The organism is Hyphomicrobium sp. CS1GBMeth3 (assembly GCF_900117455.1).
GTDB lineage: Bacteria > Pseudomonadota > Alphaproteobacteria > Rhizobiales > Hyphomicrobiaceae > Hyphomicrobium_C.
The window spans coordinates 2,257,903-2,369,935 of sequence record NZ_FPHO01000003.1 but is presented as its reverse complement, the minus strand read 5'-3'; the positions used below and the strand labels follow the sequence as shown (position 1 = coordinate 2,369,935).

Annotated in this window: 106 protein-coding genes and 1 tRNA gene (2 of these 107 running past the window's edge); 49 read left to right on the top strand and 58 right to left on the bottom strand. The window is 64.7% G+C overall.

The window, feature by feature from the left end:
- Window positions 1–2,905, top strand: the 3' portion of a protein-coding gene (locus tag CS1GBM3_RS18540) for a YhdP family protein (RefSeq protein ID WP_083567758.1). 785 nt of this gene lie to the left of the window's left edge; the window shows 2,905 of its 3,690 coding nt (coding positions 786–3,690); its start codon lies off the left edge, out of view; it ends in the stop codon at window positions 2,903–2,905.
- A gap of 67 nt (window positions 2,906–2,972) precedes the next feature.
- On the opposite strand, the gene CS1GBM3_RS18535 is transcribed toward CS1GBM3_RS18540, so the two are convergent.
- The 3 genes from CS1GBM3_RS18535 to tyrS all read right to left on the bottom strand — a co-directional run bounded on the left by CS1GBM3_RS18535 (window position 2,973) and on the right by tyrS (window position 6,207).
- On the bottom strand, window positions 2,973–3,782 hold the full coding sequence (locus CS1GBM3_RS18535) for a Hint domain-containing protein (RefSeq protein ID WP_072397120.1): 810 nt from the start codon (window positions 3,780–3,782) through the stop codon (window positions 2,973–2,975).
- A gap of 211 nt (window positions 3,783–3,993) precedes the next feature.
- Window positions 3,994–4,731 carry an outer membrane protein gene (locus CS1GBM3_RS18530; protein WP_083567756.1) on the bottom strand — a complete coding sequence of 246 codons (738 nt, stop codon included), beginning with the start codon at window positions 4,729–4,731 and terminating at the stop codon, window positions 3,994–3,996.
- A 216-nt stretch (window positions 4,732–4,947) separates the two neighbouring features.
- Complete coding sequence (gene tyrS / locus CS1GBM3_RS18525) at window positions 4,948–6,207, bottom strand: tyrosine--tRNA ligase (RefSeq protein WP_072397118.1); 1,260 nt, start codon at window positions 6,205–6,207, stop codon at window positions 4,948–4,950.
- Between the two features lie 83 nt (window positions 6,208–6,290).
- On the opposite strand from tyrS, the gene CS1GBM3_RS18520 reads away from it, so the two are divergent.
- Window positions 6,291–7,424 (top strand): anhydro-N-acetylmuramic acid kinase, encoded by a 1,134-nt coding sequence (locus tag CS1GBM3_RS18520; RefSeq protein WP_348533606.1) that lies wholly within the window; start codon window positions 6,291–6,293, stop codon window positions 7,422–7,424.
- Between the two features lie 255 nt (window positions 7,425–7,679).
- Here CS1GBM3_RS18520 and CS1GBM3_RS18515 read toward each other — a convergent pair whose 3' ends face one another.
- The 3 genes from CS1GBM3_RS18515 to CS1GBM3_RS18505 all read right to left on the bottom strand — a co-directional run bounded on the left by CS1GBM3_RS18515 (window position 7,680) and on the right by CS1GBM3_RS18505 (window position 10,437).
- Window positions 7,680–8,372 carry a cysteine hydrolase family protein gene (locus CS1GBM3_RS18515; protein ID WP_072397117.1) on the bottom strand — a complete coding sequence of 231 codons (693 nt, stop codon included), beginning with the start codon at window positions 8,370–8,372 and terminating at the stop codon, window positions 7,680–7,682.
- Complete coding sequence (locus CS1GBM3_RS18510) at window positions 8,369–9,427, bottom strand: putative urea ABC transporter substrate-binding protein (protein WP_072397116.1); 1,059 nt, start codon at window positions 9,425–9,427, stop codon at window positions 8,369–8,371. The genes CS1GBM3_RS18515 and CS1GBM3_RS18510 overlap by 4 nt, the downstream gene beginning before the upstream one ends.
- Window positions 9,428–9,525: 98 nt before the next feature.
- On the bottom strand, window positions 9,526–10,437 hold the full coding sequence (locus CS1GBM3_RS18505; RefSeq protein WP_072397115.1) for a LysR family transcriptional regulator: 912 nt from the start codon (window positions 10,435–10,437) through the stop codon (window positions 9,526–9,528).
- A gap of 385 nt (window positions 10,438–10,822) precedes the next feature.
- Between CS1GBM3_RS18505 and CS1GBM3_RS18500 the strand changes: the two genes are divergently transcribed.
- The gene (locus tag CS1GBM3_RS18500) at window positions 10,823–11,773 is read left to right on the top strand and encodes a DUF808 domain-containing protein (RefSeq protein WP_072397114.1); all 951 of its coding nucleotides are present in this window, start codon (window positions 10,823–10,825) and stop codon (window positions 11,771–11,773) included.
- A gap of 3 nt (window positions 11,774–11,776) precedes the next feature.
- On the opposite strand, the gene CS1GBM3_RS18495 is transcribed toward CS1GBM3_RS18500, so the two are convergent.
- A complete protein-coding gene (locus CS1GBM3_RS18495) occupies window positions 11,777–12,544 on the bottom strand; it encodes a rhomboid family intramembrane serine protease (RefSeq protein WP_072397113.1) in 768 nt (255 codons plus the stop codon).
- Between the two features lie 184 nt (window positions 12,545–12,728).
- The gene (locus CS1GBM3_RS18490; protein WP_072397112.1) at window positions 12,729–13,505 is read right to left on the bottom strand and encodes an alpha/beta hydrolase; all 777 of its coding nucleotides are present in this window, start codon (window positions 13,503–13,505) and stop codon (window positions 12,729–12,731) included.
- A 299-nt stretch (window positions 13,506–13,804) separates the two neighbouring features.
- Between CS1GBM3_RS18490 and CS1GBM3_RS18485 the strand changes: the two genes are divergently transcribed.
- The 8 genes from CS1GBM3_RS18485 to CS1GBM3_RS18450 all read left to right on the top strand — a co-directional run bounded on the left by CS1GBM3_RS18485 (window position 13,805) and on the right by CS1GBM3_RS18450 (window position 21,516).
- Window positions 13,805–14,287 (top strand): Rrf2 family transcriptional regulator, encoded by a 483-nt coding sequence (locus CS1GBM3_RS18485; protein WP_072397111.1) that lies wholly within the window; start codon window positions 13,805–13,807, stop codon window positions 14,285–14,287.
- A complete protein-coding gene (locus CS1GBM3_RS18480) occupies window positions 14,284–15,396 on the top strand; it encodes a cysteine desulfurase family protein (RefSeq protein WP_072397110.1) in 1,113 nt (370 codons plus the stop codon). The genes CS1GBM3_RS18485 and CS1GBM3_RS18480 overlap by 4 nt, the downstream gene beginning before the upstream one ends.
- A gap of 107 nt (window positions 15,397–15,503) precedes the next feature.
- On the top strand, window positions 15,504–16,973 hold the full coding sequence (gene sufB, locus CS1GBM3_RS18475) for a Fe-S cluster assembly protein SufB (protein WP_072397109.1): 1,470 nt from the start codon (window positions 15,504–15,506) through the stop codon (window positions 16,971–16,973).
- 75 nt (window positions 16,974–17,048) lie between these two features.
- Window positions 17,049–17,804, top strand: coding sequence for a Fe-S cluster assembly ATPase SufC (gene sufC / locus CS1GBM3_RS18470; RefSeq protein ID WP_072397108.1), 756 nt, complete (start codon window positions 17,049–17,051; stop codon window positions 17,802–17,804).
- Window positions 17,805–17,807: 3 nt separating this feature from the next.
- Complete coding sequence (sufD, locus tag CS1GBM3_RS18465; protein WP_072397107.1) at window positions 17,808–19,196, top strand: Fe-S cluster assembly protein SufD; 1,389 nt, start codon at window positions 17,808–17,810, stop codon at window positions 19,194–19,196.
- 35 nt (window positions 19,197–19,231) lie between these two features.
- Entirely contained in the window at window positions 19,232–20,500 is a 1,269-nt protein-coding gene (locus CS1GBM3_RS18460) for an aminotransferase class V-fold PLP-dependent enzyme (RefSeq protein ID WP_072397106.1), read from the top strand.
- A 12-nt stretch (window positions 20,501–20,512) separates the two neighbouring features.
- On the top strand, window positions 20,513–20,950 hold the full coding sequence (locus CS1GBM3_RS18455; RefSeq protein WP_083567754.1) for an SUF system Fe-S cluster assembly protein: 438 nt from the start codon (window positions 20,513–20,515) through the stop codon (window positions 20,948–20,950).
- 152 nt (window positions 20,951–21,102) lie between these two features.
- Entirely contained in the window at window positions 21,103–21,516 is a 414-nt protein-coding gene (locus tag CS1GBM3_RS18450) for a HesB/IscA family protein (RefSeq protein ID WP_244534692.1), read from the top strand.
- A gap of 65 nt (window positions 21,517–21,581) precedes the next feature.
- On the opposite strand, the gene pyk is transcribed toward CS1GBM3_RS18450, so the two are convergent.
- Both pyk and CS1GBM3_RS18440 read right to left on the bottom strand, forming a co-directional pair.
- Window positions 21,582–23,090 carry a pyruvate kinase gene (pyk, locus tag CS1GBM3_RS18445; RefSeq protein WP_072397102.1) on the bottom strand — a complete coding sequence of 503 codons (1,509 nt, stop codon included), beginning with the start codon at window positions 23,088–23,090 and terminating at the stop codon, window positions 21,582–21,584.
- The gene (locus CS1GBM3_RS18440; protein WP_244534691.1) at window positions 23,087–23,677 is read right to left on the bottom strand and encodes a DUF1036 domain-containing protein; all 591 of its coding nucleotides are present in this window, start codon (window positions 23,675–23,677) and stop codon (window positions 23,087–23,089) included. Before CS1GBM3_RS18440 ends, pyk begins: the two co-directional genes overlap by 4 nt.
- An 84-nt stretch (window positions 23,678–23,761) precedes the next feature.
- Here CS1GBM3_RS18440 and CS1GBM3_RS18435 point away from each other — a divergent pair, with 84 nt between their 5' ends.
- The 4 genes from CS1GBM3_RS18435 to CS1GBM3_RS18420 all read left to right on the top strand — a co-directional run bounded on the left by CS1GBM3_RS18435 (window position 23,762) and on the right by CS1GBM3_RS18420 (window position 26,721).
- The gene (locus CS1GBM3_RS18435) at window positions 23,762–24,592 is read left to right on the top strand and encodes an N-formylglutamate amidohydrolase (RefSeq protein WP_072397668.1); all 831 of its coding nucleotides are present in this window, start codon (window positions 23,762–23,764) and stop codon (window positions 24,590–24,592) included.
- Between the two features lie 14 nt (window positions 24,593–24,606).
- Complete coding sequence (locus tag CS1GBM3_RS18430; protein WP_072397666.1) at window positions 24,607–24,927, top strand: DUF1244 domain-containing protein; 321 nt, start codon at window positions 24,607–24,609, stop codon at window positions 24,925–24,927.
- A 137-nt stretch (window positions 24,928–25,064) separates the two neighbouring features.
- Window positions 25,065–25,367 (top strand): DUF2312 domain-containing protein, encoded by a 303-nt coding sequence (locus tag CS1GBM3_RS18425; protein WP_072397100.1) that lies wholly within the window; start codon window positions 25,065–25,067, stop codon window positions 25,365–25,367.
- A 394-nt stretch (window positions 25,368–25,761) separates the two neighbouring features.
- Window positions 25,762–26,721, top strand: a complete 960-nt coding sequence (locus CS1GBM3_RS18420) for a LysR substrate-binding domain-containing protein (protein ID WP_072397098.1) — start codon at window positions 25,762–25,764, stop codon at window positions 26,719–26,721.
- Here CS1GBM3_RS18420 and CS1GBM3_RS18415 read toward each other — a convergent pair.
- The 3 genes from CS1GBM3_RS18415 to CS1GBM3_RS18405 all read right to left on the bottom strand — a co-directional run bounded on the left by CS1GBM3_RS18415 (window position 26,702) and on the right by CS1GBM3_RS18405 (window position 32,019).
- Entirely contained in the window at window positions 26,702–28,291 is a 1,590-nt protein-coding gene (locus CS1GBM3_RS18415) for a peptidoglycan L,D-endopeptidase MepK (protein ID WP_072397097.1), read from the bottom strand. The genes CS1GBM3_RS18420 and CS1GBM3_RS18415 overlap by 20 nt on opposite strands.
- Window positions 28,292–28,441: 150 nt before the next feature.
- Window positions 28,442–30,334, bottom strand: a complete 1,893-nt coding sequence (locus CS1GBM3_RS18410; RefSeq protein WP_139247967.1) for a L,D-transpeptidase family protein — start codon at window positions 30,332–30,334, stop codon at window positions 28,442–28,444.
- A gap of 179 nt (window positions 30,335–30,513) precedes the next feature.
- Window positions 30,514–32,019, bottom strand: a complete 1,506-nt coding sequence (locus tag CS1GBM3_RS18405) for a sigma-54-dependent transcriptional regulator (protein WP_072397095.1) — start codon at window positions 32,017–32,019, stop codon at window positions 30,514–30,516.
- A gap of 331 nt (window positions 32,020–32,350) precedes the next feature.
- On the opposite strand from CS1GBM3_RS18405, the gene CS1GBM3_RS18400 reads away from it, so the two are divergent.
- The 4 genes from CS1GBM3_RS18400 (at window position 32,351) to CS1GBM3_RS18385 (ending at window position 36,974) form a co-directional block, all read left to right on the top strand.
- The gene (locus CS1GBM3_RS18400; protein ID WP_072397094.1) at window positions 32,351–34,219 is read left to right on the top strand and encodes a M3 family oligoendopeptidase; all 1,869 of its coding nucleotides are present in this window, start codon (window positions 32,351–32,353) and stop codon (window positions 34,217–34,219) included.
- 86 nt (window positions 34,220–34,305) lie between these two features.
- Window positions 34,306–34,527, top strand: a complete 222-nt coding sequence (locus CS1GBM3_RS18395; protein ID WP_072397093.1) for an AbrB/MazE/SpoVT family DNA-binding domain-containing protein — start codon at window positions 34,306–34,308, stop codon at window positions 34,525–34,527.
- Complete coding sequence (locus tag CS1GBM3_RS18390; protein WP_072397092.1) at window positions 34,524–34,928, top strand: type II toxin-antitoxin system death-on-curing family toxin; 405 nt, start codon at window positions 34,524–34,526, stop codon at window positions 34,926–34,928. The genes CS1GBM3_RS18395 and CS1GBM3_RS18390 overlap by 4 nt, the downstream gene beginning before the upstream one ends.
- A 138-nt stretch (window positions 34,929–35,066) precedes the next feature.
- A complete protein-coding gene (locus CS1GBM3_RS18385; protein ID WP_072397091.1) occupies window positions 35,067–36,974 on the top strand; it encodes a potassium transporter Kup in 1,908 nt (635 codons plus the stop codon).
- Window positions 36,975–37,002: 28 nt separating this feature from the next.
- On the opposite strand, the gene CS1GBM3_RS18380 is transcribed toward CS1GBM3_RS18385, so the two are convergent.
- The gene (locus tag CS1GBM3_RS18380) at window positions 37,003–37,641 is read right to left on the bottom strand and encodes a TetR/AcrR family transcriptional regulator (protein ID WP_072397090.1); all 639 of its coding nucleotides are present in this window, start codon (window positions 37,639–37,641) and stop codon (window positions 37,003–37,005) included.
- A 225-nt stretch (window positions 37,642–37,866) separates the two neighbouring features.
- On the opposite strand from CS1GBM3_RS18380, the gene CS1GBM3_RS18375 reads away from it, so the two are divergent.
- Window positions 37,867–38,814: a homocysteine S-methyltransferase family protein gene (locus tag CS1GBM3_RS18375; RefSeq protein WP_072397089.1), complete on the top strand. Its 948-nt coding sequence runs from the start codon at window positions 37,867–37,869 to the stop codon at window positions 38,812–38,814.
- Window positions 38,815–38,886: 72 nt separating this feature from the next.
- Here CS1GBM3_RS18375 and CS1GBM3_RS18370 read toward each other — a convergent pair whose 3' ends face one another.
- The 4 genes from CS1GBM3_RS18370 to CS1GBM3_RS18355 form a co-directional block, all read right to left on the bottom strand.
- Window positions 38,887–39,573 (bottom strand): tetratricopeptide repeat protein, encoded by a 687-nt coding sequence (locus tag CS1GBM3_RS18370; protein ID WP_083567752.1) that lies wholly within the window; start codon window positions 39,571–39,573, stop codon window positions 38,887–38,889.
- A 143-nt stretch (window positions 39,574–39,716) separates the two neighbouring features.
- Window positions 39,717–39,842 (bottom strand): type B 50S ribosomal protein L36, encoded by a 126-nt coding sequence (gene ykgO / locus CS1GBM3_RS18365; RefSeq protein ID WP_055038661.1) that lies wholly within the window; start codon window positions 39,840–39,842, stop codon window positions 39,717–39,719.
- A gap of 34 nt (window positions 39,843–39,876) precedes the next feature.
- Window positions 39,877–39,951, bottom strand: a tRNA-Val gene (locus CS1GBM3_RS18360).
- Between the two features lie 139 nt (window positions 39,952–40,090).
- The gene (locus tag CS1GBM3_RS18355) at window positions 40,091–40,450 is read right to left on the bottom strand and encodes a cell cycle two-component system response regulator CpdR (RefSeq protein ID WP_072397088.1); all 360 of its coding nucleotides are present in this window, start codon (window positions 40,448–40,450) and stop codon (window positions 40,091–40,093) included.
- Between the two features lie 348 nt (window positions 40,451–40,798).
- On the opposite strand from CS1GBM3_RS18355, the gene CS1GBM3_RS18350 reads away from it, so the two are divergent.
- Together CS1GBM3_RS18350 and hisN are read left to right on the top strand one after the other, a co-directional pair.
- Complete coding sequence (locus CS1GBM3_RS18350) at window positions 40,799–41,695, top strand: N-formylglutamate amidohydrolase (protein WP_072397086.1); 897 nt, start codon at window positions 40,799–40,801, stop codon at window positions 41,693–41,695.
- Window positions 41,696–42,522: 827 nt separating this feature from the next.
- Complete coding sequence (hisN, locus tag CS1GBM3_RS18345; protein ID WP_083567750.1) at window positions 42,523–43,329, top strand: histidinol-phosphatase; 807 nt, start codon at window positions 42,523–42,525, stop codon at window positions 43,327–43,329.
- 23 nt (window positions 43,330–43,352) lie between these two features.
- Here hisN and CS1GBM3_RS18340 read toward each other — a convergent pair whose 3' ends face one another.
- Both CS1GBM3_RS18340 and CS1GBM3_RS18335 read right to left on the bottom strand, forming a co-directional pair.
- A complete protein-coding gene (locus CS1GBM3_RS18340; RefSeq protein WP_072397084.1) occupies window positions 43,353–44,312 on the bottom strand; it encodes an alpha/beta fold hydrolase in 960 nt (319 codons plus the stop codon).
- A gap of 106 nt (window positions 44,313–44,418) precedes the next feature.
- Window positions 44,419–44,973, bottom strand: coding sequence for a hypothetical protein (locus tag CS1GBM3_RS18335; RefSeq protein ID WP_072397082.1), 555 nt, complete (start codon window positions 44,971–44,973; stop codon window positions 44,419–44,421).
- Window positions 44,974–45,280: 307 nt separating this feature from the next.
- Here CS1GBM3_RS18335 and CS1GBM3_RS18330 point away from each other — a divergent pair, with 307 nt between their 5' ends.
- From CS1GBM3_RS18330 to CS1GBM3_RS18315, 4 genes are all read left to right on the top strand, one after another.
- Window positions 45,281–45,742, top strand: coding sequence for an Hsp20 family protein (locus tag CS1GBM3_RS18330; protein WP_072397080.1), 462 nt, complete (start codon window positions 45,281–45,283; stop codon window positions 45,740–45,742).
- 483 nt (window positions 45,743–46,225) lie between these two features.
- The gene (gene gltB, locus CS1GBM3_RS18325) at window positions 46,226–50,926 is read left to right on the top strand and encodes a glutamate synthase large subunit (protein WP_083567748.1); all 4,701 of its coding nucleotides are present in this window, start codon (window positions 46,226–46,228) and stop codon (window positions 50,924–50,926) included.
- Between the two features lie 129 nt (window positions 50,927–51,055).
- Entirely contained in the window at window positions 51,056–52,495 is a 1,440-nt protein-coding gene (locus CS1GBM3_RS18320) for a glutamate synthase subunit beta (protein WP_072397076.1), read from the top strand.
- 237 nt (window positions 52,496–52,732) lie between these two features.
- Window positions 52,733–53,116 carry an HPF/RaiA family ribosome-associated protein gene (locus tag CS1GBM3_RS18315; protein ID WP_072397074.1) on the top strand — a complete coding sequence of 128 codons (384 nt, stop codon included), beginning with the start codon at window positions 52,733–52,735 and terminating at the stop codon, window positions 53,114–53,116.
- A 100-nt stretch (window positions 53,117–53,216) separates the two neighbouring features.
- On the opposite strand, the gene CS1GBM3_RS18310 is transcribed toward CS1GBM3_RS18315, so the two are convergent.
- Both CS1GBM3_RS18310 and CS1GBM3_RS18305 read right to left on the bottom strand, forming a co-directional pair.
- Window positions 53,217–54,620 carry an SGNH/GDSL hydrolase family protein gene (locus CS1GBM3_RS18310; protein WP_072397073.1) on the bottom strand — a complete coding sequence of 468 codons (1,404 nt, stop codon included), beginning with the start codon at window positions 54,618–54,620 and terminating at the stop codon, window positions 53,217–53,219.
- 48 nt (window positions 54,621–54,668) lie between these two features.
- Complete coding sequence (locus tag CS1GBM3_RS18305) at window positions 54,669–55,952, bottom strand: lytic murein transglycosylase (RefSeq protein ID WP_072397071.1); 1,284 nt, start codon at window positions 55,950–55,952, stop codon at window positions 54,669–54,671.
- 278 nt (window positions 55,953–56,230) lie between these two features.
- On the opposite strand from CS1GBM3_RS18305, the gene galU reads away from it, so the two are divergent.
- From galU to CS1GBM3_RS18290, 3 genes are all read left to right on the top strand, one after another.
- Entirely contained in the window at window positions 56,231–57,112 is an 882-nt protein-coding gene (gene galU, locus CS1GBM3_RS18300) for a UTP--glucose-1-phosphate uridylyltransferase GalU (RefSeq protein ID WP_072397069.1), read from the top strand.
- A gap of 196 nt (window positions 57,113–57,308) precedes the next feature.
- Window positions 57,309–58,346: a flagellar motor protein MotA gene (locus CS1GBM3_RS18295; protein WP_072397067.1), complete on the top strand. Its 1,038-nt coding sequence runs from the start codon at window positions 57,309–57,311 to the stop codon at window positions 58,344–58,346.
- 161 nt (window positions 58,347–58,507) lie between these two features.
- On the top strand, window positions 58,508–59,536 hold the full coding sequence (locus tag CS1GBM3_RS18290; RefSeq protein ID WP_072397065.1) for a peptidoglycan -binding protein: 1,029 nt from the start codon (window positions 58,508–58,510) through the stop codon (window positions 59,534–59,536).
- A 45-nt stretch (window positions 59,537–59,581) separates the two neighbouring features.
- Here CS1GBM3_RS18290 and CS1GBM3_RS18285 read toward each other — a convergent pair whose 3' ends face one another.
- From CS1GBM3_RS18285 to CS1GBM3_RS18275, 3 genes are all read right to left on the bottom strand, one after another.
- On the bottom strand, window positions 59,582–60,040 hold the full coding sequence (locus CS1GBM3_RS18285) for a hypothetical protein (protein ID WP_072397063.1): 459 nt from the start codon (window positions 60,038–60,040) through the stop codon (window positions 59,582–59,584).
- Between the two features lie 284 nt (window positions 60,041–60,324).
- Window positions 60,325–60,531 carry a hypothetical protein gene (locus tag CS1GBM3_RS18280; protein ID WP_072397061.1) on the bottom strand — a complete coding sequence of 69 codons (207 nt, stop codon included), beginning with the start codon at window positions 60,529–60,531 and terminating at the stop codon, window positions 60,325–60,327.
- A 267-nt stretch (window positions 60,532–60,798) separates the two neighbouring features.
- Window positions 60,799–61,860 carry a cytochrome-c peroxidase gene (locus tag CS1GBM3_RS18275; RefSeq protein ID WP_072397059.1) on the bottom strand — a complete coding sequence of 354 codons (1,062 nt, stop codon included), beginning with the start codon at window positions 61,858–61,860 and terminating at the stop codon, window positions 60,799–60,801.
- A gap of 276 nt (window positions 61,861–62,136) precedes the next feature.
- Here CS1GBM3_RS18275 and CS1GBM3_RS18270 point away from each other — a divergent pair, with 276 nt between their 5' ends.
- The 4 genes from CS1GBM3_RS18270 (at window position 62,137) to CS1GBM3_RS18255 (ending at window position 64,811) form a co-directional block, all read left to right on the top strand.
- Window positions 62,137–62,373, top strand: coding sequence for a hypothetical protein (locus tag CS1GBM3_RS18270; RefSeq protein WP_072397058.1), 237 nt, complete (start codon window positions 62,137–62,139; stop codon window positions 62,371–62,373).
- A 123-nt stretch (window positions 62,374–62,496) separates the two neighbouring features.
- Complete coding sequence (locus CS1GBM3_RS18265; protein WP_072397057.1) at window positions 62,497–62,850, top strand: hypothetical protein; 354 nt, start codon at window positions 62,497–62,499, stop codon at window positions 62,848–62,850.
- A 66-nt stretch (window positions 62,851–62,916) separates the two neighbouring features.
- Entirely contained in the window at window positions 62,917–63,825 is a 909-nt protein-coding gene (gene rimK / locus CS1GBM3_RS18260) for a 30S ribosomal protein S6--L-glutamate ligase (protein ID WP_072397056.1), read from the top strand.
- 230 nt (window positions 63,826–64,055) lie between these two features.
- On the top strand, window positions 64,056–64,811 hold the full coding sequence (locus tag CS1GBM3_RS18255; RefSeq protein WP_072397055.1) for an arginyltransferase: 756 nt from the start codon (window positions 64,056–64,058) through the stop codon (window positions 64,809–64,811).
- A gap of 40 nt (window positions 64,812–64,851) precedes the next feature.
- Here the strand turns inward: CS1GBM3_RS18255 and CS1GBM3_RS18250 are convergent, their stop codons facing one another.
- Window positions 64,852–65,385: a hypothetical protein gene (locus tag CS1GBM3_RS18250; protein WP_072397054.1), complete on the bottom strand. Its 534-nt coding sequence runs from the start codon at window positions 65,383–65,385 to the stop codon at window positions 64,852–64,854.
- A gap of 87 nt (window positions 65,386–65,472) precedes the next feature.
- The gene (parC, locus tag CS1GBM3_RS18245; protein WP_072397053.1) at window positions 65,473–67,725 is read right to left on the bottom strand and encodes a DNA topoisomerase IV subunit A; all 2,253 of its coding nucleotides are present in this window, start codon (window positions 67,723–67,725) and stop codon (window positions 65,473–65,475) included.
- A gap of 179 nt (window positions 67,726–67,904) precedes the next feature.
- On the opposite strand from parC, the gene CS1GBM3_RS18240 reads away from it, so the two are divergent.
- Window positions 67,905–68,612: a CAP domain-containing protein gene (locus tag CS1GBM3_RS18240; protein ID WP_072397052.1), complete on the top strand. Its 708-nt coding sequence runs from the start codon at window positions 67,905–67,907 to the stop codon at window positions 68,610–68,612.
- Here the strand turns inward: CS1GBM3_RS18240 and recO are convergent.
- Together recO and CS1GBM3_RS18230 are read right to left on the bottom strand one after the other, a co-directional pair.
- Complete coding sequence (gene recO / locus CS1GBM3_RS18235) at window positions 68,605–69,348, bottom strand: DNA repair protein RecO (RefSeq protein ID WP_072397051.1); 744 nt, start codon at window positions 69,346–69,348, stop codon at window positions 68,605–68,607. The genes CS1GBM3_RS18240 and recO overlap by 8 nt on opposite strands.
- A gap of 58 nt (window positions 69,349–69,406) precedes the next feature.
- Window positions 69,407–69,817, bottom strand: coding sequence for a winged helix-turn-helix transcriptional regulator (locus CS1GBM3_RS18230; protein WP_244534690.1), 411 nt, complete (start codon window positions 69,815–69,817; stop codon window positions 69,407–69,409).
- Between the two features lie 103 nt (window positions 69,818–69,920).
- On the opposite strand from CS1GBM3_RS18230, the gene CS1GBM3_RS18225 reads away from it, so the two are divergent.
- Complete coding sequence (locus tag CS1GBM3_RS18225) at window positions 69,921–70,964, top strand: hypothetical protein (RefSeq protein WP_072397047.1); 1,044 nt, start codon at window positions 69,921–69,923, stop codon at window positions 70,962–70,964.
- A gap of 20 nt (window positions 70,965–70,984) precedes the next feature.
- On the opposite strand, the gene CS1GBM3_RS18220 is transcribed toward CS1GBM3_RS18225, so the two are convergent.
- From CS1GBM3_RS18220 to rpoZ, 8 genes are all read right to left on the bottom strand, one after another.
- A complete protein-coding gene (locus CS1GBM3_RS18220; protein ID WP_139247965.1) occupies window positions 70,985–71,230 on the bottom strand; it encodes a hypothetical protein in 246 nt (81 codons plus the stop codon).
- 119 nt (window positions 71,231–71,349) lie between these two features.
- On the bottom strand, window positions 71,350–72,297 hold the full coding sequence (gene era, locus CS1GBM3_RS18215) for a GTPase Era (protein WP_072397043.1): 948 nt from the start codon (window positions 72,295–72,297) through the stop codon (window positions 71,350–71,352).
- The gene (rnc, locus tag CS1GBM3_RS18210; protein ID WP_072397041.1) at window positions 72,290–72,997 is read right to left on the bottom strand and encodes a ribonuclease III; all 708 of its coding nucleotides are present in this window, start codon (window positions 72,995–72,997) and stop codon (window positions 72,290–72,292) included. Before rnc ends, era begins: the two co-directional genes overlap by 8 nt.
- A gap of 22 nt (window positions 72,998–73,019) precedes the next feature.
- A complete protein-coding gene (lepB, locus tag CS1GBM3_RS18205) occupies window positions 73,020–73,802 on the bottom strand; it encodes a signal peptidase I (protein WP_072397039.1) in 783 nt (260 codons plus the stop codon).
- Window positions 73,803–73,910: 108 nt separating this feature from the next.
- Window positions 73,911–74,330 (bottom strand): holo-ACP synthase, encoded by a 420-nt coding sequence (gene acpS, locus CS1GBM3_RS18200; protein ID WP_072397037.1) that lies wholly within the window; start codon window positions 74,328–74,330, stop codon window positions 73,911–73,913.
- The gene (locus CS1GBM3_RS18195; protein ID WP_072397660.1) at window positions 74,327–75,103 is read right to left on the bottom strand and encodes a pyridoxine 5'-phosphate synthase; all 777 of its coding nucleotides are present in this window, start codon (window positions 75,101–75,103) and stop codon (window positions 74,327–74,329) included. The genes acpS and CS1GBM3_RS18195 overlap by 4 nt, the downstream gene beginning before the upstream one ends.
- 48 nt (window positions 75,104–75,151) lie before the next feature.
- Window positions 75,152–77,449, bottom strand: a complete 2,298-nt coding sequence (locus tag CS1GBM3_RS18190) for a RelA/SpoT family protein (protein WP_072397035.1) — start codon at window positions 77,447–77,449, stop codon at window positions 75,152–75,154.
- A gap of 132 nt (window positions 77,450–77,581) precedes the next feature.
- Window positions 77,582–78,007, bottom strand: a complete 426-nt coding sequence (rpoZ, locus tag CS1GBM3_RS18185; protein WP_072397033.1) for a DNA-directed RNA polymerase subunit omega — start codon at window positions 78,005–78,007, stop codon at window positions 77,582–77,584.
- Window positions 78,008–78,447: 440 nt separating this feature from the next.
- Here rpoZ and CS1GBM3_RS18180 point away from each other — a divergent pair, with 440 nt between their 5' ends.
- From CS1GBM3_RS18180 to CS1GBM3_RS18170, 3 genes are all read left to right on the top strand, one after another.
- Window positions 78,448–79,062 carry a LabA-like NYN domain-containing protein gene (locus CS1GBM3_RS18180; RefSeq protein ID WP_072397031.1) on the top strand — a complete coding sequence of 205 codons (615 nt, stop codon included), beginning with the start codon at window positions 78,448–78,450 and terminating at the stop codon, window positions 79,060–79,062.
- Window positions 79,063–79,143: 81 nt separating this feature from the next.
- The gene (locus tag CS1GBM3_RS18175; RefSeq protein WP_072397029.1) at window positions 79,144–79,827 is read left to right on the top strand and encodes a uracil-DNA glycosylase; all 684 of its coding nucleotides are present in this window, start codon (window positions 79,144–79,146) and stop codon (window positions 79,825–79,827) included.
- Between the two features lie 127 nt (window positions 79,828–79,954).
- Window positions 79,955–80,362, top strand: a complete 408-nt coding sequence (locus tag CS1GBM3_RS18170; protein ID WP_072397027.1) for a DUF3775 domain-containing protein — start codon at window positions 79,955–79,957, stop codon at window positions 80,360–80,362.
- 7 nt (window positions 80,363–80,369) lie between these two features.
- On the opposite strand, the gene CS1GBM3_RS18165 is transcribed toward CS1GBM3_RS18170, so the two are convergent.
- Genes CS1GBM3_RS18165 through dapA form a run of 3 tightly spaced genes read right to left on the bottom strand, consistent with a single transcriptional unit; the run spans window position 80,370 to window position 82,356 of the window.
- Window positions 80,370–80,912, bottom strand: coding sequence for a peroxiredoxin (locus CS1GBM3_RS18165; RefSeq protein WP_072397025.1), 543 nt, complete (start codon window positions 80,910–80,912; stop codon window positions 80,370–80,372).
- Between the two features lie 58 nt (window positions 80,913–80,970).
- Window positions 80,971–81,450, bottom strand: a complete 480-nt coding sequence (smpB, locus tag CS1GBM3_RS18160; RefSeq protein WP_072397023.1) for an SsrA-binding protein SmpB — start codon at window positions 81,448–81,450, stop codon at window positions 80,971–80,973.
- A gap of 15 nt (window positions 81,451–81,465) precedes the next feature.
- On the bottom strand, window positions 81,466–82,356 hold the full coding sequence (gene dapA / locus CS1GBM3_RS18155; RefSeq protein ID WP_072397021.1) for a 4-hydroxy-tetrahydrodipicolinate synthase: 891 nt from the start codon (window positions 82,354–82,356) through the stop codon (window positions 81,466–81,468).
- 350 nt (window positions 82,357–82,706) lie between these two features.
- Here dapA and CS1GBM3_RS18150 point away from each other — a divergent pair, with 350 nt between their 5' ends.
- Together CS1GBM3_RS18150 and CS1GBM3_RS18145 are read left to right on the top strand one after the other, a co-directional pair.
- The gene (locus CS1GBM3_RS18150) at window positions 82,707–84,911 is read left to right on the top strand and encodes a lytic transglycosylase domain-containing protein (protein WP_244534689.1); all 2,205 of its coding nucleotides are present in this window, start codon (window positions 82,707–82,709) and stop codon (window positions 84,909–84,911) included.
- Window positions 84,912–84,968: 57 nt separating this feature from the next.
- A complete protein-coding gene (locus CS1GBM3_RS18145) occupies window positions 84,969–85,889 on the top strand; it encodes an alpha/beta fold hydrolase (protein WP_072397019.1) in 921 nt (306 codons plus the stop codon).
- On the opposite strand, the gene CS1GBM3_RS18140 is transcribed toward CS1GBM3_RS18145, so the two are convergent.
- The 5 genes from CS1GBM3_RS18140 to CS1GBM3_RS18120 form a co-directional block, all read right to left on the bottom strand.
- Complete coding sequence (locus CS1GBM3_RS18140; RefSeq protein WP_072397017.1) at window positions 85,880–87,802, bottom strand: sodium:solute symporter family transporter; 1,923 nt, start codon at window positions 87,800–87,802, stop codon at window positions 85,880–85,882. The genes CS1GBM3_RS18145 and CS1GBM3_RS18140 overlap by 10 nt on opposite strands.
- Complete coding sequence (locus CS1GBM3_RS18135) at window positions 87,795–88,229, bottom strand: DUF4212 domain-containing protein (RefSeq protein WP_072397015.1); 435 nt, start codon at window positions 88,227–88,229, stop codon at window positions 87,795–87,797. The genes CS1GBM3_RS18140 and CS1GBM3_RS18135 overlap by 8 nt, the downstream gene beginning before the upstream one ends.
- Window positions 88,230–88,249: 20 nt before the next feature.
- Complete coding sequence (locus CS1GBM3_RS18130; protein ID WP_072397013.1) at window positions 88,250–88,996, bottom strand: TSUP family transporter; 747 nt, start codon at window positions 88,994–88,996, stop codon at window positions 88,250–88,252.
- Between the two features lie 198 nt (window positions 88,997–89,194).
- Complete coding sequence (locus CS1GBM3_RS18125; protein WP_072397011.1) at window positions 89,195–90,733, bottom strand: coiled-coil domain-containing protein; 1,539 nt, start codon at window positions 90,731–90,733, stop codon at window positions 89,195–89,197.
- A gap of 160 nt (window positions 90,734–90,893) precedes the next feature.
- Window positions 90,894–91,931: a DUF1134 domain-containing protein gene (locus CS1GBM3_RS18120; protein ID WP_083567744.1), complete on the bottom strand. Its 1,038-nt coding sequence runs from the start codon at window positions 91,929–91,931 to the stop codon at window positions 90,894–90,896.
- 476 nt (window positions 91,932–92,407) lie between these two features.
- On the opposite strand from CS1GBM3_RS18120, the gene CS1GBM3_RS18115 reads away from it, so the two are divergent.
- The 4 genes from CS1GBM3_RS18115 to CS1GBM3_RS18100 all read left to right on the top strand — a co-directional run bounded on the left by CS1GBM3_RS18115 (window position 92,408) and on the right by CS1GBM3_RS18100 (window position 95,147).
- Window positions 92,408–93,052 carry a histidine phosphotransferase ChpT gene (locus tag CS1GBM3_RS18115; RefSeq protein ID WP_072397007.1) on the top strand — a complete coding sequence of 215 codons (645 nt, stop codon included), beginning with the start codon at window positions 92,408–92,410 and terminating at the stop codon, window positions 93,050–93,052.
- Between the two features lie 186 nt (window positions 93,053–93,238).
- Window positions 93,239–93,610 carry a response regulator gene (locus CS1GBM3_RS18110; RefSeq protein ID WP_072397656.1) on the top strand — a complete coding sequence of 124 codons (372 nt, stop codon included), beginning with the start codon at window positions 93,239–93,241 and terminating at the stop codon, window positions 93,608–93,610.
- Between the two features lie 113 nt (window positions 93,611–93,723).
- Window positions 93,724–94,347, top strand: a complete 624-nt coding sequence (locus CS1GBM3_RS18105; RefSeq protein WP_072397005.1) for an ABC transporter ATP-binding protein — start codon at window positions 93,724–93,726, stop codon at window positions 94,345–94,347.
- A complete protein-coding gene (locus CS1GBM3_RS18100; protein ID WP_072397003.1) occupies window positions 94,344–95,147 on the top strand; it encodes an ABC transporter permease in 804 nt (267 codons plus the stop codon). Before CS1GBM3_RS18105 ends, CS1GBM3_RS18100 begins: the two co-directional genes overlap by 4 nt.
- Window positions 95,148–95,199: 52 nt before the next feature.
- Here the strand turns inward: CS1GBM3_RS18100 and CS1GBM3_RS18095 are convergent, their stop codons facing one another.
- From CS1GBM3_RS18095 to CS1GBM3_RS18075, 5 genes are all read right to left on the bottom strand, one after another.
- Window positions 95,200–96,081, bottom strand: coding sequence for a hypothetical protein (locus tag CS1GBM3_RS18095; protein ID WP_072397002.1), 882 nt, complete (start codon window positions 96,079–96,081; stop codon window positions 95,200–95,202).
- A gap of 231 nt (window positions 96,082–96,312) precedes the next feature.
- Window positions 96,313–96,639, bottom strand: coding sequence for a hypothetical protein (locus CS1GBM3_RS18090; protein WP_072397001.1), 327 nt, complete (start codon window positions 96,637–96,639; stop codon window positions 96,313–96,315).
- A 156-nt stretch (window positions 96,640–96,795) separates the two neighbouring features.
- On the bottom strand, window positions 96,796–97,011 hold the full coding sequence (locus tag CS1GBM3_RS18085) for a cold-shock protein (protein WP_072397000.1): 216 nt from the start codon (window positions 97,009–97,011) through the stop codon (window positions 96,796–96,798).
- A gap of 304 nt (window positions 97,012–97,315) precedes the next feature.
- Complete coding sequence (gene rlmJ, locus CS1GBM3_RS18080; RefSeq protein ID WP_072396999.1) at window positions 97,316–98,179, bottom strand: 23S rRNA (adenine(2030)-N(6))-methyltransferase RlmJ; 864 nt, start codon at window positions 98,177–98,179, stop codon at window positions 97,316–97,318.
- A gap of 81 nt (window positions 98,180–98,260) precedes the next feature.
- Window positions 98,261–98,827, bottom strand: a complete 567-nt coding sequence (locus CS1GBM3_RS18075; RefSeq protein WP_072396998.1) for a bactofilin family protein — start codon at window positions 98,825–98,827, stop codon at window positions 98,261–98,263.
- A gap of 189 nt (window positions 98,828–99,016) precedes the next feature.
- Between CS1GBM3_RS18075 and CS1GBM3_RS18070 the strand changes: the two genes are divergently transcribed.
- From CS1GBM3_RS18070 to CS1GBM3_RS18060, 3 genes are read left to right on the top strand one after another with little or no spacing between them, the layout of a single operon-like run.
- Entirely contained in the window at window positions 99,017–99,697 is a 681-nt protein-coding gene (locus tag CS1GBM3_RS18070; protein WP_072396997.1) for a protein-L-isoaspartate(D-aspartate) O-methyltransferase, read from the top strand.
- A gap of 37 nt (window positions 99,698–99,734) precedes the next feature.
- Window positions 99,735–99,950, top strand: coding sequence for a hypothetical protein (locus tag CS1GBM3_RS18065; protein ID WP_072396996.1), 216 nt, complete (start codon window positions 99,735–99,737; stop codon window positions 99,948–99,950).
- Between the two features lie 47 nt (window positions 99,951–99,997).
- A complete protein-coding gene (locus CS1GBM3_RS18060) occupies window positions 99,998–100,921 on the top strand; it encodes a hypothetical protein (RefSeq protein ID WP_072396995.1) in 924 nt (307 codons plus the stop codon).
- Window positions 100,922–100,937: 16 nt separating this feature from the next.
- Here CS1GBM3_RS18060 and CS1GBM3_RS18055 read toward each other — a convergent pair whose 3' ends face one another.
- On the bottom strand, window positions 100,938–103,313 hold the full coding sequence (locus tag CS1GBM3_RS18055; protein WP_083567911.1) for an ATP-dependent helicase: 2,376 nt from the start codon (window positions 103,311–103,313) through the stop codon (window positions 100,938–100,940).
- Between the two features lie 585 nt (window positions 103,314–103,898).
- Between CS1GBM3_RS18055 and CS1GBM3_RS18050 the strand changes: the two genes are divergently transcribed.
- Window positions 103,899–107,957 carry an AsmA family protein gene (locus CS1GBM3_RS18050; protein WP_072396993.1) on the top strand — a complete coding sequence of 1,353 codons (4,059 nt, stop codon included), beginning with the start codon at window positions 103,899–103,901 and terminating at the stop codon, window positions 107,955–107,957.
- Between the two features lie 15 nt (window positions 107,958–107,972).
- On the opposite strand, the gene CS1GBM3_RS18045 is transcribed toward CS1GBM3_RS18050, so the two are convergent.
- From CS1GBM3_RS18045 to CS1GBM3_RS18015, 7 genes are all read right to left on the bottom strand, one after another.
- On the bottom strand, window positions 107,973–108,233 hold the full coding sequence (locus CS1GBM3_RS18045; protein WP_072396991.1) for a ribbon-helix-helix domain-containing protein: 261 nt from the start codon (window positions 108,231–108,233) through the stop codon (window positions 107,973–107,975).
- Window positions 108,230–108,439, bottom strand: a complete 210-nt coding sequence (locus CS1GBM3_RS18040; protein ID WP_072396989.1) for a DUF4169 family protein — start codon at window positions 108,437–108,439, stop codon at window positions 108,230–108,232. The genes CS1GBM3_RS18045 and CS1GBM3_RS18040 overlap by 4 nt, the downstream gene beginning before the upstream one ends.
- A gap of 4 nt (window positions 108,440–108,443) precedes the next feature.
- The gene (locus tag CS1GBM3_RS18035; protein ID WP_072396988.1) at window positions 108,444–108,755 is read right to left on the bottom strand and encodes a CcdB family protein; all 312 of its coding nucleotides are present in this window, start codon (window positions 108,753–108,755) and stop codon (window positions 108,444–108,446) included.
- A complete protein-coding gene (locus CS1GBM3_RS18030; RefSeq protein ID WP_072396987.1) occupies window positions 108,756–108,995 on the bottom strand; it encodes a type II toxin-antitoxin system CcdA family antitoxin in 240 nt (79 codons plus the stop codon).
- An 88-nt stretch (window positions 108,996–109,083) separates the two neighbouring features.
- Window positions 109,084–110,496 carry a class II fumarate hydratase gene (gene fumC, locus CS1GBM3_RS18025; RefSeq protein ID WP_072396986.1) on the bottom strand — a complete coding sequence of 471 codons (1,413 nt, stop codon included), beginning with the start codon at window positions 110,494–110,496 and terminating at the stop codon, window positions 109,084–109,086.
- Between the two features lie 76 nt (window positions 110,497–110,572).
- Window positions 110,573–110,833: a hypothetical protein gene (locus CS1GBM3_RS18020; protein ID WP_072396985.1), complete on the bottom strand. Its 261-nt coding sequence runs from the start codon at window positions 110,831–110,833 to the stop codon at window positions 110,573–110,575.
- Between the two features lie 343 nt (window positions 110,834–111,176).
- The gene (locus tag CS1GBM3_RS18015; RefSeq protein WP_072396984.1) at window positions 111,177–111,476 is read right to left on the bottom strand and encodes a hypothetical protein; all 300 of its coding nucleotides are present in this window, start codon (window positions 111,474–111,476) and stop codon (window positions 111,177–111,179) included.
- A 261-nt stretch (window positions 111,477–111,737) separates the two neighbouring features.
- Here CS1GBM3_RS18015 and CS1GBM3_RS18010 point away from each other — a divergent pair, with 261 nt between their 5' ends.
- Window positions 111,738–112,033: the 5' portion of a hypothetical protein gene (locus CS1GBM3_RS18010; RefSeq protein ID WP_072396983.1), read on the top strand. It continues 49 nt past the right edge of the window; only the first 296 of its 345 coding nucleotides appear in the window; the start codon lies at window positions 111,738–111,740; its stop codon lies beyond the right edge, outside the window.

Sequence of the window (112,033 nt, the reverse complement as noted above, 5' to 3'; positions counted from 1 at the left end):
CGCGGTGCCCGAAGCTTCCGTCGACCTCGCGCATATGAAGCGGCGCAGCGTCATCTCGGGGCGGGCCACCGTAGAGTCCGAGAGCGGCCCCTGGTCGCTCTCATTCAAAACCGATCAATCAGCTCGCGGCAAATCGCTCAAGGTGACCGCGACCGTGCACGACTTCGTGCCGAGCACGCTGGCGAAAATCTCTCCCGGCTTGGGACTGCTCGACATGGTCGATGCGCCGATGAACGGCGACCTCGCGCTCGACCTCTCAGATGCGGGAGATCTCAAGACCGCGCGTCTTTCCGTCGATCTCGGCCGCGGGTTCGTGCGCCTTCCGTCGCTTCCGGACTCGCCGGTACTGCTCGAGAACGGCCGGGCGGCGATGGTCTACAATGCCGACGCGCGTCGCCTCGATATCGAGCCCGCCGTGCTCGACTGGGGCGGCAGCCGCATCTCACTCAAGGGCGCGATCACCAGCGATCCCGCGCAGGAGGCGGAGCCGCAATGGCAGTTCGCACTCGAATCGACAGAGGGCACGCTCTCGGCCGAGGAGTTCGGCGTCGGCGCGGTTCCGATCGACAGCTTCCGCGCCGCAGGGCGCATCATCCCGCGCGAAGGCCTTGCCGAGCTTTCCGGGCTGTCGCTCAAGGCCGGCGGCGGAGAGGTGAACATCAACGGCGAGGTCGTCACACGCGGCGGCTCGTCGAGCACGCGTCTCGATGCGGCCCTGTCGCCAATGCCTCTCGCGACGCTCAAGGCCATGTGGCCGCGCGCGGCGGCGCCAACCGTGCGCGACTGGATCGGCGCCCAGGTCGAACGGGCGACCCTCAAGTCCGCTTCAATGAAGCTGCTTTCGGGGCAGTTCGTCGAAGCGGAAGGCGCCGCTCCGTCGTCCTCGAATCCGCAGACCCGGATTTCAGCGAACATGGAAATCGCGGATCTCCGGATGCATCCGCTGCCAAACAGTCTGCCGTTCGAGGCGCCCCGCGCCACGATCCGACTCGAGAACAGCTCGCTCGAGGTCACGGTGCCCGAGGCGACCGTCATCTCGAGCGAAACCAGCCGGCTCCCACTCAATGGCATGCGCGTCACCATCGTCGACGTGACGCATGAGGCGCCCATTGCTGAGCTCGCGGTCAAATCGCAAGGGTCACTGCCGGCGCTCATCGACGCGCTCAACAACAGCCAGCTGCATCTTGCCGGGCAAGGGACGGTGCCCGCCGAGGGCATCTCCGGCAAGGTCGATGGCGAGCTGCGCATCTCGATGCCGCTCGTCGAAGGCGCGGATGTGGTCAAGATCCAGGGTAAGGCACGCATCACCGATATCAAGAGCAAGCGCAAGGAGTTCGATCTTCAAGGCGGCACCATCGATATCGATGCCTCCGACATCGGCGTCATCGCCAAGGGCGACCTGATCGTCAACGGCGTGGTGGCGAGGCTCCACATGCACCGCATCCTCGATGCCGCGCCTGAGATGCAACCTCCGATCCGGATCTCCGCGACGCTCGACAACTCCGACCGCACGCAGCTCGGCCTCGACGTCAATCACCTTGTGCAGGGCGCCGTCCCGATCGAAGTCACGGTGACACAGAAGACCGACGCGCCCTCCATCATCCATGTACGCGCCGACCTCACCAACGCCGAGCTGATGTTCACGGGCCTGGCGTGGCGCAAGCCTCCCGGGCGGGGCGCGTCGCTCGAGTTCGACATAGATCCTGCGGATCCGAGCCGGGTCCAGCTCACGAATTTCCGCCTGGTCGGCGACAGCATCGCGATTGACGGCTGGATGACTGTCAACGAGAAGCGCGATGTCAGCGCATTCTCGTTCCCGAATTTTTCGATCAACGTGGTGACACGGCTGCAGGTGGCCGGCGAACTCGACGCGAAGCGCGTATGGAAGATCTCCGCCAAGGGTTCGACGTTCGACGCAAAGGATCTGTTTCGCTCGCTGCTCGCGCTCGGCAACGCGCCGGAAAGTGAGGTGCAGCCGTTGCATCCGGCCGCCGGCGTCGAGCTTACGGCCGATATCGGCACCGTGCTCGGGCATTCGGATGTTTCGCTGCGGGACTACAAGCTCAAGGTCCGGGAAGGGCGCGACGACATCATCTCTCTCGAGTCCCAGGGCATTCTCGACGGCGGCCAATCCTTGACGGTGCAGATCGACTCGCAGGGGCCACGCCGGCTTTACGCAGAGACGGCAGATGCCGGTCAGGCTCTCAAGCTCGCAGGCTTCTATCCCAACATGCAAGGCGGGCGACTGCGGCTCGAGGTCGATCTCGAAGCCCGCGGCGCGACTGAGAAGAGCGGTGTGCTCTGGATCGACGACTTCCGTGTTCTCGGCGATCCCGTGGTCTCCGAGGTCTACTCAAGCGCGGAGACCGGCGCCTCCGACGGGAGCGGCTCGGGCAACCGCCGGCGCAAGGTCGAGCGCGAGGTGTTCGAATTCACGCGCATGAAGGCACCGTTCTCGATCGGACACGGCCAGTTCGTGCTCGATGATTCCTACATCCGCGGTCCGTTGCTCGGCGCCTCGATCCGCGGCAAAGCCGACTTCGGCGCGCGCCGCCTGAGCCTTGGCGGAACCTACGTGCCGCTGCAGGGCATCAACAGCGCGCTGTGCGAGATCCCGCTGTTCGGGCCGATCGTGTCCGGCTTCGACTGCCAGGGCGTGTTCGGCATCACCTACGCGATCCAGGGGCAGATGGCGCAGCCGCAGGTTCTGGTCAATCCGCTGTCCATGTTCACGCCGGGGATCCTGCGCACGATCATGGAGATGACCAGCCCCAACCCGCAGGTGCAGGCACCGCGCACCCAGCAGCAACGGGCACGCGCATCCGACCCGTCAGGCGGATCGTCTCAGAACGTCATCGACGGCTGGTCGTCCGAGACGACGCCGACCGACAGCAAAAAGAAATAGCGCCCTGCTCCACGCCATCGGGCGGCAGCAGGGCGCTTGGCAGCGTCCCCGGTCTTCTCGGTCATGGCTACGCGCTAAGCGCGGCCTCCAATGCGCGTGCGGCGATGCGGTCGTAGGCGATCTGGATCGGATCGCGAACGTCGATCACACGCGACACGCCGAGGCGCATCAGCGCCGTCAGGTGATCCCGCCGCCCGCGATAGTGCAGGAAAGGCGCGTACGACGGGGGTGCCTGCTCCTTGCGGCCATAAAGGCGGAAATACTCGGCGAAGTTGCTGAAGGTCTCGCGGTTGTCGAACAGGCGATAGGTCTCGGCCGCAGCTCCCTCAGCCAGGATGACGTCGTGCGTCTCGAGCTCGATATGGAAGTAGTCGATGTCCCGCATGCCTTCGGGCATGCCGGGCCGGATCGTGCTTCCGTTCACGAGGTGCATGATCGGGATCAGAACGCCATCGATATAGAGGGCATGCAGCGGCGAGAGGTAGAGATCGGCGCTCGGCACGTTATCCGCCAGCGCCGAGCGCGCGACGCGGATGGGCTCGATGCTCTCGGGCCACTGCGAGCCGGCGCCTCGCCGGTAGGTTCTCTGTCCGACCCACTTGATCGGCCGCGCCACGCCCGACACCGTGATCACACGATCGCCGATGGACAGAGCCTCGACCGGCACATCTCCCTTGTCCGTGAGGATGCTCGTGCCACGGAGAAAGCAGGGAAGCTTGGGATCACACCAAGTGATGGGGCGCTTGTATCTGGCCGATGCCTGTGTCGAGAGCGCAGCGGTTGCAGTAAAGGCCGCCGCGCCAGTCAGGACATGAAATAAATGCCGCCTGGCCGGGCTTGGCAGCTCGCCGGAGCGGCGCCCTTCCTCAAGGCCCATTTGTTTACTCCTTACGCAAAACAATTGGTCTCAAGCTAGTGAGATACAGCTGAGGTCTCAATCAGATCCGGGAAATAGTTCTATTTTCACCTTAACATCTAAAATTTAAGTCCCCAGGATCTCTTACGTATTTACCGCATCCTTGCCGGCACAAAGAAAAAGGCCGCCCGAAGGGGGCGGCCCAATTCCTGATTTCGTCTGGAATATCAGACTATTTCAGCGGCGCGGGAGCCGGCTCTCGCGGTCCGCCAAACTTGTAGGCGACGCCGAGGCGAATGGCGTGAATGTGCGTGTCGGCTTCCTCACGCTCGGTGCAGTCTGCGGCGCAGCTCGAAGTGGTTTCCTCGAAGATCGTCTCGTCCCCGAAATCAGAGAAGCGATATTCGAGTTTCAGATACAGGTTGTCTCGGATGTTGTGCTCGAGACCAGCGCCGAGAAAATATCCCTTCAAGTCGTAGTCGCCCGAACCGAACTCGTCGGAGTATTCGAGGTCGGCCTCGGTGTAGCCGGCGGTGAGATACAAGAGCGTGTGCTCAGAGCGGATGTAGCCGAGCCGCGCACCGACAGCCCAGACGTTGTCGTATTCCAGGCTGAATCTGAATGTCGAATCGTCCGGGTAAACGCGCCTGCCGGAGCCGTCGAGCTCGCCGAAGGTGTAATCAGCAAACACACCGAGCAAGAAATCGGGGGTCAGCTGCCGATCGTAGCCGATGGCGACCGTACCCGTCACGCCGTCAGCGGAGGGGCTCGATGAAACCACGTCGAAAAAGTCGTCGCTTTCGAGCGTGAGCGAATGATCTACCTCCGCGAGGCCATAGCCGACGCTGGCCGCGATGTAGGGACCGCTCCAATCGGAGGCTGCCCCAGGCGGACGGTGATCAGCGGAGGCAACGGTTGTTCCCCCTACGAGCGCGGCCATTGCCGAAGCGGCCAAGAATGCTTTTTTCATAGTGCCCCCAGTGTGGTCGCTTAAGGCAAAAGGACCGGCGGCTTGAAACACCGCCGGTGAGCCTAAGAAATCCGTAGGCGCAGTAAGGCGGTGATTCGCTCGGCCTGTCGATTGCGGGAGCTTCCCGAGTGGTGAGCACAAGGTCCGGTTGCGGCAGCGCGGCAACAGCTGGTGGCGGCTGGCCTTTCTCCTGAGTCGTTTTTTCAGGCCTCGCCGTTACGCCGGCTTCAGGAGGACGTGCTTCTTCTTGCCGAGCGACAGCTTAATCACGCCCTCGGGCGTCAGATCGGCTTCCGACAGCTTGGCCTTCTCGTCCGTGACCACCTTGTCGTTGACCCGGAGGCCGCCGCCCTTGATCTGGCGGCGCGCCTCGCTCGTGGAGGCGACGAGACCGGCCTCGACGAACCGGCTCAGAAGGCCGCTGCCGGCCTTCAGGTCCGCGAGACTGATCTCGACCGTCGGCAGACCAGAGGCGAGTCCGCCCTGCTCGAACGTTGTGCGTGCCGTCTCGGCGGCGGCTTCGGCGTTCTCGCGGCCGTGCACCATCGCCGTCGCCTCGGTCGCGAGCACTTTCTTCGCCTCGTTGATCTCGGCCCCACCGAGGGCTGCAAGCTTGGCGATCTCGTCGAGCGGCAGCGTCGTGAACAGCTTCAAGAAGCGCTCGACGTCGGCGTCTTCGGTGTTGCGCCAGTATTGCCAGTAATCGTAGGCCGAGAGCTGCGCCTCGTTGAGCCACACGGCGCCGGATGCGGTCTTGCCCATCTTGGCGCCCGAGGCCGTCGTCAGCAGCGGACAGGTGAGCGCGTAGAGCTGATGCGGCACGCCCATGCGGCGGCCGAGGTCGATACCCGTTACGATGTTGCCCCACTGGTCGGAGCCGCCCATTTGCAGGTTGCAGCCATAGCGACGCGCCAGCTCGGCATAATCGTAGGCCTGCAACAGCATGTAGTTGAACTCAATGAACGACAGCTCCTGCTCGCGCTCGAGGCGCAATTTCACCGAGTCCATCGACAGCATGCGGTTGACCGACATGTGTCGACCGACGTCGCGCAGGAAGTCGATGTAGTTGAGCGCGGAGAGCCACTCGGCATTGTCGAGCATCAGCGCTTCGGTCTTGCCTTCTCCGAAGGAGAGAAACCTCGAAAAGACGGTTTTGATCTGGTTTTTATTGTCCTCGATCGTCTCAAGGGTCAGGATCTTCCGCGTCTCGTCGCGGCCCGAGGGATCACCGACGCGCGTCGTTCCGCCTCCCATCAGCGCGAGGGGCTTGCCCGCGCCCGACTTCTGCAGCCAGTGCAGCATCATGATAGACAGCAGGTGGCCGATGTGCAGCGACGGCGCCGTGCAGTCGTAACCCACGTACGCCACGATCTTGCCGTCGCGGGCCAGCGCGTCTACGCCATCGGCGTCCGAGCATTGATGGATAAATCCGCGCTCGGTCAGGATCGTGAGAAAGTCGGATCGGAAATTCGTCATGATGGGCTGGAATGACCTTCTGCTCGGCCGTCCGGGCGGGGCCCTGGCCGGGGTTCGGCGGGAACATGCATGAGGAGAGCCGCGTGAGCAAGCGAGAGGGTGAAACCTGGCGTGCGCTCGGCCTGATGAGCGGCACCTCGCTCGACGGCATCGACGTGGCGGTCATCGAGACCGACGGCGAACGCGTTCTGCGGCGCGGGTTTTCCGCCACTTACCCCTATTCCGATAGCTTCCGCGACAAGCTGCGCGCCGGGCTGGCGGAGGCTGCCGGTCTGCGGGACCGCACGGCGCGGCCGGGGCGACTGAAGCTGCTCGAGCAGTATCTGACCGAACTGCACGCCGAGGCCGTCGGGAATTATCTCGACGATCACGAGATCTCCCCACAGAGCGTCGACCTCGTCGGCTTTCACGGCCAGACCGTTCTGCACCGGCCCGAGGCGCAGCTTACTGTGCAGCTCGGCGACGGACCCTTGCTCGCGCAACGTCTCGGGTTGCCGGTCATCTACGACCTTCGCGCGGCGGACGTGGCCGCTGGTGGGCAAGGCGCGCCGCTGGCGCCGGCCTATCACCGGGCGCTCGCAGCCGACATCCCAGAGCGTCCGCTGGCCGTGCTCAATCTCGGCGGCGTCGCCAACGTGACCTGGATCGGACGCGACGGCACGCTGATCGCTTTCGACACCGGGCCGGCTTCGGCCATGATCGACGACTGGGTGAAGACGAAGCTCGACAAGCCGTTCGACGCGGACGGCGCGTTGGCCGCCCAAGGCACCGTGCACGATTGCATCGTCGCCGCGTGGTTGCGCCATCCCTATTTCGCCGAGCGGCCGCCGAAGTCGCTCGACCGCAACGCGTTCGACGCTCGGCTCGTCGCTTCGCTCTCACCCGAGGATGGTGCGGCGACGCTCACCGCTTTTTCGGCGGCGGCCATCGCGGCAGCGTTGCCGCATTTGCCGGAACCACCGACGCTCTGGGTTGCGGCGGGCGGCGGGCGGCGCAACGCCACGCTCATGCGTATGATCAGCGAGCGCGTCGGCGCGTCCGTGCGGCCTGCCGAGGCCTTCGACATCGACGGGGATGGCGTCGAAGCAGAAGCGTGGGCGTTTCTTGCTGTGCGCGCGCGGCTGGGCCTGCCCATCACCTTTCCCGGCACGACCGGCGTTGCCGAAGCGATGACGGGCGGCGTGCTTGCGGACGGGAAAGCCGCGAACGGGCGTTAGAACGCGGGCTCATACCGCGCTGTAGACTTCGCAATTTGACCCATATCGGACACGGTGGTGGAATTTCCGGTGTCCGGAACAGGGCAACTTTTGCGGTGCAGTGCACACGATTCCGGCGGAGACGAGAAAGGGGCGGTCTCCCTTAAGCGCTCATCCCAATGACTGATCACGCGAGCACTCCAACCCTCAATGGTCCAGAGCGGGCACACCCTGGGAACTCGTCAACCAAATCAGACTTCAAGGTTTGGCAGACGCTCACACCCCCATTTGACGAATTAAGTCTTCGCTGGTGATGTACGCGCCGAAAATGCCGCCTTCTCGGCTAAGCCCTGCAATAACCGCCTCGTGAAGTGGAGCTGTCGCCGCCCCACAACAGTCCTCAAGCAATAGACAATCGAAGCCGCGATCGTTCGCATCCCGCATCGTCGACGAGACGCACACATCCGTCGTCACCCCCATGAGGATGATGTTTTTTATGTTCCGAACGCGCAGGATCAACTCCAAGTCTGTGGCAAAGAATGCACCGTTGCCCGGCTTATCGATGACGATCTCGCCAGCCTCGGGTTTCAAGCTGGCAATGAAATCACATCCGAGTTCTCCGCGGACCAGCAGCCGCCCCATTGGACCGACACTGCCGATCGGTGCTCCGGCCCGCTCCGCTTTTCTGCGCTTGTTGTCGTGAAGGTCGCTTAGATCGGGTCTGTGGCTCTCACGTGTGTGAATGATAAACAAACCCGCCTTTCTGGCAGCCAACAAGACCTTCTCCGCCGGAGCGATACCGCGCCGGACATGAGAAAGATCTTCTCCCAAGCTGGCGAAATATCCATCCGGAGAGAGGAAGTCGCGTTGCATGTCGATCGAGAGCAGAGCGGTATCCCGAACTGACCATTGTTCCGCCAATGGCCATGCGTAAGGGCGAGAGGTCTGCAGGGAGGGCCAAGTCCTCATGGCGCGGCCGCCTTGAGCCAAGTCGTCGGAAACCGCAGCTTGATGTTGTCTGCGCTCCCCAAGATCTGGCCGCTTCCCAGCTCGATCCCCACGACGTTGACGTCTTTTATGCCCTGACCCAGCAGGCCGTGCTCGAAGGCAAACGTCCGCATGTTGTCTAGCGTGGTCTTGTAAGAAGCGTCGGCAACAAGCTTGGCGGCGCGCTCGGGCGTGAAGAAGTCGATGGTGGCAAGCTGCTCCTTGACGCCTTGCTGGTCCGTGGCGAGGCCCGAGCTCATGTAAGCCATGAGGTCGCTGTGCTTCGGATGGCTCGGGGCAAGAATCGCCGTTGCCTCATACCATGCGCCCGCGAGAGCGGTGCCGAAAGCCGGATCCTTCGCAAGCGCGTCGGTGCGAGCGATCATCACATCGACGATTTCACCGGGGATGGCGGAGGAATCGAAGAGGACTCGGGTGTCCGGATATTGCTTCAGGATCTCGGAAAGCTGCGGCTTCCAGGTGACGACGACCTCGGTTGACGAAGCTTCAAAGGCCGCAACGATGTCCGCGTCGGATGTATTTATGAGGCTCACATCTCTCTCGGAGAGACCCGCCGTATCGAGCGCCCGCGCCAGCAGGTAGTGAGACCCGGAAAGCTCGATCAGATTGATCTTCTTACCCTTCATATCCGCCAGCTTCTTATCCTTGCCGCGGATGATGATCCCGTCGGATCCTACGGAAGTGCTCAATGGAAGGACAGCCGTGGTGTCAACACCTGCGCTGGCCGGTATGGTCAGCGCATCGAGCGACATCGCAATGACGGCATCGAAGGCGCCGGCCGTAAACTGATTTTGCGCTTCAACATAGTCGTTCAGCTGGACTGCTTTCAGCTCGATCCCATATTTGTCGCCCCACTTTTTCAGGATGCCGCTATCCTCCGCAAATCCAAGCGGCATGGACCCAGCGTAGATTGTCCAGGCAATGCGATAGGTGTTCTTCGCGAAAGAAGGATGCGGAAGGACCGCGATGCAGATGGCGAGGGCCATCGCATATTGGAATGGTTTGAAGCATGCCATGAGTCACCTGCTGCGCTGCCAGAAGAGGAGGATGCACAGTTAGGGGCAATCGAAGAGCAGCTAGAATGGTAAAAGCTTCAGGTTTACATGAATGAAAATCACGGGACCGCCGTCCCCATCCTGCTGAGAAAGTGCGCGATCGCAGGTCTCGCAGCGGCCGATTTGAGGTACGCGGCTTCGATGACAGATCGGTGGGAGAGTCTATCTGGCAAAACCGTGACCACCTCGCCTTTGTCGACCCAGCTTCGAGCGAAGTGCTCGGGCACGAACCCGATCCGCTGGCCCGAAAGGATGAGAAAGAGGACCGCCTCGATGTTCGAGGCATGGTAGACTTGGTCTTCCGAATTTAACGTGAGCCAACCCAATTCCTGATTGAGAAACTTTCGCGAAACGAACATCTCGTCGCGAAGCGCCGCGAGGATAGCCTCTTCAGCCTCATCGGCCAGCACCCGCCTGCCCAGCGGCGACCGGGTCGAGCAAAAGAGAAAATCGGTCTCGCAATAGAGAGGCTTGTACTCGATATAGTCGTTCTTTGACTCGAAGATACTGATGGCGATGTCGAGACGCTTATCGAGCAGGCGCCGTTCCAGATCCGCCGGTGTCTCCACCTGAAGGTTGACTTGAGGCGGCCTCGATCCGTCAGCATCACCAGTTTGCAGGGCCAATCGGAGGGGGCAATGCTGATCGGAGATTATGTTGTCGATGATCCCAACATTCAAAAGCCCCGCGCCCGCGCCGTTGAGCAACTCGATCTTCTTTTCCAGCCCACGAAGTGAGATGAAGAGCTTGACGCCCTCCTCATAGATTTCGCGTCCTTCGGCCGTGAGACTGAAGCCATGACGACCGCGCTCGCAAAGACGCAAGCTCAGGCGCTCCTCCAACTGGGTGAGCGCCTTGCTGATCGTCGACGCGTCCTTGTTCAGAACCGACTGCGCGTTCGAGATGCCGTTGGAATCCACCACCGCCAGGAAAACCTTGAGAAGCTTCACGTCGGACGAACCGATCTTCATAAGAAATCAGTCTCTCGATTTTCCATTTGTCTCGCAGCTTAGGCGTCTTCTCTTCGTCTGAAACTCGGACCAATGAGCACAGTGTTCTCGCAGTCCTCCCATAGGAAGCGTGCGAAATCGACCTTGCACCCCGACAAGGTCGACTTCCGTTGAATTAGGATCGATCGGTCAATTGTGGTCCTCGACGGTTCCTCACTAACGAGGTCCGCTTCTGGCCCTTTGGAGACTTAAGGCGGCGCACAACGACGGCAGCTCTCGGGAATTGCAACCATCCCCGCTAATTCGCTGCCAGGCTGCTTCCCTTCAGGCTTCGGCTGCCTTGCGCAGCCCGCACGGATCAAGTCAATCTACCCCCGTTCAGGACTGGATTTAGGGGGAACGGGGAATGAGCGGCCTTCTGGCACTGTTGGACGACGTCGTGGCGCTGACCAAGGTCGCGGCTGCGACAATCGATGATGCGGCAGCGCAGGCCGTGAAGGTCGGCTCGAAGACCGCGGGCGTCGTCATCGACGATGCGGCGGTCACGCCCCGCTACGTTACCGGCTTCGCCGCCCAGCGCGAGCTACCGATCGTCGGGCGCATCGCCTACGGCTCGCTCAAGAACAAGCTGCTCTTCCTGTTGCCGGCAGCGCTGCTGCTTTCGCTGTTCCTGCCGCAAGCGATCACACCGCTGCTCATGCTCGGCGGTCTCTACCTCGCCTACGAAGGCTTCGATAAAGTGCTGCACTGGGTTTTAGGGGCTCCTCACGAAAGCCCGCAGGCGGCGGTTGCCGCGCTCGATTCCAAGACGCTCGAGGATCAGCGCGTGGCCGGCGCCATCCGCACCGATTTCATTCTTTCGGCGGAAATCATGGCGATCTCGCTCGCCAACATCGAGGCGCCGGATCTGCCGACAAAGGCCCTCGTGCTTGGCGTGGTGGCCTTGCTGGTCACGGTCGCCGTTTATGGGGTCGTGGCTCTCATCGTCAAAGCCGATGACCTCGGCGTGGCGCTCGTGCAGCGCGGCGGCATCCTGGCGCCGGTCGGCAGGCTCCTCGTACACGGCATGCCGCCGTTCCTGCAGCTCTTGAGCGTTATCGGCACGATCGCCATGCTCTGGGTCGGCGGCGGCATCCTCGTGCACGGCTTGCAGGAATACGGCATCAGCGAGCCCGAGCATTGGATCCATGCGCTTTCCGATGCCGTGCGCACCGCCGTGCCGATCGGCGCGGAAGTATGGGCATGGGTCGCCAGTGCGTTCGGAGCAGCGATCGTCGGGCTCGTTGCGGGCGCCGCAACGGCGCTCGTGTGGAAGATCGTGAGCTTCCCGTTCGCCTCGACGAAAGCGGAGCACTAAGGCTCAGCGGCGCCACCACCAATTGAGCCAGCGCATCCAGACGGTCCATGGCCACAACGCCGATTGCGTTGCGGCCTGGGCGTCCTCGACGGCGTTGGCAGGTGGCGCCGTGCGTGGCAGCAGAAACCAGCCGGCAAGAAAGCCACCTATATGCGCCCACCAGGCTACGCCGCCTGCTCCGTCGGGCAGCGCGAGCGAGCCCGCGGCCTGCATCACCTGCGTCAGGAACCACAGGCCTGCAAAAACCAGCGCCGGCATGAAAAAGAATACCGGCACGATGACGATGGGCTGCAGAATGTTGACCCACGCGTAGGGGAAGCGGCGGGCGTAGGCGGCTATGACGCCTGCGATGGCGCCCGACGCGCCGAGGGCCGGAACCGCGGACGAGAAATTGAAGACAAAGTGCAGCGCACCGGCGGCCAGGCCCGACACGAAATAGAGAAGGAGAAAGCGGCCCGAGCCCAGCCGATCCTCGAGCGCAGGCCCGAATACCCACAGCACCCAAAGGTTCGAGACGATGTGCATGATGCCGCCATGCAGAAACATGCTGGTCAGGAACGGCATGGGATCGGCGCGGGACAGGCCGTGCGCGGCCGCCCAACTGCCATCGGTGAAACGCGCCGGCACGAGAGCGTAGGCGGAGAGAAACGCTTCAGCCGCAGGGCCCGATAGCGTCATCTGGTAGAGAAACGCCGCGATGCAAAGGGCGATGATGGCGAGCGTTGCCTTGGGGCGCGCCTTGTATGGGATGGTGTTGTTGGTCGGGATCACGGCAGAACCTCGCACGGCAGCGCACCGTCACGTGCGCAATGCTATGCGAAGGCACCCTCGCCGTTCAACGGCACCAAAGACGCGTGCCGTTCAACAGCCGTAACAAAATGAAAGCGGCCGTCAATGGGACGGCCGCTTCCGAAACCATTCCCCCCGGCGGGCAGGGGCTCGTGCGAGCAAGCTACTACTCGTCGTCGCCGTCGTCCGCTTCGGCGGCAGCGGCGCCGCTCTTGGCTTCCTCGCGCTCCCGCTCACGCTCGCGTTCGCGGGCCGCCTCGCGCTCCTTCTCGCGCTCTTTCTGAGTCTCGCGATCCTTGAGCGCTTTCTCGAGCCGCATGTCGAGGTAGCCGCCAACGACGGTCTCCAGCTCCTCCGTCTTGTTCTCGAAGAAGTGGTTGGCGCCGGGAATGATCTCGTGGTCGATCTTGATGCCGCGCTGCGTCTTGAGCTTGCCAGTCAGCTCGGCCACGGAGGCGGAGGGCACGACGCGGTCCTTGTCACCGTTCACCATCAGGCCGGAGGACGGGCACGGCGCGAGGAACGAGAAGTCGTAGAGGTTCGACGGCGGCGCGACGCATATGAAGCCGTCGATCTCGGGACGGCGCATCAAGAGCTGCATGGCGATCCAGGTGCCGAACGAGACGCCGGCGATCCAGCAATATTTGGCGTCCGGCTTCACCATCTGCAGCCAGTCGAGGGCGGACGCCGCGTCGGCGAGCTCGCCCGGGCCTCCATCCCAGAAGCCCTGGGAGCGGCCGACACCGCGGAAGTTAAAGCGGAGCACCGAGAAGCCACGCTGCACGAATGTGTAGTAGAGGCTGTAGACGACCTGATTGTTCATCGTGCCCCCGAATTGGGGGTGCGGATGCAGGATGAGCGCGATCGGGCTGTCGGCCGCCGCCTCGTGATGGTAGCGGGCTTCGATGCGGCCCGCGGGCCCATTGATAATCAGCTCGGGCATTTAGGTCCTGTTCGTTGAATTCGGTTGGGATTTTAGGGCCTTAAGCTCGCCTCTCGCGACCGTGAACACGCGTCATCCAAAAATCACGGTATTGCGCCCAAGAGAATGCTTGATTTCCCCGCTCGGAATTTTCATATTCGGGTTCAAGTTTAGAACGGTTCGAAAGAACGGCGCCCCTAGGGCGATCGACTTTCGGGTTCGGCCCGGCGTGTGAGGCGTCTCTTAGCACACCGGGGGTGGTTCGATGCAAGCGGTATGCGCCTTCGCGCGCGGACCCGGCTGAACAGGACGGTGATGAGATGGAACTCAATACGCGCGGCCGTTACGCGGTCATGGCAATGGCCGATCTCGCCAAGCACGGACACGGCGGCTCGGTGCCCCTGTCGGCGATCGCGCAGCGCCAGCAGATCTCCCTCGACTATCTGGAGCAGCTGTTTCTGAAGCTTCGGCGCGCAGGGCTCGTCGAGAGCGTTCGCGGCCGGCACGGCGGCTACAAGCTCGGCCGGCCGGCGAGCGACATTTTCGTCGCCGAAGTGATGACGGCGGTCGAGGAAGGCACGCGCATGACACGCTGCTTCGGTGAGCAGTCGGCGGGGTGTAACGGCGAGAGCCGTTGCCTGACGCACGATCTCTGGACCGCGCTCGGCGATCGGATCGAGAGCTTCCTCGCGGGTATCAGCCTCCGTGACGTGATCGAGGGAATTCCTGGCGCGACACCCATTGCGCGGCGCACGCCGTCGGTTTCCGCTCCGATCGCAACGCTGGAGGGGCCGACGCAGTGAGCGCCCCGCGCACATACCTCGATTACAACGCCACGGCGCCGCTCCGGACCGAAGCGCGCGACGCTGTCGTTGCGGCGCTCGATGCATTCGGTAACGCGTCGTCGGTGCATGCGGAGGGCCGGCGGGCACGGTCGCTGATTGACGAGGCGCGCGAAGCGATCGCGGCGCTCGTTGGGGCTGACGCAAGCGAGATCGTGTTTACGAGCGGCGCCACGGAGGCCAACACGTGGGCTTTGTCGGCGCCGTGGGAGCGCGTTGCACTTGCGGGCGTGGAGCACGATTCGGTGCGCGCACCAGCAACGGCCTTTGCGACTGCGCGTGGCGCGGAGGTGGTCGGGCTTCCGGTCTCTTCCGAAGGCATCGTGGACTTCACGGCTGCTCCGGAAGGAGCCTTGCTCGTGTTGCAGCTCGCCAACAACGAGACCGGCGTGCTGCAGGACGTGGCGGCTGCGGGCCTCTGGGCGACGGAGAACGGCGCGCGGCTGCATACGGATGCCGTGCAGGCACCTGGGCGCGTTGCGATCGACTTCCGCACGCTCGGCGCGGCGACGATGAGCCTTTCGGCGCACAAGATCGGCGGGCCGAAGGGCATCGGCGCGCTGGTCGTCGGCTCGGGCGTGGCGCTCGATCCGCTCTTTACGGGCGGCGGGCAGGAGATGCGCCGGCGTGCCGGCACAGAGAATGTGGCCGCCATTGCCGGCTTCGGCGCAGCGGCGCGCGCGGCGCTGCGCGATCTCGAAAATGCGCCGCGCATTGCCGCGTTGCGCGACCGGCTCGAGGCGGAGGTGCTGGCTGCGACGCCGGAGGCGATCGTGATCGGATCGGGCGCGCCGCGGCTGCCGAACACGTCGTCGATCGCGCTCTCCGGCGTGTCGGCCGAAACGCTGGTGATCAAGCTCGATCTCATGGGCCTTGCGGTCAGCGCGGGCGCCGCCTGCTCGTCGGGCAAGGTCGGCGAGAGCCACGTTCTCCGCGCGATGGGCCTCAGGTCCGAGATCGCAAATAGCGCGATCCGCGTCAGCCTCGGGCCGGAGACGACGGAAAACGATATCGCGGCATTCGTTGCCGCGTGGAGACGGATTTGCGGCGGCGCATCGCTCGCTGCCTAGTTGGGACCAATGATTCACGCTTCGGATGAAAGGATCCGAAGCGATCATGGGTCGGGAACTTGGTTGTAAACGCGGCCTCGGCGGGCCGCACATGAAGGTGGACTTGAATGGCTGCGGTTAAAGAGACGATCGAAACGGTCAAGAAGATCGACGTCGATCAATACAAGTACGGCTTCGAGACCAAGATCGAGACGATCAAGGCGCCGAAGGGCCTCAACGAGGACATCGTCCGCTTCATCTCCGAGAAGAAGGGCGAGCCTCAGTGGATGCTCGATTGGCGGCTGGAAGCCTATGCGCGCTGGCGCAACATGGTCGAGCCGACCTGGGCCAAGGTCAGCTATCCCAAGATCGACTTCGAGAACCTCTACTACTACGCGGCTCCGAAGGGCACCGACGGGCCGAAGAGCCTGGACGAGGTCGACCCGGAGCTGCTCGCGACATACGAGAAGCTCGGCATTCCGCTCAAGGAGCAGGCCGTGCTGGCGGGCGTGCAGGGCGCGCGCGTCGCGGTCGATGCCGTGTTCGACAGCGTGTCTGTGGTGACCACGTTCAAGGAGGAGCTGGCGAAGGCCGGCGTCATCTTCTGCTCGATCTCGGAGGCGATCCGTAATCATCCCGAACTCGTGAGGAAGTACCTCGGCTCGGTCGTGCCGCAGGGCGACAACTTCTATGCCGCGCTCAACTCGGCGGTGTTCTCCGACGGCTCGTTCGTCTACGTGCCGGAGGGCGTGCGCTGCCCGATGGAGCTGTCGACGTACTTCCGCATCAACGAGCGCAACACCGGCCAGTTCGAGCGCACTCTCATCATCGCCGACCGCGGCGCCTACGTCTCGTACCTCGAGGGCTGCACGGCGCCGGCTCGTGACGAGCATCAGCTGCACGCGGCGGTCGTCGAGCTCGTTGCGCTCGACGACGCGGAGATCAAGTACTCGACGGTGCAGAACTGGTTTCCGGGCGACAAGGATGGCAAGGGCGGCGTCTATAACTTCGTGACCAAGCGCGGCGATTGCCGCGGCCACCACTCGAAGATCTCGTGGACTCAGGTGGAGACCGGCTCGGCGATCACCTGGAAGTATCCGAGCTGCATCCTGCGCGGTGACAACTCGCGCGGCGAGTTCTACTCAATCGCCATCTCGAACGGGCGCCAGCAGGTCGACAGCGGCACCAAGATGATCCACCTCGGCAAGCATTCGTCGAGCCGCATCATCTCGAAGGGCATCGCGGCGGGCCACTCGCAAAACACCTATCGCGGGCTCGTCTCGGCGCACCGCAAAGCGACTGGCGCGCGCAACTTCACCAACTGCGACTCGCTGCTCATCGGCGACAAGTGCGGCGCGCACACGGTGCCCTACATCGAGGCAAAGAACGCATCGGCGCACTTCGAGCACGAGGCGACGACCTCGAAGATCTCGGACGACATGCTGTTCTATTGCCAGCAGCGTGGCCTCTCCGAGGAGGAGGCGGTGGCGCTCGTGGTCAACGGCTTCGTGCGCGACGTGCTGCAGCAGCTCCCCATGGAGTTCATGGCGGAGACGCAGAAGCTTATCAACGTCAGCCTGGAAGGGAGCGTCGGCTAAGCGACGACGCTTCCGACACAAACGAATTTGACGCGGCCGACGGCGGGCCGAACCGATGTGACTGAGGTAAGAAGAATGCTTGAGATCAAAAACCTGCATGTGAAGCTCGAGGACGAGGACAAGGAGATCCTCAAGGGGCTGTCGCTGACCGTACCCAAAGGCGAAGTGCATGCCATCATGGGTCCGAACGGCTCGGGCAAGTCCACACTGGCGCATGTGCTTGCGGGCCGTGACGGCTACGAGGTGACCAGCGGCGAGATCCTCTGGAACGGCGAGGACCTCGCCGATCTCGAGCCCGACGAGCGCGCCGCCAAGGGCGTGTTCCTGGCCTTCCAGTATCCGATGGAGATCCCGGGCGTGGCCGGCCTGACGTTCCTGCGCACGGCGGCTAATGCGCTACGCAAGAAGCGCGGCGAGGCCGAGCTTTCGACGCCCGAGTTCATGAAGCTCGTGCGCGGCAAGGCCGAGCAGCTCAACATCGACATGGACATGCTGAAGCGACCGGTGAACGTCGGGTTCTCCGGCGGCGAGAAGAAACGCGCCGAGATCCTGCAGATGGCCGTGCTCGAGCCGACGCTCTGCGTGCTCGACGAGACGGACAGCGGCCTCGACATTGACGCGCTCAAGATCGTGGCCGACGGCGTCAACGCACTCCGGAGCCCAGACCGCGCGATGCTCGTCATCACGCACTATCAGCGGCTTCTGAACTACATCGTGCCCGATCGCGTACACGTTCTATCCGCGGGCAAGATCCAGGCGTCCGGCGGCAAGGAGCTCGCGCTCGAGCTCGAGAAGTCCGGCTATGCGGCATACCAGGGCAAGGCAGCGTAACCCATGAGCATCGCCGAGCAGATCAGTAAGGAGCCCAGGGGGCGCGCTGCGTCCGTGCAGGTTCTGAAGACAAAAGCCGAGACGGCGCTCGCGGCCGCGTTTGCCGAGATCGAGCACACGCTTCCTGGCGGGGACTGGTTGCGCCAGCTGCGCCGCGCCGCGATCGGTGCGTTTAGCGCCGAAGGGCTGCCGCACCGGCGCGTCGAGGAGTGGAAATACACCGACGTGCGCGCATTCCTTCGCGAGGCGTTCCCGCTCGCGACGGATGTCGCGCCGCCGACGCCCGCTGCTGTCGAAGTGATGGTGCGCGACGCTCTCGTCGGCACGGATCTCGCCAAGGCATTTGCCGTATTCGTGGATGGGCGTAGCGTCGGCGAAGCGGGTCTTTCGGCTGTCTCCGAGATCGACGGCGCCTTTCTCTCGCGCTTCATCGATCATCCCCCGCCGTGGCTCGAAGCGGAGATCAGTGAAGTCAGCGGTCACGTGACCGATGGCGTGCTCGCGCTCAACACGGCGCTGTTCACCGATGGCGCGGTGGTCGATATCGCGGAGGGCCGGGAGATCGAGACGCCGGTCGCGCTCGTGTTCGGCGATGCCGGTGGCGAGGCGCGGACGGTGACGACGCGCAATGTCGTGCGCGTCGGCAAGGGCGCCAAGCTCGTGCTCGTGGAATCGCACCTGGCGCCGACGGCTGCGCGCCAGGTCAATGCGCTGACCCAGCTCGTGATCGCGGACGGCGCGGAGGTGGTGCACGTCAAGATCGTCGCCTCGCGGGAAGGCTCAGTGCATCTCGGCCGCACAATCGCGCGGCTTGGCAAGGACGCGAGCTACCGTCCGTTCCAGATGGTGATCGGCGACGGCATCGTGCGCAACGACCTTGCGGTGACGTTCCGCGGCCAGCACTCGACGTTCGACCTCGGCGCGGCAAAGCTCGTCGCCGGCAGAGGACATGCGGATACGACACTCGTCGTCGACCATGCGGTGCCGCACTGTACGAGCCGCGAGCTCATCAAATGCGTGCTCGCGGACCAGACGCGCGCCGTGTTCCAGGGCAAGGTCATCGTGCGTCCCGACGCGCAGAAGACCGACGGCAAGCAGATGGCACAGGCGCTGATGCTGTCGCAGGAGGCGGAGTTCGACAGCAAGCCGGAGCTTGAGATCTATGCCGACGACGTGATCTGCGGACACGGCTCGACGTCGGCTGAGATCGATCCGGAACTCGTGTTCTACCTGCGCTCGCGCGGCATCCCGCTCGAAGAGGCGCAGGCCATGCTGGTCGAAAGCTTCATCGGCGAGGCCATCGACAAGGCGGAGCCCGAGCCGGTGCAGGAGGGGCTGCGCGCGCTGGCGCGAGGCTGGCTTAGCCGCGAAACACGCGGCGCGCGGAAGTAGATCTCCCGCCCGGCGGGAAGAGGAAGGACGGCAGCATGCCCACGGCCACTCGCAAGAAGACGGACCACGTCGGCGCACCAACGGCGCCTTACGACGTCGAGCGCATTCGCACGGATTTTCCGATCCTCTACCGCGAGGTCTACGGGAAGCCGCTCGTCTATCTCGACAACGGAGCGTCGGCGCAGAAGCCGCTGTCGGTGATCGAGGCGATGGATCATGCCTATCGCTTCGAGTACGCCAACGTGCACCGCGGGTTGCATTACCTGTCGAACACGGCAACGCAGCGGTTCGAGGAGGCGCGCGAGGTCGTGCGCCGCTTCCTCAACGCGCCTTCGGTGGACGAGATCATCTTCACCCGGAATGCGACGGAGGCGATCAATCTCGTCGCCTCCTCGTTCGGGGCGCTCGAGATCGGCGAGGGCGACGAGATCGTGCTCTCGATCATGGAGCATCACTCGAACATCGTGCCCTGGCACTTCCACCGCGAGCGCAAGGGCGCGGTGCTCAAGTGGGCGCCGATCTCGGATTCCGGCGAGCTGCTGCTCGACGAGTTCGAGCGGCTACTGACGCCGCGTACCAAGATCGTGGCGCTGACACACATGTCGAACGTGCTTGGCACCGTGGTGCCGATCAAGCAGGTGATCGAGATGGCGCACGCGCGCGGCATCCCGGTGCTGGTCGACGGCAGCCAGGCAGCCGTGCATCTTCCCGTCGACGTACAGGATCTCGACGCGGACTTCTACGTCTTCACCGGGCACAAGACCTACGGGCCGTCCGGCATCGGCGTGCTCTACGGCAAGAAGAAATATCTCGACATCATGCAGCCCTACCAGGGCGGCGGCGAAATGATCGAGATCGTCGAGGTGGACCGCATCACCTACGGCAAGACCCCGCATCGCTTCGAAGCAGGCACACCGGCGATCGTGGAGGCGGTTGGTCTTGGCGCGGCGCTTTCCTACATGATGCAGGTGGGGCGTGACCGGATCGCCAAGTACGAGGCCGAGATCGGCGCCTACGCGTTCGAGCGGCTGCAGGAGGTTCCGGGGCTCACGCTGCACGGCACGGCGAAGGGCAAAGGCGCGATCCATGCCTTCTCGATCGACGGCCTTCACCCGCACGACGTGTCGACGATCATCGACCGCTCGGGCATCGCGATCCGCGCCGGTCACCACTGCGCACAGCCGCTCATGGAGCGGCTCGGCGTCACGGCCACATGCCGGGCGTCGTTCGCAATGTACAATACCAAGGCGGAGGTGGACGCCCTCGTCGCAGCGCTGGTCCGCGCGCGGGAGTTCTTCGCCTGAGAGGAGCCGACTATGGCTGAGCTTGAGACGCAAGAGACGCCGCAGCGCCCCGAAGGCGCCGTGACGGAGGAGACCGACCGGAAGCCGGAGCCCGCTCCCGAAAGCGCGCTGTCGGCGGAGGTTTCGGCGTTGCCGCCCGAGGAGCTGGACCGGCTCACGAGCGACATCGTGGCTGCGCTCAAGACCGTCTACGATCCCGAAATCCCGGCCGACATCTACGAACTGGGCCTGATCTACAAGATCGACATCAGCGATGATCGCGAGGTCGCCGTCGAGATGACGCTGACCGCGCCGGGCTGCCCCGTGGCCGGGGAAATGCCTCAGTGGGTGGAGAATGCCGTCAGCGCCGTCCCAGGGGTTTCCGGCGTAACCGTGACGCTCACGTTTGATCCGCCCTGGGATCAGAGCCGTATGTCGGATGAGGCGCGGCTTGCGCTCAACATGTTCTGAGCTGCTGGCGCGGGACCTCGTAAAAAGTCGCGGCGCAGGCTATATTTCGAGGTACCGATGCCAGTTCCCGGCTTTTTTGAGTGCCGCGCCTCTTATCGGAAAACCGGCATCCACTTTTCCGGAAGCGCGGCGGAACCAGGACGGCGTGCACGATGACTGACCAGACGACGACAACCCCCCCCCCCCGCCGTGCCCGGCCGAAGGTGATGACGCTGACGCCCCGCGCCGCGGAGCGCGTGCGCGCCATCATGGCCTCCAAGGGGCCCGAGATTGCCGGTCTCAAGATCGGCGTCAAGAAGGGTGGCTGCGCGGGTATGGAGTATACGATGACCTGGGCGGACAGCGTCGGGAAGTTCGACGAGGTCGTGGAGCAGGATGGCGCCCGCGTCATCGTCGATCCGCAGGCGGTGCTCTATCTGCTCGGGACCGAGATGGACTACAAGACCGACAAGCTCTCGGCGACGTTCGTGTTCAACAACCCGAACCAGGCCGGCGCCTGCGGTTGCGGCGAGAGCGTCAATCTCGTTCCGGCCGCACAGGGCGCGGCCGACGCGGCCAGCGAATAACCCGGCAACTTAGATTGATCCCCTCACGCGCGCGGCCTCTCCCAGCCGGGAGAGGTGCACTTGCGTCAGGAGGCGATCTTGGGCGGCGCGCGGCGCTCGACCGGCACCTTGCCGCCCGTCGGCACGTAGTCGGGGCTGTGGCCGTCCGGCAGGCCGTGCTCGTCGACGAACGCAAGGCGGATCATGTTGGTCGCGCCCGGCGAGCCGAGCGGCACGCCGCAGGTGATGACCACACCCTGGCCCGGCTTCACGAAGCCGCCCTCGTAGGCGATGCGCGTTGCCTTGCGCACCATGTCGGCGAGATCCTCGGGATCTCCAGTCAACACCGTCTCGATGCCCCACACGAGCGCCAGACGCTGCGCCGTGCGCGCGATGGGCGTCAGCCCGATCACCGGCAGGTTCGGACGCTCGCGGGCGACGCGTAGCGCCGTCGAACCCGTGGCCGTGTAACAGAGGATCGCCGCGACCTTCACCGTGCTCGAGATGGCGTGCGCGGCGGCCGCAATAGCGTCGGCGCCCGTCGGCAGCGGCGGGAAATCGATGGCGTGCACGAATGCGTCGTAGCTCGGATCGTTCTCCGCCTCGTGCGCGATGCGGTCCATCATCTGGATGGCTTCGACCGGATACTGGCCGACGGCGGACTCTCCCGAGAGCATGACGGCGTCGGCGCCGTCGAACACTGCGGTCGCGACGTCCGAGACCTCGGCGCGCGTCGGCATCGGCGAGGACGTCATGCTTTCCAGCATCTGGGTCGCGACGACGATCGGCTTGCCGGCCGCACGCGCCTTGCGCGTGATCTGCTTCTGCAGGCCCGGCACGCGCTCGACCGGCATCTCGACGCCGAGGTCACCGCGCGCCACCATGAAGGCGTCACCGGCGGCAATGATGTCGTCGATGTCGGCGATCGCCGACGGCTTCTCGATCTTGGCCAGAACGGCGGCCCGCCCGTCGATGATGGTCTTGGCCTCGATGATGTCCTCGGCGCGCTGTACGAACGACAGCGCAATCCAGTCGGCGCCGAGCTTGAGGCCCACCTCAAGATCCGCGAGATCCTTCGGCGTCAAAGGGCTGACCGCGAGAAGCGTGTCCGGCAGGCTCAGGCCCTTGCGGTTCGACAGGATGCCGCCGGTCACCACTTCGGCAGTGACGCTCTTGCGATCCACATCGGTGACCCGCATGCGGAGCTTGCCGTCGTCGATCAGGATCGCGTGACCGGGCTGGATGGCGGCGAAGATCTCGGGATGGGGCAGGCTCACTCGCTGCGAGGTGCCGGGCACTCCCGTCTGGTCGAAGCGGAAATGCTCGCCGGCCTTGACGAGAGAGCGGCCGTCCGTGAACTCGCCGAGGCGGAACTTCGGACCCTGCAGGTCACAGAGCACGCCGATCGAGCAGCGATGCTTCGCGCTGACGTCGCGCACGGCCCGCACGAGCGACCGGGCGGTGTCCGGGCTCGAATGGCTCATGTTGATGCGGAAGACGTCGGCTCCGGCGATGAAGAGACGCTCGATAACTTCCGGTGCCGACGACGCGGGACCCAGCGTCGCGACGATTTTAACACGCCGATTGCGTCTCATTGACCGACTGCCTCTTTATTATCGTCTTTATCGTCCGGATCGGTGAGGCGGACCGTCCACTCTTGGCCCTCTCCGGTGTCGACTTCAAAAAAACCCGTGCGCTTATATCCGCGTTTCGGACAATCCTGAACACCCCGGATGGCGAACGATTTATCTGCGGTGCACATGAAGTTTGTGCCCGCCCATTCACCGCCGCGGTCATAATCGACGGCGTGGACGTAGATAAACCGGCTCGGCACCGGACCTTTCAAGAGCGTTTCGCACGCCTGCGACGCGATGTTCCACCACCCTTCCGTCGCCCAGCCCTTGTCGTCCTGATAGCCGATCGAAACCCCGACGCGGCTTTGCGTGGTGTTGCAGAGCTTCAGATCTGCCAGAGCCGGATGCGACGCAATCGCCAGGAGCAAAAACGCCGTCGGCGCCAGGATTGTCGGTCTTGCAATCATGGGTTCACGGATGTCGATGAGACAGGGGTAGGTCTCGACGCGACCGCGCCTTGTGGGGAGGACAAAACGTTGGCAATGAAAGCTGGCAGCTTTGAGGTGCGCGCGCCTCTGGCCGCCGGCCGGCAGCGCATGCGGCGCCATTGAAGGCCTGGACGCAACTTTTCGCAACCCTGCAATTCAACGGACATTATCCTTAAGCGCATGACGGCCGGTGGTGAGATGTCGATGCGACCTTTGACGGGGCCCGAGACGACCCCGGTTTCGGGGATTTCGGGCGAAGCATTCGTGTGCCTCCCGGGCTCGCTGACCTCAGGCGTCATTCTGCTCTGCGATCATGCCCGCAACACGCTACCCGAAGGTTACGGCACTCTTGGGCTTCCGGCTGCCGAGCTTCAACGGCACATCGCCTACGACATCGGCGCCGCCGGCGTGACGGAGCGGCTTGCAGCCATCCTCGGCGCACCGGCCGTTCTGACACGGTTTTCGCGGCTGCTGATCGACTGCAACCGCGGCGAGGACGATCCCACGCTGATCATGCGGCTTTCAGACGGAGCGGTCGTTCCCGGCAACCGCACCCTGACGGCAGAGGAGCGCGAGGGGCGCATTGCGCGATTCTACAGGCCCTACCATCGGGCGGTGGGCGAGTTGATCGATCTCGCAATGGCGCAGGGCGTCATCCCGGTGCTGTTCTCCGTGCACAGCTTCACGCCAACCTGGCGGGGCAGCCCGCGCCGCTGGCACGCAGCCGTGCTCTGGGACAAGGATCCGCGGCTTGCGCAGCCGCTGCTCGCGGCCCTGTCGGCGGACCCGGCCCTCGTTGTCGGCGACAACGAGCCGTACACGGGCACGCTCAAGGGCGACTGCATGTGGCAGCACGGGACCTCGCGCGGCCTCGCCCACGCGCTGATCGAGGTGCGGCAAGACCTGATCGCGACGGAAGCCGGCCAAGCCGAGTGGGCAGAACGGCTCGGGCATGCGATGCAGAGCGTTCTTGCAACGCCCTCCGACGATACCGATCTCAGGACGGTGCAGTTTTTCGGGTCTCACACCGATTGAAGGACGACAAAATCATGACAGCCACCGATCCGAAGACGACGCTGGAGCTCGAGGCGGCGGCTTACCGCCGGCTGGTCGAGCACTTCCGCACGCGCACCGACGTGCAGAACATCGATCTCATGAATCTCGCGGGGTTCTGCCGCAATTGCCTCGCGAACTGGTACCGCGAGGCAGCCGAAGAGCGCGGTATTGCGCTGAGCAAGGAGGCGTCACGCGAGATCGTTTACGGCATGCCTTACGCCGAATGGCAGCAGCGCTACCAGACCGAGCCATCGCCAGCCGCGCTCGAGGCGTTTGCCAAAAGTGATTCGCACGCTCCGAAGCACGGCAGATAAGCGCCGTCGTCCACAGGAAATAATCTCTCTGGATGAGGCGGCCCCTCGCCTTGCCGCTCGCCTCTCGCGGGCCTAGCGTCCCGGCAGATGCATCCGCATCGCGGATTGCAGAGGGACCGGAAAGAGTGGGGGTAGCCATGACGACGCTTCAGGCTTCGGCGCAGAACCAGCTTCGCCAGATGGTCGAGAGCATCGAGCGTCTCGAGGAAGAGAAGAAGGCGCTGTCCGCGGACATCCGCGACAAGTACCTGGAGGCCAAGGGGCTCGGCTTCGACGTAAAGGCGCTGCGTCAGATCATTCGGCTGCGCAAGAAGAGCCAGACCGAGCGGCAGGAGGAAGAGGGTATCCTCGAGGTCTACATGCACGCGCTCGGCATGCTGGATGGCCCGCTCTCGACCGATGCCGAGGCCGCCGCAGACCGCATGATCGCCGCCGAGTAAGCAGAGCGCTTCCGAGCCAAAGTTCGTGGAAGATCAGGCGCGTGTGCGTTCGCAGGGTTGCGTGCGCGCCGTCGGAGCTTTGTCAGCGCCCATCTCAAGAAATCCCGAAGCTGATCATGGGCGCCGGAGGCTTTCGCGCAAGTCTGCACGGTGTGCGCGTCTTCACGCGAACAATTAAACAATACAGAACTGAAGAAGAAAAACGTCTCGGGCCGCTTCGGCGCACGGCCCGAGACGCTAACGACGAGACGAAACCGAAGTTTCACCTGCCGTATTCCGGGAAACTTTTGCAAACGGCCGCACGGTGATCACGATCGTTTGTACACCGCGACCATAGACCGCTGCCAAGATCAGGGCTAATCGTTATTTGTTTCTCCCCTGATCAGGCCCTCTTATGACTCAGGTCACTCTCAAGCAGATCCGCTACTTCGACGCGTTGGCGCGCGAGCTGCACTTCGGGCGTGCCGCAGACTCCTGCGCGGTGACGCAGCCGGCGCTGTCGATGCAGATCCACGAGATGGAGCAGAACCTGGGTCTTGCGCTCGTCGAACGAACGCGCTCCGGCGTGCAACTCACCGCCAAGGGTCAGGAGATCGCCGCCCGCTGCGCCAGCATTCTCGGGGACGTACGCGATCTCGTCGCCTACGCTCAGCATGCCAACAGCATCCTCGCCGGCACGCTTCGCCTCGGCGTGATCCCTTCGGTAGCGCCGTACCTCCTGCCGCCGCTGCTGCCACTGCTGCGGGAATTCTATCCGGAGCTCGAGTTGCACGTGCGCGAAACGCAAACCCAGCACCTCACCGACGAGCTGCTGGAGGGAAAGCTCGACGTGCTGCTCCTGGCCTTGCCGCTCAAGCACGCCGATCTCACCAATCGCACGCTGTTCGAAGACAAGTTCCTGCTCGCCGTGCCGAAGGACCGTAAGCTTTCAGGGCGTGTGCGCGCCACGAAGGAGCTGATCGAGCACGAGCGGCTGTTGCTACTCGAGGAAGGGCATTGTCTGCGCGATCAGGCGCTGACCTACTGCAGCCTGCAGCAGGTCGACGCGGTCAACACGTTCGGCGCCTCGAGCCTTGCGACCATTGTCGAGATGGTCTCGGCCGGGTTCGGAATCACGCTGCTACCCGAGTTGGCCGTCGGCATCGAGGAGCGCGGGCGCGACATCACGCTCGTGCGCTTCGTCGAGCCGGAGCCATCGCGCACCATCGGGCTTGTGTGGCGCTCGACCTCGCCGCGCGCGCAGGATTTCGAGGAGCTCGGTCGTTTGGTGATCAAGGCTTGGACAGACGGGCCCATGGCGGTGCTGCGCTCAGGAACGCGCGCGCGGAAACCGATTATCGCGGCAGGGTCGTAACGGCGCGCGAGACGAGCCGCCGCTGCGCGGGATCCGCCTGAGGTGTCTCGGCGGTCAAGTCCTCTAAGTGCACTGCCTCACCCTTGAAAGCCTGAGCCCAGGCCATGGTCGTGTGCAACGCTCCCGCGCCCAGGCGCATCGGTAGCGCCATACCTTCGTCGTCGATCATATCGAGCGCGGCTTTCGCGTCGGGATGCACCATTGTCGCGAGCGCCGGGTCGTCGAATGAGGCAGTCTCGGTCAGTAGGGGCGCCAGCGCGAATGGCCGGTAGGACAGCTCATCCGGGTGGTCGTCGTCGTATTCGGGTGCCGTCGTCCATCCGCTCCGCCAATCGACCTGGCGGTCTCCAAACGGATGCTCACGGCTCACGATGGGCGGGGGTGTGCGCTCCTCCGTCACGGCGCCTTTCGGCAGCGTCGGCCAGCCGGGCGTCAGGGAGGCCTTCATCGGTGCTGCGCCGGCGACCAGCGCCGCTGGCGCCGCGGTCGGCGTATGATCGGCCTCGAGGGAAGCAAGCTTTATGAGCATGTCGAGGCGCGAGCGGTCGTTATCCGGCAGCTTGGCGACAAAGCGCGACGGCCGGTCGACGGGTCGCGGCGCCGCGAGTAGGCGCGGCGCGCTGTCCACCGGAGCCTTCGCCAGTGCGACCTTCGGTCCTGCGGCCTGCCTGTCGGCCGCGAGTGCGACGATCGGGAGCTCTGCCTCCGGCCCCTTCTTCGGAGCTTGAGGACGATTGGCAAGTGTAGGCTTGGGCGGTGGTGGCAAGCTGTTGGCGGCCGAGGCGGACGGCGACGCGGCGGCGACCTGGACCGGCGCCTTGCGGCCTTCGCGCAGATCGTAGAATGCGGCCACCTCGACGGCGAGATCCTTGCGGCGCTCGCGCGCCGCGCGCGCATCTGCTCGCGTGATCGGGCGACCGTCAGCCGGTTGGTGTTTCGTGCGTCCGGACGGGAACAACAGCGCCAGCTCGTCACGTACCATGCGCGGCCAGTGGCGCACGCGTGCGGTATCGACGTGCACGAATGGGATGCCCGATGTCGGATAGTAGCCAACGCCACCGCGCTCGCGCACCATCGCCGAATAGCGCATGCGCCTCAGCGGTACGTCCGGGAAGGAGATATCGACGGCCTTGCCGGTCATGTGCTGGCTCTTCGTCGCCTGGCCGCCGCGCGTCTTGCGCAGCATGGCGTTGGTCGCTGGCGAGCGATAGCCGGAAATGATGTGCACGGGCTCGCGAGAGCCGAGTTCGCGGTGCATCTCCCAAATGATATCGATGGTGTTGGGGTCCATCGTCGTCTGCTGGTCCTTGCGCCAATCGCGCAGGATCCAGTTGATCTTCTTCATTGCTTCGGGAACGAAGCGGCCGTCCTTCTTATATTGGACGGTCAGCGTTTCCTTGGTGTGGATCTGGTAGAAGGAGATCGTGCGGTCGTCGCCCGCGCGCGCGGACGCAGCCTGCGCGAAAACCGCAAGCAGCGTGGCCGCGCCGGCGCCCAGAGCCCGGCAGGTGAGGTGTCCCGCCTTTACGCGCAACAGAGATCCCCCATGCATGTCGCCAAGGTTAACCATTACCCCCGTAGTCTTAACGGTCGGTAACCTTCGAATGCGTGATCAAGAGGGCCTGTAAGCGGCATAAAAAGGGCGAGCTGCCCCGATTGGCCGGACATCCTTTGCTTGAGGTTAACAGACGTGGTTGCCGTAAGTGGCTGTTAGGGCCGATTAAAAGCCACCAAATACGTTATTGAAGAAAGTCTCGAGCGGATTCGCCGCATAGCGTGGCTTCTCCAAGCGCACGGGTGCCAGATGGTCGGGGCCGACCGCAATGGCATCGAAGCGCCCGGCCAGCGCCAGCGTCATGCGCTGCTCGTGACCGTAGACGTCCTTGAACCGATGCACCACGCCGTCGTCATCGATACGCTCGGTGAAGTAGACGATGTGAACCGGGATCTTGGTGTCGAGCTTGATCGGGTTCTCGACCGGCTGACCAGAGGCAAGCGCCTGTACCTCTTCCGCAGACCAGCCCTTGTCTGCCTCTAGAACCAGCTCGGCAAGTCGGATCGGGTTACGCACGCGCACGCAGCCGTGGCTGAAGGCGCGGCTCGGCTTCTCGAACAGATGCTTGGTCGGTGTATCGTGCATGTAGACGATATGCTTGTTGTGGAACGTGAACTTGAAGAGGCCGAGGACGTTGGCGGGTCCCGGCGGCTGATGCACGTCGAACTGGCGGATGTCAGCCGAGCCCCAGTCCACGTAATAGGGATCGATCGGGCGGCCGTTGCGCGTCATGCGCAGGCCCTGCTTCTGGAAGTATGTGCCGCCGCGCGCCAGGCTCGGATAGAGCTCGCGCACCTTGATCGAGTCCGGAACGTTCCAGCGCGGGTGCGCCGTCACCATGTCCATGTCGGCCGAGAAGGTCGGCGTCTGCTTGTCGACGAGGCCGGCGATCATGCGCTCCTCGTGCACGACCTTGCCGTCGCGCACGAACTGGAACGTGAACTCAGGCAGATTGACCCAAACGTGGGTCGCGCCCAGGTCCTCTGGGATCCAGCGCCACATCTCCATATTGGCGGCCACGCGCTCGGGGCTCGGCATATCGATATCGTTCAGTGCGGCGCGCGTGCTGCCGCCGACCAAGCCATCCGGCGAGAGGCCCTTGTCGGCCTGGAAAGTCTTCACGGCATCGAGCAGAGCCTCGTCGTAGAACGTTTCGTCGGCCGGCGCGTCGCCGGTGGCGGCGGGAACGGGAACATCGAGCCGCTGGCGCAAGAGCGCCACGTGCGGGTGGCGCTGCCCCGGCGTCAGTACCGGCCCTTTCGGGAGGCGCACGATCTCCGCCGTCTCGTCCGCCGACTTCAGGAGCGCTAGATAGTGCTGGCGCAGCTTCTCGAACTGCGGATGCTTGGGATGGAAGCCACGCAGGGTTGCATCGGACGGCGTTGCGCTCGCGAGCTGATCGAGCACCAGCTTAGGATCGAGAAGCTGCGGCTTGCGGTCGAGATAAGACGACAGCTGCTTGACGGGGTCCTCGATGCGGCCGCCGCGCGCGTGGCGCGCGTACGCCAGAGCGGCGCGCGACAGCGTCAGCTCCGCCCCGGCCGCCTGCTCCTCGGTGAGGGGAGCGGAGACGTGCGGCAGCTCGAACGCATCGGGGTCGAGGCCCCATTCCTTGGCTTTCTTGATCTCACCGATGGCGAGCGTGGCGCGGTCGCTCAGGGCGCCGTCGGCAATCCAGAGCGGCGCATCGGCGCGCGATTCGTAGAAGGCTTTCAGCGCCTCCGCTTCCTTGCGCTCGGTTTCGGAAAGCGTCTGCAGAAGCGCGTCAATGCTGGCGCGCACGCGGGCGCCGAGCTGCGGTTTCGCCGGCGGCGCGGCCGCGGCCTGCGGTGGCGCCTCGACGGGCGCCGCGCTCGGAGCGGGCGCCGTGACGTCCGCAGGCGCGCTTGCAGGCTGCTCGGGCGTGGGGGCTGCGGCTGCTGGCGTCGCTGTGACGGGGGCGGCTGGCGCCTCAACGGCCGCATCGGCGGCTGGATCTGCTCGCGACACTGCCGGAACGAGAACCGACGCGAGAACAAAGGCGCCCAACGGGGCGGTAATACGGGACGCGTAGCGCATGATGTCTCCCAAGCCGCACGGACTCGGGAGCAAGCTAGCGGAGGCGCGCCGGCATGAGAAGGCGCGCAGAGCGCCTATTCCGGCCTCAGGGGATTTCGCAAACTGGCTGTGGAGTTACGGTCACGGAAGCCAACGACACCGGATGCGGGAACATCCGATGTCTCCACTTAAACGGGCGCTCAGTTGACGCGCGGCTCGAGCCCGTACTCCTGCATCTTCCGGTAGAGCGTCGAGCGGCCGATCTTGAGCCGCTTGGCCACCTCCGTCATGTGGCCGCGGTAGCGACCGAGCGCGAGGCGGATCATGTCGGCCTCGATGTCCTCGAGAGCGCGGATCTCACCGCTCTCGGTGACGGCCGGAATGCCGAGGGCGGACGATCCGGACGTCGGGCGCACCTCGACCGTCTGCGGGACGGTATCTTCGGCGCCCAGCAGCGCGGGCCCCGTGTAAGCCGCGGGCTTCTGCAGCCCGGCAGGCACGGGCGGGATCTCGGCCGTGAAGCCCTTCACGTGAGCCGCGATCTGCGGGAACTCCGCCACCGTGAGCTCGGCGCCGTCAGCCAGCACCACAGCGCGGAAGATCGCATTCTCGAGCTGGCGAACGTTGCCCGGCCACTCGTAGGTCATGAGCAGGCGCATGGCCTCGTCGGTAAAGCCGGAGACGCGCTTGCCTTCCTCAGCTGCGAAACGCGCCAGGAAATGACGTGCGAGATCGGGGATGTCCTCGCTGCGCTCGCGGAGCGGCGGCACCCAGATCGGGAAGACGTTGAGACGGTAATAGAGATCCTCGCGAAAGCGGCCGTCCTTCACGAGCTGGATCATGTCGCGATTGGTGGCGGAGATCAGGCGGAAGTTGACCTTGATCGGCTTCTTGCCGCCGACGGGGTCGATCTCGCCTTCTTGCAGCGCACGGAGCAGCTTGACCTGCGCTTCGAGCGGCAGCTCACCCACCTCGTCGAGGAACAGCGTGCCGCCGTCGGCCTCCTGGAACTTGCCGATGCGCTTGTCCACGGCGCCGGTGAAGGCACCCTTTTCGTGGCCGAACAGGATGCTCTCGACGAGATTCTCCGGAATGGCGCCGCAGTTGACGGTGACGAACGGGCGCCCAGCGCGCTCGCTCTCGCCCTGGATGGCGCGCGCGATCAGCTCCTTGCCGACGCCGCTCTCGCCTTCGATGAGCACGGGGATCGTGGAGGCGGCCGCGCGCTTGCCGAGCGCGATGACGCGCTGCATGCCATCGCCGCGAATGATGAGGTCGTCGAACGTCAGCGTGCCTTCGGACTTCTTCCTGAGGCGTAGGATCTCATCGGACAACGCCTCGATCTTCATGGCGCTCTTCATCGAAACCTCGAGCCGCTCCGGGGACGCGGGCTTGATCACGAAGTCGACGGCGCCGAGCTTGATGGCGTTGATGGCCGTATCGACCGAGCCGTTGGCGGTCAGCACGATGATCGGTGGTGCCGCCTTGCCTTTCAGGTGCTCCAGAACGCCCATGCCGCCAACGCCCGGCATCACGAGATCCAGAAGCACGAGGGAGACGGTGGCGCGGTCCGGGCCTTCCAGCACCTCGAGCGCCTGTTCGCCCGAGGGTACGACGCGGGTTTCAAAGCCGAAGCGCTTGACCGTCTCTTCGAGAATGCGGCGCTGAGCGGGATCGTCGTCGACGATAAGGATACGCTTTGCCATGGTCACTCGTACACAACACGAACTACTGTATTGCCCGGTCCAAAAAGGATGCGCGCCTGCTTGAGGCAGCAGCACGACCGGCAACTCGACGAGAGGATGATTGCCGCACAACGGTAAACAAGCTCTTGCGAATAAGCCCACCTTGAACCTTTTTCGATCAGCGCATCGGGCGAGGAGTTAAATCCGGTAACCTCTGGCTTTTTCCGGCCCTCTCGCGCCTGGGGGGCGCCGGCTGGACCCGCTGGCTCGGCGCGGCGGCCTCTTGGTGCTTGAACTCGCAGCCGGGAGCCCGCAAATTAACGGTTCATTTCCCCAATCACTGGAGCTCAAGATGACGCCGATCTCGCGCGCGCCCCTCGTTTCGGACCTCGCCATTGCGAAAGCCCCGAGCGGACAGGGAACAGAAGCGCGGGATTTGGGCCCGGTTCCGGAGTGGGATCTTTCGGACCTCTACAAGGGCCTCGACGATCCTGCCGTCGCCACGGATCTCGACCGCGCGGCCGCGGAGGCAAAGCGCATCAAGGAGACCTACCAGGGCAAGCTTGCCGGGCTCACGACGGACGGCGCTGAACTCGCGGGAGCGATCGCGGCCTATGAGCAACTGTCGGATCTGATGGGCAAGCTCGGCTCCTACGCGGGCCTTCTCTATGCGGCGAACCAGGCCGATCCGGCGCGCGCCAAGTTCTACGGCGACATCTCCGAGAAGCTGACCGCCATCTCGACCGACCTCATTTTCTTTGAGCTGGAGCTGAACCAGATCGACGAGGCGGCGCTCGAAGCGGCCGTGGGCGTGCCGGCGCTGGCTCGTTACAAGCCGTGGCTCGAGGACCTGCGCAAGGAGAAGCCCTATCAGCTCGATGAGAAGATCGAGCAGCTCTTCACGGAGAAAGGTCAAACTGGACGCGGCGCCTTCAACCGTTTGTTCAGCGAGACGATGACGGGTTTGCGTTTCGAGGTGACCGGCGAGCCCGCGCCGCTGGCGCTCGAAGCAACGCTGAACCTGCTGTCGGATCCCGCGGAGCCGCGCCGACACGCGGCGGCCGATGCGCTGTCCAAGGTGTTCAAGGACAACATCCGCCTCTTCACGCTGATCACCAATACGCTGGCCAAGGACAAGGAAATCTCCGACCGCTGGCGCGGCTTCAAGGATGTCGCGGACAGCCGCCACCTCGCCAACCGTGTGGAGGCGCCGGTGGTCGACGCGCTCGTCGCCAGCGTGCGCGAAGCCTATCCGAAGCTGTCGCACCGCTATTACGCCATGAAGGCGCGCTGGCTCGGCATGGAGACGCTCTCTCACTGGGACCGCAACGCGCCGCTGCCCGACAAGCCGGAGCAGATCTTCACCTGGGCCGAGGCCGAGAGCATCGTGCTCGACGCCTACGGCGCGTTCGCGCCCGACATGGCCAGCGTTGCCAAGGAGTTTTTCGACAAGCGCTGGATCGATGCGCCTTTACGCGAGGGCAAGACGCAGGGCGCCTTCTCTGCCGCCACCGTACCTTCGGTACACCCCTATGTGCTGATGAACTATCAGGGCAAGCCGCGCGACGTGATGACTCTCGCGCACGAGCTTGGCCACGGCGTGCACCAGATGCTGGCACGCGATCAGGGACCGCTGCTGGCGCCGACGCCGCTTACGCTCGCCGAGACGGCGTCCGTGTTCGGCGAGATGCTGACCTTCCGCGCGCTGCTCGCGAACACCAAGAGCCCGCGCGAGAAGAAGGCGATGATCGCCGGCAAGGTCGAGGACATGCTGAACACGGTCGTACGTCAGATCGCGTTCTACCAGTTCGAGCGCAGGGTGCACGAGGCGCGCCGCAAGGGCGAGCTGACCAGTGACCAGATCAACGGCTTCTGGCTCGAGGTACAGGGCGAGAGCCTGGGCCCGGCAATCGCGCTCAAGCCCGGTTACGAGGTGTACTGGGCGTATATCCCGCACTTCATCAACTCGCCGTTCTACGTCTACGCGTACGCGTTCGGCGATTGCCTCGTGAACTCGCTCTACGGGCTCTACCAGGAGGCTCACCCGGGCTTCGTGACGAAGTACTTCGACCTCCTCAAAGCTGGCGGCTCGAAGCACCACTCCGAGTTGCTGCGCCCATTCGGGCTCGACGCTACCGACCCGGCGTTCTGGAGCAAGGGGCTCAAGGTCATCGAGGGCATGATCGACGAGTTGGAGGCCATGGACCGCGCCGTGGCTTAGCCGCGGGCTTAGCGTCGTTATACGCGCTGTATAACGTCTGCCGTCTGCGTTATACGTTTTGTATAACGCAGACGGAGCGAACAGCCATGAAGCTCGAAATCAAGAAAATCGGCAATTCGACGGGGCTGATCCTGCCGAAGGAGCTGCTGGCGCGCCTTGGCCTGTCCCAGGGCGATGAAGTGCTGGTCACTGAAACGCCCGACGGGATCAAGATCTCCCGTTATGTTCCGGACCTTGAGCACGGGTTGGAAATCGCCCGCAAGGCAATGAAGACCTACCGGGCGGCGCTCACCGAGCTTGCCAAGTGAGCGAGCCTGTTTGGCTCTTTCCCGAGCTAGTTATCGCCTTCCACGACGAGCAACTGCGCGAGTTCGGCGGGCCTCCCGGCGTCCGCGATGCCGGTATGTTGGAATCGGCGCTCGACCGTCCCAGAAACAAATGGACGTACGGGGAGACGGATCTCGCCGCGCTCGCGGCTGCCTATGCGTTCAGTGTCGCTAAGAACCATCCGTTCGTCGACGGCAACAAGCGCGCGACCCTTCTGTCGGCCATCACTTTCCTTGGGCTCAACGGCATCGACTTCGTAGCGGATAACGCCGAGGCGGTCGTGATCATACAGGGTCTCGCGGCAGGCGAGATCGACGAGAATGGGCTCGCGCGCTGGATGCGCGACAACTGGCCGGGCGGCGCCTCAGAGGCCAAGCGCTAGGTTGCACAGATGTCGCGGTGTCAAGCCGAAACCTCGGCTTGGGCGTTGAATTTGTCCGGTTACGAGCACGCCCGAACGGGGGTATAAGCCGCGGAACTTCGCTGCTCTGCGGCAAAGCAGTTACAAGAGGCCAGATCGGTGGCAAGCGCTAAGACTGGGGAAGCGGGCAGCGAAACTGAAGAGGGCTCGCTCGACAAACGGTTCTGGTTTCTCCTTGTTGGCTCAATCGGTGTCGTCTTCGGCGACATCGGCACGAGCCCGCTCTATGCCTTCCGTGAGGCGGTGCGCGCCGCGAGCGGCGGCAGCCCGGCTAATACCGAAGCCGTATTTGGCGTGCTGTCGCTCATCTTCTGGGCGCTCATCCTGATCGTAACGCTGAAGTACGTGATCGTGCTCTTGCGCGCGGACAACAAGGGTGAAGGTGGCACGTTCGCGCTGATGGCGCTTGGCCAGTCCGTCGCCAAGCGAAGCTCGCCGCTGTTGCTCGGGCTCGGCATCGCCGGCGCCTCGTTTTTCTATGGCGACGCGGTCATCACACCGGCGATCTCGGTGCTCTCTGCGGTTGAAGGACTGTCGCTCGCCTCGCCGATGCTTGAGCCCTGGATCGTGCCGATCGCACTTATCATCATCATCACGCTGTTTTCCGTGCAGTCCCACGGCACGGAACGCGTCGCGCAGTTCTTCGGCCCCATAACCGTCATCTGGTTTATCGCGATGGCGGTCGGCGGCCTTCTGCATATCTTCGACAATCCGGCCGTCTTCGCCGCACTCAATCCGTGGTACGGCATCAAGTTCATGGCGACGCACGGCCTTCTTGGACTCACTGTGCTCGGCCTTGTTTTCCTCGCCGTGACCGGTGCGGAAGCGCTCTACACTGACCTCGGCCATTTCGGCCGCAAGCCCATTCAGGCCGGTTGGCTCGGGTTTGTGTTTCCGGCCTTGATGCTCAACTACCTCGGCCAGGGGGCTCTCGTGCTCAACGATGCCGCCGCCCTCGAAAACCCCTTCTACCTGCTCTATCCCGAGTGGGCTCTGGTACCGATGGTGGTCCTTGCGACAGCCGCCACCGTGGTGGCAAGCCAAGCCGTCATTACCGGCGCCTTCTCATTGGCGCGACAGGCCGTCCAGCTCGGCCTTCTACCGCGCTTCGCCATCCGGCATACGTCCGAGGCCATGGCGGGGCAGATCTATCTGCCACGCGTCAACTGGCTTCTGATGATCGCCACGGTGTTCGCCGTCATCACGTTCAAGAGCTCGTCGAACCTTGCTGGCGCTTATGGTGTCTCCGTCACAGCCGCCCTCATCATCGACAGCCTGATGGCCTTCTTCGTGATCTGGAAATACTGGCGCTGGCCACTCTGGAAGGTCGCGGCGTTGCTGGCACCCCTGCTCTTTATCGAGCAGACGTTCTTCACGGCCAACATCATGAAGCTGTTCGAAGGCGCATGGTTCCCGCTCCTCATCGCAGCCGTGCTCAGCACTGTGATGCTCACGTGGGTCAAGGGTACCGGAATCCTGACCAAGCTCACGCGACGCAACGAGGCGGATCTCGACTGGCTGGTGCGCAAGCTCGAATCGAAGCCACCGACGCGTGTGCCGGGGACTGCCATCTTCCTTTCGGCTGACGTCAACTACGCGCCGACGGCGCTCATGCATAATCTCAAGCACAACCGTGTTCTGCATGAGCGAAACCTCATCCTCTCGATCCGCACCCAGGAGACACCGCGCGTACCGCGCCACGAGCGGGTCGAGATCGATCGATCGAACGAGACCTTCGTCCGCATCATCGCGTCCTATGGATTCATGGAGACGCCGAGCATTCCGAAAATCCTCGACAGCTGCCGGCGCAAGGATCTCAACATCGACATCGGCTCGACGTCGTTCTTCCTGTCGCGCCGCTCGTTGCGGCCGACGACGCGCTCCGAGATGCCGCGCTGGCAGGAGCGGCTCTTCATCTGGCTGGCACGGACCGCGGAGGATGCCACAACCTACTTCAAGATCCCGACGGACCGCGTGGTCGAGGTCGGCACGCAGGTCGCGGTCTGAACCATCGCTGCCGCGCGCCGCGACACTCTCACGGACCGGGGCCTGCGCCGAGAAACACCGCGCGAACGAACTCCCGGTACAGCATCACCTGGCGCGGTAGCGCGTCCTTATCCTTCAACACCTTCACAAGGATGATGCCGCCGTCGGCAACGGCGGACAGCATGTCCGCGAGATCGTCGAGGTCGACGGTGATGCGGGGCGGATAGCGGGCAGCAATGCGGTCCAGCCGTTCGCGGAACCGCCGACGCCAGTTTAGCACGGCCTCGGCGTTCAGTGTGCGGACGTGCTGGTCGAACATACGATCTTGATAACAGTATGCCGCGACCAGGCAGCCGGGGTGGCCATTGGGGAGATCGCCCATCATCTCGGCCAGCATGCGCAGCGCGACGAGGAAGCCGTGCAGTGGATCCTCGTTCAGCTCGTCAGCGCGCGCGAACAGCTCGTCGAAAATCGCCTCCTCGTGGGCGATGTAGCGCTCAAGCAGGACGCGCGCGAGTTCGGTCTTGTCCTTGAAGTGATAGAAGAAGCCGCTTTTGGTGATGCCCGCCGCGGCGATCAGCTCTTCGATCGAGGTGGCCCCAAAGCCCTTTTCCAGCACCGCGGCCTCCGCGAGCTGAAGCAGTCGCTCACGCGTATCCCCTCCCTTCTTCGGTGCTTCGGTCAGCATGGCCAAGTGTACCGCTGGTCGAGTTGACACGACAGCGCAAGCGCGATGGATGGGGCCCGGTCCACGGCAGATATAGGCTAAGGCACTGTCTTGGAAGATAAAAATAAATTCCACGTCACTGTACCGCGGGTCGGCTATCGGCAATTGCACCGCCCACGTATCAAATCCGCCATCGGCGGTACGCTGAATAGACCGCATCCTTTTAGCTTTTTTGGAGCTAGCGTCATGACGAAATACCGGCACCAGCTGCCCCAGCTCAGCGGCGGCATCTTTCTCAGCGACGGGGGGCTCGAGACAACGCTGATCTATCACGAAGGTATCGAACTGCCCCATTTCGCCGCGTTCGATCTGCTACGGACCCAGGAGGGACGGGAGACGCTACGACGGTACTACGTGCCGTACATCGAAACGGCGCGCCGCAATGGCTTCGGCTTCGTGCTCGACTCGCCGACTTGGCGTGCAAATCCGGACTGGGGCCGCAAGCTCGGATACTCAGCCGCGGCGCTCGCCGCCGGCAATCGCGAGGCCATCTCCCTGATGGCCGAGCTCAGGGCGGCCCATGAAACGCGCGACTTTCCCATGGTCGTCAGCGGTGCCATCGGACCGCGCGGCGACGGCTATATCGCCGGACAGGTCATGGACGCTGCCGACGCCGAGGCCTACCATCGCGAGCAGATCCGTGTGTTCGCCGAAAGCGGCGCGGACATGGTCTCGGCTTATACGCTTACCAACGTCAACGAAGCCGTGGGTATCGCGCGGGCGGCTCGATCTCTCAGCATACCCGTGGCGATCTCGTTTACGCTTGAGACAGACGGGATGCTGCCGACTGGAGAAACCCTCGCTCATGCGATCGAGGCTGTCGATGCGGCAACCAACGGCGGACCGACGTACTACATGATCAATTGCGCGCACCCGACACACTTCGAGAACTCGCTGGCGCAGGGTGGATCGTGGATCTCGCGTCTCAAGGGTCTGCGCGCGAACGCGTCCCGGCGCAGTCATGCCGAACTCGACGCGGCAACCGAACTCGACGCTGGCAATCCTGACGAGCTTGGCAGGCAGTACCGCGCGCTGCGCCAACGCTTCCCGCACCTCAGCGTTCTCGGAGGCTGCTGCGGAACCGATCACCGCCACGTGGCTTGTATCGGCGCGTCCTGCAAAAAAGCAGCCTAGACGCCTCCCCCCGCTGCCAGGCGGAAGCTTGCTTCCGCCTGGCAGGGTTGGTCGTACCCAAGTGACGGACGCTTAAATCCCCTGGCCGTCGATCTCAACGTTGAGATCGTCGCGCGCCTTGCGGGCATCCGGCAAATGCGGGTGCACCTTGAGTACCGCCTCGTAGGCTTCGAGCGCGGCTTTCTTCTCACCGAGCTGCTGGAGAAGGTTGCCGAGACCTTCGAGCGCCTTGAAATGGCGCGGGTCGAGCGCAAGCACGCGACGCAGGTCACCGAGCGCGCGCTTGTAGTCGTTGTCCATGTAGTAAAGATACGCGCGACGGCTCCAGGCTTCGGTGAAGTCGGGTTGCAGCTCGACCGCTGCGTTGAGGAGCTTCATTGCCAGAGCGCGGTTCTCGGCTTCCGCCGCCGCCACGGCGCGGGCGACGAGAAGATCCGCCGTTGCGCTGCCGGAGTGCTGCCAGAGTTGCTCGATGGCGTTCGCGATCTGATTGGCCGTCGTTTCGTCGGGCGCGGTCGCGAGGCGTGTATAAAGCTCGTCGAGAAGCTTTGCGTGCTGCTCAGGCGACTGGACAACCGGCGGCTGCTCGGGGGGAGCCTTCTCCGCCGGGCGGCCTTCGGGACGTGGCACGGCTTTCGGTGCCGGAGGCGCGGCCTCAGGTGGCGTCTGGCTGCGAACATCGGCGGGCAACAGCAGCACCGTGGTCAGCGCTATCAGCGTAAGGGCGCCAGCACGGCGCGAGAGCGGGTATCTTGTCATGGCAGAAAAGATAGGGGGCGCGGCCGGCGCCGTCAAAGGCGCGTGATCGGCGCATTCAGACAAGTAAATCCGCCCGAACGCCAAGAACGGCGCCGGGCGGATATCCCCCTGCGATTACGAGCGCGCGCAAGGCGCAGCGCCGATCAGCCCTGGCGCGCCTTGAAGCGACGCTGGGTCTTGTTGATCACGTACACGCGGCCCTTGCGGCGGACGAGGCGATTGTCGCGATGGCGACCGCGCAGGGACTTCAGCGAATTTCTTACTTTCATCGTTCTAGACCAAATTAAGGGCAAGGCCACCGGATGGTGGGCACTAGAGGGATCGAACCTCTGACCCCTACCATGTCAAGGTAGTGCTCTACCGCTGAGCTAAGTGCCCGTCCGAGCCAAAAATGTCATTCGGGAGCGCCCCGTATACTGGCAATGTCTCGCCTAGGCAAGCGGGGAAACCAGAACGCCGCCAAGCGCCGCAGGATAGTCTCTCAGGGCCCGCCGAACGGGGTTCCGGCGCGCGTGCCTCAGGCCGCCAGCAGCCGCTGAACCTCCCGCACCAGATCCTTGAGATGGAAGGGCTTTGAAAGCACACGCGCATCCTTCGGCGCGGTCGTCTCGTTGTTCAGGATGACTGCGGCGAAGCCGGTGATGAACATAATCTTGAGCTCAGGATCGATCTCGGCGGCGCGCCGCGCCAGCTCGATGCCGTCCATGCGCGGCATCACGATATCGGTAAGAAGCAGCGTGAACGGCTCCTGTTGCAGACGCTCATAGGCTTCCTCGCCGTTGGCGAAGGCCGTCACCTCGTAGCCAGCCTTGTCCAACGCGCGCTCGAGAAACCCCCGCATCGAGTCGTCGTCCTCGGCCAGCAGAATTCGGCACATGGGAACACGGGAAGGCTTCGCGGTCATGGGATTTTTTACTCGAAATGTCGACTTAACGGTGTAAGCTCACTGGGTGCTAAAAATCTGACGCGAGTTTGGTAAACGGAGCGTGAAATCCCCAACCCCCAAACGCCGACGCCCTCTTATGCACAGCAAGAGGCGGGCCAGACCAAGCGAAAGCCGATCTTAGAGCATTTTCCACGTCGGGCGAGGGAAAATGCGCCCCGGTTGCGTGGACAGCGGCTGTCTAGGTTGGCACACTGCGTTTCATGGCGGCACGCCTTTACTTTTGCCGCTCCGCCTCGGCAACAGCGTCAACGGTGAAGCCTTCGTGTCGACCAGCCTTCAATGACAGCGCAGAAATTCAAGCTCAACGCCGAGCTCAAGCCGCCGTTCACCATTCTCGCGCCGCGCGTGCAGCAAGCGCCCTTCGTGTTGTGCTCACCGCATTCGGGCCGCGTCTATCCGCGCGCGTTTCTCGAGCAGTCGCGCCTCGATCCGATGACGTTGCGCAAGAGCGAGGACTGCTTCGTCGACGATCTGTTTCGCGGGGCCGCAGAGCTTGGCGTTCCGATGATCGCGGCGCGCTTCCCGCGCGCCTACCTTGACGTCAACCGCGAGCCTTACGAGCTTGACCCCGAGCTCTTCGCCGACCCGTTGCCCGATTATGCCAACAGCCAATCCGTGCGCGTGATCGGCGGGCTTGGTACCGTCGCGCGCATCGTTGCCGATGGCGAAGAGATCTATCGCGAGCGGCTCTGCGTCGAGGAAGCGCTGGCGCGTATCGAGCAGCTCTATTTTCCATTCCACGAGGCACTGCAGTCGCTGATCGCCGAGACCAAGGCGCGCTTCGGCTATGCCATCCTGATCGACTGCCATTCGATGCCGTCTGCGCAAATGGCGCAAAGCAGCGGACCGCGTCCCGACTTCGTGCTTGGCGACCGCTTCGGCGCGGCGTGCGACCCCGAGCTCACACGATTCCTCAGGGACACGCTCGCCGCCGAAGGCTACGACGTGCAGCTCAACAGGCCCTATGCCGGCGGCTACATCACCGAGCATTACGGCCGGCCTTACCGCGGCGTACAGGCGCTGCAGATCGAGATCAACCGCGCGCTCTATCTCGACGAGCAGCGCTTCACTCCGTCGCCCGGTTTCGAACGGCTCAAGACCGACATCACCCGCATCGTCAATATGATGCTTTCGACGGTGCCGGGACTGCTCGCGAAGCGTGACGCCGCGGAATAAAAGAACGCTTGCGATCGACAGGCAATTGACCAAAAAAAGAGCCGTCCAAAATGGACGGCCCAAGTCTAGGGAGGAAACGCCCAAGGAGGGCTCGTGATCCCGAGGGGATCACGCTATTTAATTTATGCTGCAGCGCCGCAAACTGCAAGCCCTCCCGCGTCACGAAATGTTGCAATGCGCCAAGCGCGCTCAAAGCGCCACAGCTACCTGGCCGGCAAAGAAATCCGTACCGCCATTTCAAGGGGACGAAATTCGGCTTTGTTTTCATGCGTTAAACGGTCGCAACCGCCCGCAAACAAAAAAAGGGCCGTCCAGGTGCGGACGGCCCAAGTCTAGGGAGGAAACGCCCAAGGAGGGCTGCAACAGGCCAAGGATACTTGGCGATGTCGCACTGCAAAATATCGGATGAGCATTTCCGAAAGGAAAGTGCAAAAACTGCAGAGCTGCCATAACCCCGCGGAAGAGCCGTACGCGGAAGGCAAGCGGAAAGATGGATTTCTCCCGACGGACGCACGGCGATGCCGTTTACGCCAAAAAGAGGCCGTTCGTGCGAGCGAACGGCCCAGGTCTAGGGAGGAAACGCCCGTATTGGGCTGCGGCGGCGAAGACGTGTCCCGCGAAACCGCAGATTTTTTATGCTCCTGTTCGCGGCAGGCGGCAACTCGTGCCACCTTTTTTAGCAGTGTTTAGAGTGAATATGGTGCTTACACGCAACATGCATATTTCGACACATTACTTCTACTCAACTCTAATGTAATTCGAATTACTCTTGCCCCGACTGCTCTTATCGCTTCATCCTGCCGCAACTTAAGTTCTGGACAACAATCGTGCCTTTCCCGTCCCGCTCCCGCTACAAAGAACTCCTCGTACTGGCACACGATCTGGCCGATCAGTCGGGAGCGGTGATCAGACCTCAATTCCGGCGCGCCCTCGCTGTCGCCAACAAGGCCGGCGCGGATGCGTTCGATCCCGTCACAAAGGCCGATCAGGCGGCCGAGCGCGCCATAGCCCGAATGATTCGCGGCCGCGCCCCGGACCACGGCGTCATCGGCGAGGAGTACGGCACAGAACGGAGCGATGCGGCCTTTCAATGGGTCGTGGACCCCATCGACGGCACGCGCTCGTTCATCACCGGCATGCCGCTCTGGGGCACGCTGATCGGTCTGCTGCACGAGGGTGCACCCGTGCTCGGGCTCATGGATCAGCCGTTCACGGGAGAGCGCTTCTGGTCGGGCGCGACGCAGGCCTACCGGCGCGAGGCGGACGGCAAGGCGCGGCGCATGAAGACGCGTGCCTGCCCACGCGTCAAAGACGCCATCGTCATGACGACCAGCCCGGACCTATTCACGACCAGCGCCGAGCTCGACAGCTTCCAGCGCGTGAGCCGCGAGACGCGCATGACGCGCTACGGCGGCGATTGCTACGCCTACTGCCTGCTCGCGTCCGGCTTCGTCGACCTCGTCATCGAGGCCGGTCTCAAGACCTACGATATCGTAGCGTTGATCCCGATCGTCGAGCGCGCCGGCGGGCGCGTCACCACCTGGGACGGGCGGCCCGCGACGAACGGCGGGCAAATCGTAGCCTCCGGCGATCCGGCGCTGCACGACAAAGTGCTTAAACTTCTCAACCGCTGAAAAGGCACCTCGCGGCAACGACGCTAGGCGGCGGCCTCGTCGAGACCCATGTAGGCATCGAATGCGGCCCAGAAGCGCAACCGGATCGTGTCGACCTCCTGCAGGATTTCGTGGCGGGCCGAGGGAAGCAGCACGTGCGTGCCGAGTTTGAGCCCGACGGAGAAGTCCTCAATGGCGCGCGACGAGACGATTTGATCCTTTCCGGCGACGAACACCATCATCGGGACGCGCACGGAGGCGGCGTATCCGTCCGCTCCGACGAGGGCCATCGAGCGATAAGCCGCGCGCAGCCAGCCGATGGTCGGCGAGCCGAGCCCAAGCGCAGGGTTCATGTCGAGCACGGCCTTGTTGCGATTCCAGCGCTCGCGGTCCGTGGTCAGCAGATTGCCATCGAACGGTCCCTGCTCGATGATGGTATCCGATCCGCCCCGGATGTAGCTCTTGGAGAAACCAAGCAGGCAGCCGACCTCGGCGTAAGCGCGCGCCAGGGCCTGCGGATAGCCGACGCGCTCATCGGCGAGGGCGATCATCGGCGAAACGAGGATCATGCGCTCGAACCACGAACCCGGCCGGGCCGCGTTCCGCAGCAGGATGTTAGCGCCCGTCGAATGGCCGAGCGCCATGAACGGCGGCGGACAATCCGGCAGGACAATCTCTTTCATGAAGAGGGTGAGATCGCGATCGTATTCGGCGAAGGACCCGACGTGGCCCTTGCGGGGGTTGCGTAGCGGCCGCGACGAGCCGCCCTGGCCGCGCCAGTCCATTGTGGCGACGGCGAAGCCGCGGCGGCGCAGATCGGCCACGACCTCGAAGTATTTCTCAACGAATTCACCGCGACCACCGAACAGGCAGACCGTGCCGCGGCGCGGACCGCGCGTTGCCTCCCAGCGCACGAAACGCAGCTGTGCGCCGTCCGGTGTCTTAAGCTCGCCTGCCACGGCGCCGCCCGGCACCGGGTTCTTGGCCAGCGCTACCAGCTTCATGATCCGATCCCGCTTTGCAAATCAGGTCGGAGAATAGCACGACATGATGAGAAGAGCGGCAATCGGCGGTGAAGCGCTGCTGCCGCCGATTGCCGATGAGCCCCGTCTATTTCACCCAGCGCCAGTCGCGATAGGCGACGCCGCGGTAGAAGGGGCGAGCTGCCAATACCTCGCCCGAGCAGCGATCGACGCGCAGATCGAACGGGTGGCCCGTTCCGGCGCGGCGTGCGCGCATGTGCACTATGTTGCCATCGCCACCCTCGGGACGCAGATCCCGCCAGCCGTCGCGGCGCAACTCGCGGCGGATCTCCCAGCGACCGAGGCAGGCTTCCTCATAGCGCTCCACGCGAACCGGCGGCCGCTCGGCGTAACGCGGCGGCGGGGGGGGCGCATTGGCCTCGGGCGGCGGCACGGGAACCGGGTAACCGTCCTTGACCGAGCCGGGAAGCGTCTCACCGCCATCGTCATAGGGCTCGTCGTAGCGTTCGGCGCGCCGTGGCTCGCCATTGTCCGGGTATCGATCGTCGTAGGCGGTGTCGTAGGACGGATTGACGTAGTCGTCGTCGTAGAGATCCTCGGCGGAGGCGGCGCGCGACAGAGGAAGCGCGGCGGCGAGGACAAGGGCTGCGGTCAGGCAGGCCGTGGAGATTGACGCTCTCATTGGCTCACTCCGGATAAGTCGGACATGCCCGTCCGGGGCACTCGTCGCGGCAGCTCGGGAAAGGCTTGAATTGTCTGCCACCGAATATGAACGCCAGATGAAGGCTTTTGGTTTTCGCCTTTGATACGCGGAACTTGGCGCCAGCCTTTTGACGGATCTCGCATAACGTCGCCGTACCTCTTGAACGTTGGTGGCCCGCTCCTAAATCAAAGCTGCGCACGCCCTCATGCGGGTGCGCTTACGTGAGTGATCCGGCCCATCACGGGCGGATCCCGATCAGTCGCTTCATCAGGGAGGACTTACCGTCATGCGACATTTCGATCTCTCTCCCCTCTACCGCTCGACCGTCGGCTTCGACCGTCTGGCTCAGCTTCTCGACAGCGCGACCGGTGGCGACTTCGACGCTCCCTACCCGCCCTACAATATCGAGCGCCTCGGCGAGAACGACTACCGCATCACCATGGCGGTGGCGGGCTTTACCGCGGACGAGATCAAGGTGGACGTGAAGGAGAGCGCGCTTTCCATCCGCGGAGAGAAGAAGCCCGAGTCCAGCGAGAGCGAGCAGCGGCGCTATCTGCATCGCGGCATCGCGGCGCGCTCCTTCGAACGGCGCTTCCAGCTCGCCGACCACGTGGAGGTGAAGGGCGCCGACCTTAAGGACGGACTGCTCAACATCGACCTTGTACGGAATCTGCCCGAGCGCATGCGTCCGCGTTCGATTCCGATCGGTGTCCGCGCCGAGCCCAGGACACTCGAGGCGCAGTCCTAATCGCAGCAGCCGAGCCTTCTCCCCCTCTGGCTCGCTCGAGGCGGCGGCAGCTCCCTGCCGCCGCCTTTTTTTGATGCTTCCGCGCAACTCTGCTTCTAAGCTTCGAAACACGCTTGTGTTGCAGGGCAAAATCTGCAACATTCACCTCGAAAGGTCAGCATTGCTGTCCTTTATGATCGGTCTTCAGCCGCGCTACGGTCGCGGCAGACGTTTTCTGGCACGCAGGGCGACGCGGATGGCGCACGCTCGCGCGTGCTTTCGGAGTTGAATTGCGGTGGTTGGAAAGCTGTCACGCCTCGTGAGCGGTTGCCCCCCGGATTACGGAGTGACCTGAACGGCCGGACTTTGTTCATTTTCCGGCCCGACGCAGGCGTCCATTACATCCAAGACCAAGACACAGGTTGCATCCGTAAGGCTTGAGCGGATGCCACTCCAACCCGGCAGCGATGCTGGTTTGCCTTTGACGATCCGAGGACACTGTCCATGACCAATGCCATGCCCTCTTCCGGCATCTATGAGCGCCCCGAAGCGCAGGGTCTTTTCGATCCGAGCCAGGAGCGTGACGCGTGCGGCGTTGGCTTCATCGCCAATCTCAAGGGCGAGAAATCGCACCGCGTGATCGCGGACGGGCTCAAGATGCTGTGCAATCTCGAGCACCGCGGCGCCGTCGGCGCAGATCCGCTGGCCGGCGACGGCGCGGGCATGCTGATCCAGATTCCGCACGCGTTCTTCTCGGAGGAGTGCGCCAAGCTCGGCTTCAAGCTGCCGGAGGCGCTGCACTATGCTGTCGGCGCGCTGTTCATGCCGCGCGACGAGCGGCTCGATGCGCACTGTCAGAGCGTGTGGGAGCGCATCCTGCGCGAGGAGAACCTCGAGCTTCTGGGCTGGCGCTCGGTGCCGGTCGACAATTCCTGCCTCTCGGACCTGGTGCGGGCCACCGAACCTGTGCACCGGCAGATCTTCATCAAGCGGCCCGAGGGCATGAGCGAGAAGGATTTCGAACGCCGACTCTATCTCGTGCGCAAGATCGTCTCGAACGCGCTTCACAACTCCTATCGCGGCCGCGACATCGGGCATTATCCGGTGAGCCTCTCCATCCGCACCGTCGTCTACAAGGGGATGTTCCTCTCCTATCAAGTCGGCGCGTACTACAAGGACCTCGCGGATCCGCGCGTCGTCTCGGCGATGGCGCTGGTGCATCAGCGCTTCTCGACGAACACCTTCCCGTCGTGGAAGCTCGCGCACCCCTACCGCATGGTCGCCCACAACGGCGAGATCAACACGCTGCGCGGCAACGTGAACTGGATGGCGGCTCGTCAGGCTTCCGTATCCTCGCCGCTGTTCGGCGACGACATCGCCAAGCTGTGGCCGATCTCGTACGAGGGCCAGTCCGACACGGCCTGCTTCGACAACGCGCTCGAGTTCCTGGTCATGGGCGGCTATAGCCTGGCGCACGCCGCCATGATGCTGATCCCCGAGGCGTGGGCCGGCAATCCGCAGATGGATGCCAAGCGGCGCGCCTTCTACGAGTATCACGCCTGCCTCATGGAGCCGTGGGACGGCCCGGCGGCCATGGCGTTCACCGACGGACGCCAGATCGGCGCCACGCTCGACCGCAACGGCTTGAGGCCGGCGCGCTACATCGTGACCAAGGACGGCATGGTCATCATGAGCTCGGAAGCGGGCGTGATCACCGTGCCCGAGGCCGACATCGTCAAGAAGTGGCGCCTCCAGCCCGGCAAGATGCTGCTGATCGACCTCGAGAAGGGCTGCATCATCTCGGATGACGAGCTCAAGGCGGAGCTTTCCGCCCTGCATCCGTACGAGAGCTGGGTGAAGCGCACGCAGATCATGGTCTCGGACCTGCCGCTCTCGACCAAGAAGACCGAGACGCGTCGCAGCAACGTGTCGCTGCTCGATCTGCAGCAGACGTTCGGCTACACGCAGGAGAGCCTCAAGCTTCTGATGTCGCCGATGGGTGCCAGGGGCGAGGAAGCTATCGGCTCCATGGGCAACGACTCGCCGATCTCGGCGCTGTCGTCGAAGCCCAAGCTCCTGCACACCTACTTCAAGCAGAACTTCGCGCAGGTCACCAACCCGCCGATCGACTCCATCCGCGAAGAGTTGGTGATGAGCCTCGTCTCGTTCATCGGACCGCGGCCGAACATCCTCGATCTCGAAGGCACGTCGAAGGTCAAGCGGCTCGAGGTCCACCAGCCGATCCTCACCAACGAGGATCTCGAGCGCATCCGCCAGATCGGCGAGGTCAAGGACAACCACTTCTCCTCGATCACGATCGACATCACCTATCCCGTGGACCAGGGCCCGTCGGGCATGGCGCCGGCCGTTGACGTCATCTGCGCCGAAGCGGAGGAGGCCGTGCGCTCGCACGGCTACAACATCATCATCCTCTCCGATCGGCTGGCCGGTCCGGACCGGATTCCGATCCCGTCGCTGCTCGCGACCAGCGCCGTGCACCATCACCTGATCCGGCAGGGTCTCAGAACGTCAGTGGGCCTGGTCGTGGAGACGGGCGAGGCGCACGAGGTGCATCAGTTCTGCACGCTGGCCGGCTACGGCGCCGAGGCGATCAACCCCTATATCGCCTTCGACACGCTGGCCAAGATGGCGCCGGAACTCGGCCAGGACCTCACGCCGGAGGACGTCAAGAAAAAGTACATCAAGGCCATCGGCAAGGCGCTGCTCAAGGTCATGGCCAAGATGGGCATTTCGACCTACCAGTCGTACTGCGGAGCGCAGATCTTCGACGCCGTGGGGCTCAGGACGCCGTTCGTGCGCAAGTACTTCACGGGCACGCACACCTCGGTCGAGGGCGTCGGGCTGCGCGAGATCGCGCGCGAGACGTGCGAGCGTCATACGAGCGCCTTCGGCAATGCGCCGGTGCTCGCCAATGCGCTCGATGTCGGCGGCGAGTACGCCTATCGCGTGCGCGGTGAAGCGCATGTCTGGCGCCCAAGCGTGGTCGCGGACCTGCAGCATGCCGTGCGCTCAACCGAGCCCGGAGACGCCATGGCGGGCCGCATCCCGCAAAAATATCGCGACTTCTCCAAAGCGATCGATGCGCAGTCCGAGCAACTGCTCACCATGCGTGGCCTGTTTCGCGTCCGTTCCGCCGAAAGCATGGGGCGGAAACCGATACCGGTCGAGGAAGTGGAACCCGCCTCCGAGATCGTGAAGCGCTTCGCCACCGGCGCCATGAGCTTCGGCTCGATCTCGCGTGAGGCCCACACGACGCTGGCCATCGCCATGAACCGCATCGGCGGCAAGTCGAACACGGGCGAGGGCGGCGAGGAGACCGACCGCTTCAAGCCGCTGCCAAACGGCGACTCCATGCGCTCGGCAATCAAGCAGATCGCCTCCGGCCGCTTCGGAGTCACCACCGAGTATCTCGTCAACTCGGACATGATGCAGATCAAGATGGCGCAGGGCGCGAAACCCGGCGAGGGCGGCCAGCTGCCCGGCCACAAGGTGGACGCGACCATCGCCAAGGTGCGCCACTCGACACCGGGCGTAGGCCTCATCTCGCCGCCGCCGCACCATGACATCTATTCGATCGAGGACCTGGCGCAGCTCATCTTCGATCTCAAGAACACGAACCCCGACGGACAGGTGTCGGTAAAGCTCGTCTCCGAGGTCGGTGTCGGCACGGTTGCCGCCGGCGTCGCAAAGGCTCGCGCCGATCACGTGACCATCTCGGGGTTCGAGGGCGGCACCGGCGCCTCGCCGCTGACCTCGCTCAAGCACGCGGGCAGCCCGTGGGAGATCGGCCTCGCCGAGACGCATCAGACGCTGGTCATCAACCGGCTGCGCGGCCGCATCGCCGTGCAGGTGGACGGCGGTCTGCGCACGGGCCGCGACGTGATCGTCGGCGCGCTGCTCGGCGCGGACGAGTTCGGCTTCTCGACGGCGCCCTTGATCGCCGCCGGCTGCATCATGATGCGCAAGTGCCATCTCAACACCTGCCCGGTCGGCGTGGCGACGCAGGACCCCGTGCTGCGCGCGCGTTTCACGGGCCAGCCTGAGCATGTGGTCAACTACTTCTTCTTTGTCGCCGAGGAGGTGCGCGAGCTGATGGCGGCAATGGGCTACCATCGCTTCGACCAGATGATCGGCCAGACCGATTGGCTCAACAAGGACCGCGCCATCGACCACTGGAAGGCGCGCGGCCTCGACTTCTCGAAGGTGTTCCACAAGCCGCACGCGCCGAAGGACGTCGCGATCTACCATTGCGAGACGCAGGACCATGGTCTCGAGAAGGTGCTCGACAACCAGTTGATCAAGGCTGCGCTGCCGGCGCTCGACTCCAAGAAGCCGGTCAATGCCGAGTTCGGAATCAAGAACACGGACCGCACGGCCGGCACCATGCTCTCCGGTCAAATCGCCAAGCGCTATGGCCACTCCGGCCTGCCCGAGGACACGATCTGGCTGACCTTCAAAGGCACGGCCGGGCAGAGCTTCGGCGCCTGGGCCGCGCGCGGCCTCACGCTCGATCTCGTCGGCGAGGGCAACGACTATGTCGGCAAGGGGCTGTCCGGCGGCAAGATCATCGTGCGGCCCGACCCGACGTCGAGCATCGTGCCTGAGGAAAGCATCATCGTCGGTAACACGGTGCTTTATGGCGCCATCACCGGCGAGTGCTATTTCCGCGGCGTTGCCGGCGAGCGCTTCGCCGTGCGCAACTCCGGTGCCTATGCGGTGGTCGAGGGCACGGGTGACCACGGCTGCGAGTACATGACCGGTGGCTGCGTCGTCGTGCTCGGTCCCACGGGGCGGAACTTCGCCGCCGGTATGTCGGGTGGCGTGGCCTACGTGCTCGACGAGAGCGGCGAGCTCGAGAGCCGTCTCAACAAGGAGATGGTGGAGATCGAAGTTCTGGCGCAGGACGCGGCGCTGGTCGAGAAGCTCGCCAAGGGCAACGGCGAAGCGACGCGGCAGCTCGCGGAGCTGATGCTCGACATGCGCGAGCAGGATCTCGAGCGTCTGCATACGCTGATCGTCCGGCACGCGCACTATACCAACTCGGTCAAGGCGCAGACAATCCTCGCCGACTGGGCGGCCTATGTGCCGAAGTTCAAGAAGGTCATGCCGTTCGAGTACCGTCGCGCGCTCACCGAGCTCGCAAAGGCGCGCGCGGCAGCTGCGACCGAGCGGGTACAGGCCTAATCTTCTCTCCCGCAGGTCGCGGGGGAGAAATCGGGGTGAAGGACAGCAACGGATCCGACGCGAAGCGCGTGTCCTGATCCGCTTCCCACTCAGAGTGGGGAGAGGGAACGATCGAGAGAAGAAGCGACGATGGGAAAGCCGACCGGATTTCTTGAGTTTGAGCGCGCTGACCGCAAGTACGAGCCGGTCGAGACGCGCATCAAGCACTGGCACGAGTTCGTGGTGCCGCTGGCCGAGCCGGAGGTGAAGACGCAGGCCGCGCGCTGCATGGACTGCGGCATTCCCTATTGTCACAACGGGTGCCCGGTAAACAACCAGATCCCCGATTGGAACGATCTCGTCTATCGCGGCGACTGGAAGACGGCGGCCGACAACCTGCACTCGACCAACAACTTCCCCGAGGTGACGGGGCGCATCTGCCCGGCGCCGTGCGAAGCCTCCTGCACGCTCAACATCGACGACGTGCCGGTGACCATCAAAACCATCGAGTGCTCAATCGCGGACCGCGCGTTCGAGAACGGCTGGGTCACGCCGCAGCCGGCAGAGGTCAAGACGGGCAAGTCTGTCGCGATCATCGGATCCGGGCCGGCAGGGCTCGCCGCCGCGCAGCAACTCGCGCGCGCGGGCCATGACGTGTACGTCTACGAGAAGAATGCGCGGCCGGGTGGTCTGCTCACCTATGGCATCCCCGACTTCAAGATGGAGAAGGAAATCATCGCGCGCCGGCAGAAGCAGATGGAGGCCGAAGGTGTCGTCTTCCACCTCAACGTCAATGTCGGCAGCGACGTTTCAGCGCCCGACCTTGAAGAGCAATACGACGCCGTGCTCCTCGCCATGGGCTCGGAGTCCCCGTTCGATTTCTTCGCGGCCTCGCCGGGTCGCAACCTCGACGGCATCCACTATGCGATGGATTTCCTGACGCAGCAGAACCGGCGCGTCGCGGGCGAGCCGCAGCTTCCCGGCACCAAGGAGATCTCGGCCAAGGGCAAACACGTCATCGTCATCGGCGGTGGCGACACGGGCTCCGACTGCATCGGTACGTCGATCCGTCAGGGCGCGAAGTCGGTGACGCAGCTCGAGATCATGCCGAAGCCGCCGGTCAAGGAGAACAAGGCGCTGTCGTGGCCGAACTGGCCGCTGAAGCTGCGCATCTCCACGTCTCAGGCCGAGGGCGCTGTCACCGAATTCTCTGTGTCGACGACGGGCTTCTCGGGCGAGGGCGGCAAGGTCAAGAAGCTCAACTACGTGCACGTCGATCAGAAGCTGCAGCCGGTGCCCGGCTCGGACGCGACGCTGGACGCTGATCTCGTTCTGTTTGCCATGGGCTTCTCCGGACCGAAGGACGGTGGCGTGCTCACGGGTCTCGACCTCGAGCCGGTGGCGCGCGGGCGTTTCAAAGGCCTCGACGCCAACGAGAAGGACTACCGCCTGCCAGGCGGTGGCAAGCTGTTCGCCGCTGGTGACGTGCGGCGTGGGCAGTCGCTCGTGGTGTGGGCGATCCGCGAAGGGCGTCAGGCGGCCGCGTCCATCGACAAGTTCCTGATGGGTAAGACCACGCTGCCGCGATAACTTTCGCGCTCGATAAGATTTACAACTCGATACCAGCCAGCGGCCAAACAGCCGCTGGCTTTTTCATGTCCGCATTCGCCTATTTGATGCCTCTTCCCTGCCTAACGCTATGTTAGGATCGTATCCCTTTGACTTCGATCAGGGCCTTAGCGGGGCCCGTCAGTACTCTTGATCTGAAGCGCGACGGTGCCCAGCTTCTTAAAGGGGCACTCAGCGACCAACCAGCAGGGAGCACACATGAACACTCCGCTCGAAATCTCGTTCAAGGGCCTCGACAAGAGCCCGGTTATCGAAGCCAAGATTGCGGAGCGAGCTGCCAAGCTCGAGAAGCACTTCGAGCGCATGACCCACTGCCGCGTGGTGGTGGCTGCGCCGCACAAGCACTCCCACAAAGGCAAGACCTACGAGATCAAGATTGATATCGGCATCCCGGGCGCCGCGCCGCTGATCGTGACGCATGAATCGGCAGTTGGGCAGGCGCAGGAGGATCTCAAGATCGCGTTGCGCGACGCGTTCGACGCGGCCGACCGGCGGCTCGACGACTTGGTCGAAAAAATGAATGGCGCTGCGCGCGCCGAGCGTGGCCGGCGCCGTCCGAGCCGGATCGGCGACGTCGCCTGAGACTCACAGGACGGAAAAGGCATTGCCGTTTCTCGTTCGGAAGCGACTGAAGATCGCTTCCGAACAACCTGAAGCATGCGTGAGCGAAGCTCGGTCCGGCTTACTCGCGGGATCTGCGGCGCGGTGCGGGGGCCTGCTTGCTCGCGGTCGCGTCCTGCTCCTGCATCGCCCCAGTCTCTAGCGGATCGGCGTCGAGATAGGCCGCCTCGGGCGGCGGCGCCGGACGCGGCCACGAAGCATCATCGGCGCGGCCCGGCTTGGGCGGCAGGCGCTCGCCCTTGAACAACACCCGGAAGTACGGCGACTGCGATGGCGACAGGCGGCGGCGCCCGCCAGCCTGCCCGGCTGCCGTCGCGAGCGAGACAGTGCTCATAACCGTCAGCCCGCCCGGGATCTGATCGAGGACCGCCTCTCCCAGCTGCGACGGCCGATCTGGGCTTTCCCGGCGGGTCACAAGCGCGACGACGGACGCGGGAATCGCGGGCCGCACGATATCGAGGGGGACCACCTCCTGGCGTCCGTTCTCGCTCACGATGCGCAGATTTATTCTGCTGTTGTCGGCCTTCTGGTCCCCAGGCCCGCTTGCTTCCGCCTTGCGGATACGCGCTGTACTTGCCTCCGGGGTGCGCTGCGAGTCGGCGGAACCGGCAGTTGGGTCCGTCAGCTTGACGCGATCCGGATTGATCTTGGCCTGCTCGCTGTCGTCGCCGTCGAGCGGGATAGAACGATCCGCCCGCGCCTGCGTGAGATCGCGTCGCAGCTCGCGGTCGACGAAGTAGGCGAGCTTGCGGTTGCCCTCCCACGTGAAATATACGCCGTCGCCCGCGCGCAGGAGGCGGATCTTGCCAGTGACGTCGGGGCCATAGCGGCTCCAGCCGCCGTTCTCGTCGGCGAACGCGGCGTAGGTGTCGACGTACTTGGCGCCATTCAGATAGACACGCTCGCGCAGGATGTTGTTCATCATCTGCACGTCCTCGTTGGCGTCGTAGCGGCGCACGCCAGGCAAGCCGATCCAATAGGTGGCGGCGTTGCGGCGCCTCAGCATCTTGAGCAAACGGTCGCTACGCGCCGCGTACTCGCGGCGCCAGCCTTCCGTGCCGACCATCAGCCGCTTTCCGTTTGCGGAGTCGCGCACCGAGACGCGGTCCCAGGCGCCCATCATCAGGATGGCGATCTGGGCGGGATTGGACTTCAGGTCCTCCTCGATCTCGACGAGCTTCTGGTCATAGTCACGCCGCATGAGCCCGCCGATCGACAGCGGCATCGGGCGAATGATCACGCGTGCGTCTTTCTGGAAGATCTCGCGCGCGCCTGCGAGCAATCCCTCGGCCAGGTCGTCACCGATAATGACGACGTTGTAGGTGTCGTTCGGTGGGAATGGCGTGATGAAGCTGGTGCCGCCGGGATCGTCCTGCGCCGCAGCCTGCCCCGTCGCGACCGCGAGGGCCGCGAACAGTGCGACGAGCGAAAGCGTGAGGCGCGCCAGCATGCCAATCCGGCTCATCTATCCGGCTTGCGGAGGTCGAACCTGATCGACCCTGAAGTCCGGCTGCTACCGCGAAGCAGATCTTCGCATGTGATCAAGAACGGCATCGGAGGGCCAACAGTCAACCTTCAAGTTGTTAGCCCGCTCGTAGAGGCCAATGACATTGCGCGTGTTGGAGCCGACCTTGCCGTCGACCTTTTCGACATTATAGCCGAGCGCCGTCAAACGGGTCTGGATTTCCTCGATGTTGCGCGTTTTTTGCGGGCCTGTGCCGCCCCACGGCGTGATGAAATCACCGCCCCCCGCAATGCGGTCCGCCAAGTTGCCGACAAACACCGCGTAGAGATCCGACATGTTGTAGCGGCGGATCACCTTGTAGTTCTCGAGTACGAGGAACGACGGGCCGTAGCCGCCGGCCGGGCTCATCATGTAGGCCTCGAGCGCCAGCTGCTTCTCGGTCCACGGCTTGCCGTTGGCGCGTCTCAGGCCGAGCTTGGCCCACTCGGCAATGGTGCGGGCCTGCAGCGGGCCCTCGTGGGCGCAATCTGCTTCGCGCGTCAGCTTGACCTCGTAGCCCCAGGTCTGCCCCGCGACCCAGCCCTTGCCCTTCAGCTGGCTTGCAGCCGATGCCAGCGCGTCGGGGACGGACGTCCAAATGTCGGCTTTGCCGTCACCGTCGAGATCGTGGGCATGTACGAAAAACTCGCTCGGCATGAACTGCGTGAGGCCCATGGCGCCGGCCCAGGACGAACGCATGCGCGACCGGGGAATGCCGGACTCGAGCATCCGCAGCGCAGCAATCAGCTCGGCGCGGAACATGTCCTTGCGCCGGCCGAGATAGGCCTGCGTGGCGACGACCTCGATGGCGTCATGGGGCAGCTTGTGGTGACCGAAGGCCGTCTCGCGACCCCAGATGGCGAGCACGGAATAGCGATCGACGCCAAGCTCGCGCTCGATCTTCTCGAGCGTCGTCTTGTGCTTGGCGAGCAACTCGCGCCCGGTCGCCGCGAGCCGCAAAAGGTAGGCGCGGTCCAGGTACTCGGCGGGCGGGCGCGTGAACTCGGCCTGGCCCCGCGCATCGTTGGATGGCCGACCAGGGATTTCCAGGTCCGGCAGTTTCAGGTCCGGCTTGAAGCCCTTGAAGGCTGCGTCGAAGGTCGTGCGCGAGACGCCGGCCGCCTGAGCTTCCGGCCAAAGCGCCTCGAGCCATGCGTCGAGCTTGGCATCGGCTGCAGCGGGTAGCGGCACGAGCGAAAGCGACAGCGCAAGCAGGAGCGCTAGTGGAAGGGCGAGACCACGCACGCGGCGGGCGCGACGCGGCTCGAGCCGAATATCCGGAACAAGGCTCATCGCAAACTCAACATCCTGCGCGGTCTCGGGTTGCCTGTCTGACCCTTGGCGGGGCCCGGGCCCTCCCCCGTGGAGGCGATTCAGGGCATTTTTGCGGCTGCCGGCCTCAACGACGCACCCCGGGAACCGTTCGCCACCAAGGACATTGTGCCGAGGCTGGCTAACGCCCATCCGGGCTCGCCGCGTCCGTAACATCGGAATATAGTGGTATTCCTTCCACCCCTCCTGCGGCTTGCCAGCGGCCGCCCCCATCCCTTCCGTAAATTCCCGGTGCCCTGATGACCAAATCAAAGCGCATTTGCAAAGCCGTGCTGCCTGTGGCCGGCCTCGGAACCCGCTTCCTGCCCGCCACCAAGGCGGTGCCCAAAGAAATGCTCACGATCGTGGACAAACCCGCCATCCAGCACGTGGTCAACGAGGCGAAGGCCGCCGGCATCGAACATTTCGTGTTCGTAACGGGCCGCAACAAAGGTTGCATCGAGGACCATTTCGACCACCAATTCGAGCTTGAGGCGACGCTTTCGGCCAAGAAGAAGACCAAGGAACTCGAGGCTCTGCTGGCCGAACTGCCGGCAGCGGGGCAGACGAGCTTCACGCGCCAGCAGGCGCCGCTCGGACTCGGGCACGCGGTGTGGTGCGCGCGCGATATCGTCGGCAACGAGCCGTTCGCGCTGCTGCTTCCGGACATGCTCCACCACGGCAAGACCTCGTGCCTTGCGGAAATGGTCGACGCTTATGAACAGACGGGCGGCAATCTGATCGCGGTTTCGCCGGTGCCCGAGGACCAAACCCACCAGTACGGCATCGTGGGCGTCGAAGATGCACAGTCCAAGGTCAGCCGCATCACGGGCATGGTCGAGAAGCCGCCGAAGGGCACGGCCCCCTCTAACCTGCACATTACGGGGCGCTATGTGCTCGAACCGGAAATCTTCCCGTTGCTCGAGCGCCAGGAGGCCGGCGCCGGCGGAGAAATCCAGCTCACCGACGCCATGATCGCCCTCAGCAAGAACCCGCAGCACCCGTTCCATGCGGTGCGCTTCGACGGCACCATCTACGACTGCGGATCGAAGATCGGGTTCCTGGCAGCAAATGTTGCCTATGCTCTTGATCGGGAGGATTTGGCACCGCAGCTCCGGACCGTCATCAAGGATCTCATCTGAACCTCTGCGCGCGCGACGCTTTTCTGGGTTTGGCGCGTGTCGTATTGTTGCCAGGATCCGCCAACCCGCGGCACGATGTTGCCCGTTTCGGGTGTCATTGGGTTCGGTTATGTTCGGGGGCCTCTGACGCACGATCCCGTATTCCCGGCGATCTTCTCGCGTCGGATGACATCCAGTGCATGGCCGGAGACTTTGAATGGCACGCAAGCGACCCGATGTTAGCTCTGGCTCGGTGCATAAATCGCTGACGCCGCCCGGGTTGTTCCTGGTGCGCATGCTCGTGTTCCTGACGCTGGTCGCCTTTCTAACCGCGATCCTGCACGAGCAGCTCATGATCGCGATCATGACCAACCCGGGTCTCAACGGGCTCATCATCGGCGTCCTGTTCATTGGCATCATCTATTCCTTCCGGCAGGTGATCCGGCTCTACCCCGAGATCCGCTTCGTCAACGCGTTCCGCATTTCCGATCCCGGGCTCGCGGGTTCGCATCAGCCCGTGCTGCTGGCGCCGATGGCCACGATGCTGCGGGATCGCACCGGTGCGCTGTCGCTATCCACGGTCTCGATGCGGACGATCATGGACAGCATCTCCTCGCGCCTCGACGAAGCGCGCGACACGGGGCGCTACATGGTCGGGCTGCTCGTGTTCCTCGGTCTGCTCGGCACGTTCTGGGGCTTGCTCGAAACCATCACCTCGGTCGGTGGCGCCATCAGCGCGCTCGACACGTCGGGCGAGACGGTCGCGGTGTTCGACGAGCTCAAAGCGGGCCTCGCCGCTCCGCTCAAGGGCATGGGTACGGCGTTCTCGTCCTCGCTGCTCGGTCTTTCAGGGTCGCTGATCATCGGCTTCCTCGAGCTGCAGGCAAGCCATGCGCAGAACCGCTTCTACAACGAACTCGAGGAATGGCTGTCGGGCATCACGGAGCTGACACCCGGCGCCTCGAGCGCCACCGAGCAGGCGAGCCGGCAGCTGCTTGCGGCGGTCTACGAAATGCAGCGCGCCGTGGACGATCTCTCAGCGCGTCTCAAGGACGGTAGCGGCTTTGGATCACGCGTCGGTGGCGCTCCGGACGAACCCGTGCGCGACCTGGCGCGCGGCGTGAACCAGCTCGTCACACAGATGCGCAAGGAGCAGAAGGTCGTCCGCGAGTGGGTCGACGAGCAGGCCGCGCAGCAGACGGAAGTGACCAACGTGCTGCGCGATCTCGCGCAAAGCATGATCAAGAGGGGCTAGTGTGATGATCGAGAAATTCGCTCTGAACTTCACAGCAGCCGGTGACGAATTTCTCGATCATCACACTAGAAAGTCGCCAAAACTAGTGCTCCTGATGATTCCGAAGTTCGCTACCGCCCCTGGACGCGAACTTCGGCGAACTTCGGAATTGGAGCACTAGCATGGCGCGCGGGCGCTCGCGGCGCGGCGGCGAGTACGGAGATTTCTGGCCGGCCTACGTGGACGTGCTCAGCACGCTGCTGCTGGTCGTCACCTTCCTGATGTCGATCTTCATGCTCTCGCAATACTTCGCGACGCAGGAGGCGAGCGGCAAGGATACGGCGCTTGCAAGGCTCAACCGGCAGATCGCGGAGTTGACCAACCTCTTGTCGCTCGAGAAGGGCAAGTCGCGCACGGCCGAGGACGATCTCGCGTCGCTGCAGGCGACGCTGGCGGATCTGAAGCAGGAAAAAGATAAGCTCTCCGGCTTCGCGCTCAGCGGCGACGAGAAGGCCAAGGCGGCGCAGGGGCGAATCCAATCGCTCGAAACAGACCTCGAGGCGCAGAAGAACATCTCCAACGAGGCGCTGGCCAAGGTCGACTTGCTGAACCAGCAGATGCTGGCGCTACGCCGCCAGCTCGCGGCGCTGAACGAAGCGCTCGAAGCTTCCGAGCGAAAGGACAAGGACAGCCAGGACCGCATCAAGGATCTCGGCGCGCGGCTCAACGCGGCGCTTGCGCGGCAGGTGCAGGAGCTGCAGCGCTACCGCTCGGACTTCTTCGGGCGGCTGCGTGAGCTTCTCAAAGATCGCAAGGACATCCGCGTGGTGGGCGACCGCTTCGTGTTCGAATCCGAGGTGCTGTTCCCATCCGGCTCGGCGACGCTGACGCCGGAAGGCCTCGCCGCCATGGACCAGCTCGCGATCGCGATCTCGGATCTGGTGCGGACAATCCCGCCCGAGATCAACTGGGCGCTGCAGGTCGACGGTCATACCGACATCCGGCCCATCGCAAGCTCGCAGTTCCCCTCCAACTGGGAGCTGTCAACGGCGCGCGCCGTGTCGGTCGTCAAATATCTCGTCTCGCGCGGTGTGCCGGCCGAGCATCTCGTCGCGGCCGGACACGGCGAGTTCCAGCCACTCGAGCGGGGCGTCGACGAGGGGAGCCTGCGACGCAACCGGCGCATCGAGCTCAAGCTGACGAACAGGTAAGGACCGCTGGCGAACCTCGGTTGCCGGTGGAGTGTCCACCTCGGACTACTCCGTAAAGTCCCCCGGCGAGGCGCCGAACAGCTCGTAGGGCAAAGTGCGCTGCTCGCGCCACGGCAGCCATGCGACGTCCGTCGGGCCGATGGCGTACTCGACGAGCTGCCAGCCGTCCGTCGTCTTCTGCAGCAGGAACAGGCTGATCTCCGCTTCGAATATGCCGTCTTTGAAAGCGTCGGCGAACTTCGTGCGCCGCCAATCGATCGGCGCGCCGCCCGGGCGCTGCGGCTTCACGTTGCCCCAGCCGTCGATGACGTTGAGCGTCGTGACCACGAACTCGACCGGTGCGCCAAGCTCCCTCTCGAACACAGCGCGGGCCGCGTCGAGCAGCTGCTTGCGTAGGTCCGTGCCTTTGGCGGGTGACTCGATGGCAGGGGTGCCGGCGCTCAACGCGCTTGGCCCAAGAGGCGCGGCGACCAGCAACAGCAATAGTGACAATACGAAGCGCATGAGACTGTCCGCGGGTCTATGAGAGAGACCGCAGGACTGTGCCTCGCAACCGGCTCGACCGTCGAGCGGTGCCAATGTCCGTGGCTAACTCGGGCTTAATTACGGCTCGGTGGAGTAACGAGACGCGCCGCTGCCAAAGGGCGTTCGGCAATTGCGACGAATGAGCCTTTTTACGCTTACGCGATTTTTGCCAACACCGTGGTTCTTGGAAAGCGTGCAGCGCTACACGCGATCGTCAGCAGGCCAATGGGGCTTTTGTCTGCCAACGGCAGAAAACGCCAATGTCAGATCTTCGCGTAACGGCCAGCAGGACGGCACGACCACTTTTTCGCGAACCATTTCGGATGGCTTTCAGTCCACTTGGCGATTTCCGCCGGACTCATCATCATGCACTGCATCGGCGTGACGCTCTCGGCCAAGTAGGTCAGCGAGACGTCCTTGCAACGTGAATGATCTTCCAGAAGGCAGACAGAGACGACGAGCTCCAGCATTTGTATACCCCAAGTCTTCGAGCTACCCGCTTCCGAGCGGTTTCATGAGCCCTTGGGGCGTGTCGTCCCTTTTCTTTTTTTCTTATTGACTAGGATGGTGACCTCGAATCAGTTCGCCCACAAGAAGCAATCATGTGCAAAGTATTGCCGATATCTTGAGCTGCGGCGTTTGTGCACCAATCTCAAAATCCGCGAAATCCGAGAAAAAAGTCTGAAAATAAACGTTTTTTCCTTCCTCACGAGACCGTGATAAGGCTTTTCGTCAGCTCATTTTTCAATCATGGGGCGAGTTGTCCCATGTGCAGTGTTGCTTTTCTGCTCGCTCGATATGGTTTTCAAAAAGCCAATAAGAGCGGCCTTTTCCGCTTCTGAAAGCGAAAGGTCGCGGACCAAAGTCGGAGCGAGCGACGGGCGGACAACGAGTCCACCCGCGTAGTGATCCACTACGTCCTTCAGCGTGGCCAGCGATCCGTCGTGCATGTAGGGCGCCGTGCGAGCGACCTCGCGCAGCGATGGCGTCCTGAATTCCGGAAGGCCTTTTCCGTCCGCCGTCAGCGCGCCGCGCCCAATGTCTTTTCCGGGCAGGCCGACATCGTGAAACGCGTCGTCGGTGAAGCGCCAGCCGCCGTGGCAGGAGACACATCCGCCCTTGCCGACAAAGATGTCGAAGCCTCGTTTCTCCTCGTCGCTCAATGCCGTGTCGTCGCCTTCGACCCAGCGATCGAAGCGCGTCGGTGGCGAGACGAGCGTGCGCTCGTAGGCGGCGAGCGCTTCCAGGACAGCCTCCTCGGTGATGGCGTCGCTGCCGGGAAACGCCGCCTTGAAGCGTGCCGGCAGGGCGGCGTCCGCAGACAGGCGGCGGATGATGGTCGGGAAATCGCCTGCCAGCTCGTCGGGCTCGAGGATCGGAAAGCGCGCCTGCTCGGCGAGGCTTTGAGCGCGGCCGTCCCAGAAGAACGATGTCGCCCAGGCCAGATTGTACAGCGTCGGGGCGTTGCGGGAGAGCGTTGCGCCACCCGGACCGACGGCGGTGGCTCGCCCATCGGTAAAGGCGCGGCCCGCATCGTGGCAGCTGGCACACGAGGCGGTGGCGCTGCCCGAGAGGCGGGTATCATGGAACAGGTCGCGGCCGAGCGCGGCCTTCGCCGGATCCACAGGCTCCGGGAGCCCGGCCGGGCGCGCAAAGATAGAGCGCCAGATCGCTTCGCGGCTCGGCGCGTCTGCAGGCCCGGCGGCCTCCTGCGCAGCGGGAGCCAGGCCCCACCAGGACACGAGCCCGGTGGCAAGCGCGGCGATCATGAACCCCATACGGCGGCGGCGGATTTCCATGGCGCGATTATACCCCGCGGCGGGGCGCGGGCGCTTGCCTGCGATCTGCGCTGTATCGTCAGATGCCAGACACCGCCGCGACCGTGGCCGGCATGGCACGCTCCCTCTCGGGAACACGGGGATGCCTCCAAACGTTGCTTGACCGCGGATGCAACCTCTTCCATCCAAGAGTGGATCAATGTTAACGACGAGCGGGCAGCGGGGCACTGTCGACGCTCTGTTTCTAGGGAGCAGTGGGCGGCGCACGCTATGTCGCGGCCGCTTATAGGAAATCTCATGGCCATCGGTCTCGAAGATGCATCGTCGGTGCAGGGTCAGCTTGTGCGCCCGGTGACCGTCGGGTGGTTTCTCAAGCGCTCGCTTATCGGCATCGCCATTCTGCTGGTGGCCATGGGCGGCCTTGCCTGGCTGACCTATGCCTCGATCGATCCCACTGCTGACGACCCGTTCGTGCCGCAGGCCGCCGAGGCCGTCCGCGAGGCGCCGGCTCGCGTGATCGCCATCGATCTCTAATCCCTCCGATCGCGACGCTTCCGACGTGGCTGCTGCCTCGTGGGCAGCTTAAGCGTGGAAAATTGGTTTTCACCGACAGCCAAGGGCTTTAGCATCGCGCCATCCATATCGAGGGCTGCGCTGATGTCCTTCAATGATCTCGTCCTGCTCGTGCTTGTCGGCGGCGCCGCCTTCTATGCCGGCTACCTGATCGGTCGCCTCAAGGCGCTCGCGGAAGTGGGCGCGCGGGCCCCGGAGGAAAACTCACCGCTGCCGGGGCCATCGCTCGATGGGCCCTACGCCGAGGCCGGTTCTGCGCCGAGGCCCCGCGGCGCACCGCCGCCCGCCTCAGCCGGTGGAGGCGATGGGTCCCGATCCTCAGGCGGCGAAGGCCGGACCTGGAGTGCGCCGCCGCGCCGCTCGACGAAGCCGCCCCCTGCGGCCGCTGGCCTCATGGGTACGGGGACTGCGGACGAGCCGACCGGGCGACAAAAATAAACCCCAATTCGGCGGCCAGCCTTCAACCGCACCACGATGTGCGTTTCTGCGCGCAGGTCCCTGTCTATGCGCCTTGTCATGCTGGCCCGGAACCCGGGTCTCTACTCGCACACGCGCCTCGTCGAGGCAGCGTCGAAGCGCGGACATACGCTGGACGTCATCAATACGCTCCACGTGCACATGAACATCACCTCCAACAAGCCGGGATTGCGCTACGGCGGCAAATCGCTGCCGCTCTATGACGCCGTGATCCCGCGCATCGGCGCCTCGATCACCGATTACGGACTCGCCGTGCTCAGGCAGTTCGAAATGCAGGGCGTGTTCCCTCTCAACGAAAGCGTCGCCATCGGGCGCTCGCGCGACAAGCTGCGCGCGCTGCAGCTCTTGGCGCGCGCCGGCGTCGGGCTTCCCGTCACGGCCTTCGCGCACGGGCCGCGCAAGGCGGAGGAGGTGATCCGTGAAGTGGGCGGCGCGCCGGTCGTGATCAAGCTGCTCGAGGGCACCCAGGGTATGGGCGTCATCCTCGCCGAGACGGACGCCTCCGCGAAATCGATCATCGAGGCGTTCAGCGCCGCGAACATCAACATCCTGGTACAGGAGTACATCGCCGAGGCCGAGGGCAGCGACGTGCGCCTCCTCGTGGTGGGCGGCGAGGTGGTGGCGGCCATGCGGCGCATCAGCAAGACCGGCGAGTTCCGCTCCAACCTGCATCGCGGCGGACTCGGCGAAGAGACGCCGGTCAGCGCCGACGAGCGGGCGACAGCCGTGCGGGCGGCCGCCGTGCTCGGCCTCAACGTGGCCGGCGTCGACATGCTGCGCTCGAACCGGGGGCCGATGGTGGTCGAGGTCAACTCGTCGCCGGGTCTCAAGGGGGTCGAGCGGGCGACGAACACCGATGTGGCCGGCGCGATCATCGGCTTTCTCGAGGCCGCCGCCGCGCATGGGCGGACGGCTACAAAAGGCGCCAAGGGATGACGCCGTCCACCGTAAATAAAGCAGTTATAGCAAAAGGTTGCATTTCCTATGCTGGAGGCAAGCTTGATCGGCGCATACCCGCTCGCGTATCCTCGCTCTCCGGCTTGGGGCTAACCTGCCCGTCCGGCACGGCTGGCGCGCAGACCGATCTGCCTTCCGATCGTCGCAACGCCAGCCCAATGTCCGCGTTTGTCCGGACGTTATAGGCCGGCGGTGAGGATGGTTCAGGGATGACGGAGCAGCAAAAGCACTTTCCGGAGTTCTACGTCACAACGCCTCAGCCATGCCCTTACCTGCCGGGCAAGCTCGAACGCAAGCTGTTCACCCACCTCACCCACGACAAGCCGCTGGCGCTGATCGACAACCTGCTCAAGGGTGGCTTCCGGCGCAGCCAGAACATCGCCTACATGCCCTACTGCGAGGGCTGCCATGCGTGCGTGTCGGTGCGCATCCTGGTCGACGAGTTCGAGCCCGGTAAAACCATGCGGCGAACGCAGGCTCGCAACCGCGACCTCGTCGCCCGGCGCGTCTCCGCCATCCCGACATCAGAGCAGTACTCGCTCTTCCGCAGCTACATCGATGCGCGCCATTCGGACGGCGGCATGGCCGACATGAGCGTGCTCGACTACGCGATGATGGTCGAGGACAGCGTCGTGCGCACGTTCCTCACCGAGTACCGCGCCAAGCCCGAGCATCCGCTCGAGGACCACATCGAGACGTGGCCGCTCGCCGGCGTCGCGCTCTGCGACCGTCTCTCGGACGGCATCTCGATGGTCTACAGCTTCTACGAGCCGCTGGAGGAAGACCGAAGCCTCGGCACCTACATGATCCTCGAGCACGTCGAGTACGCGCGGCGCCTCGGCCTGCCGTATCTCTATCTCGGCTACTGGATCGAGGGCTCGCGCAAGATGAGCTACAAGACGCGCTATCAGCCGCAGGAGCACTTGGGCCCGGACGGCTGGGTGCGCGTCGCACCGCCGCGTTAGGCAACCGACGTCGCTCTGTTTCGAAAAAAGTTGCGGGCTTCTATTTCGCGATCTCGCCGTCGAGCTTTTCGAACATATAGCGCCACTTCTCATCCTGCGTGTCGATCAGCGTCTGCATGTGCCCGCGCAGCTCGCCAAGCATCGTGCAGTTCGGCTCAGGGGCGTTGGCCCCCTCCTGGCCCAGAGAGGAGATCGACGCCAGCAACTCGTTCGACTTGGCGTCGAAGACGGCGATCTTGTCGTCCTTCACAAACGGCGCCGCCTCCTTCAGGAACTGGTTATCGTCCCAGCCGCGCTTCTCCTTGAGCTGGCGCAGCTTGGTTTGAAACTCGGGGCGGTTCTTGTTGTTGAGGTCGCGCAGGCGCTCGGCAGCGTGATCGACGGCGCTCTCGAATTCCGATTTGGAGCACGTCTCCGGCGCGGCTTGCGGGGGCTCGGCGCCCTCGGATGGCGCCGGAGCCTCGCTCTGGGCTGCGGCAGGGCCAGAGGCCGCCGAAATGACGCCGAACGCGGCAGTGGCCAATACCAGCCTTACGATCCCCGCCGCACGCACGCCCGCCGCCCCTTGTTGCACGCCTTATAGATTTCTCACTACCGGGGCGCAAAGTCCGAGGCAAGGCGCACAGGCGCACCTTGCGCATTTTCACCGGGACCGTGTCCTTCAGCGGAAGGGCGGGCCGAACTTGTTGGAGCGCGGGAAGCCCTTCGGGGCCACTTTACCGGCCTGAGACCGCTGGCCAACCCACTCCTTGAGCTCCGCCCATTCGAGCGTAAAGGTGCGGCTGGCCGCATCCAGCCAGGTGAGGCCTTCTTTTTTGGTGAAGACCCGAACGTCCGCGAGCGCGCCGTCCTTGAAGCGCTGCAGAATTGTTCCCTTGCCGCGGGTCATCTCGTTGACCTCGGCCAGAGGGAAAACAAGCATCTTGCGGTTCTCGCCGATGGTGGCAACGTGGTCGCCGTCCACCGGCACGCAAACGCGCGCTTCCTCGTCGGTAGCGACGTTCAGGACCTGCTTGCCCTTGCGCGTCGAGGCGATGACTTCCTCCTCCGGGACGACGAAGCCGTAGCCGCCGGTGCTCGCGACCAGGAGCTTGCGGCCCGGCTCGTGCACGAAACACTCGACGAAGTCCTGGTTCTCCTCGAGGTCGACCATCAGGCGCACGGGCTCGCCGTGGCCACGGCCGCCCGGAAGCTGGCTCGCCTCCAGCGTGAAGAACTTGCCGTTGGTGGCAAACAGCACGAGCTTGTCTGTCGTCTGCGCCTTGACGGCGCGCTTCAGGCCGTCGCCTTGCTTGAAGTCGAGCTTTGCAAGGTCGTCGTGATGGCCCTTGAGCGCGCGGACCCAGCCCTTCTCGGACAGGATGATCGTGATCGGCTCCTTCTCGACCAATGCCGCATCGAGGTCGTCGTCGATCTCGGGCGCGTCGGCGAAGCTCGTGCGACGGCGGCCGAGCTCGGTCTTCTTCGAATAGCGCTCGCGCGTTTCACGCACCTCCTCGGAGACGCGCTCCCACTGCAAATCGTCAGATTTCAAGAGCTGTTGCAGCTGGCGCCGCTCCTTCGAGAGCTTGTCGTGCTCGGCCTTGATCTCGACCTCTTCGAGCTTCGACAGGCTCTTCAAGCGCAGGTTCAGGACGGCGTCCGCCTGCACCTCGGTGAGCTTGAAGCGCTCGATGAGCTTGGCCTTCGGGTTGTCCTCGAAGCGGACGATGCGGATCACCTCGTCGATGTTGAGGTAGGCGATCAGATAGCCGTCGAGCACCTCGAGCCGATGCTCGATCTTCTTCAAGCGATACTGCGACCGCCGGACAAGCACGTCGATGCGATGCTCGAGCCACTGGCGCAGCACGTCGCGCAGCGAGAGCACGTTCGGGATCTGGCCGGCCGACAGCACGTTCATGTTAAGGCCGAAGCGGATCTCGAGCTCGGTCAGGCGGAACAGGCTTTCCATCAGCAGCACGGGGTCGACCGTGCGGCTCTTGGGTTCAATGATGAGCCGGACTTCCTCGGCGGATTCATCGCGCACGTCGCCGAGCAGCGGCAACTTCTTCTCGGTGAGCAGCTCGGCTATTTTCTCGACGAGCTTCGCCTTCTGCACTTGATAGGGGATCTCGGTGACGACGATCTGGTAACCGCCGCGGCTCGTCTCTTCCTTCCCCCACTTGGCGCGCAGACGGAAGCCACCGCGGCCCGTGCGATAGGCTTCGAGGATCTGCTCGCGCGGCTCGACCAGCACGCCGCCGGTCGGGAAGTCCGGTCCCGGGATCATCTCGACCAGCTTTTCGATGGTCGCGTTCGGGTGCTTGATCAAATGGAGCAGCGCCGTGCACAGCTCATCGACGTTGTGCGGCGGGATGTTCGTCGCCATGCCGACCGCGATGCCGGCGGCGCCATTGGCGAGCAGGTTCGGGAAGGCGGCCGGGAGCACGCTCGGCTCCTGCTCGCGTCCATCGTAATTGGGACGGAAGGCAACCGTGTCCTCCTCGATGCCGTCGAGCAGCTCGGCGGCGACGGTTGTGAGGCGGGCCTCGGTGTAGCGGTCGGCGGCAGGGTTGTCGCCGTCGATGTTGCCGAAGTTGCCCTGGCCGTCGACCAGCGGGTAGCGCACGGCGAAGTCCTGCGCGAGGCGGGCCAGCGCGTCGTAGATCGCCTGGTTGCCGTGCGGATGGTAGTTACCCATCGTCTCGCCGACGATCTTGGCGCACTTTCTGTAGCCGCTGTCGGGATTCAGCCCCAGCTCGCGCATGGCGTACAGGATGCGCCGATGCACGGGCTTCAGGCCGTCGCGCACGTCCGGCAGGGCGCGGTGCATGATGGTCGAGAGGGCATAGGCCAAGTAACGCTCCTCGAGCGCGTCCCTGAGGAGGACGGGCTCGATGGGGCCGGGGCCCGGCAGAATCGGTTTGTCTGTCATTGGGCTTGGTTACTGCCCCGCGGGGCCCCTCTCAAGTGCCGCGGCGCCACAGGTTGCAGCTGCGCACAATTCCTTGCTTTTTTTAAGGCCGCATAAGCCGGCGCGCGGGCATGGGCCTGCCTTGCGTTTGCCGCGGTGGCGAACAATCTTCGGACCGATCGCAACAATCCGTGCCCGCAATGCCCGCCATTCTTCCCGATATCCCGGTCGTCGAAGCTCAGATCATCGAGATGACGAACGCCTACCGTGGGCGCCAGAACCTGGGGAACCTCAGGGCCAACGCCAATCTCACCAAAGCGGCGCGTGCGTATGCGGCCTATTTGGCCAAGCGCGGTCTTTTCTCGCACACGGCCGACGGGCGCGAGGCCGGCGACCGTATCTCGTCGGCGGGCTATTCCTGGTGCCAGGTCGGCGAAAACCTCGCCATGCATCTCGATAGCCGCGGGTTCCAGTCCAAGGACCTTGCCGCAAAGTCGGTCGAGGGTTGGATCAACTCGCCGCCGCACCGCGCCAATCTGGTGGCGCCTAACATGACGGAGATCGGTGTCGGCGTGGCGCGTGCGCCGGGCAAGGATCCGAAGTTCATCTCGGTGCAGCTTTTCGGGCGGCCGCAGTCGCTCACCTACGAGTTCCAGATCTCGAACACGACGCGCGAGAGCATCAGCTATTCCTTCGGCGGCGAAGAGCACGAGATCAAGCCGCGCTATGCGGTGACCCATTCGTCCTGCGCGCCAAGCGAAATCAGCTTCGACAGCTTCGGCGGCGGGCTGTGGCCGAAGAAGCTTTCGATGCGCTACGCGGCACGCGACGGGCTGCTCTACCGGCTCGAGCCGGATGCGGATGGCGGGGTGCGCGTCGCGGTGACACCGCTCGAGCGGGTCAGATAAGTTTGTCGGCTTCGTCGAGGCGGTTCAACAGAGCGAGCAGGCGCGCACGGGCCTCCGGCATATCCTCGCCGCGCGAGCGAAAGACGCGTGTCTCCAGGAAATGCCCGGTCAGCGCGAAGGCGTTTCTAACGTCACCCGGCGCAAGCGCGGCTTTGCGGCCGGGCAAGAGAAACGGCGGCAGAGTGAGCAGTCGCTCACGATAGGGCTCGCCGGCAGACGCCGAGACGGCGCGGCCGGTCTTCGGCGAGACGTAGACGAGGTCGTCGTTGATACCTGTCGCGGCGCATTGCGTGAGGTCGAGGCCGAAGCCCAACTCGTCGAGCAGCGCCAGCTCCCACCGCGCGAGCAGCGCCGGCCAGACGCTCGTATCGTCCAGATAGGCGAGCACGAACAGCGTCACCTCGTAGAGGTTGGGATGCGGGTCGCGCTCAGGGAGCAGGCGGGACAGCGCCGCGAGCGAGGTCAGGCCTGCGAGCGCCGCCGGATCGTCCATGGCGCCGGCCGCGTAGCTGCGGATCAGCTCGACGCTCATGTGGCCAAGATGATCGGCGAGGCGCGCCTTCCAGGTGACGTCGACGTGATTGCCGATCTGCAGCACGGGGCGCGCCTTGCGCGAGCGACCGCCGTGCACGAGGCCCAAGTGGCGGCCGTGCGCGCGCGTGAAGATCTCGACCACAGCGGCCGTCTCGCCGTGCGGGCGAACAGAGAGAATCACACCTTCGTCGGACCAGTTCATGCCGGGAGATTAGTCCAAATCGCGCACTTCCAAACGCGGCGTGGCTGCCACGCTTCGACTACCGCGACACCGGGCGCAGAAGCTTCTGCACCACGCTCTCGCGCTCGGATTTCGCATCGAAGCGCTCGCGCGCGCTCTGGATATCGATCCGATGCGTCTCGGCCCATTCGGCCAGCGGCGAGACGCAGACGATGAGCGAGCGGCCCAGCTCGGTCAGCTCGTAGTCCACGCGCGGCGGGATGGTCGGGAAAATGGTGCGGGTCAAAAGTCCATCGCGCTCGAGGCTGCGCAGCGTCAATGTCAGCATCCGCTGCGAGATGCCGTCGATACTGCGCTTCAATTCGCTGAATCGCATGGGGCCGTCGCTGAGCGAGACAACAACCAGGAGGCTCCACTTATCGCCGACGCGGTCGAGCACCTGGCGGGTTGCGATGCAGCCGCCTTCGGTTGGATCGATGTGCCTGGTCACATGAATGTGCCTTCTTGAACGGGGTTTAGACAGGCACGAACTTAGCCCAAGTTACGAATAATAACTACCTCCATACGTACCTTACCGAGAGAGACCAGTCCTCATGAGACCGATCGCTGTTTGCCTCGGCGCGTTGCTGGCGGTGCCCAGCCCGGCAGCAGCGGCATGCTGGCAGGAGCCGAAGCCGCTCACCATCCAGGAGTTCGGATACGTATTCGAGAACCAGCAACGGCGGCTGGTTCGGAAGGAGACCGCAGGCGTGCCGCAGTCGCTCGCCCTCTCTGGCGGCGGAATGAAGGCGGCTTACGGGGCGGGCCTGCTGGTGGGCTGGGGCGAGACCGGCCGCCGGCCCGACTTCTCTGCCGTCACGGGCATGGGCCTCAGCGCGCTCGTCGCACCGCTCGCGTTCCTCGGCGCAGGGCAGGACCGCAGGATTGCCGACCTTTTCTTCTGCGAGGCGCTGAGCTTTCAGGAGCTGGCGGAGCGGACCTCGTCCTTTCTCGATCTAGCGACGCTCGAGGCGATCGCGCGCAAGCACGAGACGGGCGGGCGGCTCGTTGTCGCGTTGCCGGGATCGGCGGCGCGGAGCGAAAGCGTATGGGACATCGGCGCTATCGCGGCGAGCCGAAGCCCGGCCGCGCAGGCGCAGATCCAGCACATTCTGCTCGCTGCGGTCGACCTGACGACCGTCATCGATCCGGCCATCGTGCCGGCCACGTTCGGCGCAGTCGTCGCGCGCAATCCAACGTTCCGCCAGATCGGCGCGGGCGAGCCGTTCCTGCGCATCGAGGGGTTCGAGGCGGCCTCTGGCGTGACCTATCTCATCCACAACGGTGTGCTGTTTCCGGACGAAGGCGCGACCTATACGGCGCAGCGCGGCGCGGCGAACGGACTGTTGCAACGCTCCGAGGCGCTCGCCCAAACCAAGGTGCTCCCCGTCGTGCCGGCTTATGATTTCTTCCGGGACGCCGGAACGGCTGGCGGTTCGGTTCATATCGCCTCGCCACGCCCTTACCTCAACATCCAGCCGGCGTCGGACTTCGACGTGGCCTATATGCGCGCGCTCTTCCTTGATGCCTATCGGCAAGGGCGCATGGGCCGGGAGTGGCGCCGCACATTCGAGGACGCTACGCGCTCGTATCGATAACGCGCGCCGCGCAGCGGAGATCAGATCCCGATCCGGTTCTTGCGATTTTCGCGACGGTCGGGAGCCTGCTCGATCGTGCACGGTCGCGCACTTGCCAGACATTCGACGCCGCCGTCCTGACGCGGCAGGCACTGCAATATCTTCTCGGCAGCGATGCGCCAGCTCGCGTATGGCTCGCCGTGGGCCAGCGCTTTTGATTTCCAAATCGCCAGCGCTGCAGCACGGGCCGTGCTTTCGTTCGGCCCTCTCACCGGTCCGCTCGACACGGTTGCCTCGCAGAGCCGAACGGCCGCGCCGGCCGGGTCAGGGCACAGCGCATATGACATAACAAGGAGGGCAGGCCCCGCAGCCCGTAATGGGAAAAGATCGGGGCCCGTCCGCATCATCAATCTTCCGTCGGGAAGTCGAGGCCCATCTCGCGGTAACGCTCGGGATCGCGGTCCCAGCCTTCGCGCACCTTGACGAACAGGAAGAGATGCACCGGCGCGCCGACGATCTCGGAAAGCTCCGTGCGGGAGGCTTGCGAGATCTTCTTCACGGTCTGGCCGCCCTTGCCGAGCACGATGCTCTTCTGGCTGTCGCGCTCGACATAGATCACCTGATCGACGCGCACGGATTTGTCGCGCAACGTTTTCCAGGTCTCGGTCTCGACGGTGATCTGGTAGGGCAGCTCGTCGTGCAGATTGTCGTAGATCTTCTCGCGCGTGACCTCGGCCGCGAGCTGACGCAGCGGGATGTCCGACAGCTCGTCCTCGGGATAGAGCCAGGGCCCCTCGGGCACGTTGGCCGCGAGGTGGCGCTTAAGCTGGGCCACGCCGTCGCCCGTCAACGCCACGATCATGAACACCGCCTCGAACGGAAGGCGCGACGACAGCTCCTGCACGAGCGCGAGCAGGCGGGCCTTGTCGTCGACGCGGTCGACCTTGTTCAGCACGAGGTTCGGTTTGACGTTCTGCCCGGCGAGCTTCGTCAGCATTCGATCGACGTCCTCGTCGATACCCTTGGCGGCGTCAATCAGCACCAGCACCTGATCGGCATCGGCGGCGCCGGACCAAGCGTTCGCGACCATTGCCTTATCGAGGCGCCGGCGCGGCGCGAAGATGCCCGGTGTGTCGATCAGCACGAGCTGGCTCGCGCCTTCGATGGCGATGCCGCGGATCTGGACGCGCGTCGTTTGCACTTTGCGCGAAACGATCGTGACCTTGGCGCCGACGAGGGCGTTGACCAAGGTCGACTTGCCCGCGTTGGGCGCGCCGATGATGGCGATAATACCGCAACGGCGCGGGTCGGAGCCCGTGTCGGTTGCGTCTCGAGCTTTCGGCGCGTCAGCCAACTTGTCGTTTCTCCATTACGCCTTCGCGCTCGAGCATGGCGGAGGCCGCGGCCTGCTCGGCGGCGCGTTTCGAGGCTCCCTGGCCGCGTGCGGGCGAGCGCCCCTTGATGCGCACTTCCGACGTGAAGCTCGGCGCATGGTCAGGCCCGGTGCGCTCCACCTCGACGTAAGTTGGCAGCGAGAGGCCGCGGCCCTGTGCCCACTCCTGCAGCGCCGACTTGGGATCGGCGGCGGCGTGGCCGAAGGAAACCTCCTCGTTCTCCCACAACCGGCGCACGACGTCGCGGGCCTTGTCGTATCCCGCTTCGAGAAATACCGCGCCGAGCACAGCCTCGACCGCATCGGCCAGAATGGTGGTCTTCAAGCGGCCGCCGCTCACGGCCTCGCTTTCGGACAGCATCAAAAACTCACCAAGGCCCAGCGCCCGGCCAACCTTGCCGCAGGTCTCGCCGCGCACCAAGCGGTTCAGGTGGCGCGCGAGCTCGCCTTCGGTGGCGTTGGGGTAGGTCTCCTCGAGAAGCTCGACGATGGCGAGGCCCAGCACGCGATCACCGACGAACTCAAGGCGCTCGTTGTCCTCGCGCACCTTCCTGGCGCCGCGCAAGCTGGCGTGGGTCAGAGCACGCGCGAGCAGCGCCTCGTTCTTGAAGCGATAGCCTAGCTTTTTCTCAAGCACCTTGTACTTGCGAGCTTTGAACATCGAGCCAACGCCTGCTCCGCTCTCAACGGACGAGATTGAAGAACCGGCTCCAGCGGATGTCGAAGGGCCACGTCCAAGGCGAGGTCCAGCGCATGGCGTCGGGCTCGTCGATGGCGGCCGAGAAGAAGATGATCTCGGCGCGTCCGACGAAGTTCTCGAACGGCACGTATCCGACGGATGCGCGACTGTCGGAGGAGTTGTCGCGGTTGTCGCCCATCATGAAGTAATGCCCCGCCGGCACCTTGAAGACCTCGGTGTTGTCGAACTCGCCATCGGACTCGAGGTCAAGAACCGAGTAGGTTGGACCGCCGTCCGGCAGCGTTTCCTCGTAGCGCTTATAGACGACGCGGCGGCAGTGACGGAAATAGGGGTCGCACTCTACGTTGGCGAACTCGTCCTGGAAGACCTTGGGCACTGCCGTGCCGTTGATGTAGAGCGTGCCGTCCCGCATCTGCACCTCGTCGCCCGGCAAGCCGACGACGCGCTTGATGTAATCGACGGACTGGTCCTGCGGCAGGCGGAAGACCGCGACGTCACCGCGCTTCGGCTCGGACGCGAGGACGCGACCTGAAAATATGTTCGGGCTGAACGGGAACGAGAAGCGGCTATAGCCGTACGCGAGCTTCGAGACGAACAGGTAGTCGCCGATCAGAAGCGTCGACTTCATCGAGCCCGACGGAATGTTGAACGGCTGATAGAAGAACACGCGCACAACCATCGCGATGGCGAGCGCCTGCACGATGATCTTTGCGGTTTCTCCCCAACCGGACCCCGTATTGGCCTTGGAGTTCGTGTCCAGGCTCATCTCCTGCTCCTTGGCCCGCCGGACGGTCCGGAAGGCGCTTAAACCATGCTCGCTATAGCGGCTCAGGGCGCCCGGTGCAAACCGGGATGCGGCGCGGGGCCGCCCCTTTTAACCGGCCGCGAGGGCCGCGTCCCCCGGCAGGGCGGAAATAATAACAATGGCTTGTGCAAGGGGAAAATCATCCGTCAGCGTGAGATCGATGCGCGCGACATAGCCCGAGGGCGTCATGCTGGCGAGCTGCAATGCCGCGCCCCCCGTCAGTCTGAGCGTGGGCCGCCCTGACGGCAGATTGATGACACCCATATCGCGCCAGTAGACGCCTCGGCGCAGACCTGTCCCCAGGGCCTTGGAGCAGGCTTCCTTAGCGGCGAAGCGCTTGGCGTAGGACGCCGCCCGCTGGGCTCGCGCTTCGGACTTCACCCGCTCTACCTCGGTAAAAACCCGGTCCAGGAAACGATCGCCGAAGCGGGCCAGCGTCGCCTCGATGCGGCGGATGTCGACGATGTCGTTGCCGATGCCGATGATCACGCGATGACCCGGCCCGAAGCCTTGAAACGCGCCTCGTCCATCAGCGCGCGCATGCGCCTGACGGCCGCGTGAAGGCCACCGAAGATCGCCTCGCCGATCAGGAAGTGACCGATGTTGAGCTCAACAACCTCGGGCATGCGCGCGAGCGCTGCCACCGTGTTGAAGGTGAGCCCATGTCCGGCGTGGACCTCGAGCCCACGGTTCGCCGCTTCGGTCGCGGCCTTGGCGAGGCGCGCGACCTCGGAAGCCGTGCTCTTGGCGTCGTCGGCCGCCACGTATTCGCAATAGGCGCCGGTGTGCAGCTCGACGATGTCGGCGCCGAGGTCCGCTGCGGCCTCGATGGCGCGGATGTCGGGCTCGATGAACAGCGAGACGCGGATGCCCGCGGACTTGAGGTCGCGAATGACGGGCGCCAGAGCGATCTTCTGGCCGGCCACGTCGAGGCCACCTTCGGTCGTGCGCTCCTCGCGCCGTTCCGGCACCAGGCAACAGGCGTTCGGCACGTGGCGTAGCGCGATGGCGACCATTTCCGGCGTTGCCGCCATCTCGAGGTTCAAGGGCCGCGTCAGCTCCGACTTCAGCCGCGCGATATCGGAATCGGAAATGTGCCGGCGATCCTCGCGCAGGTGGGCCGTGATGCCATCCGCGCCGGCCTCGACCGCAAGATGAGCCGCGCGCAACGGATCGGGATGACGCCCGCCGCGTGCGTTGCGGATGGTGGCGACGTGATCGATGTTGACCCCCAGGCGGAGGTACGTGGAGTTATTGGTCATCGGCTCTACCTTGCTGCGCACCGCACTTTGCGGGCGCATCGAGAAATCTCATTCAAACACACGGTCGACCTTGGTGACCACGGCTTTTGCCTTGAGGCCGTTAATGATCTGGTTCAAGTGCGCCAGGTCCCAGACCTCGAGGCCGATGCGCAGCTCCGTGAAGTCCTCGGCGCGGCGTAGCATCTTGAGGTTATCGATGTTGCCGCCGGCCTGACCGATGACGTTGGCGATCTCGGCCAGCGTGCCGGGGCGGTTCGGAGCCGTGACGCTGATCAAGGCCGGGAAGCGCTCCGGGTTCTCGGGGTCGATGTCCCAGGCGACGTCGATCCAGCGCTCGTGCTCGTATTCCTGCAGGCGCGGCGAATGGATCTGGAAGATGCGGATGCCCTCGCCCGGCGCCAGGACGCCCACGATGCGGTCGCCCGGCACGGCGCCGCCGGCCTCGAACAGTACCGGCATGTCGTTCTTGACGCCGCGGATCGGAACGCCACGCACGCGGCCGGATGGTGTGGCAGGTCCGCCGGAGGTGGTTTCCGTGTCGGAAGACGATCCGCCCATGCGCAGCTTGCTGGCCGCCGCCCGCGTGAGCCGGAGCCAGCCCTTAGCCTTGGCCGACGGTTCCTCCGCGCGCGAGAATGAACGCGCCGCGGCTGCCACCTCGGGCGAAACAGCGCGCACGACATCCTCGATCTTGACCTCGTTGCGCGCGACTGCCGACAAAAGATCGTCGAGGCTCTTTTGCGAAAGGCGCGGCAGCACCCTGCGCACGCGCTCGTCGGAATAGTGCTCGCCGATGCGCTCGAAGGCCGAGATCAGAAGCCGGCGGCCAAGCTCGGCGTACTGGCGGCGGATGGCATCGCGCGCGGCGCGGCGGATGGCCGAGCGGGCGCGGCCGGTGACAGCCAGGCTTTCCCAGGCGGCAGGCGGCGTGTGCGTCTTCGAGGTCTTGATCTCGACCTCGTCGCCGTTCCTCAAGCGCGTGTCGATCGGCACATGACGGCCGTTGACGTAGGCCGACACCGCGGCGTTGCCGACATCCGTATGCACGGCGTAGGCGAAGTCGAGCGGCGTCGCGCCGCGTGGCAGCGCGATCAAGCGGCCTTTCGGCGTGAAGCAGAACACCTGATCCTGGAACAGCTCGAGCTTGGTATGCTCCAGGAACTCCTCGGGGTTCGAGCCCTCGAGCAGCGTCTCGACGAGACGGCGCAGCCACTGGTAGGGGCCGCTCTCCTTGTCGGTGAAGACGAGGCTCTTCGAAGAGACACCGTTGACGCCTTGCCCCGCACCGTTGCCGCCGTTGCCATTGAGCTTCGGCGTGTCCTTGTAGAACGCGTGCGCGGCGACGCCGTACTCGGCGACGTCGTGCATGTGGCGCGTGCGGATTTGCAGCTCGACGCGCTGATGGCGCGGACCGACGACCGTGGTGTGGATCGACTGGTAGTTGTTCTGTTTCGGTGTCGAGATGTAGTCCTTGAAGCGGCCGGGCACCGTGCGCCATGTCTGGTGCGCAACACCGAGCACGCGGTAACAGTCGTCGATGGTATCGACGACGACGCGGAATGCGTAGATGTCCGACAGCTGCTCCATGCTGATCTGCTTGTTGGCCATCTTGCTCCAGACGGAGTAGGGCTTCTTCTCGCGCCCCGAGACCTCCGCCTTAATGCCGACGTCGGACAGCATCTTGTTCAGCGCGGTCTCGATTTCCTCGACCAGGCCCTCGTTGCGCTCGCGCAGCTCCTTCAGCTTCTCTGTGACGGTCTGGTAGGCCTCCGGGTTCAGCCAGCGGAAGGCATGCTCCTCGAGCTCGTCGCGCAGGTTCTGCATGCCCATGCGGCCCGCGAGCGGCGCGTAGATCTCGAGCGTCTCCTCGGAGACGCGCTTGCGGCTCTCGGGCTTCATGTGCTCGAGCGTGCGCATGTTGTGCAGGCGGTCCGCGAGCTTGACGAGCAGCACGCGGATATCGCTCGAGATGGCGATCAGGAGCTTGCGGAAGTTCTCGGCCTGCTCGGCCTTCTTGGAGACGAGGTCGAGGCGCTTGATCTTCGTCAGGCCATCGACGAGGGCGCCGATCTCAGGGCCGAAGAGCTGGTCGATCTCGGCGCGGGTGGCGTCGGTGTCCTCGATGACGTCGTGCAGCAGCGCGGTGACGATGGTCGCGTCGTCGAGCTTGAGCTCGGTCAGGATCGCAGCGACCTCGAGCGGGTGGGAGAAATAGGGCGCACCGGACGCGCGCTTCTGATTGCCATGCGCACGCATGGCGTAAACATAGGCGCGGTTCAGCAGCGCCTCGTCAGCCGTGGGATCGTATTTCTGTACTCGCTCGACGAGCTCGTACTGACGCATCATGACCCGCACACACTCCCGGCGCCGCCCAGCACCGTGCAATCACGCGAACCGGGCGCTCCTGCGAAAGGAACACCCGGACCGTCGCAAGAACCGAAGCTCAACGCCGAAGCTTAACGCACTGGCAGCGCCGGGTCAGCGCCCCCGCTCGCGCGGTCCGCCGCCGCCGTTGGACGACGGCTCGGAGGGCGTCATGCTCTCCAGACCGCGCAACAGCTGCTCCTCGGTGAGCACATCGACCTGCGTGTCGGACGCCTGATCGTCGCGGCCGAGGATGGGCGCGCGGCGCTCCTGCGGGAGAACCGGCGCAGCGGCCGCTTCGGGCTCGTCGACTTCGACGTTCTTCTGGATCGAGTGGATCAATGACTCGCGCATGTCCTCCGGCGGAATCGTGCGCTCGGCGATCTCGCGGAGCGAGATGACCGGGTTCTTATCATTGTCAGGGTCGACGGTGATCGCGCTTCCGTTGGCGATCGAGCGGGCCCGGTGCGCGGCGAGCAGAACGAGCTCAAAGCGGTTCGGGACCTTGTCGACGCAATCCTCGACTGTGACGCGTGCCATTCGCTAGCACCCCTCTCTCGTCTCGCAGATAATGCGGAGTAAAACCTATTGCTGCCGCAGCCCACCTGGGCGCGGCATGCCGCTCAAGGGGCTTAAGTGGCATGAAACCGACGTTTCGGCAAGTCATCCGCAGGAAATCGTGAGACTTTGCTCACCAATTGGCAAGCAATGCAATTAATCGCTTGAAAAGTCCGGAAAATGCCCCATTTTTAACCCCGGGCAGCATGAAGCGGGTCGTGGTGCTCAAGACGTCATGCGGTTCACGGTGCTGGATGAGGCAATTTTTCACCCTCGCTGGATTTCATTTCGAATAAGATCGCGCGTCGTCTTGATCTGGGGCGCTATAGATTTCGTTAGAAAGAGCGAGCACCCCTTAGGCCATATTTTCCGGACGGGGCTTGTTCAGGTGTTCGCACCGCTGACTCAAGGAACATAAAAAAATGCACTTTTATCAAGGCGAACGCGTCGCGCTGTTCATTGACGGCGCCAACCTCTATGCCACATCGAAGGCTCTTGGATTCGACGTGGATTACAAGCGGTTACTGGCTCTGTTCCGCCAAAAAGCCCATCTCGTCCGGGCTCTTTACTATACCGCGCTGTCGGAGGATCAGGAGTATTCTTCGATACGCCCGCTGATCGACTGGCTCGATTACAACGGTTTCACAATGGTCACGAAACCGACAAAAGAATTCACCGATGCCTCGGGCCGGCGCAAGGTCAAGGGCAACATGGACATCGAGCTCGCCGTCGACGCGATGCGGCTGGCCGACACCCTGGACCATATCGTCCTGTTCTCGGGCGACGGAGATTTCCGCGGGCTCGTGGCGGCGCTCCAGCAGAAGGGGCGCCGGGTCAGCGTGGTTTCGACGCTGCAGACGCAGCCGGCCATGGTGGCAGACGAGTTGCGCCGTCAGGCGGACCAGTTCGTCGATCTCGCCGATCTCGAGCAGTTGATTGGCCGTGACGCGTCGGCCCGCAGTGGCGGGCGCTCGTCCGGACGCGGCGGCCATCGCGACTACCACGACGCTGACGACGTGTCGCAAGAAGAAGTCTAGCGCCCAGAAATCAACAGGCGGCAAGCGGGTGCTCCCCGATTGCCGCTTGCCGCCCCGCCGTTCGCGCGGTTACCTGCCGCCATGGCCAACGCGCCCTCCCCTACACTCACCTCCTTCCCGCCCGAAGCACCGCGCGACTGTCCGCTGTGCCCGCGGCTGGTCGCCTTCCGTGCCAATGCGGCGCGGGCGCAACCGTCGTGGCACAACGGAGCCGTGCCCTCGTTCGGTACCAGCGATGCCCGTCTGCTGATCGTCGGGCTGGCGCCGGGGTTGCGCGGGGCGAACAGGACCGGGCGTCCGTTTACGGGCGACTACGCGGGCGAGCTTCTCTATTCGACGCTGATCAAGTTCGGCTTCGCCGAGGGAACCTACCGGGCGGACCCCGCCGATGGGCTCACGCTCGTCGACTCCATGATCACCAACGCGGTACGTTGCGTGCCGCCGGAGAACAAGCCTCTGCCTGCCGAGATCACGACCTGCCGCGGCTACTTCTCGGCGCGGCTTGCCGCGCTTCCGCGGCTCAAGGCCCTCGTCGTGTTGGGGCGCGTCGCGCATGACCAGACGATGACGACGTTGGGTCTTAGAAAGTCTCAGTTCCCCTTCGCGCACGGTGCACGCCATGACGCCGGCGGCCTCACCCTGTTCGACAGCCTCCACTGCTCGCGGCTCAACACCAACACCGGACGCCTCACGACCGAGATGTTCCACGCCGTGTTCCGCGATGTTCGCCGGTTCCTGGACGAGCTGCCGGCCGCGGGGAATTGAACAGGATCAAAGACGAAATCGCGCGCCTGGCCTCTTCAAGGTTTTCGGCTCGCCGCCTATCATCCGCTTGGCAGCAAGTCTGGCGCCCCGACGGGCGACCTCTCTCAAGCCTCGTTGGAGGACGTCAATGGCACTCGAAATCGCGCCGGAGAAAGTGGCGCACGTCATCATCAAGGCGCGCGAGTTCGACGCCAAGGTCGGCGCCTGGAACTCCTCGCCCTCGGAGGGCGATGCGGACGAGGATCCGAGCTCCATCCTCGAGGACTTCTCAAACGATCCGACGGCTGCGGAGATCGCAGGCTTCATTGATGCGCTCAACGACGACGAGCAGGTGAACCTCGTGGCGCTGGCGTGGGTCGGGCGCGGCACCTTCGAGCCGGAGGAGTTCGACGAGGCGGTGGACACCGCGCGCAGCGAGCAGATCACCTCGACGGCGATCTATCTGCTGGGGTTGCCGCTGCTGGCCGACTACCTCGAGGAGGGGCTCGAGAAGCTCGGCTACTCGCCGGGCGACATTGAGGAGGACGTGCTCTAGAGCAGGCTCAGGAACTCAACTCCCGGAGTAGATCGCGGGCGTGTGTGTGTGGCGGGTGCACGGGGTAGATCGCGCGCTCGATGCGGCCGTCGCTAAGCACCAGCGTCAGACGTCTCAGATAAACCACGCCGCCGGTCTCGAAGGTCGGCAGGTTGAGCGCTCTGCGCAACGCACCTTCGGCGTCCGACAGCAGTGGAAACGGGAGGCGCATGCGCTCGGCGAACTCCTGCTGGTCCTCTGTCGCCTGTCCGCTGATGCCGAGCACGCCAATGCCCTGCTCGCGAAAGTTCTCGCGATGATCGCGGAAGCCTTCGGCTTCGGGCGTCGAGCCGTGGGCGCCGCCGATGTCGTCCCACCGCGGGGGATTGGGCAGGCCGGGCTTGCCGGTCCACGGGTAGATAAAAACGATCCAACGACCAGGGAGACGCGCGAGCGATACGGTGCTGCAGTCGGTGGCGGGGAGCAGGATGTCCGGTGTTGCGAGTCCCGCTACGAGATGACGTGCACCGCCATCGTCTTCCGGTGCCGGCCAGGGCCACGCATGCGTCATCGCGCGTGCGCCTTGGAGCAAGCAACGTCGCGCAGGTCGCGCCGCGCCGCCATCGCTCTCAGCCCTTCTCGCGCATGATGCGCGCCTTCTGCCGGTTCCAGTCGCGCTTGGCGGCGGTCTCGCGCTTGTCGTGCAGCTTCTTGCCCTCGGCGAGGGCGAGCTTCAGCTTGGCGCGTCCGCGGGCGTTGAAATAGAGTTCGAGCGGCACGATCGTCATGCCCTTGCGGGAGACGGCGTTGAATAGCTTGGCGAGCTCGCTCTTGTGCAGAAGCAAGCGGCGCTTGCGGCGCGGCTCGTGCTGGAAGAAGCGGCCGGCCTGCTGGTATTCCGGAATGTAGGCGTTGATCAGGCAGAAGCTGCCGTCGTCCTCGAAGGACGCGAAGCTCTCGGCAATGTTGGCCTGGCCCGCGCGCAAACTCTTCACCTCGGTACCCTTGAGCTCGATGCCGGCCTCGTAGGAATCCGTGATGAAGTACTCGTGGCGCGCCTTCCGGTTCTCGGCAACGAGCCGGCGGCCGTCGTCCTTATTGGCCGACATGGCTCTATCAGCTTTCTATTCGGCGGCAGCGGCCTGCAGCAGGCCTACTTTGGCGAGCGCCGCGTCGACGACCTTCTTCGCCGCATCCGTCAGCGGCACCATCGGAAGGCGCATCTCGGGCGAGCAAAGGCCGAGGCGCGAGGCGGCATACTTCACGGGGCCGGGATTGGTCTCGACGAAGAGCGCGTCGAACAGCGGCAGCAGACGATCCTGCTGGGTGAGCGCGCCTGCAAAATCACCCTTCATCAGCGTGTTCTGGAATTCCGCGCAGAGCCGCGGCGCCACGTTGGACGCGACCGAGATGCAGCCATGGCCGCCGTGCGCGGCAAAACCCAGGGCTGTCGCGTCCTCGCCCGAGAGCTGGACGAACTCCCGCCCGAGAGCGTGGCGCTGCTGCGATACACGGGCGATGTTCGCCGTCGCGTCCTTGACGCCGACAACGTTTTTCAGCTCGAAGATGCGCGCCATGGTGGCGACGGACATGTCGACGTTGGTGCGGCTCGGAATGTTGTAGATAACTATGGGAACGCCGACCTTGTCGTTGATGGCCTTGAAGTGGTGATAGAGGCCTTCCTGGCTCGGCTTGTTGTAATACGGATTGACGATCAGGAGGCCGTCGGCGCCCGAGCGCTCGGCGTGCTGTGACAGCTCGATCGCCTCATCGGTGGAGTTCGAGCCGGTGCCGGCAATGACCGGCACGCGCCCGCGCGCAACCTCGATCGTGACGTCGATCACGCGCTTATGCTCGTCAAAATTCAAAGTCGGACTTTCGCCGGTGGTGCCTGTCGGAACCAGCCCATGCGTGCCCTCGGAGATCTGCCACTCGACAAGCTGGCGCAGCGCCTCCTCGTCGAGAAGACCGTTCTTGAACGGCGTGATCAGCGCCGTGATGGAGCCCTTGAACATATGCCCTCAAACATTCCTTGTGCGGTCACAAAGGACCGCGCTCCGCGCATTATTCGATCGCTAACCGACCGGTGCGGGATATTCCTTAGCGGGCCGTGGGTAGCTTGACGCGTTCGCGCGAGTTTGTACCCTCAGGCTATTCGCCCGTCCCGATCTTGGCCTCCGATGCGACCGGGACGGTGGACATTATGCGGTCGAGGAGCGGGCCGCAAGCGGCCCGCGTGTTTGGGGTTGCGTAGCCTTTAATTCTACAAAAAAGGCAAATCTACAAAAAGAATGGGCCGTAACGGGGCGGCAACTGTTATCGCATTTTGAAACGGGCGTTTTCGGGCGCCGCGATGAGGATGAGCGTGACGGGACAAACCTCGACAATCATGACCGCAGCCCGCTGGTTGCGCATACGCCGATCGGGCAGCACTGCGCTGCTGGCAGCGGCTGCTTGCGCGCTCGCGGCGGCGTGGCCGGCCGCTGCCGCACAGACCGAGCTTCCCAAGCCTGCCAACCCGTCCCAGGCCGAACGCGAGCACACGGCGCGGCTCGATAAGGCGATCGCGCCCCTCTCGAATTATGCGTTGAGCGCGGGCGATGCCCAGAACCTACGGGAGGCGCTGCGCGCGCTTTCAGGCGCCAAGGTGGACGTGGCGCAAGCAGATGCTATCAAACGGCAGATTGAAGACCCGGTGGCGCGCAAGCTGGTGGACTGGTTCCGCCTGCGCAAGGGTTTCGGCGACGCCCGTGAATACCGCGCTTTCCTCGACGCCAATCCGGCGTGGGGCGACCGTACGACGCTGACGCAGAAGCTCGAGGAGGTGCTGTTCACGCAGGGCGGCAGCTCCGGCGAGATCAAGTCGTACTTCTCGGGGCGCGAACCGCAAAACGGCGTCGGGCTCGCGGCGCTGGCGTCGGCGCATCTCGCCGAGGGCAACAAGGACCAGGCGCGCCGCCTCGCGGCACGGGCCTGGCGGGAGACGATCCTGCCGGCATCACTCGAGCCAGGCTTCCTGGCGCGCTTCGGATCGCTGCTGACGCTGGCCGATCACAAGTGGCGGATCGATATGCTGCTGCTCGACGACGTCCGCTGGAAAGCTGCGAAGAGCCAGCGTGCGGCCATCGTGCGCCGTGTCATCGCGCTGCTTCCGGCGACCGAACAGAAGAAGGCCAAGGCCCGGCTATCCGTGTTTCTGGAAGAGAAATCCGGGCTCAAGGCCATCGAGGCGCTGCCGGCGGAGCGCACGCCCGACTGGGGCCTCACGTTCCACCGCATCCAAGCGCTGCGGCGCGCCGGCAAGAATGACGAGGCTGCGAGCCTCCTGCTCTCGGCGCCGACCGAGGAGGCGCTCATCGTTTCGCCCGATGCCTGGTGGATCGAACGGCGCGCGAACGCCTACGCGGCACTCAGGCTCAACAATCCGAAGCTCGCCTATGCGCTCGTGCGCGAGGCAGGCCCGCTCAGCGAGAACCCTCTCAAAGACCAGTCTTTCATGGCTGGATGGCTAGCGCTGCGCTACCTCAAGGATACGAAAGCCGCCGAGCGGCACCTCCGCGTCATGAACAAGGCCGCGGACGGACCTTTAAGCCGCGCCAAGGCCCGTTACTGGCTCGGGCGCACGGCGGAAGCGCGCGGCGACAAGCCGGCTGCCCAAGAGTTCTACCGGCAGGCGCTCTCCGACCCGGACACGTTCCACGCGCTGCTCGCGCGCCAAAAGCTCGAGCCGGGCCGGCTCGCCATCTCCACCTCACCGCCGAAGGCGCCGAGCGCGGCGCAGATCCGCCGCTTCCTTGACCACGATGCGGCAAAAGCGGTGGTGATCGCCAAGAATGCCGGGCTCGATGCCAGCGTCATGCGCACATTCCTCGTGCAGCTTCGCATGTTCCATATCGAGGACGAAGCTGAGCTTGCCATGGTTGCGCATCTGGCCGAGGCGGTCGGCGATACGCAATCGGCGGTGCGCGTCGCCAAGTTCGGCATCGCACGCGGGCACAACCTCTATTACTATGCCTACCCGGTGCACCCCTTCCCGGCCTACAAGCCACTGCGCAAGCCGCCGGAGACGGCGTTCCTGCTCGGGCTGGCGCGCCAGGAGACGGAATTCAACACGCTCATCGTCTCAGGGGCAGGCGCCAAAGGCCTGCTGCAGGTGATGACTGTGACCGCCAAGCACGTCTGCCGCGATTACAAGATCAAATGCGACATCGACAGGCTGACCTCGGACCCGTCCTATAATACGATGCTGGCATCGGCTTATGTGGGCGACCGGATGCAGGAGTTTCAGGGCTCCTATATTCTGACACTCGCGGGATACAATGCTGGCCCGGGGCGCGCGAGACAGTGGATTCGCGAGTTCGGAGATCCGCGCAATCCGAAGGTCGATCCCGTCGATTGGATCGAGCGAATCCCGATCCAGGAGACACGCGAGTACGTCGGGAAGGTGCTCGCCAATATACAGATCTACCGGGCGCGGCTTGGCGAGGAGCAGGCAGCGCTCAGGTTGGAAGAAGATCTCAATAGAGCGCGCGTGGCGGCGCGCCAGCCCGGAGGAAGATCAGACGGATAATCGCTTCCCGCGATGGACTGGGCGGTCCTGAGCGGGGGCAAACAGCGGGGTGTTTGTATGACGCGTATGTATCAGGCGTACCGGGACATCTATTTCACGGCCCGTGACGGGCTCAGGCTCTATGGCCGGCATTATCCGGCGGCATTCCACGACGGCACCGAGCGACGGGCCCTTCTGTGCCTCGCCGGGCTCACGCGCAACAGCCGCGATTTTCACATCATCGCCGAAGCCCTGTCGCAACATCCGCAAGCGCCGCGCGACGTCTATACGTTCGACTCCCGGGGGCGGGGGCTCTCGCAGAACGATCCCGATTGGCAGAACTATACAGTGCAGCTTGAGACGGTCGACGCGCTCGACTTCATGACCGTCACCGACACGGCGGGGGCGGCGATCCTCGGCACCTCGCGCGGCGGCCTCATCGCCATGGTGATGGCCGCGATGCAGCCGCGCAACCTGGGGCCGGTGATTCTCAACGATATCGGGCCCGTCATCGAGCAGGCGGGGCTCGGGCGCATCTCGGCTTACGTCGGGCGCATTCCGCTGCCGGCCTCCTGGAAGGAAGCCGGCGCGCTGGTCGCCGACATGGGGCGGCGCTCGTTTCCCGCGATCTCGGCCAGCGAATGGGAAGAGGTGGCGCGGCAGTGGTTCAACGAGCACAAGGGGCGCCCGGCTCCGGGATACGATCCCGCGCTGTCGAACATGCTCTCGGTGCTCGACGGGCCGATCCCGAAGCTGTGGCCGCAATTCGAGGCGCTGAAGCGCGTACCCGTGCTCGTGCTGCGCGGCGAGACCTCCGACATTCTCTCTTCGGAGACGGTCGAGGAGATGCGGCGGCGGCATCCGGCACTGTCGTCGTATGTGGTCAAGGGACAGGGCCACGCGCCGCTTCTGCGCGACGCGGAGAGCATCGACACCGTGGCGCGCTTTCTAGCGGCGGCGGAAGTCGCGGAATGGCAACCGCGGTTGGCTTACGGCTGATCGCTCCGGCGGCGCGTCACGAGGCTCACGAGCACGAGCGCCGCAAAGCCTGCGGGCACGCCAAACACGGCGCCGGATGCGCTGTCGATGCCAAACCAGTTGGCGAGGCCGCCGCTTGACGGCGTGCCGCGCGCCAGCGTCTCCAGGGCTGCTTCGGCAGAGGCCCTCGCCTCCTCGCTCTCGGCGTCGCGGGCTTCCGTCGTGAGCGTCTCGAACTCCTCGATGGCGAACTCGCCGGCGTTCGAGAGCGGCGCCCATGTGCGGTAGAACGCGGCCGGAAAAACTTCGATGCCGAAGTCGTAGTAAAGCGTGACGCCGCCCCCCAAGAGAATTGCGGCTATGGCACCGGCTGCCGTAGCGCGCTTCCAGGCTAGGCCGAGCGCGAGCACGGGGAAGAGGCCTGCTGCGCCCAGCGACAGCGCAGATACCGTGATGCTGACCAACTCGTCCGGTCTCAGCGCCGCGAAGCCGGCCGCGGCGAGCGGGATGATCAGCGTGAGCGCGTAGGCGCGCAGCGGCCGCCCCTCGGACACGGGCTCACGTGTTCGGCCGGAAAGCGCGACCGCAATCAAGCTTCGTGCGAGTGCCGCCGCAATCACGAGCGCGGGCAGCAGGAAACCCAACAGGATCCATGCTGGGGCGCCAGACAACGCGGGAAGCGCGATCAGCAAGCCCAACGGCTCGAGCACGAGTGCGGCCTGCGTCAGGGTTGCGGTGTTGTTGCCGGCGGCGGCCGCCGCCGCGGGAAGAACCTGGCCGACGTAAGCCTGCCAGAGGTCGGCGGACGATGCGCCCGCGCCCAGTGCGCGCGCCGCCTCGATGATGGCACTGCGGACCTGCTCGTCGAGCGCGAGCCAGCGCTGCTCCATTGCGAGCGCATGCGCGGCGAGGCTGTCGGCGATGGCGGCCGGATCGATCTGGCCGGCGCTTACGGCCTTGGCCACGTGATCGAGCATCGCAATCGACGTGCCGTGGATGTGCGCGAGCCCTGCACCGAGGGGTGCCTCGAGCCACACCGGAAGCGTCGCGAGCGGCGTGTTCGCGGCCATAGCGCCATAGATCTCGAGCTTGGCGTAGGCCGCGAGCGCCGGGACGGTAACCAGGACAAGCATCACGAAGAGCGCGCTCCACGCGCCGGCGAGGCGGACAGTAGCGGCGCGCCGTCCGTTCGAGGCGAGCGCAGAGGCGAGTTGCGGCAGCACGGCTACGCCCAGCGCCAGCGAGACGACCAGCGCAAAGGTGTCGAGCCGCGAGAGCCGCAGGAATGGCGTCACGTGTACGGCAAAGGTTTCGAACTCGACGAGGCCGTTCTCGATGAGCTCTTGCTCGAGGCGGTCGACGGCGCTCAGGGCATCGCCATAGGCGAGGTGCGGGAGTACAAGCCCGTGGCTCTTCGATGCCAGCAGCACCAGCGGCAGGAGCAGGCCCGCGAGAAACATTACAAACGCGACGGCTGCGAGCCAGGCGAAGGCTCGGTTGCTTAGAAGAACGCTGGCTGCGATGCTGAGCACCGCAGCGACGACAATCGCGGGGAGATAGGGCAGGCCCAAGCTTGCTTCCGCGACTATGCCGATGGTTGCGAGCTCGGCTGTCAGAAGCGGCAGCGCGACGAGAACGAGCACGATGCCGCCCGCAACGGCGGCTGCCTTCCCGAAACTCGTGAGTAATGCCTCGGGAATCGACGCCGCCCCCACGCGCGCGATGTGCGGCGCAATCAGCAGCCCGGCCAGGACAATGCCGGCGAGCGGGCCGAGCCCATAGGCCAAGTGATCGAACCCGGCGGTGAAAACGAGGCCGGGCAACGCCGCCAGGATCGCAACGGGCAGCGCGCGTCCCGCCGCCGAGAGGCCGACAAGCGCCGTCGCAGCGGGGCGCGTTGCCACTGCCTTCGTGCCCAGAGTGGCGTCACTCATGGCCGCCCTCCGCAGCCTCGATGCGGTTCTGGCGCGCAGCCCAGGCGAATGCGACGACGACGAGCCCGATCAGGGCTCCCTGCGCCGCCAGGTAGTAGCCGAGCGGCAGGCCTTGCAGGCGCATGAGGTTGGCGGGCTCGGCGGCGAGCGGCAGGCCGATCGCGAGCGCCGCGATCAGCAACAGCGCGACCGTGGTCAAGCGCACCGTGCGGACGGAAAGGCGGCGTTCCGGGTGACGGGCGATCGCGCGCCGCGCGATGCCGGCTGCGATCAGCAACAGGCCGATCGCGAGCAGGAACGCCGTGCCGCCGTAGCCCAGAAGGGGAAGAACATCGATGCCTGAAGCGCCCGGGATCAGCGCGCCGACGCCCGACACGACGGCCAAGACGCCGAAGATCAGCAGCACTCCAAGTGCGATTTCGATCATGTCCCCTCCAGAGGATCGGATTATCCCCGCAGCAACAGGCTCGCCGCAATTGCCATCGAGACAATGACAACGAGAGGGCGGATCAGCCGCGCGCCGCGCGCCATGGCCATGCGGGCGCCAGCGCGCGAGCCTACGATCTGCCCCGCGGCCATGGCCAAGCCAACGGTGTAGTCCACGTGTCCGGCTGCCGCAAAGACGGCAAGCGGCACGGCATTCGACGTCAGGTTCAGGAGCTTGGTGGCGGCCACGCTCTTCAGGAGATCGGTCCCGGCCAAGGCAACGAACGCCATCAGGTACATGGAGCCCGCGCCGGGGCCCAGAAAGCCGTCGTAGGCGCCGATCGGTGCCGCGGCGGCGAACGCGAACGGCAGCGGCGCCAGCCGGGCGCGGCGGCTCTCCTGGCCGAGGCGCGGCGCGAAGGCGAAATAGGTGGCAATCAGTATGAGCGCGGCTGGGATGACGCGCTCCAGGAGCTCGGCGTCGAGCCACTGGACGCAGAGGCTGCCGGCCAGGGCCCCCGCGGCCGTTGCCGTCACGGCGAAGCGCAAGCTCGCGATATCGAGATGACCGGCGCGCCAGAAGGTCAGGGCCGAGGCGGCCACGCCAAACGTGCCCTGCAGCTTGTTGGTGGCAACGGCCGTGACCGGTGGCAAACCGGCGAGCAGAAGCGCTGGCAACGTTATGAGGCCACCACCGCCCGCGATGGCGTCGACGAAGCCGGCACAGACAGCGACCGCGATCAGAAGACCGACGATCTCGAACTCCACCGTGCTGGTGCTCCTCGCTCCGCAACGCGCCGACACAAAGACCGGGCACAATGAAGTTCGGGGTGGGCCTCACGGCGCCACCCCGAAACTCCTTCTCCCTAGACTTGGGCCCTTATTCTGTTCGCCGGCGCGGAAGGCCCCCCTCACCCAGCGGGTGCGACAATGAGTGCCGTTCACCCCGATGTCAAGAACCTGTGATCAGGCAACGGGCTTTTCCGTTCGGGTAATTCTTTCGATGAGGCTGCCCCGGCGCTCGGGCTTCTTGGTTAGCGCCTCTTCAGGGGCCGCCGGAGGCGTGGTAGCGGACGCCGCGGCGCCGTTGCTCTCGCCTTCCGAGGAGGACACCGCGCTCGCCCCGTCGAGCGCGCGCAGGAAACCGCTAACGCGCGAGGAATCTCCGCCCTCACGGCGGGGCGCGGACACCTCCGCTGGCGGGGCAAGACGCGAGGGACGCGGGGCACTGATGCGTTCGACCAGCGGCGGGCGCGCAGGACGTCCGCTCGTGGTTTCGCGGTCGCCGCGGGCGCCCGAGGTCGGGACGGTGCCGGCACCCATGCGGCGCATCTCATCCATGAAGTGCGCGGCCTGACGCGCCAATTTCTCGTTTGCGGCGGCGATCTCGGCACGCAGGCGCTGGATGGTGCTCGTCTGCTCGTCCGCTTGGGCCTGCAGGGCGCTGACGCGTGCGCGCAAGGCGACCTTGCTGTCCTTCACCGCCTTGTCGTCTGCGTCCTCCGCCTCGTATGTCGTAAGCGCGGCCTTGAGGCGGGCAATCTCCGCCGCCCGATCCTCGTTGGTCGTCTTCAAGGCGCGAATCTCTGTTTCGAGTGCCGCCTGGCCGGCATGCCCTGCCTCCGCCATGCCGCGCGCCGAGCGCAGCGCGGCCTCAGCCTCGAGCAGGTCCTTACGCAGGCGGTTAATCTCCGCCGCGAGGTCGACATTCGACGTCGCGGACCTGCTGGCTTCGTCGGCCGCGCCTGACTTGGCGGACGGACGAGCCTCCTTCTCGGTAGTTCCTGCGATCTGCTCCGGGCGAGCGCCTGCGCTCGACAGCACGCCCTGGAGGCGCGCTATGACGGCCGACTGATCGCGCGTCTTGGTGCGCAGCGCCTCGATCTCGGCGCGCAGTGCCACCTCGCCGTCGAAGCGGGGATCGGAAAGCTGATCGCGGTTGCGGGCGGCGCGCGTAGCCAGCGTTGCCTTGAGGCGATGAATCTCGTCGCGCTGCTGGGCGTTGATCTGCGTCGCCTCCTCCAGCGCCTGCGACTGGCGCTTCGAAGCCTGCGTCAGATCTCCGAGCTCGCGGTCGCGGTGAATCAGGAGGCTCTTCGTCTCGTTGAGGCGGTACTCGACTTTGGGCATGCGCTCGGCGATCGTCTGCTCGAGCACGCGGCGGGCGTTCTCGTGCTCCTCGAGCTCGGAGCGTAGGCGCTCGACGTCACCTTCGAGCTCGCTGATGGCGGCGTCGCGTCGATTGAGCTCGACGCGCTGACGGGCGGCGGAATAGGCCGCCTTCTCGAGCTTTTGCTCGAGCTTGTGAATGGTCAGCGCATAAGTGGCGCGCAAGCGGTCCTTGTCGGCCGCGATCTCCGACGAGGACAGCGGCATGGTCGCGCGCAGCTGATCGGTCGCGATACGCGCCGAGCGGCGGCCGTACAATGGCGCGAGCAAAAAGCCAATGAGTCCCGCCGCGAAGAATCCGAGCGCGACCAGCATCGCCGACTGGATGGTGATCACCGGCGCATCCCCCGGGTCACTCCTTTCATACCGCCACAGGCCCCTTCCATCCGCCACTCCGCAAGACATGCAGACACGCGAACAAACCCGACGGGGCGACTTAATCTGGCCCCGGTGTCAGGCGCAAGTGTGTCGCCCGGGAAAGGGGACCGTCGCCCCCTTATAAAGGATTCCAGGTGGGTGCGCGGGTATACTTCAGATAACCGAGGTTCGCGCCGAGGCGCACGCCGACGCCCGAGCGAATGACGGCCAGTGTGACATTGCCGTACGTCTGAAATTGCACGCTGAGGCCGCCGACGAAATAGGCCGAGCCCTGCACACCGCCAAATCTGTTATAGATTTCCGATGGATCGGAGAGATTGTAGACGAGCACCATAGTCTTCGACCCCTCGGCGCCGGCGTCGTAGCCGACGGATGGGCCTTGCCAGAAGACCTTGTGGTCGCCCGCGTCCTTCGTGAAAAGGCGCCCTTCGCCGTAGCGCAGACCTAAGAGGAACGCGCCACCCGCATCCTCTCCCAGGATGTAGCCGTTGGGCCGCCCCTGGCTCTGAAACGCATACTCGACCGCCTTGCCCAGCCCCTGGCTGATGGCGCCGAAGAAGCCGTGGCCGGCCGAAATGATCTCGTTCTGGCTGTAGTACTTGTCATCATCCTGCGCGGGCGGAGGCGCGTCGCGGTACGCCTCCTGGCCGGGCGGCGCATACGGGTCGCCATAGCCGCCCCGTCCGCCATCGTCGGCCGGACGGCCGGGATCGCTGTAGGCGTCGTCATAACTGCGAGGCGGCGGCGAATAGGCATCGTTTCCGCCGCCGGAGTAGCCGTCGTTGCCCGATGAGCGTGGCGAATAGCTGTCGTTGTTGTCGTAGCCGCCGCTACCGCCACCCGAATACGCATCGCTGCCGCGATAGCCGCCACGGCTCGGGGCGTACGATTCGCTGCCGCCGGAATAGGCGCTGCGATTTTGATCATACGAGCCGCCGCGATTCGCGGAGGATGTATCGCCTCCCGAATATCCGTAAGAGCCACCCTGCTGCGCATAACCGCCCTGGCTGCCAGAGTCGGACGAGCCGCTGCGGTAGCTATCGGGGCTCCAGAGATTGTCTTGAGCGAGGGCGGGAGCAAAGACGGAATTGGCGAGCAGCACCAACGCTGCCCCGGCAGCTGCGGACCAACGGCGCAGACGAACAGGCGTAGTCATGGGTTTGCGAAATCCCTGGTGGCGCGTGGCGCAGAGCACGCCGAACCGCGCGCAAAAATGAACCGAACCCCGTGTGATCCTTCGCGCAAAGTATTACTAAAGTATGGCTGCGGGACGGCGCGCGCGGGTCTTGGAGCGCGCGAAATTGCGCAAGCGATGGAGACGACTCACAAAATCGCCGCGCGACGTGTGCGAAATTTTTTCCTCGTGCCCCTTGCAGGGGCAGGCTCGCGATTCGATCCGGCCACGCGTTGCCATCGAGACTCATTCCCGCCTCAAAATTCCACCCTCCCACGCCACATGTGCTCGGCACGCTTGCAGAAGCCGGGACGGCGTGTATCCAGAGGTTGAGGGTCCTGCGGCGGACGCGTTCGCACTCGGTCCGATATGTTGCCTGCGTACGGTAAGCCTTGGTGCGCGCCTCCTGCGCTGCGGGAAGCGGTTGCCCTTGAGGGCGCTGGCAAGAGGACACAGACATGAGCGAGTCAAAGCGCGCGCATCCGACCGATCTCGAGCTTGCGGCTTTGATCTCCAGCAAGATCTGCCATGACGTGATCGGCCCCGTGGGCGCCATCTACAATGGTCTTGAGATCCTCAACGAGGACGACGACGCGGAAGCCCAGTCGTACGCGCTCTCCGTCATTCGCAACGTCACCGAGCAGGCTTCGGCGCGCCTGCAGTTCGCGCGCTTCGCGTTCGGCGCCGCAGGATCGGCTGGGGCGCAGATCGACCTGGGCACTGCCGAGCAGATCTCGCGTGGCTTCATCGGCCAGGGCAAGCACAAGCTCGTCTGGATTGGCTTCCCCGGCTACATGGTCAAGGACAAGGTGAAGCTCTTGCTCAACCTGATCGCGGTGGCGGTCACGGCGCTGCCGCGCGGCGGCGAGATCGAGGTGCGCCTCGAGGGCACGGCGGAAGCGCCGAGCTTTGCGCTCCGCTGCAAGGGAACGGGCGCGCGGGCGCCTCAGCATCTCGGCGAGTTCATTGCCGGTGACGGCGCGCCGCCTCTCGATGCGCTCACCATCCAGGCCTACTACACGTGGCGGCTCGCGCAGGCTTCGGGCATGAGCCTTTCCATCATCAAGGATGGCGCCGACGTTGTGCTCTCGGCGGCCGGTTAACGCCGGCAGCACGCGGATCTTCTCCTTCTCCGAATCACAATCGCACTTATTTTTGCGCTAGCTCACGGGGTTAGCAGGCATGCGGTTGTTTGTTCGATGGCGGCCGTTTCAACCCGCCGTTAACTCGTTTGCATCAAGGTCGATCTGATGCTTCCCGCGCTCGGCCAGCCGGAGTTCCCAGGCCCCATGAAACGCTTCCTCGTCGCAGACCAGTCGGAGATCATCCGCAAAGTCGTGCGCCATTATATGGAGCAGCTTTCCTTCGAGGTCGTCGAGGCCGACTGTGCAGACGAGGCGCTGGAGCTCTGCCGAAACAACAACATCGACGCGCTCTTTCTCGATTGGCGCCTGCCAGGCAAGACGCCGGTCGAGTTTCTGACGGCGCTGCGCTTCTCCGGTGAGAACACGCGCCGTCCCCTCATCATCTACGCCACGACCGAGAACGACCCCGCCGACATCTCGCGCGCGTTCTCGGCGGGTGCCGATACCTACATGATGAAGCCGTTCGACCGCACAGCGTTCATGGAAACGCTGAGCAACGCCGGGCTTGCCGCCTGATTCCAGTCTGAATTTTTCTGTCGTCCCACGGGGGCTGCGCCGGCATCCTGCTGGCTTTGCTCCCTTGCGCTTGGTAAGCGTCGCTATCCTCGCCGTGATGATAGAGACCTTTCTTGCTGCGCGTCGAACATCTCAGAATCGGATCGCTGCCGCCGCTGTCGTTCGCCGTCGCAGAGGGCGAGTGCCTCGCCATCGAAGGCCCGTCCGGCTCGGGCAAGAGCCGCATCCTGCGCGCCATCGCCGATCTTGATCCCGTCGAAGGCCAAGTGTTCCTCGACGGCACAGAGCGGCGCGAAACGGGACCGCAAGCGTGGCGCCGGGCCGTTCGCTTTGCAGCCGCAGAGCCCGGCTGGTGGACGGACACGCCGCGCGGCACGCTGCCCTCGACCGCTTCCCTGCAACCGCGAATCACCCGGCTGCTCGCCGCCGTCGGCCTCGACGAGGGCCTTCTTGACCGTCAGGTCAGCCTGCTTTCGACGGGCGAGCGGCAGCGGATCGCGCTCGTGCGTGCGCTGCTCGACGAGCCGAAGGTGCTCCTGCTCGATGAACCGACGGCGGCGCTCGACAAGGCGGCCACAGCGCTGGTCGAGGAATTGATCCGCTTTCAGCTTCTCGCCGGGCGCAGCGTGCTCATCGCCAGCCACGATGCGGCGCTCATCGAGCGCCTTGCCCACGCGCGCTTGCAGCTCGCACCGACCAACACCGTGGCCATGCCTTCCAGGACTGCGCAGCCATGACCTACGTGCCCCTCGAGCTCACCGACCTTGCACTCGCGGCGGTGCTGCTGATCGCGAACGGCGTGGTGTCGTTCTGGTTCCGGCTCGGCCTCGAGCGCTCGCTCGCGATCTCGGCCTTGCGCATGGTGTTGCAGCTCAGCGTGGTGGCTTTGGCGCTGCGTTTCATCTTCGCGCTCAACTCGCCGCTTTGGACGGCGTTGTTCGCCGTCTTCATGGCGGTGGCTGCGGGCTACGAGGTCGTGTCGCGGCAGGAGCGACGCATGGGCGGCTGGATCGCGACTGCGCTCGGCGCCGGCGCGCCGTTCTTCGCGGGGCTGCTCGCGACGCTGTTCGCCACCGCGCTCGTGATCGGGCCGGATCCCTGGTACGCGCCGCGCTACGTACTGCCGATTTTCGGCATGATGCTCGGCAACGCTCTGTCGGGCACCAGCCTCGTGTTGGATTCCATGACGTCGGCCTCGGTGCGCGAGCGGGCGGCGATCGAGGCGAGGCTCGCGCTCGGCGCGGGGCGCTATGAGGCGTTCGACGGCGTGCTGAGGCGCGCGCTGACGACGGGCCTGATGCCGATCGTGACGGCCATGGCGACAACCGGCGTCGTGGCGCTGCCTGGCATGATGACGGGCCAGATCCTGGCCGGCATCGATCCCGTCTCGGCGGCCAAGTATCAGGTGATGATCATGTTCCTGATCGCGGGTGCCACAGGCGCGGCCGTGGTGGCGGCGGGCCTCGGCTCGGTGCTGCTTCTCACGGACGAGCGCTACCGGCTGCGCGTCGACCGGCTCAGCCCGAAGCAGACATAAAAATGGCCGGGGGCTTTCCCGGCCATTCTCCTTACGGCGTAAGGCTTTTCCGTTATGGCGTCGGGGCGACCGGGGTCACGGGAACCGACGGCGAAGACGACTCGGGCGTGGTCACGGCCGGAGCGTCGGGCAGAGCTGCATCAGGCGTGGACGGAGCTGCAGGCGCAGGCTGCTGCGCCATGGCGGCTGCGGCACGCTCGGCGGCCTGGGCTGCACGCTCGGCGGCCTGAGCCGCGCGCTCGGCCGCCGCGGCAGCAGATTCGGCGGCGGCTGCAGCAGCCTTGCTCGACTCGCTGTCCGCGCCAGCCGTAGGCTCAATCGCTACGGGCGAGGCTGCGGCTGCGGCACCGGCCGCGGTCGGCGGCACCGGAATGGCACCCGTCTCGACGGTCGGCTCTTCTTCCGGCTTCGAGTCGGCAGCGGTCTTCGGCTCCTCGGGCTTGGTCTCGGACGATGCCGTATCCGAACTCGGTGCGGATGCCGCAGGCTCGTCTGCCTTCTGCTCCGCGCTCGCCTCTTCCTTGGCCTCGGCTGCGGGGCGATCGGCCTTGTCGTCCGAAGACTTCGCCGCCGCTTCCTTCTTCAGAGCCGGCTGCTTCGATTTCGACTTTGCCTGCTGTGAGCTCTTCTCGAGCTCCGATCCCCAGCACACTGTTGCCGTGGCCGTGCACGTGTGCTCGTCGAACAGGATCAAGTTCAGGAACAGCTCACAGCTGACATCCTTCTTGCCGACCGAGAATTTCTCGATGCCCTGCTCCGCCGCCCAAGTGGCGATGTGCTTGTCGAGCAGGTTTTTGGCGTCGCGCGTTGGACCTTCCTTACCATAGTCATTAACGGTGAAGCCCATGCGCTTGCAGGCCGCGAGAGCCGGGTGAGCGAAGGTGAGCGCACTGGTCAGCGCAGCGGCTAGTGCGATCCTCGAGATGAAACCCATAAAGCTTCTCCGTAACGGCCGAAGTGATCAGGTCTTTCTGCTTGCTATAGCCGCGTCAGGCCAGGATGCCTAGACGGCACGACTGGATATACGCAGGTTTACCAATCACGTGACACTGCACCCTTCAGGATGATCCCCCAGGCGGGCCGAGAACTAAATTGTCACTTTAAAGACTACACCGCGCTCTCGGAGAGGGCGCGGTGTTAAATTGCCCCGCGTGACGCGGATCGATCAGGTCTTGCAGATCGTGGCAGAACCGCGGCAGGTCCATCCCCAGGAGCCGCCCTGCTTGCAGCTATAGGTGCGCTTGCCGAACGTATAGCCCGGAAGCTTGGCAGGCGCGCCGACCTTGTTGCTCGAGCCCATCCAAGCCGCCCAGGCGCCCCAATCGACAGCCTGCAGAAGCGCCTCGTCGACCTGCAACTTGGCGCCATCCTGGCTGCCTGCGGAGCCGATTGCGCCTTTCTTGACGCAGGACGAGGCCTCGGCCGATGCGGTCATGGCGGCAAGGCCGGCGACGGCCACGAGCGCCGACGTTAAACGCGCAGCTTTGAGCATTGCTCTCTTCTCCCTGGAAATACATGAGCAGTTCGTGCGCACGGCAGAACCGAGGGGACTCTGCCCCACTTACCGCACGCTGCCCATCCGTCTTTCACAGAGAAAACACCCGAAAAGAGCGATTTTCGGGTGCTCGTTGCGTTCGAACAACTGGGCTCAATTGGCCTGCTGGAGATTGACCGCCTTGGGGCCCTTGCCGCGTTTATCGGGCTCGGTGTCGAACGAGATGCGCGTGCCTTCCGCGAGAGCGCCTAATCCCGAACGCTCGATGGCGGTCACGTGGACGAAGACATCCTTGCCCCCGTCATCCGGCGTGATGAAGCCGTAGCCCTTCTGATCGTTATAAAACTTGACCGTTCCACTCTGGCGCATCTCTGCTCTCCACGTGCCCGCGTTCCTTCAGGGAACCGGCCGGAGAGCGGGCGACGCTCCAGCCGGCGGGCCGCCATCACCTGCGACGCGTGAGAGAGATTCCGGCTTTGGAGACGACAACGCTCAGCACGGGTCTTCCCAGTCACCTCGGCGCATCCGATTGACGGTCACGCCGGCTTCGTCTGGTCGCGCGCCTTAGCGGAAACAGGGTCGTGTTTCCTAATGCACGGCCGGGGAAAGTATTCCGAAAAGAGACCTCTCACGCAACCCTGGATGCGCTGTATGCATAGCAAAGAATAAGGCTTCACGAGGTTGTTACGCGCTCCCCCGCGAGCCAGGAGAGCCGGCTTCCGGCACCCCTTCCGTGTCCGAGGCTGACGGCGAGATATGGCAACAAGGCGGCGAGTTGTGCTTCGAGGGTAAACGGCGGATTGAGGATGAGGAGACCGCTGCCCGCGAGCCCGCCGGCGCTCAGCGGGGCGCGAACCAGCAGCTCGGCCGAAAGCAGCTTCGGGATGCCGAGCCCGGCCGCATCGCGCGCGAACGCACGCACGGCGTGCTCGTCCTTGATCGGATACCAGATGATGACGGTGCCGGTGGCAAAGCGGCGATGGGCCGCCGCGAGGCCTTCGACGAGGCGGCTGAACTCCCCCGGCTCCTCGAACGGCGGATCGATCAGAACGAGCCCGCGCCGCTCCTTCGGCGGTAGGAGAGACTTGAGGGCTGTCCAGCCGTCGAGGGCGAGCACCTTGACGGCGCGATCCTTGGCGAAGAGCGCTGCGAGGCGTGCGCCGTCCTCCGGGTGGGCTTCATTGACGACGAGGCGATCGGCGGGCCGCATGAGGCGGCGCGCAATGAGCGGGCTTCCCGGATAGCGCTTGAGCGGACCTGGCCCGTTCTCGGCGCGCACGACCCCCAGATACGGCGCCAGAATTGCCGCGATATCCGGCGGCGGGCTGTCGGCGAGGATACGGCCGATGCCGTCCTGCCATTCGCCGGTCTTCTGCGCCTCATCGCTCCCGAGATCGTAATGACCGATGCCGGCGTGCGTATCGATGATGCGGAACGGCGCCTCCTTGCGCTTCAGATGCGCAATGATGAGCGCGAGCACGGCGTGCTTCAGAACGTCCGCGAAATTTCCGGCATGATAGATGTGGCGATAGTTCATGGGCGTGCCTGAAAAGGTTCGGGGGACGGTGTTCCCGTCCCCCGAACCTTCGTAGCACATTCAGCGGTGCTGGAACGGCCGTCAGCCGCCCATGTTCTGCGTGTAGCTCGGGACGGCCGGCGGGCCGGACGGGCGGGCCGGCTGGGGCTGGGCCGACGCATAGCCGTGGGCATCGGGGCGCTCAAGCTGGGGCGCGATCTCCGACGGATCGCGAACGCGGCGCGAGCGGCCGTCGAAGGCGGCGCCCTGCTCGATCGAAAGCAAGTGGCTATGGATGTCGCCCTCGACCTCGGCACCGGCATGCAGCACGACGTGGGCGCCCATGATGGCGCCGTTTACGCGGCCGTAGACGTCCACGGTCTCGGCTGCGATGGCGCCCTGGATGATTGCCTCCTTGCCGACCTCGAGCTCACGGCTGTGCAGATCCGCCTGGATGTTGCCCAGCACCTTCAAGGAGCCCTTGCAGCGGATCGTGATAGTTTGGCCTTCGATCGACAGGTCGTTGCCGATAACAGATTGTGTTGGGGTGCTGGCCGATGCGATCGTGTGCAGATGCTGCTTCTCGACGCCATTGCCGCGGTCCATGCGGCGCAACTGCGGGGCTGGCGCCTCCGCGGGGACCGGCTCGGGCTTGCGACTGAAAACCATTGCTGACTACTCCCTGACGCTACTCGTGATCCGCACACGCCATTCTTGCGGCTTGAGTTCGTCGAAACGATGTCATGGGTGCGCGCTAGCGCATGCGACGGGCCGCGATGGGATTGTGCCTGCCTCTCGCGGACTTGGCCGTCGCATCTTCGCGCGATACGCTTCGGAGCCTTAGGCGTTGGTGTCTTCATGAGCGCGATCGACGAGGTGATGGCCGCCCAACGCGAGGCCATGGTGCGCGAGGTGGAAGAAAGCGCCCGCGAGCATATCGGAAGGCGGCCGCTTTCGCCGCGCGCGCTCGCCGCGCTCCGCGCTGTTCCGCGGCATCTCTTCGTTCCGCCGCAACACCTCGGCAACGCCTACCGCAACCGGCCACTGCCGATCGGCTACCGCCAGACGATCTCGCAGCCCCTGATCGTCGCTCTGATGACCGATCTTCTCGGTCTCGGCCCCGATGACCGCGTGCTCGAGATCGGCACCGGCTCCGGCTACCAGACGGCCGTGCTGGCCCGCCTGGCGGAGGCCGTCTACACGATCGAGATCTGCGCGCCGCTGGCCGAGCGGGCTGCCCGTACTTTCGTCGAACTCGGCCTTTCCAACGTACACACGCGCGTCGGCGACGGGTATCTCGGATGGCCGGAGGCGGCGCCCTTCGACGCAATCCTGGTTGCGGCTGCGCCGCCCGAGATCCCGCGTTCGCTCCTCGAACAGCTGAAGCCGGGCGGGCGGCTCGTCATTCCGGTCGGAAGTGGTTCGCAACAACTCATTGTTGTCGAAATGCGGAGCGACCAATCGACCGTCTTGAGAGAGATCATACCGGTATGCTTTGTTCCGATGACGCGGCAGAATGATCGTCCGGACGAGAGTTGAAGCTTGGCGCGCTGACGGTCTGACGTAGGAGGGGTTTATGGAGGATCTCGACCGGTTCGAGCCGGGCACGCATACATTCAGCGGAATCGTGCGCGTCTGGACAACCAACACTGCCGAGGTCGTGACGGACAGCGGGCTCGTGGTGTTTCTCGATACGCGCGGACAGCCGCCCCTGCCGGCCGGGACGCGTATCGCCATCGAGACGCGGAAGTATCGTCCCTGCCATTTCGTGACCAAGGTCGCGCTGAAGTAGCCGGACTACCCGGCCCTACGCTTCACACGACGGGAAACGTGTCCCTCATGCTCGACCGGCTGAAATTCATCCTTGGGTTTGCGCGCACCTATCGCAACGCGCGCAAGGACGGCGCCAGCCCAGAGAATGCCAAGCTGGCGGCTGCCTCGCGCATGATCGATGCGCGGCTTGGGCTTTCGGGCAAAGAGCGCGACGGAGCGGTTTTGCCGTCCGAAGTTATCGCGCTGTGGACTGATCCGGCTCTGGCCTTCGCGAATGCGGACGCTGGCGATACTTGGTTCGGGTTCGGGCCGTTCGAGATCACGCCGCAGCATATTGAGCTTCTGAGAAAGATGCGGTTGTCCTGGGACGGGGCCGAGCGTGGCGCGCCAATGCTCGATCCTGAGCGCCCCTATGGCCGGGCCGACCTCATCGCGCAACTCGCCGAGGCGTTCGAAACGGATGACGCGCAGGCGCTCGCGCGTCGGCATGTGGAGATGTTCTACGTTCTGGGGCGGGCGTTGAAGCACGGCTCGCTGCGGCCCGGCCGCTATCCTTTGCGCAACATCAGGGGCGACGACGTGCGCCAGGCGATGCGCGGATATGGCGCCGATGCGGGCCTCATTGATGCCGATGTCGGGCTCGATGCCGATGGCTTCGCCACCCTCACCGACGAGCATCTCAAGCTTCTGCGCGAGATCCAGATCGTCTGGCCATCGCAATGGGAGGCCGAGGAACGGCTGGACGATGGCACCTATCCCGCCGCGGCTGCCGATCCCAAACGCCCGTACGGCGATTTCACATACATCGAGGTCGATATGGCGCGCATCCTTGGATGCCTGCCGCCTCCGCCTGAAGGAGATGAACCCGCCGTGTTCGAGCCGGAGCCGGAATTGGCCGCGCACCTGCAAAGGTTGCATTGGCAAACGCTCAGCGCCATGCAGGCATTCGTCGAGAACGCCGAGCTCGCGCCCGGCGTGTACGACCTCTAACTGCGTGTCCTCGCGATCAGATGCGGGAGACGAAGCTGTCGACGACGCGCTTCTTGCCGGTGTGGTCGAACTCAATGGTCAGCTTGTTGCCGTCCACCTCCGTCACGGTGCCAGGCCCGAACTTCTGATGGCGCACGCGCGTGCCGACGCCGTAGCCTGCGCCCGTGGCCGATGACGAGGCAATCAGCTCGCCCTCTATGGTGATCGGGGGGCGCATCGGCTTCATGCCGGCTTGGCGGCGACGATCCGCGTCGCGCGACCACTCCTTCTCGTGGGCTCTTGCGCGCTGCCAGCCCGGCGTGTCGTAGCTCGATCCAAAGCGCGGCTCGGCGTCGTCAAAGCGACTTTTGCCGTAGGGGTTGCGGCCGAAACCGCCGCTCTCGAACGGATTGCCGAAGTTCTGGTAGGCGCCGCCGAACGGGCTCTTGGTTTCGATCACCTCGACGTCGGCATCGGGCAGGTCGTCGACGAAGCGGGAGGGGATGGCGGACTGATAGAGACCGCGCGTGCGGCGGTTCTGCGCGAACGAGACCTTGGCGCGGCGGCGGGCGCGCGTGATGCCGACATAGGCGAGGCGGCGTTCCTCCTCGAGGCCAGCTTCGCCGCTCTCGTCGAGCGAGCGCTGGTGCGGGAACAGCCCTTCCTCCCAGCCCGGCAGGAACACGGTGTCGAACTCAAGGCCCTTGGCGGCGTGCAGCGTCATCAGGCTGACACGGTCGCCGTCGTCGCCCTGCTCCGCATCCATGACGAGGCTCACGTGCTCGAGGAAACTTTCGAGCGTTTCGAACTCGTGCATGAAGCGCACGAGCTCCTTCAGGTTCTCGAGCCGCGACTGAGCCTGCGGACTCTTGTCGGCCTGCCAGTGCGCCGTGTAGCCCGACTCGTCGAGGATCAACTCGGCGATCTCGGTGTGTTTCATGGTGTCGACCAGGCTGCGCCAGCGCTCGAAGGCGTCGATGAGATCGCGCAGCGATTTCCGCGCCTTGCCGGGAAGGTCCTCAGTCTCAACGATTTCGCGAGCGGCGCGGAACAGCGGCACGCCGCGGGCGCGCGCCAGCGTATGGATGCGCTCGACGCTGGTGTCGCCCAAGCCGCGCTTCGGCACGTTGACGATGCGCTCGAACTTGAGATCGTTGGCCGGATTGTGCGTCACCTCGAGATAGGCGAGCGCGTCCTTGATTTCTGCCCGCTCGTAAAAGCGCGGGCCGCCGATCACGCGGTAGGGCAGCCCGGTGGTGACGAAGCGGTCTTCGAAGGCGCGCATCTGGAAGGAGGCGCGGACCAGGATGGCGATGCCGTTCAGGCGGTGGCCGTCCTTGCGCAGCTCCTCGATATCGCGGGTGATGGCGCGGGCTTCCTCCTCGTCATCCCAGACGCCCATGACGGTGACCTTGTCGCCCATCTCACCGTCGGTGAACAGCGTCTTGCCGAGGCGGCCCTTGTTGGCGGCGATGAGGCCGGAGGCGGCCGAGAGGATATGGCCCGTGGAACGGTAGTTGCGCTCGAGGCGGATGATGCGCGCACCCGGAAAGTCCAGCTCGAAGCGCAGGATGTTGTCCACCTCCGCGCCGCGCCAGCCGTAGATCGACTGGTCGTCGTCGCCGACGCAACAGACGTTTGGCGAGCCCTGCGAGATGAGCCGCAGCCAGAGATACTGCGCCACGTTGGTGTCCTGGTACTCGTCGACCAGGATGTAGCGGAAACGCCGGTGATAGTCGGCGAGCACGTCCGGGTGCTCGAGGAAGAGCCGCAGCGTCTCGAGCAGGAGATCGCCGAAGTCGGCGGCGTTCAGCTCCTTCAAGCGCTTCTGGTAGGCGGCGTAGAGATGCGCCCCCTTGCCATTGGCGAAGGCGAAGCTCTCGCCCGACGGCACCTTCTCGGGCGTCAGGCCGCGGTTCTTCCAGCTGTCGATGAGCCCCGCGAGCTGGCGCGCCGGCCAGCGGTCCTTGTCCAGGCCCTCGACCTCGATGACCTGCTTCAGGAGCCGGAGCTGGTCGTCGGTGTCGAGGATCGTGAAGCCGGATTTGAGCCCCACCAGCTCGGCGTGGCGGCGCAGGATCTTGACGCAGATGGAGTGGAACGTGCCGAGCCACGGCATCGCTTCGACGGCGCCTCCGACGAGGCCGCCAATGCGCTCTTTCATCTCACGCGCCGCCTTGTTGGTGAAGGTGACGGCGAGGATCTGGCTGCCGTAGGCGCGGCCCGTGGCCAGGATGTGGGCGATACGCGTGGTCAGGACGCGGGTCTTACCGGTGCCGGCGCCCGCCAGCACGAGCACAGGGCCGTCGAGCGCCTCGACGGCTTCACGCTGCTCGGGGTTGAGGCCCATGAGATAGGGCGGCATCGACGCCGCGCGGGCGCGCTCCGACAGCGACGGCTTGCGGGCAGCCATGGCCGTCGTCTCGCGCTGCTCGTTAGGGGCCGGCGGCAGGTCGAACGGCGGAAGATCTCCGTCGGCGTCATCGGACCGGTGGCTCGCGCCAGTTTCGAGCGCGCGCCGGGCGGCATTCTTTTCGTCGTGCGGCATGGGCTCGCCCTATATCACGTGCTCTTCAGTGGAACCGATTCAGGTTTCGGGTGAAACGATCATGGTCTTGTTAGTGGACCAATGATTCACGTTTCGGGCTGATGGAGCCCGAAACGATCATGGTCCAGCGTCAGCAATCAGGCGCTGTCTACCGACTTTCATGACAAAATATAGGACGCGCCTCGGATTGCTGCAGCGGGACGGTGTGTCCTCCCCAGGAAAAAGCCCCAATTGGGGGTCACACTTGGCGTCCATGTTGGGGTATGGTGGCGGCCGCAAGGTCGTCACTTCCCGTGGCGACCCGATTTCGGCCATCCGCTCTGGCCCCTCACGGCGGGCCGCGTAGAGTAGAGGGTGGCACGCCGATGCGGCGCTTCCCGGCCCGCCCGGCGATCCTCTGAAATCTCACCGGCGGCTGGTCGGACTGGAATTTGAGCAGATCGAACGCGGATGAACAACGCCCTCCTTTATCTCGGCGGCATTCTGATCACGGCCCTGGCGGTTCTATTCGCGGTTCCCCGTTTCGTCGATTGGAACAGCTACCGCGGCGTTTTCGAAGAGGAAGCTTCCCGCATCCTCGGCCGTGAGGTGCGCGTGGGCGGCGCGGTCAACGTCCGCCTCGTACCGGCGCCGTTCGTCTCCTTCGAGAAGCTCAGGATCGCCGACACCGGCGACGAGGGCGGCAACTCCATCATCCGTGTCGAGAGCTTCACGATGTGGCTGTCGATCCCGCCGCTTCTGCGCGGCGTGCTCGAAGCGAACCGCGTGGAGCTGCGCCGTCCCGTGCTCAATCTGGCAGTGAACGCCGAGGGCAGCGGCAACTGGCGCACCCTCGCCATCTCGCCCGGCGCGTTGCCGTTCGCACCGAAGGAGGTGGCGCTGCAGCACGTCGCAATCAGCGACGGGGCGGTGCTCGTCCACACGCAGGATCGCGGCGAGTTGGCCCGCTTCGATGCCATCAACGGCGAGCTCAATGCGGAGGCGCTCGACGGGCCGTTCAAGTTCCGCGGCACCGTGAACTGGAACGAGTCTCCGCGGAACGTGCGGGTTGCCACCGCGAAGCTCGATGACAACGGGCAGTTGCGCTTCAAGGCCGCCGTAGACGTTATCGGCGGGGCCAATTCCTACGTTCTCGACGCGCGGCTCAGCGATCTCAAGACGACGCCGACACTGACCGGCGATCTCACCGCGAAGCTTCATGTCGGCAAAGACGCCAAACCGGCGGACGGCGCTCCCGACGTCACGCTGGAGGCCGAACCCGAGCGCAAGGCCGATGCCGCGCCGGGCGCCGATCCGACGGAGATGACCGGTCTGGAAGCGGGCCAAGCCGGCGAGACGGCGGCGGCGGCGCCCGCCTCCGTGCCGACACCGGCTCCTGCAACCGCTCCTGCCGACACGGCGCAAGCGAACACGGCAAAAGCCTTCGAGCTCAAAGCCAAGGTGACGGGCACGGCGCTCGGCGTCGCGCTCGATGACGTTGCCGTCTCGCTCGAGGCCGGGTCGACGCCGCAGCTCATCACGGGCCAGGCCAAATTCGACTGGACCGACCGGACGCGGCTCGACGTCAACCTTGCTTCGCGCTGGCTCGACCTCGATGGCCTTGCCAAGACCAGCGAAGCCGCGATGCCGCTCGACGCGGTGCGCAGCTATTTCGAGATGGTGGCGGCCGCGCTTCCGGCAGAGGCGGACACCAACGCCCTGCTCGAGTTCGACCAGCTCACGCTTGCCGGCGAGCCGATCAGCAACGTGCGGCTCGCGGCGTCGCGCTCGGGCGGCCCCCTGGAGCTCAAGGGCGTGCGCGCGGATCTGCCGGGCGGCGTCCGTCTCGAACTCGACGGCGTGCTTACACCCCGCGCGCGCGCGCCCGATCTCGACGGCACACTGTTCGTCTCCGGCAAGAGCCTCATGCGCTTTCTCGCCTGGGGTCTTGGAAACCAGAACCTCAAGCGCGAGCGCACGGATGGCCCCTTCTCGCTCGACGGACACTTTGCGCTCGGCGACGGCACGCTGGCTCTCACGAATGCCAGCGCCGTGTTTCAGGACACGCCACTGGAAGGCGATCTCAAGCTCGCGCTCGGCGAGCGCAAGCGTCTCGCCGTTGCCATCTCGGGTCCACGCATCGACGTGGCGCAGTTCAAAGGCGGGCTCGTCGACCTCAATCATCTGCGGCACATCCTTTTCGGTGCCGACGCGGGCGATGAGAGTACGGATGCCCCTGCTGGCGCGCCATTCGACCCTGCGGGCGGCGATCTCGCGCTCGATCTCAAGGTTGCCGAGCTGGTCGACGGTGAGCGCCGTCTCAAGGACGTTGATGCGGACATCCGGCTCGAGCGCGGCAAGCTCTCGATCCCGCGGCTCAAGTTCGCCACCGCGGAAGGACTTTACGTCGAGGCCGAGGGCGAGGCTTCGGACGTTCCGGCCAATCCAAAGGGAGCCGTCCGCGGGTTGATCTCGGCGCCCGACGCAGAGGCCGCGCACGCGTTGCTGGCGCTTTTCGACGCCGACGGCGAGGCGCGCGATAAGCTCAACCGGCTCGCGGGGCTGGCGCCGTTCCGGCTCGCGGGCACGCTCAAGCTCGCCGGAGGTCCGGCTAACGCCAGCGCGCTCGCCATCGATGGCAAGCTCGGCGGAGGTCGTCTTTCCGCAACACTCAATCTCGGCGGCGGGCGTGCCAAATGGCGCACCTCGCCGCTCGACCTCGAGGCGGCAATCGACAGCCCGGACGTGGCGCGGCTGGTCGCGACGCTGTTCGACGCGCGCATCGCACGCGCCGCAGGCGAGCCGCCAAAGAGTGGCCGCGTGATCGTCAAGGCTGCCGGCGTCCCTGCCAACGGGCTTCTATCTTTCGCCGAAGCGACGGGCGAAGGGCTTGCCATCTCCTATCGCGGCGACGTGAGCCTTCCCGAAGGGGGGGCCACGGGCCTCGACGGCGAGGTCAAGATCGCGGTCCCGGATGCGCGCACGGCCCTGGCGATCGCGGGGCTCGGCGTTGCGGATGGTGCCGGCGGCATTCCTCTCAAGGGGACGCTCAGCGTCCGGCGCAAAGCGGATGTGCTTACCATCGATGGCGAGGCGCTGGCGCTCGGCGCGAGTACGGTTTCCGGTCAAGTGGCCGTGACGAGCCGCGACGATGGACGCAAAACCATCGATGCGAAGCTCACGGCCGACAAGGCAACGCTCTCAGCGGCACTGGCGCCGCTGCTCTCTGAGATGCGCCAACCCGACATGCTCGCGTCCGCCGAGCCGACGCCCGCGCCTCCGCCGCGCACGGCGCCTGAGCCGGAGGGCGAAACGCTCATCTGGCCCGAGCAAGCTTTCGATCTTGCCGCTCTGGATCGTCTCGACGGCAAGATCGCGCTCACCGCGGGCGAGCTGAGCCTCGAGCGCGGGCTTACGATTGGAAACGCTAAAGTCGAGGCCGAGCTTTCACCGCAGGGCATCAACGTCACGCGGCTCGAGGGGGATGCGGTCGGCGGAAAGCTTCAATCGGAGATCGAGCTCACCAGAGCGCCGGCTGGTGTCGGGCTCAAGGGCTCTCTGCGCATCGATGTGACCGGCAAGTCCGCCCCCCCGGGCGGCGACGCGGAGCCATCCGGGGAAGGCGTTGCATTCTCCGTCAAGTTTGCTGGCCGCGCGCTCAGTCCGGCGGCCGTGGTTACGGGGCTCACGGGCGATGGCGAGGTCACCGTGGGCGACGTGACGCTGACCGGCAATTCGCCGGCAGCCGTCTCGGCCGTCGCCCGCGCCGCGCTCACCGGACAGGGTCCGCGCGGCGGGGCGCCGCTCGCCGACGCGATGCGGACCGCGCTCAAGGAAGGTGAGGTCAGGCTCGGCAAGGTTACCATTCCGGTCGAGATCAGCGATGGCGCGCTCAAGCTCAAGCGGGTGCAGATCGACATGCCTGAGGGACGCTCTTCGTTCGTCACGGCAGTCGAGCTTCAGACCATGAAGATCGACAGCGAATGGCAGGTAGAGCCCAAGCTCGACAAGTCGCTCTCCGGTGCTCCCGACCGGGCGCTGCTGCCGCCGGTGACGGTTGTCTACACCGGCAAGCTCAGCGAGTTCGCAGCCCTCGAGCCGCAGGTCTCCGCAGAAGCGCTCGAGCGGGAGCTCGTGGTGCGCAAGATGGAGCTCGACGTGCGTGAGCTCGAGCGCTTGCGCAAGCTCGACGAAGACCGCGCGCGGCAGGATGCCGTTCGGCGCAAGGCAGCAGAGGAACGCGCGCGCATAGACGCGGAACGGCGGCGAGCGCTCGAGGAGGATCAGGCGCCGAATGCCGTGCAGCGCGAGGAGCTCGCCCCGCCGCCGGGCGCGCCGCAATCCGACATGTTCGACAACAGTGTTCGGGACGCGGGCGAGGGCGTTCCGGTCGAACAAGACATAGAAGCGTTTACTCAGCAGCAACCACCGGTCGCGGCACCCGCGCCGACAGCTGCGCAACGGCCGCCGCCACGCCGCAAGAAGCCGCCGGAACAAGAGTGGCGCCCGTTCCAGATCACGCCGTACTGACCTTACCAACTCCGCTCAATCGCGGTTGCCGCCGTCGTAGCTCGCAATCGCGCCTGCAGCACGCGCATACTCGAGGATCCACACCCGCACGGCGCTCGATAATCCTGCGCCGCCGCGCTGCTCATCGATGCGGGCGATGAGCGCGGCGAGCGGAATACGCTCCCGTGCGGCTGCTTCCTTCAGCGCTTCCCAGAACGGCTCCTCGAGCGAGATCGACGTGCGATGGCCACGGATCGAGAACGAGCGTTTGACCGGGCGCGCCGAGGCAAATGTCATGACGCTGCCGGCCCGCTATCGTCGTCGTCCTCTCCCCTCCGGTGGGCGTCGAGGCGGCAGTGAGCAATGTCCTGTTCGGCTTCAGCCCGCCGACGTTCGGCCTTCGTACGGCCGAACTTGGCGCGGTTCTCCTCCGCCTGCTTTTCCTTGGCGGCGCGGTCGCGCTCCTTGCGGGCCTTGCGGAGGTTGATGATCTCGGCGGACATGGTGTCAGAACCCAGAAAAAAGCATGTCGATCGCAGCGATGATGGTATCTCGCTCGGATTCGAGGTTTCCCACTCGCTCCTTCAAATGCGGACGGCCGATGGCTCCCAACTCGTTCGTCGATAGTACGACTGCGCGCGTTCCGACCTTCACTCTCGGAAAGAGGCGGGAGGCGACGGGAAGCCTATCCGGCAGAACAAGAGGTGCTACGACGACCGTCGTTTCCGTCAGGGTGAGAGAGGACTGGAGCACCACGAGAAACGGGGCATATTTCGCAGAGGCTTTGCTTGGATTCCTGAAAACGTCGAACTGGCGCATCTACCACGTCCGAAACTCGTCGAACCATAGCCCATCCTTCTCGATATGCCGGTCGTAGGCGGCGAGCGCTTCCCTGTTCTCCTCGCGCCATCGCTCGGTGCGTTGCGTTTCAAGAAGATCACGCAACGCCGCTTCGAGCAGGGCTGACATGTTGGCACCGGCAGCCTTGGCTTCACGGACCAGCTCAGCGTCGATCGACAGGTTCACGGCGCGCTTTCTTTTGGGAGCCTTGCTGTCCATCCGCACCTCCTGTGCGCATACATCATGCGCATTACTAATGCGCATCCTACGCTCAGGCGCCGCGGACGTCAAAAGGGCGCGATGCCCCTCACTCCGGGCTGATCATCTTCTCGGGGCGCACGATCCGATCGAAATCCTCGGCCGGTATGCCGTCCTTGATGGCTTCCTCGCGCAGCGTCGTGCCGTTCTTGTGCGCGGTCTTGGCGATCTTGGCGGCACGGTCGTAGCCGTACTTCTCCTTGAGCGGCGTCACGAGCATCAGCGAGTTCGCGAGCCCACTGGCGATGTTGTCGAGGCGCGGCTCGATGCCGACGACGCAGTTGTCCGTGAACGAGACAGCGGCATCGGCCAGGAGGCGCACCGACTGTAGGAAGTTGTAGGCCATCATCGGGTTGAAGACGTTGAGCTCGAAGTGGCCCTGACTGCCAGCGAAGCCGATGGCGGCATTGTTGCCGTGGATGTGGGCGGCGACCTGTGTCAGCGCCTCGCATTGGGTCGGGTTCACCTTGCCCGGCATGATCGAGGAGCCGGGCTCGTTCTCGGGCAACGCCAGCTCACCCAACCCTGCGCGCGGGCCCGAGCCAAGGAAGCGGATGTCGTTTGCGATCTTGAAGCAGCTCATAGCGACAGTCGCGATGGCGCCGTGCGTCATGACCATCGCATCGTGCGCAGCGAGCGCCTCGAACTTGTTCGGCGCCGAGGTGAACGGCAGCTTGGTGATGGCGGCGATGTGCTCGGCCACCTTCTTGGCAAAACCTTTGGGCGACGCGAGGCCGGTGCCGACCGCCGTGCCGCCCTGCGCCAGTTCCATCAACGCCGGCAACGTCATCTCGATGCGCTTGATGCCGTTCTCGATCTGCTGCGCGTAGCCCGAAAATTCCTGGCCGAGCGTGAGCGGCGTCGCGTCCTGGGTGTGCGTGCGCCCGATCTTGATGATGTCGTGCCAGGCCTTCGCCTTCTCGGCGAGCGCGCCGTGGAGTTTCTTGAGAGCCGGAATGAGCCGGTGCACGACCTCCTCGGCGCAGGCGATGTGCATGGCCGTCGGAAAGGTGTCGTTCGACGACTGGCTCATGTTGACGTGGTCGTTCGGGTGCACGGGTTTCTTAGACCCCATCACGCCCCCAAGCATCTCGATGGCGCGGTTCGAGATCACCTCGTTGGCGTTCATGTTGGACTGCGTGCCCGAACCGGTCTGCCAGACGACGAGCGGGAAATGATCGCCGAGCTTGCCGTCGATCACCTCCTGTGCCGCCTTGATGATCGTCTCTCCGAGCTTCGGATCGAGCTTACCCAGCGCCATATTGGTCTCCGCGGCGGCGCGCTTCACGATGCCGAGCGCGCGGATCACAGGAGCCGGCTGCTTTTCCCAGCCGATCTTGAAGTTGCCGAGGCTACGCTGCGCCTGTGCGCCCCAACAGCAGTGCGCTGGCACCTCGATCTCGCCGAAGGTGTCGGTTTCGATGCGGACGGCCGGGTTGGCGGGGACTTTCTTCTCGGTCATGGGAGGTTCCGTCGTCTGGTCATGCGGGAACTGCGGTCGCCATAGCACGGGAGGAGGGCCGGAACCAAGGTCGCGGCTAGCGCGGCAAAAGTCCGGCCGCTCCGCCGACCCAACGGCACACGAGCGCCGCAACGACAGAGGCGACGCCGAGAAACAGGTTAAGGGTCAGCACGGCAGCCCATCCGTCCAGGCCGACAAGAGCCAGAAGATAGACGACACCGATCAACGTGGTGGCCAGCGCGGCCGCAACGCACTCCAAATAGCTGATGGTGCCGCGCAACCAGACGATAGCCGATCCACAGGGCAGCGAGGATCGCTCGCCTGGCGCCGAACACATAGCTCAGCATGACGACGCCACCGACTGCGCCCGCGAAGTCCGCAAGCGAGAGGAAAGGTTTCTGCGAGGAAAACAGCAGCGGGCCGAGGACAACGATCCCGCCAACAAGCGGGCCCAGCACGATGGTGAGTGCGACAATACCCAGCGCCCGCTTGAGATGGCGTCCGCGGTGTGTGTCGTACAAAGCCGCGCTGTCGACCACTACAAGCTCCCTGCGTCGTTGGTTCGCCGGGAGCATTCAATCTCCGCGGTGCGCGACGTCCGCACCCTCGACTGCGGTCCGCATACGGTCAAGGGCCGCGCAGGCGCGCGGCCCTTTCCGATGCTTCGTCACGACGAGCCACTACGAGCGGTAGGCGCGGGCGACCAGCGCGGCGTGGCGCCGCTCAGCGTTGCGAAGCTGGATGCGCTCGAAGGCCGTCAGCCTGCCGTCGCGCCAGACGCGGCGCTTCAGTTGCGCGAGGTTGGCTGCGCTGCGTGCGATGGCGCGCCGCTCGAAGGCATTGATGCCGGGCTTCTTGTAGACCTTCGAATAACCCGGCTTGCCGTAGTGCGCGTGCTTGACGGGGGCGGCAACGGATACGCCGGCGGTCATCACGAGGGCGGCGGCAGTCAGAAGGGCAGTCTTCATCTTCGCGTTCATGTGTCGTCTCCACTTTGTTTCGGCCCCGTCCGCTCTCAGCGGCTCTCGTGGGCTTGCATAGAGGAGAACGACGGCCCGACCTCGCTTCCGTTGCTAAAAACATAAAAAATTTCAGTCACTTAAGGTTCATCTACCTGAATAGACATTCATAACCTCGAACGGCTCGGCCCGCGCTCGTTGGAACCGCACCGGCCGCTCCCCGATTTTCTTCTCAGCGGGGACGACGTTTCAAAAAACGAAGTCCGCTTCAGGAGAAAGATCATGAACAGCAGCAAGGTTCAGAGCACGGCGATCGCGTTGTCCGCAATCGTGCTCAGCATCGGCGGCCCGGCGGCGGCCGGGCCCGTCACGACGGCAAACGGTGCCTCCGTCTCGCATCAGGCGCAGAGCAATGTGCAGCACGTTCGCCACGGACGGTGGGGTGGCGTCGGCATCTACATCGGGCCAAGCTACGATTATGACTACGGATATGCGTATAGGCCGCGCTACCGCAGCTACTACTACGACGACTACTATTACGATGACGGTTACGACTACCGACCGTATCGGCATTACAA

Coding starts and splice junctions, on each gene's coding strand:
- CS1GBM3_RS18115 (WP_072397007.1), top strand. CDS start 92,408: ATGAGCGAGTCAAAGCGCGCGCATCCGACCGATCTCGAGCTTGCGGCT.
- CS1GBM3_RS18280 (WP_072397061.1), bottom strand. CDS start 60,531: ATGCTGGAGCTCGTCGTCTCTGTCTGCCTTCTGGAAGATCATTCACGT.
- CS1GBM3_RS18110 (WP_072397656.1), top strand. CDS start 93,239: ATGAAACGCTTCCTCGTCGCAGACCAGTCGGAGATCATCCGCAAAGTC.
- CS1GBM3_RS18400 (WP_072397094.1), top strand. CDS start 32,351: ATGACGCCGATCTCGCGCGCGCCCCTCGTTTCGGACCTCGCCATTGCG.
- sufD (WP_072397107.1), top strand. CDS start 17,808: ATGAGCATCGCCGAGCAGATCAGTAAGGAGCCCAGGGGGCGCGCTGCG.
- CS1GBM3_RS18455 (WP_083567754.1), top strand. CDS start 20,513: ATGGCTGAGCTTGAGACGCAAGAGACGCCGCAGCGCCCCGAAGGCGCC.
- CS1GBM3_RS18375 (WP_072397089.1), top strand. CDS start 37,867: ATGACGAAATACCGGCACCAGCTGCCCCAGCTCAGCGGCGGCATCTTT.
- CS1GBM3_RS18285 (WP_072397063.1), bottom strand. CDS start 60,040: ATGCGCTTCGTATTGTCACTATTGCTGTTGCTGGTCGCCGCGCCTCTT.
- sufB (WP_072397109.1), top strand. CDS start 15,504: ATGGCTGCGGTTAAAGAGACGATCGAAACGGTCAAGAAGATCGACGTC.
- CS1GBM3_RS18295 (WP_072397067.1), top strand. CDS start 57,309: ATGGCACGCAAGCGACCCGATGTTAGCTCTGGCTCGGTGCATAAATCG.
- sufC (WP_072397108.1), top strand. CDS start 17,049: ATGCTTGAGATCAAAAACCTGCATGTGAAGCTCGAGGACGAGGACAAG.
- CS1GBM3_RS18270 (WP_072397058.1), top strand. CDS start 62,137: ATGGCCATCGGTCTCGAAGATGCATCGTCGGTGCAGGGTCAGCTTGTG.
- CS1GBM3_RS18450 (WP_244534692.1), top strand. CDS start 21,103: ATGACTGACCAGACGACGACAACCCCCCCCCCCCGCCGTGCCCGGCCG.
- CS1GBM3_RS18435 (WP_072397668.1), top strand. CDS start 23,762: ATGCGACCTTTGACGGGGCCCGAGACGACCCCGGTTTCGGGGATTTCG.
- CS1GBM3_RS18320 (WP_072397076.1), top strand. CDS start 51,056: ATGGGAAAGCCGACCGGATTTCTTGAGTTTGAGCGCGCTGACCGCAAG.
- CS1GBM3_RS18055 (WP_083567911.1), bottom strand. CDS start 103,313: ATGGCTGCCCGCAAGCCGTCGCTGTCGGAGCGCGCCCGCGCGGCGTCG.
- CS1GBM3_RS18275 (WP_072397059.1), bottom strand. CDS start 61,860: ATGGAAATCCGCCGCCGCCGTATGGGGTTCATGATCGCCGCGCTTGCC.
- CS1GBM3_RS18335 (WP_072397082.1), bottom strand. CDS start 44,973: ATGAGAGCGTCAATCTCCACGGCCTGCCTGACCGCAGCCCTTGTCCTC.
- CS1GBM3_RS18380 (WP_072397090.1), bottom strand. CDS start 37,641: ATGCTGACCGAAGCACCGAAGAAGGGAGGGGATACGCGTGAGCGACTG.
- galU (WP_072397069.1), top strand. CDS start 56,231: ATGACCAAATCAAAGCGCATTTGCAAAGCCGTGCTGCCTGTGGCCGGC.
- CS1GBM3_RS18070 (WP_072396997.1), top strand. CDS start 99,017: ATGAGCGCGATCGACGAGGTGATGGCCGCCCAACGCGAGGCCATGGTG.
- CS1GBM3_RS18085 (WP_072397000.1), bottom strand. CDS start 97,011: ATGCGCCAGAGTGGAACGGTCAAGTTTTATAACGATCAGAAGGGCTAC.
- dapA (WP_072397021.1), bottom strand. CDS start 82,356: ATGTTCAAGGGCTCCATCACGGCGCTGATCACGCCGTTCAAGAACGGT.
- rpoZ (WP_072397033.1), bottom strand. CDS start 78,007: ATGGCACGCGTCACAGTCGAGGATTGCGTCGACAAGGTCCCGAACCGC.
- CS1GBM3_RS18145 (WP_072397019.1), top strand. CDS start 84,969: ATGACGCGTATGTATCAGGCGTACCGGGACATCTATTTCACGGCCCGT.
- CS1GBM3_RS18140 (WP_072397017.1), bottom strand. CDS start 87,802: ATGAGTGACGCCACTCTGGGCACGAAGGCAGTGGCAACGCGCCCCGCT.
- CS1GBM3_RS18175 (WP_072397029.1), top strand. CDS start 79,144: ATGGCCAACGCGCCCTCCCCTACACTCACCTCCTTCCCGCCCGAAGCA.
- CS1GBM3_RS18490 (WP_072397112.1), bottom strand. CDS start 13,505: ATGCCCGAGCTGATTATCAATGGGCCCGCGGGCCGCATCGAAGCCCGC.
- CS1GBM3_RS18015 (WP_072396984.1), bottom strand. CDS start 111,476: ATGAACGCGAAGATGAAGACTGCCCTTCTGACTGCCGCCGCCCTCGTG.
- CS1GBM3_RS18315 (WP_072397074.1), top strand. CDS start 52,733: ATGAACACTCCGCTCGAAATCTCGTTCAAGGGCCTCGACAAGAGCCCG.
- recO (WP_072397051.1), bottom strand. CDS start 69,348: ATGAACTGGTCCGACGAAGGTGTGATTCTCTCTGTTCGCCCGCACGGC.
- lepB (WP_072397039.1), bottom strand. CDS start 73,802: ATGAGCCTGGACACGAACTCCAAGGCCAATACGGGGTCCGGTTGGGGA.
- CS1GBM3_RS18340 (WP_072397084.1), bottom strand. CDS start 44,312: ATGAAGCTGGTAGCGCTGGCCAAGAACCCGGTGCCGGGCGGCGCCGTG.
- ykgO (WP_055038661.1), bottom strand. CDS start 39,842: ATGAAAGTAAGAAATTCGCTGAAGTCCCTGCGCGGTCGCCATCGCGAC.
- rnc (WP_072397041.1), bottom strand. CDS start 72,997: ATGTTCAAAGCTCGCAAGTACAAGGTGCTTGAGAAAAAGCTAGGCTAT.
- CS1GBM3_RS18195 (WP_072397660.1), bottom strand. CDS start 75,103: ATGACCAATAACTCCACGTACCTCCGCCTGGGGGTCAACATCGATCAC.
- CS1GBM3_RS18135 (WP_072397015.1), bottom strand. CDS start 88,229: ATGATCGAAATCGCACTTGGAGTGCTGCTGATCTTCGGCGTCTTGGCC.
- CS1GBM3_RS18165 (WP_072397025.1), bottom strand. CDS start 80,912: ATGACGCATGCGTGGCCCTGGCCGGCACCGGAAGACGATGGCGGTGCA.
- CS1GBM3_RS18305 (WP_072397071.1), bottom strand. CDS start 55,952: ATGAGCCTTGTTCCGGATATTCGGCTCGAGCCGCGTCGCGCCCGCCGC.
- CS1GBM3_RS18395 (WP_072397093.1), top strand. CDS start 34,306: ATGAAGCTCGAAATCAAGAAAATCGGCAATTCGACGGGGCTGATCCTG.
- CS1GBM3_RS18500 (WP_072397114.1), top strand. CDS start 10,823: ATGAGCGGCCTTCTGGCACTGTTGGACGACGTCGTGGCGCTGACCAAG.
- fumC (WP_072396986.1), bottom strand. CDS start 110,496: ATGACCGAGAAGAAAGTCCCCGCCAACCCGGCCGTCCGCATCGAAACC.
- CS1GBM3_RS18020 (WP_072396985.1), bottom strand. CDS start 110,833: ATGTGTTCGGCGCCAGGCGAGCGATCCTCGCTGCCCTGTGGATCGGCT.
- tyrS (WP_072397118.1), bottom strand. CDS start 6,207: ATGACGAATTTCCGATCCGACTTTCTCACGATCCTGACCGAGCGCGGA.
- CS1GBM3_RS18045 (WP_072396991.1), bottom strand. CDS start 108,233: ATGACATTTGCCTCGGCGCGCCCGGTCAAACGCTCGTTCTCGATCCGT.
- smpB (WP_072397023.1), bottom strand. CDS start 81,450: ATGTCGGCCAATAAGGACGACGGCCGCCGGCTCGTTGCCGAGAACCGG.
- CS1GBM3_RS18035 (WP_072396988.1), bottom strand. CDS start 108,755: ATGCGCCAGTTCGACGTTTTCAGGAATCCAAGCAAAGCCTCTGCGAAA.
- CS1GBM3_RS18505 (WP_072397115.1), bottom strand. CDS start 10,437: ATGAAGATCGGTTCGTCCGACGTGAAGCTTCTCAAGGTTTTCCTGGCG.
- CS1GBM3_RS18420 (WP_072397098.1), top strand. CDS start 25,762: ATGACTCAGGTCACTCTCAAGCAGATCCGCTACTTCGACGCGTTGGCG.
- CS1GBM3_RS18485 (WP_072397111.1), top strand. CDS start 13,805: ATGGAACTCAATACGCGCGGCCGTTACGCGGTCATGGCAATGGCCGAT.
- gltB (WP_083567748.1), top strand. CDS start 46,226: ATGACCAATGCCATGCCCTCTTCCGGCATCTATGAGCGCCCCGAAGCG.
- CS1GBM3_RS18370 (WP_083567752.1), bottom strand. CDS start 39,573: ATGACAAGATACCCGCTCTCGCGCCGTGCTGGCGCCCTTACGCTGATA.
- CS1GBM3_RS18030 (WP_072396987.1), bottom strand. CDS start 108,995: ATGGACAGCAAGGCTCCCAAAAGAAAGCGCGCCGTGAACCTGTCGATC.
- CS1GBM3_RS18310 (WP_072397073.1), bottom strand. CDS start 54,620: ATGAGCCGGATTGGCATGCTGGCGCGCCTCACGCTTTCGCTCGTCGCA.
- CS1GBM3_RS18430 (WP_072397666.1), top strand. CDS start 24,607: ATGACAGCCACCGATCCGAAGACGACGCTGGAGCTCGAGGCGGCGGCT.
- CS1GBM3_RS18460 (WP_072397106.1), top strand. CDS start 19,232: ATGCCCACGGCCACTCGCAAGAAGACGGACCACGTCGGCGCACCAACG.
- parC (WP_072397053.1), bottom strand. CDS start 67,725: ATGACAGACAAACCGATTCTGCCGGGCCCCGGCCCCATCGAGCCCGTC.
- CS1GBM3_RS18265 (WP_072397057.1), top strand. CDS start 62,497: ATGTCCTTCAATGATCTCGTCCTGCTCGTGCTTGTCGGCGGCGCCGCC.
- rlmJ (WP_072396999.1), bottom strand. CDS start 98,179: ATGAACTATCGCCACATCTATCATGCCGGAAATTTCGCGGACGTTCTG.
- CS1GBM3_RS18425 (WP_072397100.1), top strand. CDS start 25,065: ATGACGACGCTTCAGGCTTCGGCGCAGAACCAGCTTCGCCAGATGGTC.
- CS1GBM3_RS18290 (WP_072397065.1), top strand. CDS start 58,508: ATGGCGCGCGGGCGCTCGCGGCGCGGCGGCGAGTACGGAGATTTCTGG.
- CS1GBM3_RS18410 (WP_139247967.1), bottom strand. CDS start 30,334: ATGCGCTACGCGTCCCGTATTACCGCCCCGTTGGGCGCCTTTGTTCTC.
- CS1GBM3_RS18180 (WP_072397031.1), top strand. CDS start 78,448: ATGCACTTTTATCAAGGCGAACGCGTCGCGCTGTTCATTGACGGCGCC.
- CS1GBM3_RS18050 (WP_072396993.1), top strand. CDS start 103,899: ATGAACAACGCCCTCCTTTATCTCGGCGGCATTCTGATCACGGCCCTG.
- CS1GBM3_RS18535 (WP_072397120.1), bottom strand. CDS start 3,782: ATGGGCCTTGAGGAAGGGCGCCGCTCCGGCGAGCTGCCAAGCCCGGCC.
- CS1GBM3_RS18100 (WP_072397003.1), top strand. CDS start 94,344: ATGACCTACGTGCCCCTCGAGCTCACCGACCTTGCACTCGCGGCGGTG.
- CS1GBM3_RS18190 (WP_072397035.1), bottom strand. CDS start 77,449: ATGATGCGTCAGTACGAGCTCGTCGAGCGAGTACAGAAATACGATCCC.
- CS1GBM3_RS18090 (WP_072397001.1), bottom strand. CDS start 96,639: ATGCTCAAAGCTGCGCGTTTAACGTCGGCGCTCGTGGCCGTCGCCGGC.
- rimK (WP_072397056.1), top strand. CDS start 62,917: ATGCGCCTTGTCATGCTGGCCCGGAACCCGGGTCTCTACTCGCACACG.
- CS1GBM3_RS18040 (WP_072396989.1), bottom strand. CDS start 108,439: ATGTCCGCCGAGATCATCAACCTCCGCAAGGCCCGCAAGGAGCGCGAC.
- pyk (WP_072397102.1), bottom strand. CDS start 23,090: ATGAGACGCAATCGGCGTGTTAAAATCGTCGCGACGCTGGGTCCCGCG.
- CS1GBM3_RS18120 (WP_083567744.1), bottom strand. CDS start 91,931: ATGACTACGCCTGTTCGTCTGCGCCGTTGGTCCGCAGCTGCCGGGGCA.
- CS1GBM3_RS18355 (WP_072397088.1), bottom strand. CDS start 40,450: ATGTGCCGAATTCTGCTGGCCGAGGACGACGACTCGATGCGGGGGTTT.
- CS1GBM3_RS18060 (WP_072396995.1), top strand. CDS start 99,998: ATGCTCGACCGGCTGAAATTCATCCTTGGGTTTGCGCGCACCTATCGC.
- CS1GBM3_RS18240 (WP_072397052.1), top strand. CDS start 67,905: ATGCCCGCCATTCTTCCCGATATCCCGGTCGTCGAAGCTCAGATCATC.
- CS1GBM3_RS18415 (WP_072397097.1), bottom strand. CDS start 28,291: ATGGTTAACCTTGGCGACATGCATGGGGGATCTCTGTTGCGCGTAAAG.
- CS1GBM3_RS18095 (WP_072397002.1), bottom strand. CDS start 96,081: ATGGGTTTCATCTCGAGGATCGCACTAGCCGCTGCGCTGACCAGTGCG.
- CS1GBM3_RS18350 (WP_072397086.1), top strand. CDS start 40,799: ATGACAGCGCAGAAATTCAAGCTCAACGCCGAGCTCAAGCCGCCGTTC.
- CS1GBM3_RS18255 (WP_072397055.1), top strand. CDS start 64,056: ATGACGGAGCAGCAAAAGCACTTTCCGGAGTTCTACGTCACAACGCCT.
- CS1GBM3_RS18065 (WP_072396996.1), top strand. CDS start 99,735: ATGGAGGATCTCGACCGGTTCGAGCCGGGCACGCATACATTCAGCGGA.
- CS1GBM3_RS18510 (WP_072397116.1), bottom strand. CDS start 9,427: ATGGCATGCTTCAAACCATTCCAATATGCGATGGCCCTCGCCATCTGC.
- CS1GBM3_RS18330 (WP_072397080.1), top strand. CDS start 45,281: ATGCGACATTTCGATCTCTCTCCCCTCTACCGCTCGACCGTCGGCTTC.
- CS1GBM3_RS18075 (WP_072396998.1), bottom strand. CDS start 98,827: ATGGTTTTCAGTCGCAAGCCCGAGCCGGTCCCCGCGGAGGCGCCAGCC.
- CS1GBM3_RS18440 (WP_244534691.1), bottom strand. CDS start 23,677: ATGGCGCCGCATGCGCTGCCGGCCGGCGGCCAGAGGCGCGCGCACCTC.
- CS1GBM3_RS18515 (WP_072397117.1), bottom strand. CDS start 8,372: ATGAGGACTTGGCCCTCCCTGCAGACCTCTCGCCCTTACGCATGGCCA.
- CS1GBM3_RS18405 (WP_072397095.1), bottom strand. CDS start 32,019: ATGGCAAAGCGTATCCTTATCGTCGACGACGATCCCGCTCAGCGCCGC.
- CS1GBM3_RS18170 (WP_072397027.1), top strand. CDS start 79,955: ATGGCACTCGAAATCGCGCCGGAGAAAGTGGCGCACGTCATCATCAAG.
- CS1GBM3_RS18530 (WP_083567756.1), bottom strand. CDS start 4,731: ATGAAAAAAGCATTCTTGGCCGCTTCGGCAATGGCCGCGCTCGTAGGG.
- CS1GBM3_RS18225 (WP_072397047.1), top strand. CDS start 69,921: ATGAGACCGATCGCTGTTTGCCTCGGCGCGTTGCTGGCGGTGCCCAGC.